The sequence below is a fragment of the Actinomycetospora succinea genome, from assembly GCF_004363095.1.
Lineage (GTDB): Bacteria > Actinomycetota > Actinomycetes > Mycobacteriales > Pseudonocardiaceae > Actinomycetospora > Actinomycetospora succinea.
Map to the genome: position 1 here is coordinate 1 of NZ_SNYO01000006.1, position 111,028 is coordinate 111,028.

Annotated in this window: 112 protein-coding genes, 2 tRNA genes and 1 pseudogene (1 of these 115 cut by a window edge); 52 read left to right on the top strand and 63 right to left on the bottom strand. The window is 73.5% G+C overall.

The window, feature by feature from the left end; translation table 11 throughout:
* Positions 1 to 309 precede the first annotated feature (309 nt).
* The 4 genes from EV188_RS20135 to EV188_RS20150 all read right to left on the bottom strand — a co-directional run bounded on the left by EV188_RS20135 (position 310) and on the right by EV188_RS20150 (position 5,633).
* Positions 310 to 1,284: a hypothetical protein gene (locus EV188_RS20135; RefSeq protein ID WP_133828110.1), complete on the bottom strand. Its 975-nt coding sequence runs from the start codon at positions 1,282 to 1,284 to the stop codon at positions 310 to 312.
* Between the two features lie 1,785 nt (positions 1,285 to 3,069).
* Positions 3,070 to 3,705, bottom strand: coding sequence for a thermonuclease family protein (locus tag EV188_RS20140; protein WP_166659988.1), 636 nt, complete (start codon positions 3,703 to 3,705; stop codon positions 3,070 to 3,072).
* 66 nt (positions 3,706 to 3,771) lie between these two features.
* Positions 3,772 to 4,953, bottom strand: coding sequence for a cytochrome P450 (locus tag EV188_RS20145; protein WP_133828112.1), 1,182 nt, complete (start codon positions 4,951 to 4,953; stop codon positions 3,772 to 3,774).
* Positions 4,950 to 5,633 (bottom strand): TetR/AcrR family transcriptional regulator, encoded by a 684-nt coding sequence (locus tag EV188_RS20150; RefSeq protein ID WP_133828113.1) that lies wholly within the window; start codon positions 5,631 to 5,633, stop codon positions 4,950 to 4,952. Before EV188_RS20150 ends, EV188_RS20145 begins: the two co-directional genes overlap by 4 nt.
* 119 nt (positions 5,634 to 5,752) lie before the next feature.
* Here EV188_RS20150 and EV188_RS20155 point away from each other — a divergent pair, with 119 nt between their 5' ends.
* The 3 genes from EV188_RS20155 (at position 5,753) to EV188_RS20165 (ending at position 8,159) form a co-directional block, all read left to right on the top strand.
* Entirely contained in the window at positions 5,753 to 6,751 is a 999-nt protein-coding gene (locus tag EV188_RS20155; RefSeq protein ID WP_133828114.1) for a zinc-dependent alcohol dehydrogenase family protein, read from the top strand.
* Positions 6,748 to 7,764 (top strand): phosphotransferase family protein, encoded by a 1,017-nt coding sequence (locus tag EV188_RS20160; protein ID WP_133828115.1) that lies wholly within the window; start codon positions 6,748 to 6,750, stop codon positions 7,762 to 7,764. The genes EV188_RS20155 and EV188_RS20160 overlap by 4 nt, the downstream gene beginning before the upstream one ends.
* A gap of 191 nt (positions 7,765 to 7,955) precedes the next feature.
* Complete coding sequence (locus tag EV188_RS20165) at positions 7,956 to 8,159, top strand: hypothetical protein (RefSeq protein ID WP_133828116.1); 204 nt, start codon at positions 7,956 to 7,958, stop codon at positions 8,157 to 8,159.
* Here the strand turns inward: EV188_RS20165 and EV188_RS20170 are convergent.
* Positions 8,122 to 10,905, bottom strand: a complete 2,784-nt coding sequence (locus tag EV188_RS20170) for a helix-turn-helix transcriptional regulator (RefSeq protein WP_133828117.1) — start codon at positions 10,903 to 10,905, stop codon at positions 8,122 to 8,124. The genes EV188_RS20165 and EV188_RS20170 overlap by 38 nt on opposite strands.
* A gap of 113 nt (positions 10,906 to 11,018) precedes the next feature.
* Here EV188_RS20170 and EV188_RS20175 point away from each other — a divergent pair, with 113 nt between their 5' ends.
* Positions 11,019 to 11,465 carry a hypothetical protein gene (locus EV188_RS20175; RefSeq protein WP_133828118.1) on the top strand — a complete coding sequence of 149 codons (447 nt, stop codon included), beginning with the start codon at positions 11,019 to 11,021 and terminating at the stop codon, positions 11,463 to 11,465.
* A gap of 10 nt (positions 11,466 to 11,475) precedes the next feature.
* Positions 11,476 to 12,393 (top strand): SCO6745 family protein, encoded by a 918-nt coding sequence (locus EV188_RS20180; protein ID WP_133828119.1) that lies wholly within the window; start codon positions 11,476 to 11,478, stop codon positions 12,391 to 12,393.
* A gap of 52 nt (positions 12,394 to 12,445) precedes the next feature.
* Here the strand turns inward: EV188_RS20180 and EV188_RS31810 are convergent, their stop codons facing one another.
* From EV188_RS31810 to boxC, 4 genes are all read right to left on the bottom strand, one after another.
* A complete protein-coding gene (locus EV188_RS31810) occupies positions 12,446 to 12,622 on the bottom strand; it encodes a hypothetical protein (RefSeq protein ID WP_166659989.1) in 177 nt (58 codons plus the stop codon).
* Entirely contained in the window at positions 12,622 to 14,238 is a 1,617-nt protein-coding gene (locus EV188_RS20185; RefSeq protein WP_133828120.1) for a benzoate-CoA ligase family protein, read from the bottom strand. The genes EV188_RS31810 and EV188_RS20185 overlap by 1 nt, the downstream gene beginning before the upstream one ends.
* Positions 14,239 to 14,316: 78 nt before the next feature.
* Complete coding sequence (gene boxB / locus EV188_RS20190; protein ID WP_133828121.1) at positions 14,317 to 15,744, bottom strand: benzoyl-CoA 2,3-epoxidase subunit BoxB; 1,428 nt, start codon at positions 15,742 to 15,744, stop codon at positions 14,317 to 14,319.
* 23 nt (positions 15,745 to 15,767) lie between these two features.
* Entirely contained in the window at positions 15,768 to 17,483 is a 1,716-nt protein-coding gene (gene boxC, locus EV188_RS20195; RefSeq protein WP_133828122.1) for a 2,3-epoxybenzoyl-CoA dihydrolase, read from the bottom strand.
* Positions 17,484 to 17,570: 87 nt separating this feature from the next.
* Here boxC and EV188_RS20200 point away from each other — a divergent pair, with 87 nt between their 5' ends.
* Positions 17,571 to 18,011, top strand: a complete 441-nt coding sequence (locus tag EV188_RS20200; protein WP_133828123.1) for a GNAT family N-acetyltransferase — start codon at positions 17,571 to 17,573, stop codon at positions 18,009 to 18,011.
* 14 nt (positions 18,012 to 18,025) lie between these two features.
* Here EV188_RS20200 and EV188_RS20205 read toward each other — a convergent pair whose 3' ends face one another.
* Together EV188_RS20205 and EV188_RS20210 are read right to left on the bottom strand one after the other, a co-directional pair.
* Entirely contained in the window at positions 18,026 to 18,424 is a 399-nt protein-coding gene (locus EV188_RS20205) for a VOC family protein (RefSeq protein WP_133828124.1), read from the bottom strand.
* A 24-nt stretch (positions 18,425 to 18,448) separates the two neighbouring features.
* Positions 18,449 to 19,417 carry an aldo/keto reductase gene (locus tag EV188_RS20210; protein ID WP_133828125.1) on the bottom strand — a complete coding sequence of 323 codons (969 nt, stop codon included), beginning with the start codon at positions 19,415 to 19,417 and terminating at the stop codon, positions 18,449 to 18,451.
* Positions 19,418 to 19,570: 153 nt separating this feature from the next.
* Here EV188_RS20210 and EV188_RS20215 point away from each other — a divergent pair, with 153 nt between their 5' ends.
* A complete protein-coding gene (locus EV188_RS20215; RefSeq protein ID WP_341770783.1) occupies positions 19,571 to 21,319 on the top strand; it encodes an MFS transporter in 1,749 nt (582 codons plus the stop codon).
* A gap of 106 nt (positions 21,320 to 21,425) precedes the next feature.
* On the opposite strand, the gene EV188_RS20220 is transcribed toward EV188_RS20215, so the two are convergent.
* The 4 genes from EV188_RS20220 to EV188_RS20235 all read right to left on the bottom strand — a co-directional run bounded on the left by EV188_RS20220 (position 21,426) and on the right by EV188_RS20235 (position 25,158).
* Positions 21,426 to 23,249 carry a flavin-containing monooxygenase gene (locus tag EV188_RS20220; protein ID WP_133828126.1) on the bottom strand — a complete coding sequence of 608 codons (1,824 nt, stop codon included), beginning with the start codon at positions 23,247 to 23,249 and terminating at the stop codon, positions 21,426 to 21,428.
* A gap of 136 nt (positions 23,250 to 23,385) precedes the next feature.
* Positions 23,386 to 23,583, bottom strand: coding sequence for a hypothetical protein (locus tag EV188_RS20225; RefSeq protein WP_133828127.1), 198 nt, complete (start codon positions 23,581 to 23,583; stop codon positions 23,386 to 23,388).
* Between the two features lie 19 nt (positions 23,584 to 23,602).
* The gene (locus EV188_RS20230) at positions 23,603 to 24,367 is read right to left on the bottom strand and encodes an SDR family NAD(P)-dependent oxidoreductase (protein ID WP_243741862.1); all 765 of its coding nucleotides are present in this window, start codon (positions 24,365 to 24,367) and stop codon (positions 23,603 to 23,605) included.
* A complete protein-coding gene (locus tag EV188_RS20235) occupies positions 24,364 to 25,158 on the bottom strand; it encodes an enoyl-CoA hydratase/isomerase family protein (protein WP_133828129.1) in 795 nt (264 codons plus the stop codon). Before EV188_RS20235 ends, EV188_RS20230 begins: the two co-directional genes overlap by 4 nt.
* Positions 25,159 to 25,237: 79 nt before the next feature.
* On the opposite strand from EV188_RS20235, the gene EV188_RS20240 reads away from it, so the two are divergent.
* On the top strand, positions 25,238 to 25,831 hold the full coding sequence (locus tag EV188_RS20240; protein ID WP_243741863.1) for a TetR/AcrR family transcriptional regulator: 594 nt from the start codon (positions 25,238 to 25,240) through the stop codon (positions 25,829 to 25,831).
* Here the strand turns inward: EV188_RS20240 and EV188_RS20245 are convergent.
* Genes EV188_RS20245 through EV188_RS20265 form a run of 5 tightly spaced genes read right to left on the bottom strand, consistent with a single transcriptional unit; the run spans position 25,828 to position 31,207 of the window.
* A complete protein-coding gene (locus tag EV188_RS20245; protein WP_133828131.1) occupies positions 25,828 to 26,310 on the bottom strand; it encodes a peroxiredoxin in 483 nt (160 codons plus the stop codon). The two genes, EV188_RS20240 and EV188_RS20245, sit on opposite strands and share 4 nt — an antisense overlap.
* A 49-nt stretch (positions 26,311 to 26,359) precedes the next feature.
* Complete coding sequence (locus EV188_RS20250; RefSeq protein WP_133828132.1) at positions 26,360 to 27,649, bottom strand: acyl-CoA dehydrogenase family protein; 1,290 nt, start codon at positions 27,647 to 27,649, stop codon at positions 26,360 to 26,362.
* 11 nt (positions 27,650 to 27,660) lie between these two features.
* Positions 27,661 to 28,599, bottom strand: coding sequence for an SMP-30/gluconolactonase/LRE family protein (locus EV188_RS20255; protein ID WP_243741864.1), 939 nt, complete (start codon positions 28,597 to 28,599; stop codon positions 27,661 to 27,663).
* Positions 28,596 to 29,939: a phosphotransferase family protein gene (locus tag EV188_RS20260; RefSeq protein ID WP_243741865.1), complete on the bottom strand. Its 1,344-nt coding sequence runs from the start codon at positions 29,937 to 29,939 to the stop codon at positions 28,596 to 28,598. The genes EV188_RS20255 and EV188_RS20260 overlap by 4 nt, the downstream gene beginning before the upstream one ends.
* Before the next feature lie 14 nt (positions 29,940 to 29,953).
* Positions 29,954 to 31,207 (bottom strand): acyl-CoA dehydrogenase family protein, encoded by a 1,254-nt coding sequence (locus EV188_RS20265; protein ID WP_133828133.1) that lies wholly within the window; start codon positions 31,205 to 31,207, stop codon positions 29,954 to 29,956.
* Positions 31,208 to 31,586: 379 nt separating this feature from the next.
* On the opposite strand from EV188_RS20265, the gene EV188_RS20270 reads away from it, so the two are divergent.
* Both EV188_RS20270 and EV188_RS20275 read left to right on the top strand, forming a co-directional pair.
* Complete coding sequence (locus EV188_RS20270; RefSeq protein WP_133828134.1) at positions 31,587 to 32,399, top strand: crotonase/enoyl-CoA hydratase family protein; 813 nt, start codon at positions 31,587 to 31,589, stop codon at positions 32,397 to 32,399.
* 89 nt (positions 32,400 to 32,488) lie between these two features.
* Positions 32,489 to 33,358 carry an EthD domain-containing protein gene (locus EV188_RS20275; protein WP_133828135.1) on the top strand — a complete coding sequence of 290 codons (870 nt, stop codon included), beginning with the start codon at positions 32,489 to 32,491 and terminating at the stop codon, positions 33,356 to 33,358.
* A gap of 7 nt (positions 33,359 to 33,365) precedes the next feature.
* Here the strand turns inward: EV188_RS20275 and EV188_RS20280 are convergent, their stop codons facing one another.
* On the bottom strand, positions 33,366 to 33,986 hold the full coding sequence (locus EV188_RS20280; RefSeq protein ID WP_133828136.1) for a TetR/AcrR family transcriptional regulator: 621 nt from the start codon (positions 33,984 to 33,986) through the stop codon (positions 33,366 to 33,368).
* Positions 33,987 to 34,075: 89 nt separating this feature from the next.
* On the opposite strand from EV188_RS20280, the gene EV188_RS20285 reads away from it, so the two are divergent.
* The 9 genes and pseudogenes from EV188_RS20285 to EV188_RS32280 all read left to right on the top strand — a co-directional run bounded on the left by EV188_RS20285 (position 34,076) and on the right by EV188_RS32280 (position 42,323).
* A complete protein-coding gene (locus EV188_RS20285) occupies positions 34,076 to 35,227 on the top strand; it encodes an acyl-CoA dehydrogenase family protein (protein WP_133828137.1) in 1,152 nt (383 codons plus the stop codon).
* Between the two features lie 86 nt (positions 35,228 to 35,313).
* Entirely contained in the window at positions 35,314 to 36,807 is a 1,494-nt protein-coding gene (locus EV188_RS20290; protein ID WP_166659990.1) for an acyl-CoA carboxylase subunit beta, read from the top strand.
* A gap of 20 nt (positions 36,808 to 36,827) precedes the next feature.
* Positions 36,828 to 38,750: an AMP-binding protein gene (locus EV188_RS20295; RefSeq protein WP_133828138.1), complete on the top strand. Its 1,923-nt coding sequence runs from the start codon at positions 36,828 to 36,830 to the stop codon at positions 38,748 to 38,750.
* 7 nt (positions 38,751 to 38,757) lie between these two features.
* Positions 38,758 to 39,213 (top strand): MaoC family dehydratase, encoded by a 456-nt coding sequence (locus EV188_RS20300; RefSeq protein ID WP_133828139.1) that lies wholly within the window; start codon positions 38,758 to 38,760, stop codon positions 39,211 to 39,213.
* Positions 39,210 to 40,016 carry an HpcH/HpaI aldolase/citrate lyase family protein gene (locus tag EV188_RS20305; protein WP_133828140.1) on the top strand — a complete coding sequence of 269 codons (807 nt, stop codon included), beginning with the start codon at positions 39,210 to 39,212 and terminating at the stop codon, positions 40,014 to 40,016. The genes EV188_RS20300 and EV188_RS20305 overlap by 4 nt, the downstream gene beginning before the upstream one ends.
* An 11-nt stretch (positions 40,017 to 40,027) precedes the next feature.
* A complete protein-coding gene (locus EV188_RS20310; RefSeq protein ID WP_133828141.1) occupies positions 40,028 to 40,900 on the top strand; it encodes an LLM class flavin-dependent oxidoreductase in 873 nt (290 codons plus the stop codon).
* A gap of 74 nt (positions 40,901 to 40,974) precedes the next feature.
* Positions 40,975 to 41,520, top strand: coding sequence for a quercetin 2,3-dioxygenase (locus EV188_RS20315; RefSeq protein ID WP_133828142.1), 546 nt, complete (start codon positions 40,975 to 40,977; stop codon positions 41,518 to 41,520).
* Positions 41,501 to 41,797 (top strand): annotated as a pseudogene (locus EV188_RS33240) (alpha/beta hydrolase fold domain-containing protein); the annotation flags it as partial. The gene EV188_RS20315 and the pseudogene EV188_RS33240, both read left to right, overlap by 20 nt.
* Positions 41,798 to 41,810: 13 nt before the next feature.
* On the top strand, positions 41,811 to 42,323 hold the full coding sequence (locus EV188_RS32280; protein WP_208114303.1) for a prolyl oligopeptidase family serine peptidase: 513 nt from the start codon (positions 41,811 to 41,813) through the stop codon (positions 42,321 to 42,323).
* A gap of 212 nt (positions 42,324 to 42,535) precedes the next feature.
* Here EV188_RS32280 and EV188_RS20325 read toward each other — a convergent pair whose 3' ends face one another.
* On the bottom strand, positions 42,536 to 43,891 hold the full coding sequence (locus EV188_RS20325) for an MFS transporter (RefSeq protein WP_243741884.1): 1,356 nt from the start codon (positions 43,889 to 43,891) through the stop codon (positions 42,536 to 42,538).
* Between the two features lie 40 nt (positions 43,892 to 43,931).
* Between EV188_RS20325 and EV188_RS20330 the strand changes: the two genes are divergently transcribed.
* On the top strand, positions 43,932 to 44,279 hold the full coding sequence (locus EV188_RS20330) for a PNPOx family protein (RefSeq protein WP_243741866.1): 348 nt from the start codon (positions 43,932 to 43,934) through the stop codon (positions 44,277 to 44,279).
* Here EV188_RS20330 and EV188_RS20335 read toward each other — a convergent pair whose 3' ends face one another.
* Positions 44,280 to 45,233 (bottom strand): SDR family NAD(P)-dependent oxidoreductase, encoded by a 954-nt coding sequence (locus tag EV188_RS20335; RefSeq protein WP_133828144.1) that lies wholly within the window; start codon positions 45,231 to 45,233, stop codon positions 44,280 to 44,282.
* An 88-nt stretch (positions 45,234 to 45,321) separates the two neighbouring features.
* On the opposite strand from EV188_RS20335, the gene EV188_RS20340 reads away from it, so the two are divergent.
* Both EV188_RS20340 and EV188_RS20345 read left to right on the top strand, forming a co-directional pair.
* A complete protein-coding gene (locus EV188_RS20340) occupies positions 45,322 to 45,879 on the top strand; it encodes a TetR/AcrR family transcriptional regulator (protein ID WP_133828145.1) in 558 nt (185 codons plus the stop codon).
* Between the two features lie 114 nt (positions 45,880 to 45,993).
* Positions 45,994 to 47,307 (top strand): MFS transporter, encoded by a 1,314-nt coding sequence (locus EV188_RS20345; protein ID WP_133828146.1) that lies wholly within the window; start codon positions 45,994 to 45,996, stop codon positions 47,305 to 47,307.
* Here EV188_RS20345 and EV188_RS20350 read toward each other — a convergent pair.
* The 4 genes from EV188_RS20350 to EV188_RS20365 form a co-directional block, all read right to left on the bottom strand.
* Positions 47,291 to 48,190 carry a LysR family transcriptional regulator gene (locus EV188_RS20350; protein ID WP_133828147.1) on the bottom strand — a complete coding sequence of 300 codons (900 nt, stop codon included), beginning with the start codon at positions 48,188 to 48,190 and terminating at the stop codon, positions 47,291 to 47,293. The genes EV188_RS20345 and EV188_RS20350 overlap by 17 nt on opposite strands.
* Positions 48,187 to 49,347 carry an acyl-CoA dehydrogenase family protein gene (locus EV188_RS20355; RefSeq protein ID WP_133828148.1) on the bottom strand — a complete coding sequence of 387 codons (1,161 nt, stop codon included), beginning with the start codon at positions 49,345 to 49,347 and terminating at the stop codon, positions 48,187 to 48,189. The genes EV188_RS20350 and EV188_RS20355 overlap by 4 nt, the downstream gene beginning before the upstream one ends.
* Before the next feature lie 28 nt (positions 49,348 to 49,375).
* On the bottom strand, positions 49,376 to 50,248 hold the full coding sequence (locus EV188_RS20360) for an HTD2 family dehydratase (protein WP_133828149.1): 873 nt from the start codon (positions 50,246 to 50,248) through the stop codon (positions 49,376 to 49,378).
* 97 nt (positions 50,249 to 50,345) lie between these two features.
* The gene (locus tag EV188_RS20365) at positions 50,346 to 50,786 is read right to left on the bottom strand and encodes an Lrp/AsnC family transcriptional regulator (protein WP_133828150.1); all 441 of its coding nucleotides are present in this window, start codon (positions 50,784 to 50,786) and stop codon (positions 50,346 to 50,348) included.
* 79 nt (positions 50,787 to 50,865) lie between these two features.
* Here EV188_RS20365 and EV188_RS20370 point away from each other — a divergent pair, with 79 nt between their 5' ends.
* Positions 50,866 to 51,567, top strand: a complete 702-nt coding sequence (locus EV188_RS20370) for an AzlC family ABC transporter permease (protein WP_243741867.1) — start codon at positions 50,866 to 50,868, stop codon at positions 51,565 to 51,567.
* Positions 51,554 to 51,880 (top strand): branched-chain amino acid transporter permease, encoded by a 327-nt coding sequence (locus EV188_RS20375; protein WP_133828151.1) that lies wholly within the window; start codon positions 51,554 to 51,556, stop codon positions 51,878 to 51,880. The genes EV188_RS20370 and EV188_RS20375 overlap by 14 nt, the downstream gene beginning before the upstream one ends.
* 1 nt (position 51,881) lies before the next feature.
* Here the strand turns inward: EV188_RS20375 and EV188_RS31815 are convergent, their stop codons facing one another.
* The 4 genes from EV188_RS31815 to EV188_RS20395 form a co-directional block, all read right to left on the bottom strand.
* Positions 51,882 to 52,382, bottom strand: a complete 501-nt coding sequence (locus EV188_RS31815; protein ID WP_166659991.1) for a nuclear transport factor 2 family protein — start codon at positions 52,380 to 52,382, stop codon at positions 51,882 to 51,884.
* Between the two features lie 112 nt (positions 52,383 to 52,494).
* Complete coding sequence (locus EV188_RS20385; RefSeq protein ID WP_166659992.1) at positions 52,495 to 52,917, bottom strand: NUDIX domain-containing protein; 423 nt, start codon at positions 52,915 to 52,917, stop codon at positions 52,495 to 52,497.
* Positions 52,918 to 53,148: 231 nt separating this feature from the next.
* Positions 53,149 to 53,481: a DUF6247 family protein gene (locus EV188_RS20390; protein WP_133828153.1), complete on the bottom strand. Its 333-nt coding sequence runs from the start codon at positions 53,479 to 53,481 to the stop codon at positions 53,149 to 53,151.
* Positions 53,482 to 53,566: 85 nt separating this feature from the next.
* Entirely contained in the window at positions 53,567 to 54,583 is a 1,017-nt protein-coding gene (locus EV188_RS20395; protein ID WP_133828154.1) for a beta-ketoacyl-ACP synthase 3, read from the bottom strand.
* A gap of 281 nt (positions 54,584 to 54,864) precedes the next feature.
* Between EV188_RS20395 and EV188_RS20400 the strand changes: the two genes are divergently transcribed.
* On the top strand, positions 54,865 to 55,734 hold the full coding sequence (locus tag EV188_RS20400; protein WP_133828155.1) for a DedA family protein: 870 nt from the start codon (positions 54,865 to 54,867) through the stop codon (positions 55,732 to 55,734).
* Positions 55,735 to 55,837: 103 nt separating this feature from the next.
* On the top strand, positions 55,838 to 56,122 hold the full coding sequence (locus EV188_RS20405) for a DUF3040 domain-containing protein (RefSeq protein WP_133828156.1): 285 nt from the start codon (positions 55,838 to 55,840) through the stop codon (positions 56,120 to 56,122).
* Here the strand turns inward: EV188_RS20405 and EV188_RS20410 are convergent.
* Positions 56,112 to 56,750: a haloacid dehalogenase type II gene (locus EV188_RS20410; RefSeq protein ID WP_133828157.1), complete on the bottom strand. Its 639-nt coding sequence runs from the start codon at positions 56,748 to 56,750 to the stop codon at positions 56,112 to 56,114. The two genes, EV188_RS20405 and EV188_RS20410, sit on opposite strands and share 11 nt — an antisense overlap.
* A gap of 79 nt (positions 56,751 to 56,829) precedes the next feature.
* Between EV188_RS20410 and EV188_RS20415 the strand changes: the two genes are divergently transcribed.
* A complete protein-coding gene (locus EV188_RS20415) occupies positions 56,830 to 57,384 on the top strand; it encodes a CGNR zinc finger domain-containing protein (protein ID WP_243741868.1) in 555 nt (184 codons plus the stop codon).
* Here EV188_RS20415 and EV188_RS31820 read toward each other — a convergent pair.
* Entirely contained in the window at positions 57,329 to 58,033 is a 705-nt protein-coding gene (locus tag EV188_RS31820) for a TetR/AcrR family transcriptional regulator (protein ID WP_166659993.1), read from the bottom strand. The genes EV188_RS20415 and EV188_RS31820 overlap by 56 nt on opposite strands.
* A 59-nt stretch (positions 58,034 to 58,092) precedes the next feature.
* Positions 58,093 to 59,001: an SMP-30/gluconolactonase/LRE family protein gene (locus tag EV188_RS20425; RefSeq protein ID WP_133828159.1), complete on the bottom strand. Its 909-nt coding sequence runs from the start codon at positions 58,999 to 59,001 to the stop codon at positions 58,093 to 58,095.
* Between the two features lie 43 nt (positions 59,002 to 59,044).
* On the opposite strand from EV188_RS20425, the gene EV188_RS20430 reads away from it, so the two are divergent.
* Genes EV188_RS20430 through EV188_RS20440 form a run of 3 tightly spaced genes read left to right on the top strand, consistent with a single transcriptional unit; the run spans position 59,045 to position 61,403 of the window.
* Complete coding sequence (locus EV188_RS20430) at positions 59,045 to 60,127, top strand: thiamine pyrophosphate-dependent dehydrogenase E1 component subunit alpha (protein ID WP_208114304.1); 1,083 nt, start codon at positions 59,045 to 59,047, stop codon at positions 60,125 to 60,127.
* Entirely contained in the window at positions 60,124 to 61,140 is a 1,017-nt protein-coding gene (locus EV188_RS20435; protein ID WP_208114305.1) for an alpha-ketoacid dehydrogenase subunit beta, read from the top strand. Before EV188_RS20430 ends, EV188_RS20435 begins: the two co-directional genes overlap by 4 nt.
* Positions 61,141 to 61,163: 23 nt before the next feature.
* A complete protein-coding gene (locus tag EV188_RS20440) occupies positions 61,164 to 61,403 on the top strand; it encodes a biotin/lipoyl-containing protein (RefSeq protein WP_133828160.1) in 240 nt (79 codons plus the stop codon).
* On the opposite strand, the gene EV188_RS20445 is transcribed toward EV188_RS20440, so the two are convergent.
* Complete coding sequence (locus EV188_RS20445) at positions 61,400 to 62,914, bottom strand: class I adenylate-forming enzyme family protein (protein WP_133828161.1); 1,515 nt, start codon at positions 62,912 to 62,914, stop codon at positions 61,400 to 61,402. The two genes, EV188_RS20440 and EV188_RS20445, sit on opposite strands and share 4 nt — an antisense overlap.
* Before the next feature lie 5 nt (positions 62,915 to 62,919).
* Entirely contained in the window at positions 62,920 to 64,266 is a 1,347-nt protein-coding gene (locus EV188_RS20450) for an MFS transporter (RefSeq protein ID WP_133828162.1), read from the bottom strand.
* 155 nt (positions 64,267 to 64,421) lie between these two features.
* Between EV188_RS20450 and EV188_RS20455 the strand changes: the two genes are divergently transcribed.
* Positions 64,422 to 66,224: a flavin-containing monooxygenase gene (locus EV188_RS20455; RefSeq protein ID WP_208114306.1), complete on the top strand. Its 1,803-nt coding sequence runs from the start codon at positions 64,422 to 64,424 to the stop codon at positions 66,222 to 66,224.
* Between the two features lie 6 nt (positions 66,225 to 66,230).
* Here EV188_RS20455 and EV188_RS20460 read toward each other — a convergent pair whose 3' ends face one another.
* The 6 genes from EV188_RS20460 to EV188_RS20485 all read right to left on the bottom strand — a co-directional run bounded on the left by EV188_RS20460 (position 66,231) and on the right by EV188_RS20485 (position 73,723).
* The gene (locus EV188_RS20460) at positions 66,231 to 68,162 is read right to left on the bottom strand and encodes a flavin-containing monooxygenase (RefSeq protein WP_133828163.1); all 1,932 of its coding nucleotides are present in this window, start codon (positions 68,160 to 68,162) and stop codon (positions 66,231 to 66,233) included.
* Between the two features lie 76 nt (positions 68,163 to 68,238).
* Positions 68,239 to 69,006 (bottom strand): enoyl-CoA hydratase/isomerase family protein, encoded by a 768-nt coding sequence (locus EV188_RS20465; protein WP_166659994.1) that lies wholly within the window; start codon positions 69,004 to 69,006, stop codon positions 68,239 to 68,241.
* A gap of 25 nt (positions 69,007 to 69,031) precedes the next feature.
* Complete coding sequence (locus tag EV188_RS20470; RefSeq protein WP_133828165.1) at positions 69,032 to 69,790, bottom strand: SDR family NAD(P)-dependent oxidoreductase; 759 nt, start codon at positions 69,788 to 69,790, stop codon at positions 69,032 to 69,034.
* Positions 69,771 to 71,294, bottom strand: coding sequence for a class I adenylate-forming enzyme family protein (locus EV188_RS20475; protein WP_133828166.1), 1,524 nt, complete (start codon positions 71,292 to 71,294; stop codon positions 69,771 to 69,773). The genes EV188_RS20470 and EV188_RS20475 overlap by 20 nt, the downstream gene beginning before the upstream one ends.
* A gap of 710 nt (positions 71,295 to 72,004) precedes the next feature.
* Positions 72,005 to 72,583 (bottom strand): helix-turn-helix domain-containing protein, encoded by a 579-nt coding sequence (locus EV188_RS20480; RefSeq protein WP_133828167.1) that lies wholly within the window; start codon positions 72,581 to 72,583, stop codon positions 72,005 to 72,007.
* A gap of 765 nt (positions 72,584 to 73,348) precedes the next feature.
* On the bottom strand, positions 73,349 to 73,723 hold the full coding sequence (locus tag EV188_RS20485) for a hypothetical protein (RefSeq protein ID WP_208114307.1): 375 nt from the start codon (positions 73,721 to 73,723) through the stop codon (positions 73,349 to 73,351).
* Positions 73,724 to 74,295: 572 nt separating this feature from the next.
* On the opposite strand from EV188_RS20485, the gene EV188_RS20490 reads away from it, so the two are divergent.
* Positions 74,296 to 74,760, top strand: coding sequence for a tyrosine-type recombinase/integrase (locus EV188_RS20490; protein WP_166659995.1), 465 nt, complete (start codon positions 74,296 to 74,298; stop codon positions 74,758 to 74,760).
* 63 nt (positions 74,761 to 74,823) lie between these two features.
* On the opposite strand, the gene EV188_RS20495 is transcribed toward EV188_RS20490, so the two are convergent.
* Positions 74,824 to 74,901, bottom strand: a tRNA-Ile gene (locus EV188_RS20495).
* Positions 74,902 to 75,249: 348 nt separating this feature from the next.
* Between EV188_RS20495 and EV188_RS20500 the strand changes: the two genes are divergently transcribed.
* The 5 genes from EV188_RS20500 to EV188_RS31825 all read left to right on the top strand — a co-directional run bounded on the left by EV188_RS20500 (position 75,250) and on the right by EV188_RS31825 (position 82,157).
* The gene (locus EV188_RS20500) at positions 75,250 to 75,441 is read left to right on the top strand and encodes a hypothetical protein (protein WP_133828170.1); all 192 of its coding nucleotides are present in this window, start codon (positions 75,250 to 75,252) and stop codon (positions 75,439 to 75,441) included.
* A 249-nt stretch (positions 75,442 to 75,690) separates the two neighbouring features.
* Positions 75,691 to 76,395, top strand: a complete 705-nt coding sequence (locus tag EV188_RS20505) for a hypothetical protein (protein WP_133828171.1) — start codon at positions 75,691 to 75,693, stop codon at positions 76,393 to 76,395.
* A gap of 50 nt (positions 76,396 to 76,445) precedes the next feature.
* Entirely contained in the window at positions 76,446 to 78,077 is a 1,632-nt protein-coding gene (locus EV188_RS20510) for an alkaline phosphatase D family protein (RefSeq protein ID WP_133828172.1), read from the top strand.
* Between the two features lie 118 nt (positions 78,078 to 78,195).
* The gene (locus EV188_RS20515; protein WP_133828173.1) at positions 78,196 to 79,365 is read left to right on the top strand and encodes a metallophosphoesterase family protein; all 1,170 of its coding nucleotides are present in this window, start codon (positions 78,196 to 78,198) and stop codon (positions 79,363 to 79,365) included.
* A complete protein-coding gene (locus EV188_RS31825) occupies positions 79,362 to 82,157 on the top strand; it encodes an AAA family ATPase (protein WP_166659996.1) in 2,796 nt (931 codons plus the stop codon). The genes EV188_RS20515 and EV188_RS31825 overlap by 4 nt, the downstream gene beginning before the upstream one ends.
* Here the strand turns inward: EV188_RS31825 and EV188_RS20525 are convergent, their stop codons facing one another.
* From EV188_RS20525 to EV188_RS20535, 3 genes are read right to left on the bottom strand one after another with little or no spacing between them, the layout of a single operon-like run.
* The gene (locus EV188_RS20525; RefSeq protein ID WP_133828174.1) at positions 82,158 to 82,646 is read right to left on the bottom strand and encodes a DnaJ family domain-containing protein; all 489 of its coding nucleotides are present in this window, start codon (positions 82,644 to 82,646) and stop codon (positions 82,158 to 82,160) included.
* A complete protein-coding gene (locus tag EV188_RS20530) occupies positions 82,646 to 83,335 on the bottom strand; it encodes a 4'-phosphopantetheinyl transferase family protein (protein ID WP_133828175.1) in 690 nt (229 codons plus the stop codon). Before EV188_RS20530 ends, EV188_RS20525 begins: the two co-directional genes overlap by 1 nt.
* Positions 83,332 to 84,243, bottom strand: a complete 912-nt coding sequence (locus EV188_RS20535) for a metallophosphoesterase family protein (protein WP_133828176.1) — start codon at positions 84,241 to 84,243, stop codon at positions 83,332 to 83,334. Before EV188_RS20535 ends, EV188_RS20530 begins: the two co-directional genes overlap by 4 nt.
* Before the next feature lie 84 nt (positions 84,244 to 84,327).
* Here EV188_RS20535 and EV188_RS20540 point away from each other — a divergent pair, with 84 nt between their 5' ends.
* From EV188_RS20540 to EV188_RS20555, 4 genes are all read left to right on the top strand, one after another.
* Positions 84,328 to 85,578 (top strand): adenylate/guanylate cyclase domain-containing protein, encoded by a 1,251-nt coding sequence (locus EV188_RS20540; protein ID WP_133828177.1) that lies wholly within the window; start codon positions 84,328 to 84,330, stop codon positions 85,576 to 85,578.
* Positions 85,579 to 85,642: 64 nt separating this feature from the next.
* Positions 85,643 to 86,101, top strand: coding sequence for a hypothetical protein (locus EV188_RS20545; RefSeq protein ID WP_243741869.1), 459 nt, complete (start codon positions 85,643 to 85,645; stop codon positions 86,099 to 86,101).
* 3 nt (positions 86,102 to 86,104) lie between these two features.
* Positions 86,105 to 86,632 (top strand): hypothetical protein, encoded by a 528-nt coding sequence (locus EV188_RS20550; RefSeq protein WP_243741870.1) that lies wholly within the window; start codon positions 86,105 to 86,107, stop codon positions 86,630 to 86,632.
* A gap of 29 nt (positions 86,633 to 86,661) precedes the next feature.
* Positions 86,662 to 87,174, top strand: coding sequence for a hypothetical protein (locus EV188_RS20555; RefSeq protein ID WP_133828178.1), 513 nt, complete (start codon positions 86,662 to 86,664; stop codon positions 87,172 to 87,174).
* A gap of 235 nt (positions 87,175 to 87,409) precedes the next feature.
* Here EV188_RS20555 and EV188_RS20560 read toward each other — a convergent pair whose 3' ends face one another.
* The gene (locus EV188_RS20560) at positions 87,410 to 88,195 is read right to left on the bottom strand and encodes a methyltransferase domain-containing protein (protein WP_243741871.1); all 786 of its coding nucleotides are present in this window, start codon (positions 88,193 to 88,195) and stop codon (positions 87,410 to 87,412) included.
* Between the two features lie 64 nt (positions 88,196 to 88,259).
* Positions 88,260 to 88,332, bottom strand: a tRNA-Asn gene (locus EV188_RS20565).
* A gap of 117 nt (positions 88,333 to 88,449) precedes the next feature.
* On the opposite strand from EV188_RS20565, the gene EV188_RS20570 reads away from it, so the two are divergent.
* A complete protein-coding gene (locus EV188_RS20570) occupies positions 88,450 to 88,725 on the top strand; it encodes a hypothetical protein (RefSeq protein ID WP_133828180.1) in 276 nt (91 codons plus the stop codon).
* Positions 88,726 to 88,743: 18 nt separating this feature from the next.
* Here EV188_RS20570 and EV188_RS20575 read toward each other — a convergent pair whose 3' ends face one another.
* Genes EV188_RS20575 through dnaG form a run of 3 tightly spaced genes read right to left on the bottom strand, consistent with a single transcriptional unit; the run spans position 88,744 to position 91,993 of the window.
* Positions 88,744 to 89,514 carry a trans-aconitate 2-methyltransferase gene (locus EV188_RS20575; protein ID WP_243741872.1) on the bottom strand — a complete coding sequence of 257 codons (771 nt, stop codon included), beginning with the start codon at positions 89,512 to 89,514 and terminating at the stop codon, positions 88,744 to 88,746.
* A complete protein-coding gene (locus tag EV188_RS20580) occupies positions 89,511 to 90,083 on the bottom strand; it encodes a hypothetical protein (RefSeq protein ID WP_133828181.1) in 573 nt (190 codons plus the stop codon). The genes EV188_RS20575 and EV188_RS20580 overlap by 4 nt, the downstream gene beginning before the upstream one ends.
* On the bottom strand, positions 90,080 to 91,993 hold the full coding sequence (gene dnaG / locus EV188_RS20585; RefSeq protein ID WP_133828182.1) for a DNA primase: 1,914 nt from the start codon (positions 91,991 to 91,993) through the stop codon (positions 90,080 to 90,082). The genes EV188_RS20580 and dnaG overlap by 4 nt, the downstream gene beginning before the upstream one ends.
* Positions 91,994 to 92,083: 90 nt before the next feature.
* Here dnaG and EV188_RS20590 point away from each other — a divergent pair, with 90 nt between their 5' ends.
* From EV188_RS20590 to EV188_RS20600, 3 genes are read left to right on the top strand one after another with little or no spacing between them, the layout of a single operon-like run.
* The gene (locus EV188_RS20590) at positions 92,084 to 92,875 is read left to right on the top strand and encodes an SDR family NAD(P)-dependent oxidoreductase (RefSeq protein ID WP_133828183.1); all 792 of its coding nucleotides are present in this window, start codon (positions 92,084 to 92,086) and stop codon (positions 92,873 to 92,875) included.
* 40 nt (positions 92,876 to 92,915) lie between these two features.
* Positions 92,916 to 93,236, top strand: a complete 321-nt coding sequence (locus tag EV188_RS20595) for a DUF6247 family protein (protein ID WP_133828184.1) — start codon at positions 92,916 to 92,918, stop codon at positions 93,234 to 93,236.
* A 5-nt stretch (positions 93,237 to 93,241) separates the two neighbouring features.
* Positions 93,242 to 93,481, top strand: coding sequence for a hypothetical protein (locus tag EV188_RS20600; RefSeq protein ID WP_133828185.1), 240 nt, complete (start codon positions 93,242 to 93,244; stop codon positions 93,479 to 93,481).
* A gap of 156 nt (positions 93,482 to 93,637) precedes the next feature.
* Here the strand turns inward: EV188_RS20600 and EV188_RS20605 are convergent, their stop codons facing one another.
* The 5 genes from EV188_RS20605 to EV188_RS20625 all read right to left on the bottom strand — a co-directional run bounded on the left by EV188_RS20605 (position 93,638) and on the right by EV188_RS20625 (position 99,616).
* Positions 93,638 to 93,973, bottom strand: a complete 336-nt coding sequence (locus EV188_RS20605; protein ID WP_133828186.1) for a thioesterase family protein — start codon at positions 93,971 to 93,973, stop codon at positions 93,638 to 93,640.
* 85 nt (positions 93,974 to 94,058) lie between these two features.
* Complete coding sequence (locus EV188_RS20610) at positions 94,059 to 95,711, bottom strand: GMC family oxidoreductase (protein ID WP_133828187.1); 1,653 nt, start codon at positions 95,709 to 95,711, stop codon at positions 94,059 to 94,061.
* A gap of 7 nt (positions 95,712 to 95,718) precedes the next feature.
* Positions 95,719 to 96,360, bottom strand: a complete 642-nt coding sequence (locus EV188_RS20615; protein ID WP_133828188.1) for a gluconate 2-dehydrogenase subunit 3 family protein — start codon at positions 96,358 to 96,360, stop codon at positions 95,719 to 95,721.
* A gap of 90 nt (positions 96,361 to 96,450) precedes the next feature.
* Positions 96,451 to 97,851, bottom strand: coding sequence for a phenylacetate--CoA ligase family protein (locus tag EV188_RS20620; RefSeq protein ID WP_133828189.1), 1,401 nt, complete (start codon positions 97,849 to 97,851; stop codon positions 96,451 to 96,453).
* Position 97,852: 1 nt separating this feature from the next.
* Positions 97,853 to 99,616, bottom strand: coding sequence for a thiamine pyrophosphate-binding protein (locus EV188_RS20625; protein WP_133828190.1), 1,764 nt, complete (start codon positions 99,614 to 99,616; stop codon positions 97,853 to 97,855).
* 254 nt (positions 99,617 to 99,870) lie between these two features.
* Between EV188_RS20625 and EV188_RS20630 the strand changes: the two genes are divergently transcribed.
* The 4 genes from EV188_RS20630 to EV188_RS20645 all read left to right on the top strand — a co-directional run bounded on the left by EV188_RS20630 (position 99,871) and on the right by EV188_RS20645 (position 103,364).
* The gene (locus tag EV188_RS20630) at positions 99,871 to 100,554 is read left to right on the top strand and encodes a GntR family transcriptional regulator (protein WP_133828191.1); all 684 of its coding nucleotides are present in this window, start codon (positions 99,871 to 99,873) and stop codon (positions 100,552 to 100,554) included.
* An 89-nt stretch (positions 100,555 to 100,643) separates the two neighbouring features.
* Positions 100,644 to 101,408 (top strand): CPBP family intramembrane glutamic endopeptidase, encoded by a 765-nt coding sequence (locus EV188_RS20635; RefSeq protein WP_133828192.1) that lies wholly within the window; start codon positions 100,644 to 100,646, stop codon positions 101,406 to 101,408.
* Position 101,409: 1 nt separating this feature from the next.
* Positions 101,410 to 101,892, top strand: a complete 483-nt coding sequence (locus EV188_RS20640; protein ID WP_133828193.1) for a hypothetical protein — start codon at positions 101,410 to 101,412, stop codon at positions 101,890 to 101,892.
* A 14-nt stretch (positions 101,893 to 101,906) separates the two neighbouring features.
* Positions 101,907 to 103,364, top strand: a complete 1,458-nt coding sequence (locus tag EV188_RS20645; protein WP_133828194.1) for an FAD-dependent monooxygenase — start codon at positions 101,907 to 101,909, stop codon at positions 103,362 to 103,364.
* A gap of 1 nt (position 103,365) precedes the next feature.
* Here the strand turns inward: EV188_RS20645 and EV188_RS20650 are convergent, their stop codons facing one another.
* The 6 genes from EV188_RS20650 to EV188_RS20675 all read right to left on the bottom strand — a co-directional run bounded on the left by EV188_RS20650 (position 103,366) and on the right by EV188_RS20675 (position 108,853).
* On the bottom strand, positions 103,366 to 103,881 hold the full coding sequence (locus tag EV188_RS20650; RefSeq protein WP_243741873.1) for a gamma carbonic anhydrase family protein: 516 nt from the start codon (positions 103,879 to 103,881) through the stop codon (positions 103,366 to 103,368).
* 14 nt (positions 103,882 to 103,895) lie between these two features.
* Complete coding sequence (locus tag EV188_RS20655) at positions 103,896 to 105,152, bottom strand: deoxyguanosinetriphosphate triphosphohydrolase (protein WP_133828195.1); 1,257 nt, start codon at positions 105,150 to 105,152, stop codon at positions 103,896 to 103,898.
* A 1-nt stretch (position 105,153) separates the two neighbouring features.
* On the bottom strand, positions 105,154 to 105,819 hold the full coding sequence (locus EV188_RS20660) for a YdcF family protein (protein WP_133828196.1): 666 nt from the start codon (positions 105,817 to 105,819) through the stop codon (positions 105,154 to 105,156).
* Entirely contained in the window at positions 105,816 to 106,811 is a 996-nt protein-coding gene (locus tag EV188_RS20665; protein ID WP_243741874.1) for an XdhC family protein, read from the bottom strand. The genes EV188_RS20660 and EV188_RS20665 overlap by 4 nt, the downstream gene beginning before the upstream one ends.
* A gap of 176 nt (positions 106,812 to 106,987) precedes the next feature.
* Positions 106,988 to 108,415, bottom strand: a complete 1,428-nt coding sequence (locus tag EV188_RS20670; protein ID WP_133828197.1) for a glycine--tRNA ligase — start codon at positions 108,413 to 108,415, stop codon at positions 106,988 to 106,990.
* Positions 108,416 to 108,520: 105 nt separating this feature from the next.
* Complete coding sequence (locus EV188_RS20675; protein WP_133828198.1) at positions 108,521 to 108,853, bottom strand: antibiotic biosynthesis monooxygenase family protein; 333 nt, start codon at positions 108,851 to 108,853, stop codon at positions 108,521 to 108,523.
* Between the two features lie 118 nt (positions 108,854 to 108,971).
* Between EV188_RS20675 and EV188_RS20680 the strand changes: the two genes are divergently transcribed.
* The 3 genes from EV188_RS20680 to EV188_RS20690 are packed head-to-tail and all read left to right on the top strand — an operon-like array spanning position 108,972 to position 110,052.
* A complete protein-coding gene (locus EV188_RS20680) occupies positions 108,972 to 109,277 on the top strand; it encodes a DUF6703 family protein (RefSeq protein WP_243741875.1) in 306 nt (101 codons plus the stop codon).
* Positions 109,274 to 109,630, top strand: a complete 357-nt coding sequence (locus tag EV188_RS20685) for an ArsR/SmtB family transcription factor (protein ID WP_133828199.1) — start codon at positions 109,274 to 109,276, stop codon at positions 109,628 to 109,630. Before EV188_RS20680 ends, EV188_RS20685 begins: the two co-directional genes overlap by 4 nt.
* Positions 109,627 to 110,052, top strand: a complete 426-nt coding sequence (locus EV188_RS20690; RefSeq protein WP_133828200.1) for a Fur family transcriptional regulator — start codon at positions 109,627 to 109,629, stop codon at positions 110,050 to 110,052. The genes EV188_RS20685 and EV188_RS20690 overlap by 4 nt, the downstream gene beginning before the upstream one ends.
* A gap of 137 nt (positions 110,053 to 110,189) precedes the next feature.
* On the opposite strand, the gene EV188_RS20695 is transcribed toward EV188_RS20690, so the two are convergent.
* Positions 110,190 to 111,028 carry the end of a BCCT family transporter gene (locus tag EV188_RS20695; protein WP_133828201.1) on the bottom strand. The gene runs 1,096 nt beyond the window's last position, so the window shows 839 of its 1,935 coding nt (coding positions 1,097–1,935); its start codon lies beyond the right edge, outside the window; the stop codon is at positions 110,190 to 110,192.

Sequence of the window (111,028 nt, forward strand, 5' to 3'; positions counted from 1 at the left end):
GTGCGGGCGGATGCTTCAGACACACCCACCCCGCCCCGGAGGCCCTCCTCGATCAACCCGACACGCCGCCGCACACAACGTCTCGGGTCACGACACCTAGAGCCCTAAACCCAAGGAGATCACAGCCACCGGTAAAGCTGGCCGGGTTGGGTCAGTCTAGCTCCCGGGAGGCACCACCGGCGTCGCCTCTAATCAAGTGGCGAGCCGTAAGTCTCGCGCGAATAATGCGTACGCACGAAAAGACACCTCCAAGGTCCGAGCGCATTCCACCAAGGGCTAATTCTCCTCCATGACCGGACCGGTCAACCCCTACTCGTTCTCCTTGCGCCCCTCCGCACCTTCCTCTGCATCCGCTCCATCCGGACCCTCGCCCGATTCCTCATTCTCGACAGCCCCAGCAGACTCTTCTTCTTTCTTTCCGGCCGCGTCCCCGGCGCTCGCCAACGCCTGAGCTAGAACCTCGGCGATCTTGCTGGCCAAGGCGAGAGAATCGACCTTCTCGGACAGCTTGCTACTCACTGCGGTCGGCTGTCCGCCCGTCTCGTGCGAGGCACCGTTCAGGCTCCCGATACTCGACGCAAGAGCCGCAGGTGCGGCTGGGAGGTAGGGCTCAGGCCACCCAAGTGAACCATCTTTCGCAGGCAGCGAAGAAGCCGCTTGATTGTCGACCGGAAGGCCCACTTGACCTTGCATGAGCTCAACGAATGTGGAACCAGATGGAGTCGAGATGAAGGCACGGTCGTAATCGGCGGCCGGCGTTATCCCGTCGTCGGCAGTAAAGAAGGCAAGATGGGCGCCCGCGACGCCTACAGGATTCATGTCGCTGGGGCGCTCGACCCATCCGGGCACTCTTGCGTGCACGTCAATATACCGACTTACAGCGTCCTGCTGTAAATCTAGGGCAAGACGATAGAAGTGTCGGTTGTGGTTTAGATGCGTCAAAATTCGAACTACTGCCGAGTCAAACGAGCGCCGAATCGATGTAGTTAGCGGAACCCTGAAGTTGTTGCCAATAAAGCGTTCTTCATTTCTAGGAAGTTCGAGATCTACGATGTCCATTAGAAGGAACCGTTCGTCAGAAGCAGCGACGACTTCGACGCGAAGGCGCGATACCTTTGCCGGCCCCGCAACAGCGATTCCGGGATTGTCGTAAACTAGCTCAACTCCGCGGAACTGGCGAAGTGGCCGATCTACTTCAATTTGGAACCAGCGACTTGTGCCACTGTCTGTTTGTTCGAAGACTCGCAGTAGTGCGGGATCGCCGCTAGGCCCGTCCTCGAACACTGGTCGGAGTCTAACGGTTGACCCCAATCCGCTTGCTTCTGCCCCGAAGTAGATTGTCCCTGACAGATACTTTGCCACCACGTCCAACGGCGGCTCCGAAGGTGGTGTGTGCCCAAAAGAGCTCGCCACCGACTCGAGATCATCTGACAGTAACGGATCAAGAAGGATGCCCGAAAGCGTGTCGCGGTGAACGAAAACGTCCAGCTCAGAGAAGGGTCGATCGCGATCGCGGATTGGAGCCAGAACGACCGTTCGCTCGCGCGCCACGGCTGTTGTAACCAACCACTGCCTTGAGACAGAGAATACGGCGAGGTTGAGTGCTCTTCCCGTCGACGGGTTCCGGAATATTCGAAGTCGACGAGTATCTGAAAGGCCTGTAACAGTTTTAGCGGAGCGACTTGCCTGAGATGACCTCAGCTGGCCGGTGGCTTGCCGCAGACTTGACTGTAGGGCGGTGCGTAGACTGCCCGAAGTTTGAGAATCAGCCGTTGCTTCGGCGCTAGAGAAGCCAAGTTGAACAGCCCCAGTGACAGCCTGAACCAGGCTCGACACCGGATCAAGCGCGATTGTCGGGCCGCTACGGGCTGCAGGCTTCAAGCCGATTTGCACTCCCCGACTCGTGCCGATCGTGTTCGACATGAGGCTCATCACTTCGTCAGTCGTCGCGCCATCGCTCCTGACTTGCGAACGCTCGTCCAACAATGTGTTGCGGTCTTCAGCCGTCTGATCAGCCGAAGAGGAGAAGAGGGACTCGCTTGTTGCAGTTTCCTCTCCGGGAGAGAGGGCAAGGGTATCGATCCAATCGTCCAACGCCCAACCGATCGGCTCGAATGTAATTTCGAACTCGATAAGGCGGCCCTTGCCCCAATCGATTGGAGATAGGCCCGTCGCGCCAGCCGCGTCTAGTGTCAGATAGCGCGCAGTGTGACGATACCCAACTTCGTTGACTGGGATTTTGTCGCCGGGACGTCCCGCGACGTGTCCCTCTGCAGTAGGAACGTCCTCTGTTGATTGCCGACCCGGATAAGTGTGCGCACGCGGGCGTTCGCGAAGAACGTCAACAGCCCGGTTAAGAATCCTTATGTCGCTATAGTTGGTATAGTTCGCCAAAGGCTCGAGTCGGATACTCGCGCTGGTTGGGCTCTGTCCAAGCTCGAACGCACATCCGATTCGATGCGAGTTCCCCGCAATCAACTTAGAGTCGGCACTCCAACTGTCGGGGACGGGAACCCGAACGATCTCCCCCTCCAATTGCGGCGAGACCGCCTGGATAATGCGATCGCCCTCGACGGCGACTACGAATACTCGTTCATCGCTATCTCCACCGTCTTCTAACCGGAGCTCAATTTCTGAAGCCACTTGTCCCCCCGGACCGTGCGGTCGCGCAGACATGCCCTGCCTGCTGGGCTGAAGGTATCAACCTCCGCCTACCCGCGACAGAGCCAAGAGTGCATGCAAGTCGGACATAACGCGTCAAGCCAGGAGCAGGCGTACTGTCTAAGTACCCTTGTGTGACCGGTCAGCCACTCCGAGTCGCCCCCACCACCTCGTTGGCACGAGTAGGACGGACGAGCTTCTCGGCCGCGCCCTACAGTGCATTGCGACGGCCTTGGTCGCCTCAACCGTTGTCGACTTCGTATATCCGTTCGCGCGAATCTTAGGTCAAACTCTAGAATCTGCGTTTAGCTTCGCCGAACCTATCCGGCGCGGGTCTCAGATGGAATGATCTTGTCCTGTCGGATGTGGGTCTAGCTTCACCAAGCTATGCGACATCACCGGGCCACCTCACGACCCTCCGGCGGCAGTTCGGCCTGGCAAACGAGCAGTTTCGCGAGGGCGGGTTTCGGGCGTGTTCTGGGTGGCGGCGCCGCGGCACGGCGCGCCCCAGACGCCGCGTTCCGCGAGGCGGGCGCGGACCTGGGCGGCGCGGATCGGGGGCATGGCAGCCGGGGCCGCGTCGGCGGGGTAGGCGCGGGCGATGCCGGCCTCGGCCGCGAGGACGCCGTAGTCGCCGCCGCCGTCGAGGGTGACCGCGGCGAGGCGGCGGTCGAAGCGGTCGGTCGCCGGGCCGGTCCCGCCGACGAGCCGGACGGCGCGGCGGTCGAGCACCCGCGAGGCGAACGACGTCGCCTGCTCGCCGTAGCAGGCGCCGGGCGGCTGCACGCCCAGCGCGCGCACCCGCACGATCGGGCCGCCGTCGGGCAGGCGGGCGTCGAAGGTGACCGCGTCGACCACGCGCTCCACGACGACCCGCTCCCCCTCGGGGGGCGCGTCCAGCCCGGCGAGGGCGGCGGCCGGGTCGGGCGCGGGCGCCGGGGCCTCGGTGGGGACGTGCCCGGTCGCGATCGTCAGCACGGCGCCGGCCGCGCAGACGGCGACGGCGGCACCGAGGACGAAGCGGGCGAGCACGACGCGGGACACGCCCCACATAGTGACTGATCGTGATGGGTAATCGACGCTCGGTCACTGGGGTCGGCGGTCACCCGTTCAGGTCGCGACCACCGGCAGGCGGCGCGTGCCGAGCACACGACCCGTGTACGGCCGCTGCTCCCCCTCGCCCACGGTCAGCCCAGCGTAGCGAGCGGTCATCTCCTCGAGCGCCACGCGCGCCTCGAGGCGGGCCAGCGGCGCGCCGAGGCAGAAGTGGATCCCGTGGCCGAACGCCGTCTGGGCACCGCCGCCGATGCCGGTGCGCGTGGGGTCGAAGCGCTCGGGCTCCGGGTGTGCGTCGGGGTCGTGGGTGGCCGAGAGCAGCCAGGTCATGACCACCGAGCGCGCCGGCACCGTGGTGCCCGCGATGTCGACGTCGCGCGTCGTGGCCCGGGCGGTCAGCGGGAACGGCGGGCGCAGCCGCAGGACCTCCTCGATCGTCCCCGGGATCGCCGACGGGTCGGCCCGCAGCGTCTCCCACGCCCCCGGGTGCGCGTCGAGCACGCGCACGGCGTTGCCCAGCAGCAGCGTCGTCGTGATGTGCCCGGCGAACAGCAGCAGCATCGAGAAGTTGGCGGCCTCCTCGTCGTCGAGGACCCGACCGTCGACCTCGGTGGTGACCAGCGCGGAGATGAGGTCGTCGGTCGGCGCGGCCCGCCGCGTGCGGCACCAGTCGCCGAGATAGCCGGTGATCTCCCCCATCGCGTCGCGGATCGTGGGGTCGTTCATCGCCTCCTTCGGGTCGTCGACCTGCATCGAGAAGAGCCCGTCGGCCCACTGTCGGAAGCGCCCGCGGTCGGCGGCGGGCAGCCCGAGCATCTCGGCGATGACGGTGACCGGCAGCGGGAACGCCAGGGCGTCGACGAGGTCGAAGGACGCGGGGGCCGGGGGCAGCATCGACCGGGTCAGCTCCCGGATCCGCGGCTCGAGCCCGGCGACCCGCTTCGGGGTGAAGGACCTGCTCACGAGGTGACGCAGCGCGCCGTGCTCCGGCGGGTCGAGGCGCGTGAGCATGCCCTTGCTCATCTGCCGGGCCTCCGGCATCACCGCCGAGAAGTCCGAGCTGAACGTCGCGGTGTCGCGCAGGACGAGCTCGACGTCGGCGGCGCGGGTGACGTGGTGCATGCCGTAGCGGTCGCGCCAGACGGGCGCGTCGGCGCGCAGGAGGGCGAGCCAGTCGAGGAGGGCGGGCAGGTCGGCGACGTCGGGAGGGAGATCGCGATCGAGGGCGGTGGTCATGGCTCCTCCGGGAGGGCCGCGGTGAGGTGGTCGACGGTGCGCTCGTAGAGCGCGGCGAGCCCGGTGGCGACGGCCGCGAGGGCGGCCGGGTCGGGCTCGCCGGGCGGGGTGAAGCCCGCCCGGACGACGGCGGCGAGGGCGTCCGCCCGGGCCGTCGCGTCCATCCCGGCGGCGGCCGGGACGAGGTGGTCGAGGAAGAAGCCGATGCACGCGGCACCGAGGCGGTAGCGCAGGTCGGGCGTCGTCGCGGGGTCGTCGGCGAGCAGGCCGTGCCGGTGGAGCAGCGCGAAGTGCTCGCGGGCGAACTCGGTCTTGTCGGTGACGATCTCGAGCCCGGTCTTGGTGTCGGTGGCGATCGCCCCGAGCTGCTCGACGTCGCCGGCGAACAGCGCCCGGGTCAGCGGCCGGCGCTGCACCGCGAGGTACGACGTGCGCATCGTCGCGTCGAGCGCGGCCTGCGCCGGGTCGGCCCGCAGCGCGGCGAGCAGCTCCTCGGTGATGCCGACGGACTCGCGGACCAGCACCCCGGCGAAGAGCTCGAGCTTGCTCGCGAAGTGCAGGTACACGGTGCCCTTGCCGACGCCGGCACGGCGCGCGACGTCGTCGACGGTGACGCGGCGGTACCCGTGGGCGAGCAGGAGGTCCCCCGCCGCGTCCAGCATCTGCGCCACCCGACCCACGACGTCCTCCTCCTGACCCGTGACCGGAATCGAAATCCGGTCACGGGCCACGGTAGACCCGCCGTCCCCGCGGCGACACCCCTCGCGCGGTGATCGTCGAGAGGGCAGGCTCTGCGCCCATGACGAGGACGGTGCGGTTCTCCGAGCTCGGCGAGCCCGACGTGCTGCGGATCGAGGAGGACCCCGACCCGCAGCCCGGGCCCGGCGAGGTCGTGGTGGACGTCGCCGCGATCGGGCTCAACCGCGCGGAGTCGATGTTCCGGCGCGGCACCTACATCGAGACGACGCACCTGCCCGCGCGGCTGGGCTACGAGTGCTCCGGCACGGTGGCCCTGCTCGGCGAGGGCGTGACGCGCTGGTCGGTGGGCGAGCGCGTCAGCGTCGTCCCCGCGTTCTCGATGAACGACTACGGCGTCTACGCCGACCGCGCCGTCGTCCCGGCGCGGGCGCTCGTCCCGCTGCCGGACGCGACGAGCTGGGTCGACGGCGCCGCGGTGTGGATGCCGTTCCTCGTGGGCTACGGCGGGCTCGTCGAGACCGGCGGCCTGAAGGCCGGCGACCACGTCCTCGTCACCGCGGCCACCTCGAGCGTCGGGCTGGCCTCGCTCGCCGTCGCCCGGCGCGTCGGGGCGATCCCGATCGCCACCAGCCGGTCGAGCAGCAAGGCCGCCGCGCTGGAGGAGGCGGGCGCCGCGCACGTCGTCGCGACCGGCGAGGAGGACCTCGTCGAGCGCGTGCTGGAGATCACCGACGGACGCGGCTGCGAGCACGTCTTCGACGCCGTCGCCGGTCCCGGCGTCGCCGACCTCGCGCGCGCCACCGCGAAGGGCGGCGTGCTGACGATCCACGGGCTGCTCTCGGGGCAGCCGACGCCGTTCCCGGCCGAGACGCTGCCCGATCTGTGGATGCGGGCCTATACGTTGTTCGCGATGACACACGACGAGCAGCGGCTGCGCCGCGCGGGCGCCTTCGTGGGCGCGGGTCTGCGGGACGGCGCCTTCACCCCGCAGGTGGACCGGGTGTTCGACGGCCTCGACCAGGTGGTCGACGCCCACCGGCACCTCGAGTCCAACACCCAGGTCGGCAAGATCGTCCTGCTCCCGGGCGGTGCGCGATGAGCGACGAGCAGATCCCCGAGGCCGTCGTCACCTGGTTCCGGGCGCACGTGGAGGAGGTCGAGGGCGCGCTGGACTTCGACCGCATCGCGGGCGGGCGCTCCAACCTCACCTTCCGCGTCACCGACGAGGGCGGGCACGCGTGGGCCCTGCGCCGCCCGCCGCTGGGCGGCGTCCTCGAGACCGCCCACGACATGGGCCGCGAGTGGCGGTTCCTCTCGGCGCTGAACGCCACCGAGGTGCCGGTCCCGACGCCGCGCGCCTTCTGCGACGACCACGACATCTGGGGCGCCGACCTCTACGTCATGGACTTCGCGCCCGGCAAGGTGCTCAACGACCGGGAGTCCGGCGAGAAGGTGCCCGACGCCGCCCGCCGGAACGTCGGCACCTCGACGATCGACGTGCTCGCCGCGCTGCACCACGTCGAGCCGGCGGCGGTCGGGCTCGACGACCTGGCCCGGCCCGGCAACTTCGTCGCCCGCCAGCTCAAGCGCTGGCACCGGCAGGCGCACTCGTCGGCGATGGAGGACCTGTCTGCCATCGACGCCACCCACGACGCGCTCGCCGCGCGGATCCCCGAGGGCGAGGTCGGGATCGTGCACGGCGACTTCCGCCCCGGGAACATCTCCTACGACGCCGACGGGCAGGCGGTGGCCGTCTTCGACTGGGAGCTCGCCACCATCGGCGACCCGCTCTGCGACCTCGGACACCTGCTCGTGTCGTGGAGCCAGCCCGGCGACACGGTGCCCGAGGCGCTGTCCAGCCCCACGCCGGCGGGCGGCTACCCGACCCGCGACGAGCTCGTCGCGCGCTACACGAAGGCGCGCGACCTCGGCGACGTCGACATCGCCTACTACCTGGCGTTCGCCCGGTGGCGCGCGGCGTGCATCCACGCCGGCGTGTGGACCCGCTACCGCGCGGGCGACATGGGCGCCGACGCCGACCCGGACGAGGTCACCGGCCCCGAGATGATCAACCTCCAGGCCGAGACCGCGCTGGCGGACCTGGAGCGCTGACCTCCATGTGAGCGGTTTCTGCCCCTATAGGGACGGAAACCGCTCACATGGTCGGGGCACGTCACACGGTGGGGGCGGTCACGGAACGGGATCGCGCGGGCACGTCCGGGCACCACACTGGGAGCGGCCTCGCGCTCGACGCCGGCGGGCGGGGACCGCTCCCCTGTGTGCCGACGTGCCCCGGAGTCCCGATGATCACTGGCGAGTGCTGGTACTGCGAGTCCGTGCGCGTGTGGAAGCTCTACCCCATGCGCCACGAGGACGGCTGCCCCACCGGTGGGCGCCGCCCGCAGCGACTGAGCCCGAACGAGGCCGCGCTCTTCGCCCACCCCGACCTGGCGGACCTCGACCTCGAGATCAGCGCCTGGTACCCGCAGCTGGCGACGGCGGCCTGAGCGCGTCGGCCAGCTGCGAGCGCGCCGTGATGCCGAGCTTGCGGTAGACGCTCCCGAGGTGCGTCTCCACCGTCTTCTCGGAGACGAACAGCGCCTGGGCGACCGCGCGGCTCGTCGACCCCTGCGCGGCGAGGTCGGCCACGCGACGCTCCGTCGGGGTCAGCGCCTCGGTCCCCGACCGGCGCAGCCGCCGCGGCCGGGCCCCGGTGGCCACGAGCTCGTCCCGCGCCCGCCGGGCCAGTCCTTCGGCGCCCCGGTCGAGGGCCAGGTCGAGGCCCTCGCGCAGGGGCTCACGGGCCGCGACGCGGTCGCCGTGCCGGCGGTGCGCCGCCCCCAGGTCGACGAGTGCCCGGGCCCGGGCGAGCGGGGCGCCGTCGGCCGCCGCCACCGCCTCCTCGAGCAGCGTGAGCGACGGCGTCGCCAGTCCCGCGACACGCAACGCCTCGGCCAGCGCCGCCGGCTCGCCCCACCGCCGGGCCGCCTCGACCGCGGCCGCGCCCTCCTCCCGCGCGGCCTCCTCGTCGCCGCGGGCCAGGAGCGCGAGGGTCAGCGAGGCGCGCCACGCGCACGGGGCGGGATCGCGCGCGCCCCAGGCGTCGAGCCGCGCGCCGACCGCGCGGAGGTCGGCGACGGCCTCGTCGGCGTGTCCCCGGGCGAGGTTCATGCGGCCGCGGGCGGCGAGCAGGTAGTTCGCCGCGTAGAGCGGCTGGTCGACGAGGCCGTCCGCGCGGGCGGACGTCGCGGCCGCCCCGTCCAGGTCCCCGGCGTCGACCAGCGCCTCCACGAGCCAGGCGCTGGCGTACGCCCGCATCATGAGGTTGTCGAGCTCGGCGGCGAGGTCCAGACCGAGTGAGAGGTCGGCGACGGCGCGGGCGACGTCCCCGGCGAGATGGGCCGCGTGGCCACGGAAGGACGCGGCGCCGGCGACACCGAAGCGGTTGCCGCGAGCGCGGCGTCGGTCGACGACAGTGTCCCAGATCCGCCGCGCCCGCTCCGGCTGACCGCAGATGGCCAGGGTGAGCAGCGCGCTCGGCAACGTGACCAGCGTGCGGTCGTCGACCAGGTACCCACCGGCGAGCGAGTCCTCGGCGAGGGCCAGGGCACGCTCCCGGGAGCGCGTCAGCAGCATCTCCTCGGTCGCGATGCTCGCCGTCAGCATGCACTCGGTCGGGCCGATCGGAGCGGGGTCCTCCGCGCGTGCCGCCTGCCGCCGTCGGGCGATCGCGCGCGTCCGGTGGTCCTGGATCGCCGCCGTGAGGAGCTGGGCCTCCAGCTCGCGGGCCAGGTCGGGCGTCGTGTCCCCGAGCTCCGCGATCCCCTGCTCACACGCGGCGACCGCGTCGAGGATGCGGCCGTACTCGAAGAGGAGCCGGGCTCGGAACAGCCGCGCCCGTGCCCGGTCGGTGACGTCGTCGGCCTCCTCGGCCGCTCTCGTGAGCACGTCGAGCGCCTCCGGGTCGCCCGCCCACATGGCCGCCACGCCGAGGTCGAACAGGACGGCCGAACGCTCCGACGGTGCCGGCGGCTCCGCGAGCGCGCGCCGCAGGTAGCGCACGGCCACGTCCGGGGCGCCGCGGCCCGTCGCGCGGGCGGCGGCGTCGCGCAGGGCCCGGACGACGTCGGCGTCGCCGCGCGGCCGGTCGGCGAGCAGGTGCGGGACGAGCACGTCGCCGCGCTCCCCGTCGTCGGCGAGGACCACCGCGGCCCGCCGGTGCAGGGCCGCGAGCTCGGCCGGTCCCAGGGTCGCGGTGACCGCGGAGCGGACCAGCGGGTGGCGGAACGTCACGCGCGACGCGTGCTCCACGAGCCGGCCGCGCACGAGCGCGTCGGCGGCCGCGACGACCTCGTCCGCCCCGAGGCCCGCCACCGCCGCCGCCCGGCGCAGCTCCACCCCGTCGCCGAGCACCGCCGCGGCCCGCGCCAGCCCGGTCGCGTCGTCGCCGAGGCGGGCGAGACGCAGGCCGACCGCGCGCTCGACCTCCCGGGGGACGGTGGCGGCGATCCGCGGCACGGCGTCGGCCCGCGGCGCGACCCCGCGCAGGCCCAGCTCGGCGAGCAGCTCGCACACCAGGAACGGGTTGCCGCCGGACACCGCGCACAGCTGCGTCACGAAGCCCCGGTCGGGCTCCCCCAGCGCGTCGACCACGAGCGCCCGCACGGCGTCCGCGCCCAGGGGCTCGGGCCGCAGGGCACCGGTCGTCGACTCCGCGGCCAGCGCCGCCAGGAGCGCGGACCGGGCCGGGTCGGTGTCCGGACGCGTCGCCACCAGCAGCGACACCGGCATGTCCCCGAGCCGGTGCGCCAGGTAGGCGAGGAAGCGCAGCGACGGCGGGTCGCACCAGTGCGCGTCGTCGACGACGAGGAGCAGCGGGGCGAGGTCGCTGACCTCGGCGACCAGCCAGTAGAGCCCGTGCAGGGTCGCGAAGAGGTCCTGGTCCGCCTCGGCCCCGCTGAGCACGGGCCCGGCGAGGGCGGCCGCGCCCGGCCAGGAGCGGTCGGCCGCGACCCGCTCGAGCAGGCTGCGCACCACCCCGAACGCGAGCTCGCCCTCCAGCTCCGCGCCGCGCGCGGCGAGCACCCGGACGCCGTGCGCGCCGGCCAGGGCCTCGGCCTCGCGCACGAGCCCGGTCTTGCCGATCCCGGCGTCGCCCTCGACGACCAACAGCGCACCCCGCCCGCCCAGCGTCCCGTCGACCAGACGGCACAGCAGGGCCCGCTCGCGGTCGCGTTCCAGGAGCCGGCCCATGGTGTCCGTTTCTCGGGGTGTTCCTCGGGGTCGCGTCCGGAGGCCCCCGGCACCCGGCCGTCCCTAGCGTCGTGCGCACGGGACGTACCGGACAAGAGCTGGGGGGTCGGCAGATGGAGGACACCGAGGTACCGGATGCCGAACGCTTCCGGCTCGGCACGGACCGTGAGTGGACGACCGTGCGGGGCCAGGTGTCGGGCCTGCTGCTCGCCCTGCGGGCGGAGGAGGTCGACACCGAGGTCCTGCTGCCGGTCCCGCTGACCCGCGGCATGGCGCTGGACGCCTGGGCCGCCGCACGGCGGGACCCGGACTGGCAGGCCCTCGACCTCCTCGGCTGGGCGGCCCGCACGCTCGGGCGCTCGCTGTGCCGCTGGCGGGCGACCGGCGTCCGCGACCCGATCGTCGACGTCCTCGAGCGCGAGGCCGCGGTGCACGGGTGCGAGCCGGAACGGCTGGTCGCCCAGGTGGCCCGCGCCCACGGCGCCCTGAGCGCGCCCGACCCCGCCTCCGCCGCCCTCGTCTGGCACGCGCTCGACGACCCGGCACCCGCCGACCTCTGAGGGGATCCCCGTGGACTACTGGACCATGCGCGGCCTGTTCTTCGCGCCGCCCGACCGGCCCCGTCCCGCCGACCCGCCCGCGCGGCGCGACCCGTCGCCGGCCCGCGCCCTGCGGGACGCGATCGAGGCGGTCGCGTGCCTGTCGATCTGGTCGCCCGAGGCGGCCGAGGGCTACGCCGCCGTCGGCCTCGACGACTACTTCGCCGCCTACGTCCGGGAACGCACCGCGCCGCTCGGGACCCCGCCGACCGCGGTCGCCGTCGAGGCGCTCGGGGTGTTCGCGCCCGGCCTCATCGGCCCGCAGTACGAGGCCGGCGTGGCGGCGGCGTCGCTCGCGGACGTCGTGCGGGTCCGCATCGACGCGCCCGGCGCGACGCTGCGCCGGCTGCTCGGGGACGTCGACGCGGAGGCGGCGGGCGTGGTCCGCGCCCTGCGCCGGGGCATCGACGCGGCCGACCGCACCGCCCGCCTCCTGTTCACGGGCCTGACCGCCGAGCCGTGGCCGTCCGACCCGCTTGCCGGCCTCGTCCACGCCTGTCACGTGCTGCGCGAGCACCGCGGTGACTCGCACCTCGCGGTGTGCGCGGTGGACGGGCTCGACCCGGTGCAGATGAACGTGCTCACCGAGCTGTGGTGCGGCTACCCCCTCGGCGCCTACACGCCGTCGCGCGGCTGGAGTCCGGAGCAGATCGACGCGGCGGTCGGGGGCCTGCGCGTACGGGGCCTGCTCGACGGCGACGCGCTCAGCGACGCCGGTCTGCGGCACCGCGCCGACCTCGAGGGGCGGACGGACGCGATGCAGCAGTCGGTCGTCGACGCGATCGGCGACGACCTGCCCGCCGTCACGAAACAGCTCGGCGAGTGGTCCGACGCCCTCGTCGACCTCGACGCCGCCCCGCCCGACCCGGCGAAGCGGCTGGCCGGCTGACCTCCGTGAGCACTTTCCGGCGCTATAGGGCCGGAAAGTGCTCACATGGCGGTCACTCCGACGGCTCGGGCTCCGTGCCGTCGATCGGTTCCTCGTGGTCGGAGCCCAGCACGGCGCCGGGGACGTCGCCGCCCGGCTCGACCTCGGGCGTGTAGGGCGGCTCGCCGTGCCTGGGCGGCTGGTCGGCGGTGGCCAGCGGGTCGGTCTGCTCGCTGCGCTCGCCGGCCATCAGAGTGCCGCCTCGAGCGTCGGGGACCCCGCCGCGACCACCTGCGCGGCGACCTCGCGCAGCCGGAAGCGCTGCACCTTGCCCGTCGCCGTGCGCGGGACCTCCTCGATCGCGATCACGTGCCGCGGCCGCTTGAACGACGCCAGGCCCTCGCGGCACCAGGCCACGAGCGACTCCGGGTCGACCGTGTGGCCCTCGCGCGGCACGACGCAGGCGACGGGCACGTCGAGCCCGTCGGCGTCGGGCACCGCGACCACCACGACCTCGGCCACCGACGGGTGCGCGACGAGGCGCTCCTCGACCTCGGCCGGCGTCACCCAGATGCCGCCGACCTTGAGGACGTCGTCGGTGCGACCCAGGCAGGTGTAGGTGCCGTCGGCGTTGCGGACGTACGTGTCGCCGGTGCGCAGCCACTCCCCCTCGAACACGAGGCGGTTGGTCGCCGTGCGGCACCAGTACCCGGTGCAGATCGAGTCGCCGCGCACGTAGAGCGTGCCGGTCTCGCCGTCGGGCACCGGGCGCCCGTCCGTGCCCCGGATCTCCACGTCGTAGCCCGGCACCGGGACGCCCGACGTGCCGGGTACGACCTCGCCGGGCTTGTTGGAGAGGTAGATGTGCAGTGCCTCGGTGGACCCGATGCCGTCGAGCACCTCGATGCCGTAGACGTCGCGCATCCCGTGGACCATCCGCGCCGGCAGCGCCTCACCGGCCGACGCGCCGCGGCGCACGGTCGCGAACGCCGCCGGGTCGACCTGCCCGGACTCCGCGGCGGCGAGCAGCGGGCCGTACGAGCTCGGCGTCCCGAAGAACATGGTCACGCGGTGCCGGGACGCGAGCTCGGCGAGCAGCGCCGGCGTCGGGCGCGACGGCTCGAGCACCGCCGCGGCACCCACCGAGAGCGGGAAGAACATCGAGTTGCCGATGCCGTAGGCGAAGAACAGCTTCGCGACCGACAGGCACAGGTCGTCGGGCCGGATGCCGAGCACCTGCTGGCCGTACGTCTCGCAGACCGTGCGGATATCGACGTGACGGTGCATCGCCGCCTTGGGCTTGCCCGTCGTCCCCGACGTGTAGAGCCACAGGGCCTGCGACTCGTCCCAGGTGTCGTACACCGGCGCCGCCCCGAGCGCCTCGCCGCCCGCGAGCATCTCCGCCCACGTCCGCGCGGTGACGTCGGTGCCGAAGCCCGACGCGTCGTCGCCGGTGACGACGACCTCGGAGACGTCGCCCCCACGCTCGCGCGCGCCGAGCACCGCGGCGCGCGAGGTGTCGGCGAACGTCTCCGAGCACAGCAGCAGGCGGCTGCGCGAGTCCGCGACCAGCACCGCGAGCTCCGGCCCGCGCAGCATCGTCGACACCGGCACGGCGATCGCGCCGAGCCGCATCGTCGCGAGGATGCCGGTGAACAGCTCGACCTCGTCGACCATGCACAGCACGACCCGCTGCTCGGGCTGCACGCCCAGCGCCGCGAGGCCCGCCGCCACCCGGCCGATCTCCGCGTCGAGCTCCGCGTAGGTCAGCGACCGGGACGGGGCCCGCACCGCCTCCCGGTCGCCGTCGCCCGCCGCCAGCCGGCGGCCGACGAGGTAGTCCGCGGCATTGAACGACTCCGCCATGCGCTGCCCGTCCTCGTGGTGGTGGTCAGTGGCCCGATCGTGGCGCGCACCGCGGCCGGGCGGAAGACGTGCGTGCTGTCAGTTGAAGTGCACGTACTCGAAGTCGACGGGCTTGTCGTTGATCCCGTTGGACGGCGGGGCGATCCAGCTCGCGATCTTCCCGGGCTCGAGGACCGGGTGCATGAGCCCGCGGACGTGGGTCTTGTCGACGTCCGTGGGCAGCCAGTCGCCCTCGTTCGCCGTCCACTCCGCCTCGGGGATCATCTTGCCCTCGGGCGAGATGCGTTGGCCCGCGAACGCCCCGACCTGGCGGTTGAAGCCGACGTGCGGCAGGTAGAGGCGCGCGTCGATGCCGTGCTTCTCGAGGATGCGGTTCCAGCGCTTGAGGCCGTTGGAGCAGTCGCCCATGTACTCGCTGCGCAGGTCCTGGTTGAGCGCGAGCAGCGCCGGCACCTCGGTGCTCGTGATCTTCCCGTCGCGCACGGCGTCGACGGCGCCCGCGTCGTCGGTGAGCACGTGGTCGTCCTTGCGCCGCTCCTCCTGCCAGCGGCCCTTGAGGCCCGCGGTGAAGTAGTTGGCGGCGTTGGTGGACGACTCGTTGCCGAAGAGGTCCAGCGAGACCGTGTAGTGGAAGTTGATGTACTTCTGGATCATGTCGAGCGGGATGCCGCCGGCGCCGGCGACCTCCTCCGAGTCGTGCTCGTTCATCAGCTCGGCGGTGCGGGCGACGACGCGGTCGATGCCGGTGGTGCCCACGAACATGTGGTGGGCCTCCTCCTTGAGCATGAACTCGCAGGTCCGGCTCAGCGGGTCGAAGCCCGACTCCTTCAGCGTCCCGAGCTGGTACTTGCCGTCCCGGTCGGTGAAGTACGTGAACATGTAGAACGACAGCCAGTCCGGGGTCTCCTCGTTGAAGGCCCCGAGGATGCGCGGCGAGTCGTCCGAGCCGGAGTTGCGGGCCAGCAGCTGGTCGGCCTCCTCGCGGCCCGCGCGCCCGAAGTAGGCGTGCAGCAGGTAGACCATCGCCCAGAGGTGACGGCCCTCCTCGACGTTGACCTGGAACAGGTTGCGCATGTCGTAGAGCGACGGCGCCGTCGCGCCGAGGAAGCGCTGCTGCTCGACCGACGCGGGCTCGGTGTCGCCCTGGATGACGATGAGGCGCTGCAGGTCGGCGCGGTACTCGCCGGGCACCTCCTGCCAGACCGGCTCGCCCTTGTGCTCGCCGAACGCGATCTTGCGGTCCGGGTCGTGCTCGGAGAGGAAGACGCCCCAGCGGTACTCGTTCATCGGGACGTGGTCGAAGTGCGCCCAGCCGTCACGGCCGACGTCGACGGCCGTGCGCAGGTAGACGTCCTTGGTGTCGACGGCGGGGCCCATGTCGCCCCACCAGTCGAGGAAGTTCGGCTGCCAGCGCTCGAGGGCACGCTGGAGCTTGCGGTCCGACGCGAGGTCGACGTTGTTCGGGATCTTGGCGTCGAAGTCGATCTTCGGGCGGGCGGAGGTCATGGCGTCGTCACATCTCCCAAGAATCAGACACGCTGTTTGTCGAAATCGGCCTTGCGTCCGGTGCCGTAGCGGCGCAGCGCGCCCTCGGACCCCGAGGCGTTCGGTCTGATGAAGATCCAGTTCTGCCAGGCGGTCAGGCGACCGAAGATCCGCGTCTCCATGGTCTCCGGGCCGACGAACCGGTGGTTCGCCTCCATGCCGGTCAGCGCGTCCGGCGACAGGGAGGCCCGCTCCTCGAGCAGGATGCGGATCTCGTCCTCCCAGTCGATGTCGTCCGGGGCGTCGGTGACCAGCCCGGCCTCCTCGGCCTGCGCGCCGGTCATCCGCTCGTCGGTCCGGCCGTGCAGCTCGGTGACCGTGTCGTCGTCGCCGTAGAACCGGGACTGCAGCCGGGTCAGCCCGTTGCCCATGGGGAACGCGCCGAAGTTCGACGCGGTGAGCACGATCTGTGCCGGCTCCTGCTCCTCGTCGGCGTCCTCGAAGATGCCCTCGAGCATGTACTGGCGGTCGCACGCCAGGGCCAACTCGAGCAGCGCGCCGGCGAAGCAGCTGCCGGGCTCGATCAGCGCGATCAGCGTGCGGCTGGTGACGTCGAGGCGCTTGAGCGTGCGCTTGAAGTAGTGGCGGATCTCGTTGACGAGCCAGTCCGAGCCGGAGTGCTCGGCGATGACCCGCTCGAACGCGAGCGCGCCCTCGATCGAGCCCTGGGTGCGGACGAGCCAGGTGCCGATCTCGAGCTCGTTGGTGCGCAGCCGCAGGATGAGGTCGTCGAGCTCGCGGGTCATCGCGAGCGGCCAGAAGTCGGCGCCGAGCGCGCAAATGCGGTCGAGCGACTCGGGCACCGTGCCGGGCTCGGGGCCGAGGACCGTGATCGTCGCGGTGCGGGCGTCGCGGTCGAGCTCGCAGCGGACGTGGGGATAGGTGATGGCGTCGTCGGTGATCTCGCGGCGGAGGGGAGGCAGCGAGACCCCGGTGGCGTCGGTCGGCCGGCTCGAGCCCTCGGCGGCCTCGGCGGCGCGCGCCCGCACCGTGGAGTCCCACTGCTTGCGCGAGACCGTCTCATCGACGAGCTTCCACTCGACGGCCTTCGGGCCCTGGAAGCCCTCGGACTTGGTGGCGAAGATGTCGGCGCGGTCCTTGCGCACGTGGCGCTTGTCGGTGACGCGGGTCAGTCCGCCGGTGCCGGGGAGGACGCCGAGCAGCGGGACTTCGGGGAGCGCCACCGCGCTCGACCGGTCGTTGACCAGCAGGATCGTCTCGCAGGCCAGGGCCATCTCGTAGCCGCCGCCGGCCGCGGTGCCGTTGAGCGCCGCCACCCAGGTCTGGCCCGAGTTGGCGGTCATGTCCTCGATGCCGTTGCGCGTCTCGTTGGTGAACTTGCAGAAGTTCACCTTCCACGGGTGGCTCGACTGGGCGAGCATCCGGATGTTCGCGCCCGCGCAGAAGTTGGAGTCCTTGCCGCTGGTCAGCACCACACTGCGCACCTCGGGGTGCTCGAAGCGCAGGCGCTGGGTGAGGTCGTAGAGCTCGATGTCCACGCCCAGGTCGTACGAGTTCAGCTTGAGCTCGTAGCCGGGCACGAGCCCGCCGTCCTCGGCGACGTCGAGGTAGACCCAGGCCGTCTCCCCGTCGATCTCGAACCGCCAGTGGCGGTACTGCGCGGGGTCGGTGTCGAAGTCGACCTGGGGAACGGCTTCAGGGGCTTGCGCGGCCGCAGGCGCATCGTCGAGAACGGTCACGGTGGTGGTCCCTCCTTGTCGTGCGGGCCACACTCTACGAGAATCCGACGCTGGTGCATAGAGCTGTAGAACGTTGGAGGACACACGATGACGTGGCAGTGGATCGCCGAGCAGGACCCGCGCTGGGACCAGGACAAGGCCGCGGCGCTGGGTGACCTGCCGCCGACGCTCTTCGGCCTCGGCCACCCCGAGGTGGGCCGCCCGCTCGGCGACGCGTGGTGGCGCGTGGAGGACGGCGACGGCGCGCCCGTCGGCTACGGCCGCCTCGACGACACGTGGGGCGACGCCGAGATCCTGATCATCGCGGCGCCGGGTGTGCGGGGGACGGGCGTCGGCGTGTTCGTGCTGGAGAACCTCGAGCGGGAGGCCGCGGCGCGCCAGCTCAACTACGTCTACAACGTCGTCCCCACCCGCCACCCGTACGGCGAGTCCGTCCGCTCCTGGCTGACGTCGCGCGGCTTCTCGGCGACCGAGGTCGGCGAGCTGCGCAAGAAGGTCGCGTCGGGGGCGGCGCCGGGCGGGGCCTGAACGACGCGCGGGCGTCAGGCCGTCGGATCGATCTGGATCATCCAGAGGTGCCCGTCCGGGTCGGCGAGGGTGCTCTGGTGGCCCCAGCCGGGGTCGCCGGGCTCGACCTTCACCGACGCGCCGGTGCGGCGCGCCTGCTCGGTGACGCGGTCGACGTCCTCGGCGGTCGGGACGAGGAGGGAGAGGATGCACTCGCTCCGTCCCGCCTCGACGACGTCGTTCCCGGCCGCCACCCAGCCGAAGCCGCCGCGGGGCACGAGGACCAGGACGACGCCCGGGGCGAGGACGAACTGCAGGGGCTCGGGCAGGCCGTCGTCACCGAGCTCGCCGACCGTCTCCAGCCCGAACGCCGCGCGGTAGAAGTCGTGGGCGATCCGCCGATCGGCGACGGGCAGGGCGACGGCGAAGGACACGCCGGCGACCGTAGCGCCGGACCGCTATCGGTGGCCGGCCACGTCGCGCGGCTCGTAGCGCTCCTCGAGACCCGCGATCTCGTCGTCGTCGAGGTGCAGGTCGACGGCCGCGATCGCGTCGGCGAGGTGGTGCTCCTTCGTCGCACCGACGATCGGCGAGTCGACGACCGGGTTGGCCAGCACCCAGGCCAGCGCGACCTGGGCCCGCGAGACGCCGCGCTTCTCGGCGACCTCCGCGACCTTCTCGACGATGTGCCGGTCGGTGTCGCGGTAGAGCGTCTTGCCGAACTCGTCGGTGTCGCCGCGCGTGGTCGAGGAGTCCCAGTCACGGGTCAGCTTGCCGCGGGCCAGCGGGCTCCACGGGATCGACCCGACGCCCTCGTCGGCGCACAGCGGGAGCATCTCCCGCTCCTCCTCGCGGTAGAGCAGGTTGTAGTGGTCCTGCATCGTGATGAACCGGATCCACCCGTTCACGTCCTGCAGGTGCAGCGCCTTCGCGAACTGCCACGCCCACATCGAGGACGCCCCGATGTAGCGCGCCTTGCCCGCCTTGACGACGTCGTGGAGCGCCTCGAGCGTCTCCTCGATGGGCGTCTCGTAGTCCCAGCGGTGGATCTGGTAGAGGTCCACGTAGTCCATGCCGAGCCGGCGAAGCGAGGCGTCGATGCCGGTCATGATCGCCTTGCGCGAGAGGCCCGCACCGTTGGGGCCCTTCCGCATCCGGTTGAAGATCTTGGTGGCGACGACGATCTCGTCGCGGTCGGCCATCTGGTTCAGCCAGTGCCCGGTGATCTCCTCGGACGTGCCGGCGGAGTAGACGTCGGCCGTGTCGAAGAAGTTGATGCCCGCGTCGAGCGCCTGGCGGAAGAAGGGCTCCGCCTGGTCGTCCGTCAGCGCCCACGGCCAGCGGTCGTTCGGCTCGCCGTAGCTCATGGCACCCAGACAGATCCGTGAGACGTCGAGCCCCGTCATGCCGAGCTTCGTGTACTCCATGACGGCAGCGTGCCCCGCCGACCGCCCGTCGATTCCGCATACGTCGCGGGAATCGACTGGACCTCGACCGCGCTCGAGGTCATAGCGTCGAGAGAAAGCCCCGCCGGACGGCCGGGCATTTCTCCTCAATCCCGACAGAATGGTCGTGACTTTGTGACCAGCACCGCTCCCGTCGCGCCCGGCGGACGCCGCTGGGCCATCCTCGCGGTGATCGCTGTGGCGCAGCTCATGGTCGTGCTCGACAACACGATCGTGAACATCGCGCTCCCCTCGGCGCAGGTCGACCTTGGCTTCGACGACGCCCAGCGCCAGTGGGTCATCACGGCCTACGCGCTGGCGTTCGGCAGCCTCCTGCTGCTCGGCGGCCGCATGTCCGACCTCTTCGGCCGCAAGCGCGCCTTCGTGACCGGGCTCATCGGCTTCGCCGTGGCCTCGATGGTCGGCGGCGCCGCGACCGACCTCGTCATGCTCGTGACCGCCCGCGCGGCCCAGGGCGTCTTCGGCGCCCTCCTCGCGCCGGCCGCGCTCTCGCTGCTGACGACGACGTTCCCGGGCGGGCGCGAGCGCGCGCGGGCGTTCGGCATCTTCAGCGCCATCGTCGGCGCCGGCGCGGCCATCGGGCTGCTGCTCGGCGGCGTGCTCACCGAGTACGTCGACTGGCGCTGGTGCATGTACGTCAACGCGGTGTTCGCCGTCGTGGCGCTCGTCGGCGGGCTGATCCTGCTGCCGAGCATGCAGCGCCGGGGCCGTCCGCAGCTCGACGTCGGCGGCACGCTCGCGGCGTCGGCCGGTCTGTTCGGGCTGGTCTTCGGCCTCGCGAGCGCGGAGACCGACGGGTGGAGCTCGCCGGTCGTGTGGGCCTTCCTGGCCGCCGGCGTGGTGCTCCTCGGCGTCTTCGTGCTGATCCAGCGCCGGGTGTCCGCGCCGCTGCTGCCGCTGCGCGTCATCCTCGACCGCACCCGCGGCGGTGCCTACCTGACGGTGCTGGTGCTCGCGTCCGGGATGTTCGGGGTCTCGCTGTTCCTGACCTTCTACCTGCAGCGCAACCTCGGCTTCTCCCCCGTCCTCACCGGCGTGGCCTTCCTGCCCATGGTGGCCTCGATCGTCACCGCCTCGACGACGGTGCCGAACGCGCTGCTCCCCCGGCTCGGCCCGAAGCCGCTGGTGATCACCGGCCTCGTGCTGGGCACCTCGGCGATGCTGTGGTTCTCGCAGCTCACGGTCGACAGCACCTACGTCGTCGGCGTCCTGCCCGGCCTGGTCCTCATGGGCCTCGGCATGGGCACCGCGATGTCGACGGGGATCAACACCGCGACGCTCGGCGTGCAGCCCGCCGACGCCGGGGTGGCGTCGGCGACGGTCAACACGATGCAGCAGGTCGGCGGGTCCGTCGGGACGGCGCTGCTCTCGAGCATCGCGGGTACGGCCACGGCGGCCGCGCTCACCACCGCCCCCGGCGACCCGGGCGCCGCGACGGTCAGCGGCTACTCGGCGGCCTTCACCGCGGCGGCGATCCTCTTCGCGGTCGGCGCGGTGGTCTGCGGCCTGCTGGTCCGCGGCGGGCGTCCGCAGAGCGCGACGACGACGGAGACCACGGCGACGACGGAGGCCACGGCGAGCACCGACAGCACCGGCCTCGTCGGCGCCGTCCGCGACGCCGGGGGCGGCGCCGTGGCCGGCGCGACCCTGACGCTCGTCGACCCCGCGGGTCGCGAGTCGGGACGGGCGGTCAGCGACGCCGAGGGCGACTTCGACCTGCGCGCCGCGGGTCCCGGCGACCACCTCCTGGTCACCGGCGCGCCCGGGCTCGCCCCGAGCGCGCAGCGGATCGTCCTCGCCGACGGCCGGACCACCCGCGGCGACGTGGTCCTCGACCTCGTCGAGGAGCCCGCCCGCACCTGATCGGACCAGGCGCGCCCGCCGACCGCGCGCCTCCCGGAAAAACGAACGGCGCTTTCGCTGCATCGGAAGCAGCGAAAGCGCCGTTCGTTCGTCAGGCGGGCGACCCTCAGGAGGTGTGGTGCGACTCCTGGCGCCCGTGGATCGGCGTCGGGATGCCGACCGAGCGCGCCTTGAGCTGCAGGGCGAGGTAGAGCGAGTAGAAGCGCGACTGGTGCAGGTTGCCGCCGTGGAACCACAGGTTGTCCTGCTGGGTCGGCTTCCACATGTTGCGCTGCTCGCCCTCCCAGGGACCGGGGTCCTTGGTGGTGTCCGAGCCCAGGCCCCAGACCTTGCCGACCCTGTCGGCCATCTCCTGGCCGATGATGTCGGCGGCGAGCCCGTTCATGGACCGGTAGCCGGTGGCCCAGACGACGAGGTCGGCCTCGAGGCGCGTGCCGTTGTCGAGCACGACCTCCTTCTCGGTCAGCTCGACGATCTGGCCCTTGGCGAGCTTGACCTTGCCGTCGGCGACGAGCTCGGCGGCGCCCACGTCGATGTAGTAGCCCGAGCCGCGGCGCAGGTACTTCATGAACAGGCCCGAGTCGTCGTCGCCGAAGTCCAGGTCGAACCCGGCCTCCTCCAGGCGCCGGTAGAAGTCCGCGTCGACCTCGCGGGCCTTGTCGTAGGCCGGCTTCTGGAAGTTGTGCATGATCCGGTACGGCAGCGACGCGAAGATCATGTCCGCCGTGTACGTGTCGACCCCGTTGCGCACGGCCTCCTCGGAGTACAGGTCCCCGAGGGCGTAGGTCATCAGCGTCTCGGAGCGGATGATGTGGGTCGAGGAGCGCTGCACCATCGTGACGTCGGCGCCCACCTCCCAGAGCGAGCCGCAGATGTCGAACGCCGAGTTGTTCGACCCGATGACCACGACCTTCTTGCCCTTGTAGGCGTCCGGGCCGGGGTGCTGCGAGGAGTGCTGGATCTCGCCCTGGAAGACGTCCTCGCCGGGCACGCTGGGGATGTTCGGCTTGCCCGAGACCCCGAGCGCGAAGACGAGCTGCTTCGGGTGCAGCGTGAGCTCCTCGCCGGCGCGGTCGACGACCACCGACCACTCCCCGGAGGCCTCGTCGAACGAGGCGCTCTTCGCCGTCGTGGAGCCCCAGTAGTTCAGCTCCATGACCTTGGCGTACATCTCGAGCCAGTCGCCGATCTTGTCCTTCGGCGAGAAGACCGGCCAGTTGTCCGGGAACTTCAGGTAGGGCAGGTGGTCGTACCAGACCGGGTCGTGCAGGGCGAGGCTCTTGTAGCGCTTGCGCCACGAGTCGCCGGGCTTCTCGTTGCGCTCGACGATGATCGCCTCGATGCCCAGCTGACGCAGCCGCGCGCCCAGCGCGATACCGCCCTGCCCGCCGCCGATCACGACGACCTCGGGCTGGCGGGTGTAGCCCAGCTCCGCGGCCTCGGCCTCGCGCTGCTCGGCCCAGGTGACGCGGTCGGGGTTGGCGCCGTGCTCGGTGCCGAACGGACGGTCCGCGTTCGGGCTCGCCGGCTCCTCGTGGCCCTTGAGCTCGTCGAGCGTGGTCAGCAGCGTCCACGCCTTGCCCTCGGCGTCCAGGCGCAGGTGCCCGGTGCCCCGCCCGATCGCGGTCTCGAACTTCAGCCAGGCCTCGGTCACCCCGTCGGCCTCGGTCGGCTCGCCGCTGACCTCGAAGGTCACCGGCGTCACCTGCCGGGCGGCGTCGGAGCGCACGACCTCGGCGACCCCCGCCGGGCCCTCGACGGTGATCAGGTTCCAGGTGAACGACACCAGGTCGCGCCAGTAGGACTCCGCGGCGAACAGGCCCGCCGCACGGTCGCCGTCCCCGGCTCCGAGCGCGTCCGCGAACGCGCCGAGCCAGGAGTCCACCCGCGCCCCGGCCTCGCTGCGGGTGCTCTCCACCGTCTGGGTCACTGCTACCTCCACGCGGGCGAGTCCGGCCGACCGTGGGCTCTCGCCCGCCCCTGCCCACGGTCGTGTGGCACGGGAGACAGTGAAGCCGATCACGCGCGCCAGGGGCAGAGGTTGCACCCAGGTTGCGTGCGGCGGTTCAGCCCAGCACGAGCGGCCGGTAGCCCAGGACGCTCGCGGCGCCGTCGAGGTAGGCGCGGCGGTGGGCCCGCGGCACCCAGGCCTCGACGGGGTGCACGGTGAGCATGCCGGCGCCGGCGATGCGCCAGCGCTCCTCCTCGGCCACCGCCGCCGACGCGTCCTGCTCGCCCTGGGCCCGTGCGTCGTCCGCCGTCACGGGTCCAGGGTGCCGCACGTCAGAAGATCGAGTAAGCCCCGTCGACGACGATCTCGTCGCCGGTCTGGAACCCGCCGGCGCCGCCCGCGAGGTACACGGCCAGGCGCGCGAAGTCGTCCGGCCCGCCCCAGCGCCGCTGCGGCATCCGCGGCATCACCGCGCGCTCGAAGCGCTCGTCGTGCAGCACACCCGAGGCCATCGGCGTCTCGGTCCAGCCGGCGACGATCGAGTGCGCGTTGATCCCGTGGCGCGCGAGCTCGACGGCCAGGCCCTTGATGATCGCGGTCAGCCCGGCCTTGCTCGCCGCGTAGGCCTCGTTGCGCGGGGCGCCGTGGATGGTCGAGACGCTGGAGGTGCCGACGAGCACCCCGCCGCCCCCGCGCTCGACCATGTGCCGGGCCGCCGCGCGCAGCGTCAGGAACGCGCCGTCGAGGTTGATCCGGGTGACCGCCCGGAAGTCCTCCAGCGTCGTGTCGACGAACCGCGCCCCGGTCCCGCCGCGGCCGGCGTTGGCGAAGCACGAGTCGACGCGGCCGAAGTGCTCGAGCACGCCCGCGAACGCCGCCTCGACCGCCGCCTCGTCGCCGACGTCGCAGCGCCAGGCCCGCGCCGACGCCCCGAGACCCTCGAGCTCGGCGACCGCCGCCGCGTTGCGCTCCTCGTTCGTGCCCCAGAGCGCGACGTCGGCGCCGCACCGCGCGAGCCCGCGGGCCATGCCGAGGCCGATCCCCGAGTTGCCACCGGTGACCAGGGCGACGTGCCCGGAGAGGTCGAAGAGGCTCACTTGACCGCCCACTGGCCGGTGAACGTCGGCTCCCGCTTGTCGCGGAAGGCGGCGAACGCCTCGGGGGCGTCCTCGGTCGCGAAGTTGACGGCCTGGGTCCGGGCCTCGGTGGCGAGCGCGTCGCGCAGGGTCCGGTCGGCGTTCTCGTGCAGCAGCGCCTTCGACTGCGCGACGGCCACCGGGGCTCCTGCGACGAGCCGGGCGGTCAGGTCGGCGACGAAGTCCTCGATCTCCTCGGGGGCGACCAGCCACGTCACGAGGCCCAGACGGTGGGCCTCCTCGGCGTCGATCATCTCGGCGAGCAGCGCCAGGCGCTTGGCCTGCTGCATCCCGACCAGGCGCGGCAGCAGCCACGACCCGCCGAAGTCCAGCGACAGCCCGCGCTTGGCGAAGATCTGCGAGAAGCGCGAGGTGGGCGTCGCGACGACGAGGTCGCAGCCCAGCGCGAGGTTCCAGCCGGCCCCGACCGCGACGCCGTCCACCTGCGCCACCGACGGCTTCGGCAGCTCGTGCAGCAGCAGCGCGACCTCGTTGATGAACCGCATCCGGTCCAGCGGGTGGCCTTCGCGGGGCCCGGAGAGGTCGGCGCCCGCGCAGAACGCCCCGCCCGCCCCGGTGATCACCACGGCGCGCACCGCGTCGTCGTCGCGCGCCGCCGAGAGCTGCGCGTGCAGCGCCTGCCACGAGGCCATGTCCAGCGCGTTCCGTCGCTGCGGCCGGTTGAGCGTCAGGGTCAGCACGCCCGCGTCGCGGCGGGTGAGCAGGACGTCGGCGGGATCAGTGGGGTCCATGGATGCGGCTCCGTCCCCGGACAGCAGATACGCCCGGAACCTATCGATCGATCGTTCACCCGGCCACTACGCTGTCGCGATGACCACCGCCGCCGTCCCGCGCGGTGGCGGGCGGGAGGCGATCACCCGCGCCGCGCGCGAGAGCTTCGCCGAGCGCGGCTACCACGGCAGCTCGATCCGCGACATCGCCGCGCGCGCGGGCCTGTCGCTCTCGGCGCTCTACCACTGGCACTCCGGCAAGCAGGACCTGCTCGCGGCGCTGATCGAGGAGAGCACCGAGGAGTACTTCCGGCGCTGCGACGAGGCGCTGCGCGACGCCGGCGACGACCCCGCGGCGCGGCTCGGGGCGCTCGTGCGCGCGACCGTCGAGTACCGGATCAGCCGGCAGGTCGAGAGCACGATCGCGGCGTCGGAGTGGCGCAACCTCGACCCCGCCCACCGCGAGCGCCTCGACGGCATGCGCGCCGCCGCGACCCGCCTGTGGGCGGACCTCGTCGAGGACGGCGTCGCGCGCGGGGCGTTCCGCTGCGAGCACCCGGGCGACGCGCGCCGCGCCGTCGTGGCCGCCTGCAACGCCATCGCGCACTGGTACGAGCCCGACCGCGGGCTCGCCGTGCCCGATCTCGTGGACCGGTACACGGCGATCGCCCTGCGGGTCGTCGACTGTCGTTAGAGCTTGGTGAGCACGACCTCGGCGGTGGACTTCTCGTGGTCCGGCGGCGCGTCCTCGACGTCGATCCAGGTCAGCGTGCCGTCCTCGATCACCGCCGCGTAGCGCTGCGAGCGGATCCCGAGCCCGAAGTCGGTGCCGTCCATGTCGGTGCCCATCGCCTTCGCGAACAGCGCCGACCCGTCGGCGAGCATGACCACGCCGTGGACCTGCTGGTCCTTCGCCCAGGCGCCCATGACGAACGGGTCGTTGACCGAGACGCACACGATCCGGTCGACGCCCTTGGCCGAGATCTCGGAGGCCCGGGCGACGAAGCCCGGGAGGTGCGCGTCGCTGCAGGTCGGGCTGAAGGCGGCGGGCACGCCGAACAGGACGCTCCGCCCGCTGCCGAAGAGCTCGCCGGAGCGCACGGACTCGGTGTTCCCCTCGGCGTCGACGGTCGTCAACGGCACATCGGGGATCTTCTCTCCCACAGCGATCATCGCCGGGTTTCTCCTTCGGGGTGTGGAGCGGTCATCCGGTTGCCGCCAACTAGTAGCCCCCCACGGCGGCTGCGTCCAGCAGGTGGGCGAACTTCCGGCGCGCCTCCTCCCGGCGCGTCGGCACGTGCTCGGTCGGGACGTCGCGGGGCTCGTAGCCACGCAGCACCCGGCGGGCGACGGTGACCTTGTGGACCTCGTCGGGTCCGTCGTAGATGCGCGCGGCCCGGGCGTGGCGGTACATGCCCTCCAGCGGCAGGTCGGTGGTGAACCCGAGCGAGCCGTGCACCTGGATCGCGCGGTCGATCACGTTGTAGAGCACCGTGGCGCCGTAGAACTTGATCATCGCGATGTCGGTGAGCGCCGCCTCGGTGCCGCCCTGGTCCATCTTCCAGGCGGCCTGCAGCGTCATCAGCCGCGCGGCGGTCATCTCGGCGGTCGAGGTCGCGATCCAGTCCTGCACCATCTGCTTCTCCGACAGCACCGAGCCGTGCGTGTACCGCGAGACGGCGCGCTCGCAGAGCATGTCGAAGGCGCGCTGCGACTGCCCCAGCCAGCGCATGCAGTGGTGGATGCGCCCGGGGCCGAGCCGCTTCTGGGCCAGCAGGAAGCCGTCCCCCTCGGCGCCGATGAGGTTCTCGACGGGCACGCGCACGTCGCGGTAGAGCACCTCGGCGTGCCCGCCCGGCCGCGGCTCCTGCTCCTCGGGGTGCTCCATCGTCGGGATGTCGCGCAGGACCTCGACGCCGGGGGTGTCGGTCGGGACGACGAACATCGACGCCCGCCGCCGCGGCGCCGCGTCCGGATCGGTGACGGCCATGAGGATGAGGAAGTCGGCGACCGACCCGTTCGACGTGAACCACTTGTGCCCGTTGACGACGTACTCGTCGCCGACGCGCTCGGCGCGGGTCGTCAGCAGCGTCGGGTCGGCGCCGGCGTTCGGCTCGGTCATCGAGAACGCGCTGCGCAGCTCGCCGTCGAGCAGCGGCTCCATCCAGCGCTTCTTCTGGTCGTCGTTCGCCCCGAGGGCGAGCAGCTCGGCGTTGCCCGAGTCGGGGGCGTTGTTGCCGAACACCGACGGGGCGTACGCGCAGCGCCCGAGGATCTCGTGCATCAGACCCAGCTTGACCTGCCCGAACCCGCCCCCGCCCAGCTCCGGGGGCAGGTGCGCGGCCCACAGCCCGCGCGCCTTGACCTCCTCCTGCAGGGGGGCCGTCGCCCGCTTCAGCGTCGGCCCGTCCAGGTCGAGCGTCTCGAGCGGCTCGATCTCGTCGCGGACGAACGTCCGCATCCACGCGAGCTGCTCCTCGAACTCGGGCTCGGTGGAGAAGTCCCAGGCCATGCGCTCTCTCCTTATGCCGTGAACGCCAGGTCGAGACCCTCGGTGTCCCACTCCAGCGCGTAGAGGATGCCGCGTCCGGACGACGTGACCCAGGCGGTCCGCGACCCGCCGCCCGCGAAGCAGATGTTGGTGACGTACGGGTCGTGCTCGGGGACCGGGACCTGGCGCAGCAGCGTGCCGTCGGGGGCGATCACGCTGATCGCGCCGGTCATCAGCGTCGCGACGCAGACGTTGCCCGCGCCGTCGACCGCGAGCGAGTCGAACATCTGGTAGCCGCCGAGGCCGTGCAGGAGCGCGGCGCCGCGGGGGCCCACCGGCTCCGCGGCGCGGGCGAGGCGGCCGGGCCCGGCGACGTCCCAGGACCACACCCGGCCCGTGACGGTCTCGGCGACGTGCAGCCGGGAGCCGTCGGGCGAGAGGCCGACCCCGTTGGGCTGGGTCAGCGGGTGCACGACCTCGGTGATCGACGACCCGTCGGGGCGCGCGTAGTACAGCGCGCCGGTGTCGCGCTCGCGCTCGCGGCTCTTGCCGATGTCGGTGAACCAGAACCCGCCGTCGGCGTCGAAGACGATGTCGTTGGGTCCGCGCAGCGGGCGGCCGTCGCAGGCCGTGTAGAGGTCGGTGACCTCGCCCGTGTCGAGCGCGACGCGCTGGATGCTGCCGCCGGCGTAGTCGTCGGGCTGGTGGCCGGGCGCGGTGATGCCGTCGCGGTCGTGCCAGGTGAAGCCGCCGTTGTTGCAGACGTAGACCGCGCCGTCCGGGCCGATCGCCGCCCCGTTGGGACCGCCGCCGAGCTCGGCGACGACGGTGGTGGTGCCGTCGGGCGCGACGCGCGTCAGCGTGCCCCGGCGGATCTCCACGACGAGGACGTCGCCTCCTCCCAGCGCGATCGGGCCCTCCGGGAAACCCAGTCCGGTCGCCACGGTGCGCATCGGTCCTCCGTCGGTCATCCGGGCAGGGTCAGGTAGCGGGGGTTGGCGACGGCGAGCCGGTCGGTCACCGCCGCGCGCACGACGGCGAGCAGCGCGGGGTCGGTGTCGTCGATCTCCCCGGCGCGGATGGCGGCGGCGAGGCCAGCCTGGTCGCCGTAGCCCAGCGACGCCAGTCGTGCCCGGTGGCGGCGCTCGTGCTCGGGACCCAGCCGCAGCTCGCGGCCGACGCCGCCGAGGACGTTCGCGGCGACGCGGGCGAGGTAGGCGAGGCGCTCGTCGTCGGAGGCCATGACGTCCTCGCGCAGGAACGCGGTCACGGCGTCGACGAGGTCGGGCGCGCTCGGGCGGCCGTAGAGGTCGGAGGGCGGCGACTCGGCCGCGGCGTCCTCGTGTGCCGGGTGGCCGAGCAGGAGCAGCAGGTCGTGCTCGTTCTCGGCGACCCGGCGCCCGATCGCGGCGAGCTCCACCGACGGCGTCACCCCGGACAGGTGCCGTTGCGCCATCTCCCGGCACGCCAGCGCCCACCACGTCGTGCGGTGGACCTGCCACCACCGGACGGCCTCCTCGTCCGGTCGCTCCCCGGCCACCTCGGCGTAGCCGTCGAGCAGCTCGTCGACCGTCCCGAGACCGGCGACGGGCAGCGGCGAACCGAACCGCCAGCACTTCACGCACAGCCAGCCGAGGTCCTCGCGGGGATCGCCCCGGTGCACCAGCTCCCAATCGAGCACGGCGGCCAGCCCGGACTCGTCGACGATGAGGTTGCCGAGCCGGAAGTCGCCGTGGACGAGCGCGTCGGCGACCGGGGCGGGACGGTGCCGGTCGAGCCAGCGCAGGGCGATCTCGACGGTCGGCAGGGGCTCGTCGAGGGAGTCGTAGGTCGTGCGGAGCTCCTCGACGGGGTCGGCGTGCGGGAGGCCCGGCACGGCGTCGAGCGGGATCGCGTGGATCCTCGCCAGCGTGCGGCCCAGCTCCGCGGCGAGCCCGTCACGGGCGGTGGCGTACCGCTCCTCGCGCAGGATGCGCGGGCCGAGCGTCTCGCCGGCGACGTGCGCGGTGACCAGGTAGGGCGAGCCGACCGTCGCGGGGTCGGTGCCGCTGTCGACCAGCGGCGGGACACGGACGCCGGCCCCTGCGGCGGCCGCGATCGACGCCGCCTCGAGCGCCATGCCGTCGGGCCGGTCGGCGCCGGGCGGGTCGCGGCGCAGCACGAGGTCGCGACGCCCGGCGGCTCCCGCTGCCGTGAACGACCACGTCTCGCGGCTCGCGCCGGCGGTGAGGCGGCGCAGGTGCTCGACGGTGACGTCGGTGCCGGCGATCTCCGTGAGGCGCTTTTCCAGTCGGGCGCCTAGCTCTGCCACATCTCCTGGGGCGCTCACCGCGTGGTCGGTCCCGCGAAGCCGGAGAGGTAGCCCGCGACCTTGCGCATCTGGATCTCCTCGGAGCCCTCGGTGATCCGGTAGCGGCGGTGGTGGCGGTAGATGTGCTCGAACGGGGTGTGCCGTGAGTAGCCGAGCCCGCCGTGGACCTGCATCGCCCGGTCGGCGGCGTCGCAGACGAAGCGGTTGGCGCGGTAGTTGCACATCGAGACGCGGTCGCTGATCTCCATGTGGGGGCGGCGGTCGAGCTCCCACGCGGTCTTGCGCACCAGGCCACGCAGCATCTCGGCCTCGGTCTGCAGCTCGACCAGGGGCCACTGGATCGCCTGACGGGTCGCGAGCGGGGCGCCGAACGTGTGCCGTTCGCGGGCGTAGTCGACGCTGCGGTCGATGCAGAACTGGCCGGCGCCGACGCCCGAGGCGGCCTGGCGGATGCGGTTCTCGTGGACGAAGGTCTGGGCGACGCCCAGGCCCTCACCTTCGGAGCCGAAGATCGCGTCGTCGGGCACGCGGACGTCGCGCAGGCTCACCTCGGCGTGGTCGGTGGGCATGTTCAGCGTCCACCAGTGGAAGTCGACCGAGAAGCCGGGCGTGTCCGTCGGCACGAAGAACGCGGTGATGCCGCGGGCGGCGCCGTCCGCGCCGGACGTCCGGGCGAAGACCACGTCGTGGGTCGCCGAGTGCATCCCGGAGTTCCAGCGCTTCGCCCCGTTGATCACCCAGTCGCCGCCGTCGCGGACCGCGCGGGTCTCCATCCACGTGGCGTCGCTGCCGTGGTCGGGCTCGGAGAGGCCGAAACCGAGGCGCGCGGTGCGCGTCAGCATCGGCTCGAGGAACTCCTCGCGCTGCGCCGGGCTGCCGAACTCCAGGAGCATGTGCGCGAACGGGAAGTTGCCGACCACCGACGACTCGTTCTGCAGGTCGTTGTGCAGGCCGAGCCCGCGGTGCGCGAGGTGCTCGCGGATCACCGCCATGTCGAGGTTGGTGCCGTCGGACCCGCCGACGTCCGCCGGCAGCCCGTAGCGCAGCCACCCCGCGGCGTCGGCCCGGCGGAACATCTCGCCGAGCAGCTCCTCCCACTCCGCGCGCGGGACGCCGCCGTTCTCGAAGTCGGTGCGCGCGTACTCGCGCCGGTGGTCGAAGAACCGCTGGTTGTCGTCCTGCTCCTCGAGGGGCCGGATCTCCCGCTCGATGAACTCGTCGAGCGCGGCGAGGCGCTGGGTCAGCTCCGCCGGGAGCGCGAAGTCCACACCGACCTCCTCCTGAACGACCGTTCAGCGAGCATGCCAGCGGCGGCGCGGCGGACGGAAGGGCGCCGGGGGCCGCGCTCCGGTGATCAAGGGCGACGTCACGCACCTCGCGGCGCCTTCGAGGTGCACCAGGTCGCCCCTGATCACCACCCGGGCACCCCGCGCCGGCATGTGAGGCGCGGATTCGGTGATCAAGGGCGACGTCACGCACCTCGCGGCGCATCTCAGGTGCGCCAGAACGCCCCTGATCTCCGACCCGGGCTGCCGGGCGCGGGGAGGTACCGCCACCGAGGATCGGCCCGGCGTGTCGCGCCGGCGAGCATGTGGCGATCCTGGCGTCACATGCCAGCGATGCCGCATCGCTGGTAGACCCCGTGCCATGAGCAGCGACGAGCAGCGCGTGCGGGTCGAGGTCGTCGACGGGGTCGCCGACGTGCGGTTGTCGCGGCCGGAGAAGCGCAACGCGCTGGACCCGGCGATGTTCGAGGGCCTGGTGAGCACCGGGGAGGCGCTGCGGAAGGACCCGTCGGTGCGGGTCGTCGTCCTCTCCGGCGAGGGTCCCGACTTCTGCGCCGGCCTCGACTTCGGGTCCTTCCGGGCGATGGCGAACGGCGAGCGCCTCTCGGCGTCGGCGCAGCTCCCGCCGTCGGACGGCCCGGCGCGGGCCACGGGGCAACGGGCGGCGTGGGTGTGGGCGGAGCTCGAGGTCCCGGTGATCGCCGCGATCCGGGGCAACGCGCTGGGCGGCGGCCTGCAGATCGCGCTCGGTGCCGACATCCGGATCGTCGCCCCGGACGCGAAGCTCTCGGTCATGGAGGTCAAGTGGGGCCTGATCCCCGACATGACCGGGACCCAGGTGCTCCCCGAGCTCGTCGGCCGGGACGTCGCCAAGGAGCTGACACTGACCGCGCGCGTCGTCAGCGGCACCGAGGCCGCGCAGCTCGGGCTCTGCACGCGCACCGCCGACGATCCGCTGACCGACGCCCTGGCCCTCGCCCGCGAGATCGCCGGCCGCAGCCCGCACGCCGTCCGCGCGGCCAAGCGCCTGCTGGACACCGCGGGTCGGGTCGACCTCGCCACCGGCTTCGCCGCCGAGCAGACCGAGATCGGCGCGCTGATCGGGAGCCCCAACCAGGTCGAGGCGGTGACGGCGGGCTTCGAGAAGCGCGCCCCGGAGTTCCGGGACGCCTGACGCGGGTCGTCCCGGTGAGCGGGACCGGACCGGGACGGGCGGCCCGGGCACTCGCGACGCTGTGATCCCCCTCACCGTGGAGCGACCCGATGACGACCCCGCCGGATGCCCTGACCCTCGTGATGCCCCTGCGCAAGAAGGAGGGGATGACCGTCGCCGACTTCCGCCAGTACTGGCTCGACGTGCACGTCACCCTCCCCGCCCGCTACCCCGGCCTGCGCAGCGTGTTCCTGCACCTCGTGTCGTTCCCGGGCTCGCGCTGGCCCGCCGTGGACGGGGTGTCGGCCGCGCCGGCGGAGGCGGACGAGTTCCACGGCGTGCCCGAGGCGACCTTCGCGTCCATGGAGGACCTGGAGACGTTCCAGGCGGCGTCGCACTTCCAGATGCTCGACGGGATCAACTTCCTCAGCGAGATGCTCGCCTATCCCAGCCTCGGGGACGCCTCGGCGACGCTCGTCGACACCACCGACCCCGCCCCGGACGGGAACGACGGGCTGCTGCGCCACCTGCTGTTCCTGCGCCGCCGCCCCGACGTCGACGTCGCGACCTTCCGGGCCTGGGTCGCCGACGAGCTCGCCCCGGCGCTGGCCGCGGACGCGCGCAAGGTGCGCCGGCACCTGCTGGAGGAGATCGAGGTGGCCCTCGACCACCCCGGCACCGTGATGTCCAAGCCGCTCGACCGCCAGTACCAGGCGTGCGTGGAGGTGGTCCGCGACGGCGAGGCCGGGCTCGCCGAGCTCGTCGCGGGCGTCGCCGACGGGGTGCGCGCCCACTGCGCCGCGGTGCACGCGCCGCTCGTGGAGCGCTGCATCGCGAGCCGCCACGACGGGCGGATCACCCTCGCCGGGCTGCGCGGCGTCACCGTCGCCGACCTGATCACGCGGCTGCACGCGGAGAACCAGGTCGACCCGGCCGTCTCGCGGATCTTCGTGCAGGACGAGGCGCTGCTGACGGCGTAGGACCCGCTCAGCCCCCGTCGAGGAGCCCGAGCAGCACGGTCGCGACGTCGTCCCCGAGCTCGGTCGCCGTCCGCGGGCCGGAGGGGTCGAACCACTTGTAGGTCCAGTTCGCGGCGCCCAGACAGGTGCTGACGTAGGTCCCGACCGACATCGGCAGGGTCCGCCCGGTCGCGGCGAGGTGGGCCTCGACGGCGTCGCGCACCACGCGCTCGAACTCGCGCCGGCGCTCGAGGATCGGCTCGGCGAGCTCGGCGGGCAGCGCCGACTCCTCGTGGAAGCAGATGGTCAGCAGGTCGCGGTGCTCGCAGGTGTAGCGGACGCGCTCGACGATCAGGCGGCGCACCGCCTCCCGCGTCGACGGTGCCTCGGCGACGATCCGCCGCGCGCTGCGCAGGCTCTCGTCGAGGACCTCCTCGTAGACCGCGACGAGCAGGTCCTCCTTGGTGCGCACGTAGTGGTAGAGCGTCGGCTTGGAGAGCCCGACCGACGCGGCGACGTCGTTCATCGACACCGCGCGGTACCCGCTGCGGCTGAACAGGCTGACGGCGCCGGCGAGGATCCGTTGCCGCTGCTCGTCGGCGCGGCTGCCCCCGCCGCTCCTCCCCCCGTCGGTCCCCCGCAGTGCCATCGCGTCCCCGGTTCCTCTCGCACGCCTTGACCGAACGTGTGTGATGTGGGGTACTTTCGCCCGACCGGTCGGTCGAAGCAAGGAGCAACGTGGGTCACGAGCTCGGCGAGGTGCACGAGGACTTCCGGGCGACGTGCCGGGCCTTCACCGACCAGCGCGTCCGCCCCGTCGTCGCGGAGGCCGAGCGCGAGGGTCGTCCGCCGGAGCGCCTGTGGAAGGAGCTCGGCGACGCGGGCCTGCTCGGCCTGCTCACCCCCGAGGAGTTCGGCGGGTCCGCGGGCGGGGGCGGCGAGGCGACGGCGGTCGCCGTGCTCTCCGAGGAGCTCTCCCGGGCCTGCGGCGGCATCGCGGTCAGCGCGCTGGTCAGCGCGTACATGGCCGCCCCGCACATCGTCCGTCACGGCACCCCCGACCAGCGCGAACGCTGGGTCGCCGCGCTCGCCGCGGGCGAGGCGATCGCCGCCATCGCCGTCACCGAGCCCGGCGCCGGGTCCGACGTCGCCGGCATCACCACGCGCGCCCGGCGCACCGACGAGGGCTGGGTGCTCGACGGCCAGAAGATGTACATCACCAACGCGGGCCTCGCCGACGTCCTCGTCGTCGGCGCCAAGACCGACCCCGACGGCGGCCACCGCGGCATCACGACGTTCGTCGTGCCCGCCGGGACGCCCGGGCTGTCGATGGGCACGCCGCTGGCGAAGATGGGCTGGCACTCCTCGGACACCCGCGAGGTCGTGCTCGACGGCGTCGAGCTGGGCGAGGACGCCGTGCTCGGCGTCGAGGGCCGCGGGTTCCACCAGATCATGAGCGCGTTCCAGCTCGAGCGGGTCGCGCTCGCCGCGATGGGCCTCGGCCACGCCGCCGAGGCGCTCGACACGGTCACCCAGTACGTCCGCGGGCGCGAGGTCGCGGGCGAGCCGCTGACCGCCCGCCAGGCGATCCGCCACCGCCTCGCCGCGATGGAGATCGAGCTCGAGGCCGCGCGCGTCATGACCTACAAGGCCGCCGACCGGCTCGACAGCGGCCACCCGGAGGCCGACCGCTCGGTGGCGGCGGCCAAGTACTTCGCGGCCAAGGCCGCGGCGTGGATCGTCGACGAGGCCGTCCAGCTCTACGGCGGCGCCGGCTACCTCGAGGAGACGCCGGTCGCGCGCCACCACCGCGACGTGCGCATCCTGCGCATCGGCGGCGGCACCGACGAGATCCAGCTCGAGATCCTCGCGAAGCGGCTCGTGCCGTGACAGGGACTGCCAACGGCGTGCCTCCCGCGTGGGAGGTGTCGGCGCTCCATCCCCCCGGAGCGCCGGCACCTCCCTCGGGGGAGGACGTGCTCGTCGCCGCGGAGCGGGCCCGCCGCGGCGGGGACACGAGCCGGTGGCCGGACAAGCTCCCGGTGCGCGAGCGGCTCGACGTGCTGCTCGACCCGGGCAGCTTCGTCGAGGACGGCGTGCTGGCCTCGACGAACTCCCCCGGGATGCCGGCCGACGGCGTCGTCACCGGGGTGGGCACCGTCGAGGGCCGCCCGGTCGCGGTGATCGCCCACGACTTCGGCGTCAAGGCCGGCTCGTGGGGCGAGCGCACCTGCGAGAAGCAGATCCGCATCCTCGAGCGCGCCGACCGCGACCTGCTCCCCGTCTTCTACCTCGTCGACTCGGCGGGCGGGCGGCTCACCGAGCAGATGGGCTTCTTCCCGGGCCGCCGCGGCGCCTCGAAGATCTTCCACATGCAGGTGGCGCTGTCCGGGCGCGTCCCCCAGATCTGCTGCCTGCACGGGCCCTCGGCCGCCGGCGGGGCCTACATGCCGGCGTTCACCGACTGGGTCGGCATGGTCGACGGGGCCGCGTCGATGTACCTCGCGTCGCCGCGCGTGGCCGAGAAGGTCACCGGCGAGCGCACCACCGCCGAGGAGATGGGCGGCGCGCGGATGCACGCCGAGGTCTCCGGATGCGGCGACGCCGTGTTCGACGAGGACTGGCAGGCGATCGCCGCCGCGCGGCTGCTGTTCACCTACCTCCCCGGCCACTTCGAGGACGCCCCGCCGACCGCGGAGCCGCGCGAGCCCGAGGCCAGCGGCTGGGACGGCCTCGTCCCCGAGGACCCGACCGTCGGCTACGACGTCACCGCCGTGATCGACCGGCTCGTCGACGGCGGCTCGTTCTTCGAGGTCAAGCCCGACTGGGCGCCCGAGATCGTCGTGGGGTTCGCCCGGCTGGAGGGGCGGGTCGTCGGGCTCGTCGCCAACCAGCCGCGCGTGCGCAGCGGCGCGATCCACGTCGACTCCGCCGACAAGGCCGCCCGGTTCATCAGCCTCTGCGACGCGTTCAACGTGCCGCTGCTGTTCCTGCAGGACGTGCCCGGCTTCATGGTCGGCGTCGCCGTCGAGCGCCAGGGGATCATCCGCCACGGCGCCAAGATGATCACCGCGATGTCGTCGGCCGAGGTCCCGAAGTTCACGATCGTCCTGCGCAAGGCCTACGCGGCCGGCTTCTACGCCATGTGCGCGCCCGGGTTCGAGCCGCGGGCGACCCTCGCGCTGCCCAGCGCGTTCATCGGCGCGATGGGCCCCGAGGCGTCGGTCAACGCGGTCTACGCGGGCAAGATCGCGGAGATCGCCGACGAGGACGAGCGCGAGGCCTTCGTCGCCGCCCGCGTCGAGGAGCACCGCGCCGAGGTCAACCTCCTGCGCATGGGCGACGAGCTCGTCGTCGACGCCGTCGTGCCCGGCGAGGAACTGCGCGGCGAGCTGGTCGCGCGCCTGCGGCACGCCGACGGCTGGACCCGCACCCGCGGGCGCCGTCACCACCCCGTCAGCCCCGTGTGATCCCTGGAGGAGAACCGGCCATGGACGACCGCGACACCCTCGCTGCCCTGATCTCCGCGCCGCTGCAGTCCCTCGACGAGCGGTGGCGCTCCCCCGAGCGCGCCGCCGAGCTCGCCGAGGCCCGCGCGCTGCACGACCGCGACCCCGACGACTACTGGGCCTGGGTCGCCGGGAAGCACCGCTGGCTCACGCCGTGGCGGAGCGTGCGCTCCGGCGAGCTGGGCGACTTCCACTACTTCGAGGGCGGGCGCATCAACGTCGCCGACAACTGCGTCGACCGCTGGGCGGAGTCGACCCCGGACCGCCTCGCGGTGGTGTGGGAGGGCGAGCCGGGCGACTCGCGCACGCTGACCTACGCCGAGCTCGCCGACGAGGTGAACCGGCTCGCCGGCGGCCTGCGCTCGCTGGGGATCGGGCACGGCGACGTCGTCGCGGTCTACATGCCCAACCTCGTCGAGGCGTTCACCGCGATCCACGCCTGCAACAAGATCGGCGCGATCTACACGGTGCTGTTCTCCGGGTTCGGGCGCGACGCCGTCGCCTCGCGGCTCGCGGCGGCACGCGCGAAGGCCGTGGTCGTCGCCGACGCGATCTACCGGCGCGGCAAACCCGTCGAGCTGCTCGAGACCCTGCGCGCCGCGCTCCCGGACGCGCCGAGCGTCGAGAGCGTCGTGGTCGTCGACCGCACCCAGCGCGGCGTCGAGCTGGCGCCGGGCGAGGTCTCCTACGCCGCGCTGCTCGCCGAGCACCCCGAGGGCGCGCCCACCGTGGCCCTCGACCCCGACGAGCCCGCCTTCCTGATCTTCACGAGCGGCACCGAGTCCCGCCCGAAGGGCGTCGTGCACTCGGTCGGCGGGTTCCTGCTCGGGACCTGGGCGAACGTGCACTGGCAGGCCGGGCCCGTCGAGGGCGACGTGTACTGGGTGGCCGCGGACGTCGGCTGGCTGACGTTCCCGATCCAGGCCGTGATCGGCGGGCTGGCGCACGGCTCGACGATCGCCTGCTACGAGGGCGCGCTGGACACCCCCGGGCCGTCGCGCTTCTACGACGTCTGCGCCAAGCACGGCGTCACCCAGGTGCTGTGCGCGCCGACCGTGCTGCGGATGCTGCGCAAGTTCGGCGACGACCTCGCCGCCTCCCATCCGCTCCCGCGCCTCGCGCTGATCACCGTGCAGGGCGAGCCGCTCGACGGCGAGACCTTCACCTGGGCCACCGAGACCTACGGCGTCCCGATCGTCAACGCCTACGGGCAGACCGAGACCGGGTCCACCTGGACCTATCCGGTGACCGGCGTCGACGACCTCAAGGCGGGCTCGGCGGGCACCCCGGTGCCCGGCCACGCCTTCGCCGTCGTCGACGAGGAGGGCCGCGAGGTGCCGGCGGGGGTCAAGGGCAACCTCGTCATGACCCGCCCGTTCCCGACGCTCGCGCGCACCGTGTGGGACGACCACGAGCGCTACCTGAGCACCTACTTCGGGCGCTTCCCCGGCCGCTACGCCACCAACGACGAGGCGGTCGTCGACGCCGACGGCCACCTCTGGGTGCTCGGGCGCGCCGACGACGTCATCAACGTCGCCGCGCACCGGCTCTCGACCATGGAGATCGAGGCCGTCGTGACCACCCACCCGCGCGTGGTGGAGGCCGCCGTCGTCGGGATCCCCGACGCGACCAAGGGCACGGTGCCGATCGCGTTCGTGACCGTCACCGGCGGCAGCGCCGACGAGGTCCCCGACGAGGTGCGCGCGCTCGTCGCCGACACCATCGGCGGCATCGCCCGGCCCGACCGCGTGATCGTCACCGCGGCGATGCCGAAGACCCGCACCGGCAAGATCATGCGGCGGCTGATGCGCGAGGTCCTCCTGCACGGCGAGGCGCGCAGCGACACCAGCGCGCTGGAGGACCCGGGCAGCCTGGACACGCTGTCGGCGGCGGTCCGGGCATGATCAGCGCATGAGCGGACTGTGGTTCGAGGACCTCACCGAGGGCCTCGTCGTCGAGCACGCGACACGGCGCACGGTCACCGAGACCGACAACGTGCTGTTCACCACGATGACCATGAACCCGGCGCCGCTGCACCTCGACCACGCGTACGCCGAGACCACCGAGTTCGGGCGTCCGCTGGTCAACAGCATGTTCACGCTCGCCCTGGTGGTCGGGCTCTCGGTGCCGGAGCTGACGCTCGGCACGATCGTCGCCCAGCTCGGGCTCGACGAGGTGGCGTTCCCGGCGCCGGTGTTCCACGGTGACACCGTGCGGGTGGAGACGGAGATCGTGTCGGCGCGCGAGTCGAGGAAGCGCCCGGAGGCCGGGATCGTGGTGTTCGCCCACCGGGCCCGCAACCAGCGCGACGAGGTGGTGTGCACCTGCCGGCGCACCGGCCTGATGCACCGGAGGCCGGCGGCATGAGGGTTCCCCGCAGCCTGCTGTTCGTGCCCGGCGCGCGGCCCGACATGGTCGCCAAGGTGCCGCGCTGGGCGCCCGACGCGGTGGCCGTCGACCTCGAGGACGCCGTCGCCGCGGCCGACAAGGAGACGGCGCGCGAGGCCACCGTCAAGGCGGTCGCGGAGCTGCCCGCCGGCTCCGGTGCGCTGGTCTTCGTCCGCGTCAACGGACCCACCACGCCCTGGTACGCCGACGACGTCGCGGCGGTCGCGGGGTCCGCGGCGCACGGGGTCGTGCTGCCCAAGCTCGAGTCGCCCGAGCAGCTCGCCGACCTGCGCTCGCGCCTCGACCTCCCGGTGATCGGCGGGCTGGAGAGCGCCAAGGGCATCGCCCGGTGCCGCGAGCTGACGAGCGGGCTGCTCGCCGCGTACTTCGGCGCCGAGGACTACATCGCCTCGGTGGGCGGGCGGCGCACGCCGGGGAGCCTCGAGGTGCTGCACGCGCGCAGCGAGGTGGTGCTCGCGGGCGCGCTGCACGGGGTCGGCCTGCTCGACCAGGCCGTCGTCGCCGCGCACGACGCGGACGCGTTCCGCGCCGACGCCGCCGCCGGCCGGGACCTCGGCTACGACGGCAAGATCTGCATCCACCCCTCGCAGGTCGCGCTCGCCCACGAGGCGTTCACGCCGACCGACGACGAGATCGCCCACGCCCGGCTCGTGATCGAGGCCGGGCAGTCGGGGGTCGGGGTGGTCGACGGCGAGATGGTCGACGACGTGCACCTGCGGATGGCGGCGGCGGTGCTCTCGCGGGCGGGGCTCGACGCGTGAGGGTCGGCCTGATGATGCCGCCCACCATGGAGCCGGGCGAGGCACAGCGGGCCGAGGAGCAGGGCTTCGACATCGTCGCCGCCGGCGAGCACGTGCTCTTCGGCAGCCCGACGGCGAACGCCTTCGTCACCCTGGCCGCGGCGGCGTCGGTGACGAGCCGGGTGCGCCTGCTCAGCGCGGTCACCCTGCTGCCGCTCTACCCGGCGCCGCTGGCCGCGAAGATGGCGACGACGCTGGACCGCGTCTCGGGCGGGCGCTTCGAGCTCGGGATCGGCGTGGGCGGCGAGAACCCGGTGGAGTTCGCGGCGTGCGGCGTCCCGGTGCGCGAGCGCGGGCGTCGCACCGACGAGGGTCTCGACGTGCTCGGGCGCCTGTTCGCGGGCGAGGCGATCGACGTCGACGGCACCCCGGCGACCCTCGACCCGCTGCCCGTGCAGCGTCCCCGCCCGCCGGTGTGGGTCGGCGGGCGCTCGGAGGCGTCGATGCGCCGCGCCGGGCGGGCCGGCGACATCTGGATGCCCTACCTCGGCAGCCCCGACCGCGTCGCCCGCGGCCTGCGCACGGCCCGCGAGGAGGCCGAGCGCCACGGTCGCGACCCCGCCGAGGTCACCGGCGCCTACTTCGCCTGGAGCTGCGTCGACACCGACCCCGCGCTCGCCCGGCGCCGCGCGCTCGACGCCCTCGCCGCGACCTACGGGCAGGACATGGAGCGGATCGTCGACGCCTGCGTCCCCCACGGCACGCCCGAGCAGGTCGCCGCCCGCCTCGCCGAGTACCGCGACGCGGGCGCCGAGTCGGTCGTCGTGGCCCTGGCCACCGATCCTGGCGGCCGCGAGCGGATGCTCGACCTCCTCGCCGGCGACGTGCTCCCCCGCCTGCGGTGATCCGCTGGACGGAAGGGCCGGTGACGGCGGGGCCGCGGTGACGCATGCTCCCGCTCGACCGAGAAGGAGCCTCCATGACCGCGGAGTTCGTCAGGCCGGGCGAGTCGCCCCGCAGCACGTTGCCGGGGCGCCCGTCGCCGTTCGTGCTCGCCGCCGGCGAGGGCGAGCGCGCCCACCTGTTCGACCAGCTCTTCACCGTGCTGCTCTCCGGCGACGAGACCGACTGCCAGTTCGGCGTGTTCACCATGGAGGCGCCGCGCGGGCGGGCGATCCCCGTGCACGCCCACGACGACGTCCACGAGATCTTCTACGTGCTCGACGGGCAGGTGCGCGTGGCGATCGAGGACGCCGACGGCGAGGTCCTCGACCGCGTGCTGACCACCGGCGACTTCGGCTACGTGCCGGCCGGGCGCAAGCACACGTTCCGCGTGGAGTCGCTGCGCGCCCGGACCCTCGGCGTGAGCACCGGCGGCTTCGAGCGCTTCTTCGCCGCCGCCGGCGAGCGCACCGAGGCCACGGCGCCGCCCGCGGTCCCAGTGATCCCGTCGGCGGAGCAGCTCGGCGACGCCGCCCGCCGCTTCCGCAACGAGTTCCACCACGATGTCCGGCTCATCGACTGAGCCCCCCTCGACGGCACACGAGTACGCCGTCGTCCCCGGCTACCGGCCGCTGCTGCTCGACCTGCACCGGCCCTCCGGCTCCCCGGCGCCGCTGATCGTCTTCCTGCACGGCGGCGGCTGGCGGGCGGGCACCCGGGCGTCGTTCGGGCCGATGTACGCGGACTGGTCGCCGTCGCCGTTCGCCCGGCTCACCGCGGCGGGGTTCGCCGTGGCGTCGCTGGACTACCGCCTGTCGGGCGAGGCCCTCTTCCCCGCCCAGCTCGAGGACGTCACGGCGGGGCTGGCCTGGTTTGCGATCCAATGGCGAGGCCCTCGGTGTCGACGCGTCGCGGGTGGCGCTGTGGGGCGAGTCGGCGGGCGGGCACCTCGCCGCCCTGCTCGGGCTCGCCGACCCCGATGTGCGCGCCGTCGTCGACTGGTACGGCCCCGCCGACCTGACGACGTTCGTCGACGACGCCGCGGCCGGCGGGATCAGCGCCGTCGAGCCCGCGGCCCCGGACTCGCGCGAGGCGCTGCTGCTGGGCGCCACGGCGGCGGCGGACCCGGAGCGCGCCCGGAGCGCGAGCCCTGTCGCCCACGTCCACGGAGGCGCGCCGCCGTTCCTCCTGCGGCACGGGACGGCCGACCGCCTGGTGCCCACCCGCCAGTCCGAGCGCCTCGCCGCGGCGCTCGAGTCCGCCGGCGCCGACGTCCGCCTCGACCTCGTGCCCGGCGCCGACCACCTCTGGCGCGGCGACCCCGAGGCCGCGCGCACCGCGTTCGACGACGCCGTCGCGTTCCTGCGCCCTCACCTCGGGCTCTGAACGAGCGCCGGCCACCCTCCCGCGGTTCTGAGAGAAGGGCACCCTCGCTCGGATAGATCGGCGAGGGGCGCCCCTCGCCGAAACGCCGACCTTCGACCAGCGCCTCGAACGTTCTGAGCGAAGGGCACCTTCGCTCAGGTAGAGCGGCGAGGGGCGCCCCTCGCCGGAACGCCGGCCGTCGCGCCGGCAGCCCTGACGACACTCTCGGGAGATCAGGATGGCGAGCGCCGGAGATACACGACCAGCGCCAGGGTGAACGACGCCGTCACCCCGGCCTGGGTGAGGAACGCCCGGACGAAGTCGGCGGACGTCGCCGCCGCGCCGAGCACCACCGCGAGGGCGGCGACGGCAAGCGCGCTCGACACGTGCGTCGTCGTCTCGAAGACCCCGTACGCCGCGCCGCGCTCGCCGTCGGTGCTGTCGAGACCCGCGGCGACGTTGAGCGTCACCACCGCGAGGGCGAGTGCGGCACCGAGGACGGTCAGCACGGGCAGCACGACCGCGAGGTACGGCGCGTCCGGCACCAGCCCGAGGACCGCGAGCGCGCCGGCCGAGACGAGCAGGCCGGCGACCGCCCCGCCCCTCCAGCCGATCCGCGCCAGGACCACCATCGCGAGCCTGCTGCCCGCGATCGCACCCACCCCGACCGGCGCGAACGCCAGCCCCGCCGCCCATGGCGACAGGCCCCGGGCGGCCTGGAACCACAGCAGGCCGACGTAGACGATCCCGTTGTAGGCGACGACCTGGCCCGGCATCCCCAGCAGCGCGCCGCGCAGGCTGCGCTGCGCGAGGACCCCGCGCGGGAGCAACGGATCACGGCGCCGCCGCTCGGTGACGACGAACCCGGCCAGCGCCACGACGGCCACGCCGGCCGCGGGCCACGAGCCGGCGCTGATCGTCAGCACCGTGGCGGCGGCCGCCGCAACGAACCAGGCGCTCGAGGTCCACGGCAGGGACACCCCGCGATCCCGGCCCTCGCCGGGCAGCATCGTCCACAGCACCGCCGCGGTGACCACCGCGACCGGCACCGGGACGAGGAAGACCGACCGCCAGCCGAGACCGTCGACGAGCAGGCCGCCGATCACCGCCGCGACGGCGCTGCCGCTGCTCCCCGCCACGGCGCTCGCGGCGAACACGGCGCGCCGGCGGCCGGGCGCCGGGATCGCGCTGGCCAGCGCGAACGTGTTCGGCAGCGCGAGCCCCGCGCCCAGGCCCTGCAGCACCCGGCCCGCCAGCAGCACGGGGACCGTGCCGGCGAGCCCCGAGGCGAGCAGCCCGAGCGCGAACAGCACCAGACCGCCGGCGAAGCACGGCCGGGGCCCGATGCGGTCACCGAGTCGGCCGGCGAGCAGGAGGGTCCCGCCCAGCGGCACTGCGAAGGCCGTGATCACCCACGACGTCGCCGAGCTCGTCGTCCCCAGCGCGTCCTGGATCGCGGGCAGGGCGACGGTGACGACGAGCCCGTCGAAGACCACGAGGAGGTTCAGCGTCGACAGGGCCGCCGCGACCACCACGAACGCGCGCGCCGACATCGTCGCCACGGCCCGCCCGGAGACGCTGCGAGGCATCACGGGGGCTACCCGTGATCGTCCGGCGTAGCCTTCGGAGGTGAGCCTGTTCCAGAACGTGGCGGCCGCCGTGAACACCGTCGTCCGGCCGCTGGTCACCTCGCCACGCTGGGGCTCGCTGGTCTCCGGCTGGATGACCGTCGTGACCTACACCGGCCGTCGCTCGGGCCGTCGCTTCACCCTCCCGGTCGGCTACCGGCGCCACGGCGACGAGGTCACCATCGGCGTCGAGTTCCCCGACCGGAAGTCCTGGTGGCGCAACTTCACCGGCACCGGCGCCCCGCTCGCGGTCCGTCTGGACGGCGTCGACCGCCCGGGCCACGGGGTGGCCCGCCGGACCGGGGACGGCCGCGTGACGATCGACGTGCACCTCGATCCGGTGGCTTGATCAGCCGCGGCCGAGCAGGCTCTCCGAGAACGTCCACAACCGGGCCGCGTTGTCCGGGTCGAGGGCGAACGGGGCGACGCCGTGGCGGCCGTCGGACTCCGACCGGTTGGTGATCACCGTGGCCTCGTGGCAGTCCTCGAAGTACCGGCCGGAGATGCCCTCGACCAGCGGCGAGGCCGCCAGCAGCACCGACGTCGACGCGCCCTGCTCGGTGGTCTTGAGGACGTCGGACGCCCCCGCGGAGCGTCGGGCGGCGAGCAGCGCCTCCATGTCGACGTGGCGCTGCAGGCCCGTGGAGATCCCGCCGGGCATGAGGGCGTTGACGGCGATGCCGTCGTCGGCCCAGCGCCGGGTGCCCTCGACCGCGAAGAGCACGTTGGCCGTCTTCGACTGGCCGTAGGCGAGGAACGGGTCGTAGGGGACGAACGCGAACGACGGGTCGTCGAAGAGCACGGGGCAGCGCAGGTGCGCCGAGGACGACACCGACACGACGCGGGCGCCGTCGGCCGCGGCGAGGGCGCGGCGCAGGCCGGTGGCCAGCGCGAAGTGGCCGAGGTGATTGGTCGCGAACTGGGCCTCCAGACCGTCGACCAGGGTCAGCTCGGGCAGCGCCATGACGCCGGCGTTGTTGACGAGCAGGTCCAGCGGGCCCTCCCACGCGTCGACGAACGCGGCGATCGAGGACCGGTCGCCCAGCTCGAGCGGGCGGACGTCGACGCGGGCGTCGGGCGCGCCGACGCGGATGTCGGCGGCAACGTCCTCGCCCGTGGCGGTGTTGCGCACGGCCAGCGTGACCTGCGCGCCGTGCGACGCGAGCGTGCGGGCCGTCTCGACCCCGATGCCCGAGGAGGCGCCGGTGACGACGGCGCGGCGGCCGGTCAGGTCGACGCCCTCGGCGACCTCGTCGGCGGTGGAGAACTCGCCGAAGGGGGTGGTGATCAGCGTGGCGGTCATGCGGTCTCCCGTGAGACGAAGAAACGTAGGGTTCCTACGCTTACGTCTCCACCGTACACCTCAAGCGTAGGACGCCTACGCTTGTTCCGTGCCCCAGCGAGCCGACGCACGCGCGAACAGGTCCGCCCTGCTCGCCAGCGCGGCGCGCCTGTTCACCGAGCAGGGCCCTGACGTCGCGCTCGAGGCCGTCGCCCGCGACGCCGGGGTCAGCATCGCGACGCTGTACCGGCACTTCCCGGGCCGCGAGGACCTCGTCGCCGCGGCCTACGCCGCCGAGCTGACCGCCCTCGGGGAGATCGATCTCGAGGACGGCACCGCCGCCGACGCCCTGGCACGCTGGCTCGCGCGGTTCGTCGAGTACGCCCGCACCAAGCGCGCGCTCGGCGACCTGCTCCACTCGCTGCCCGAGGGCTCGCACCCGCCGGCACGCGAGGCCATCGTCGGCGCCCTCGAGCAGCTCCTCGCCGCCGGCGCCCGCGACGGCAGCCTGCGCGCCGACCGCGACGCCGAGGACGTCCTCGCCCTGCTCGCCGGCCTGTGGACACTGCCGGACGGCCCGGAGTGGCCCGCACGCGCCGAGCGCCTCGCGGGCTTCGTGCTCGACGGCCTCGCTCCGCAGCCCGGCGGTGTGCGCTCCGCCCGGTGACGCTCGGTCGGGGTCGTGCGGGGCGCCCACACCTTTGACGCTTCCTTGGTGAGTCCTTGACCTGAACCGGTCACGGACCGTTCCATGTCGGTCACCCGACGACAGGATCCCGCCATGGCCAGCGCCTCCCTGCGCGTCCCCCGCCGCGTCGCCGCCGCGAGCCTGGTGGGGACGACGATCGAGTGGTTCGACTTCTTCATCTACGGGACCGCCGCGGCGCTGGTCTTCAACAAGGTGTTCTTCCCGTCGGTCGACCCGGCGGTCGGCACGATCGCCGCGCTCGGCACGTTCGCGACGGGCTTCATCGCCCGGCCGATCGGCGGGGCGGTGTTCGCGCACTTCGGCGACCGGGTCGGCCGCAAGCCGATGCTGGTGTACTCGCTGCTGCTGATGGGGGCCGCGACCGTCGGGATCGGCCTGCTGCCCGGGTACGCGGCGATCGGCGTCCTCGCCCCGCTCCTGCTGATCGTCCTGCGGTTCGCGCAGGGCTTCGGCGTCGGGGGCGAGTGGGGCGGCGCCGCGCTGATGGCCGTCGAGAACGCCCCGGACGGCCGGCGCGGCTTCTACGGCAGCTGGCCCCAGGTCGGCGTCCCGCTCGGCCTGGTCCTGGGCACCGGCTCGTTCCTGGTGCTCGACCTGACCGTGTCCGAGGCGGCCTTCATGTCCTGGGGCTGGCGCATCCCATTCCTCGCGAGCGCGGTCCTCATCGCCGTCGGGATGTGGATCCGGCTCACCGTCGCCGAGAGCCCGGTGTTCCAGCGCGACCAGGAGAAGCGCGAGGCGAGCCGGATGCCCGTGCTGCAGGTGCTCCGCGAGCACCCGAAGCTGATCTTCCTGGCGGCCGGCTCGTTCGTCGCCACCAACGCGACCTTCTACATCAGCTCGGTCTGGCTCGTGTCCTACGCGACGACCCAGCTCGACTACGAGCGCAGCACGATCCTCGGGGCGAACACGCTGCTCTCGGCGTCGGACATCCCGATGATCCTGCTGCTCGGCCTGCTCTCCGACAAGGTCGGCCGGCGCCCGCTGTTCCTCGCCGGGATGGCCCTGCTGGCGCTGTTCTCGATCCCGTACTTCCTGCTCGTGCAGACCGGCGTGATCGGGTTGTTCATCCTCGGCGGGCTCGTCGTGCAGGTGTGCCGCAGCTCGGTGTACGGGCCGCAGTCGGCGTACTTCGCGGAGCTCTTCCCGACCCACCTGCGCTACAGCGGCGCCTCGCTCTCCTACCAGATCGCCTCGATCGTCGGCGGCGTCGCGCCCGCGATCTGCGGGCTGCTGGTGCTCTGGACGGGCAGCCTCATGGCGGTCGCCGGCTTCACCGTCCTGCTCGCGCTGATCTCGCTGGCCAGCAGCTGGGGCATGACCGAGACCCTGACCCGGGGCCTCGACGGGCCCACCGAGACCTCGAGGGTCACCGCGCAGGCCTGACCTCGGCGAACCGCTCGACGACGAAGGCGGCGAAGCGCTCGGCGACGGGCGGCAGCTCGCGGTCGCGCACCCACGCCAGCCCGATGCGCCGGTGCGCGGCCTCGTCGGTGAGCGGGAGGTAGCGCACGCCGGGCTCGGCGCGGTGGGGCCGGGGCGCCGGCACGATCGCCACCCCCAGCCCGGCGGCCACGAAGCCCTCCATGGTGCCGATCTCGCTGCTCTCGAACGCCACGCGCGGCGTGATCCCCGCCCGGGCGCACAGCTCGTCGGTGAGCCGGCGCAGCCCGATCGGCTCGCGCAGGGTCACGAACGGCTCGTCGCCGGCGTCGGCGAGCGCGAGGCGATCGCCCGCCGCGAGGGGGTGCCCGGACGGCAGGGCGAGGCAGAGCTGCTCGAGGGAGAGGTCGGTCCAGGCGAGGTCGTCCTCGCCGGCCCAGTACGACGTGAGCCCGAGGTCGGCGCGCCCCGCCCGGAGGTGCGCGACGATCTCGTGGCCGAGCAGCTGGCTCAGCTCGAAGGTCACCTCGGGGGCGTGCGCCCGGTGGGCGCGCAGGACCTCCGGGGTCAGGCCGGCCGCCGTGGAGTGCAGGAACGCCAGCCGGACCGTCCCGCGGGCGGGGTCGCGCAGCGCGCCGATCCGCTCCTGCGCGGCCGCCAGCTCGGCGAGGCCGCGCCGGGCGTGCTCGAGCAGGATCGCGCCGAAGGGGTTGAGCCGCAGGCGCCGGTGCGTCCGGTCGAACAGCGGCGCCCCGACGCGGCGCTCGAGGCGCTGCAGCGCCCGCGACAGGGTCGGCTGGGTGACCGAGAGCCGCTCGGCGGCCCGGCTCATGTGCTCGGTCTCGGCGAGGACGACGAACCACTCCAGCTCGTCGAGCGTCGTCACCCGCGGTCGAGCCCGCCGCGCTTGACCAGCTGGGAGGCGATGACGTTGCGCTGGATCTCGTTGGTGCCCTCGCCGACGATCATGAGCGGGGCGTCGCGGAAGTAGCGCTCGACGTCGTACTCGGTGGAGTAGCCGTAGCCGCCGTGGACGCGCACGGCGTTGAGCGCGACCTCCATGGCGGTCTCGGAGGCGAACAGCTTCGCCATGCCGGCCTCCATGTCGGCACGCTGCCCGGCGTCGTACTTCTCGGCGGCGTGCAGGATCAGCTGGCGGGTGGCGGTGACCTTGGTGCCCATGTCGGCGAGGTAGTTGCCGATCGACTGGTGCTGCCAGATCGGCTTGCCGAACGCCTCGCGCTCCTGGGCGTAGCGCAGCGCGTCCTCGAACGCGGCCGTGGCGACGCCGAGCGCGCGGGCGGCGACCTGGATCCGGCCGGTCTCGAGGCCCTTCATCATCTGCGCGAAGCCCCGGCCCTCCTCGCCTCCCAGCAGCGCGTCGGCGGGCACCCGCATGTCGGTGAACGTCAGCTCGCAGGCCTCGACGCCCTTGTAGCCGAGCTTCGAGAGGTCCTTCGAGACCTCGAGCCCCGGCCCGTGCTCGACGAGCAGGATCGACACGCCCTTGTGCTTGGGCTCGGCGGCCGGGTCGGTCTTGCACATCAGCGCGATCAGCCCGGAGCGGCGCGCGTTGGAGATCCAGGTCTTGGAGCCGTTGACGACGTATCCGTCCCCGTCGCCGCGGGCCACCGTCGTCATCGCCTGCAGGTCGGAGCCGCCGCCGGGCTCGGTGAGCGCCATTGTGGCCCGCAGCTCCCCGGTCGCCATGCGCGGCAGGTAGCGGTCCTGCTGCTCGCGGGTGCCGAACTCGACCAGCAGCTTCGCGACCACCGTGTGCCCGCCCATCGCCCCGGCGAGGCTCATCCAGCCGCGGGCGAGCTCGGCGGTGACCAGCGCGTAGCAGGGCATCGACACCGGCGCCTCGCCCCACGGTTCGGGGATCGCCAGCCCGTAGATCCCCATCTCCTTCATCTGCTCGATGAACTTCTCGGGGTAGGCGTTGGCGTGCTCGAGCTCGTTGACCTGGGGCTTGACCTCCTTGTCGACGAACTCGCGGACCGTGTCGACGACGGCCTGCTCCTCGGTGTCCAGCGTGGCCACGACGGGCCTCCTTCATCGGGTCGGTGGGTCAGCGGAACCGGGTGGTGGCGGTCAGGGACGGCGCCGCGCCCTGCGCGGCCACCGCGATCGTGACCGTGTCCCGGTCGCGTCGCCCGGCGGCGACGAGCGGCGAGGGCACGAAGGCCGGCCGGGCGAGCCGGTACTCGACCTCGGCGAGGGCCTCGCCCGGCGCGTACCGCCGGGGCAGTTCGAGCGCGAGCAGGGCCATCAGGGGGCCGTGGACCACGAGGTCCGGGTAGCCCTCGACCTCGGTCACGTACGGGCGGTCGTAGTGGATGCGGTGCCCGTTGTAGGTCAGCGCGGAGAAGCGCGAGAGCAGCACCGGGTCGGTGGGCAGGTCGAGCCGCCACTCCCCCGCCGGCTCTGGCTCGCCGCCGTCGGGGCGGGGCGTCACCCGCCGCTCGGCGCCCTCGGGCTCCGAGCGGTAGACGACGTCCTGCTCCTCGACCGCGACGACGGCCGGGTCGTCGTCGACGGTGAGCTCGTGGCGGACGGTCACGAACAGCATCGCGCCGCTGCGCCCGGACTTCGGGGTCACGTCGGCGACCCGCGAGCGGCTGTGCAGCGTCGCGCCGACCGGGACGTCGCGAGTCATCCGGAGGCGGCCGCCGGCGATCATGCGCCGGCGCCCGGGCACCGGCGGCAGGAACGGCCCGTCGGCGGGGTGCCCGTCTTCGCCCACCGCCGCGGTGCGGGGGTGGTCGAGCAGCGTGAACCAGTGCCACAGCGGGGGCAGGGCGTCATCGGTGGGACCCGGGGCGTCGATCAGGTCGGCGAACGCCGCCACCGTCCACGGGTCGACCCGGCGGCTCGTCGCCACGACCGGGGGCTCCCAGTCGCGGGCGACCGCGGCGAGCACCGCCGCGGGGTCGTCGGGCATGCCGCCTCCTCGTTCGTCGTCCGGCCCGACGAGTGTCGACCCTCGACGGTCGATGTGTGAAATAGCGATGCTGCGCCTGGTTGATGCGCGCAGTGCATCACAGCTCTCGCTTGATCGTCTTCATCGTCAGGTGCGAGTCGATCTTCGCGAGCCCGGTGGCCCGCCCGAGCCGGTCGGTCATGAACGCCTCGTAGGCCTCGAGGTCCCGGCAGGCGACGCGCATGAAGTAGTCGGGCAGGCCGAACATGCGGCGCAGCTCGATCACCTCGTCGAACGCCGCGACCTGCTCCTCGAAGGCCAGGAAGACGTCGCGGTGCTTGCTGACGAGGTCGACGTTGACGAGGACCTCGAACGCGCGGCCGTCGAGCGCCGGGTCGATCGCGGCGCGGTAGCCGGTGATCACGCCCTCGTCCTCGAGCCGGCGCACCCGGCGCAGGCACGGCGCGGGCGTGAGCCCGACGCGGTCGGCGAGGTCGACGTTCGCGATGCGGGCGTCGACACGCAGCACGGCGAGGATTGCGCGGTCGATCTCATCCACGCACACATGATGCGCCGCGGACCGCTCGGCGTGCCGGATTCGCCATCGGGTGGCGCGCTCACCGACCTACGGTTGCGGGGTGGCGACGACGACCTCCGACCTCCGGGACGCCGCACGCGACGTCGGCCCCGTCGCGGCCGGCATGTTCCTGCTCGGCACCAGCTTCGGGCTGCTGGTCGTCGGGTCGGGGCTGGCGTGGTGGTGGGCGCCGGTCTTCAGCGGCATCGTCTTCGCGGGCTCGGCGGAGTTCCTGCTCGTGGCGCTCGCGGTCGCCGGCACCCCGCTCGCGGCCGTCGCCGTGACCACCCTCCTCGTCAACGGCCGGCACGCGTTCTACGGCCTGTCCTTCCCGCTGCACCGGGTCCAGGGCCGGCTCGCCCGCGGGTACGCCGTGTTCGCGCTCATCGACGAGGCCTACGCGCTGGCGACCTCGCGGCCGTCGGAGGGGCTGACCGGGCGCCGGATCGTCGCGGGCCAGGCGTTCATGCAGGTGGCGTGGGTCGGCGGCGGGCTCGTCGGCGCCCTGGCCGGCGCCCGGTTCGCGCTGCACGTCCCGGCCCTGGACTTCGTGTTCACCGCGCTGTTCGTCGTGCTCGCCACCGAGGCTGTCCGCGCCGGGCGCGAGGCCACCGGGCCGCTGCTGGCCGTCGCGTGCGCCCTCGTCGCCCGCCTCGTCGCGCCCGGCGAGATGCTGCTGGTGGCCATGGGGCTCTTCGTCGGCGTGCTGCTCGTCCGCCACGCCCTCACCGGACGGGAGGAGCCCGACCATGCCCAGCACTAGCTACCTCGCCGCCGTCGTCGCCGTCGGCGCGGCCGTCACGTTCGCCCTGCGCGCCGCGCCGTTCGCGGTGATGCGCACCCTGCGGTCGTCGCCGCTCGTGGCCTACCTCGGCCGCCACCTCCCAGCCGGCGTGATGCTCGTGCTCGTCGTCTACCTGCTGCGCGACCTGCCCGTCGACCGCCCGCTGCTCACGCTGCGCGAGCTCGTACCCGTGGCGGTGACCGCGGGCGTGCACCTCTGGCGGCGCAACGCGCTGCTCAGCATGGCCGCCGGGACGGCCGTGTACGCGCTCGCGCTCGCCGTCGTCCCCTGACCTACGCGGGCACCGGCCCGGGCAGCACCGGCGCGTCGAAGGCGTCGCGGGCGAACGACGGGTCGCCCCAGCCGCTCTCGTCGCTCTTCGCGGTCCACGACGCGTACTCGTACATCGAGGCGATCAGGCCGTCGCGCACCTCGAAGACGAACACGAAGTGGTTGGCGACGTCCTCGCCGCCGAGGTTGCCCTCCACCCGGGCCTCGACCACCACGAGCGGGCCGTTCGCGGCGACCCGGTGACCTTCGAGGCGCGCGCCCCGCACCTGCTCCTCGTGGTGGCTGCCGAACATCGCCTCGGCCGTGGCCTTCCCGCGCAGCACGCCCTCCGGCGCGCCCGGCTCGGTCGACGGCACGGGGATCATGATGCGGACGTCGTCGGCGAGGAGCGCCACGAAGTCGCCCCACTCGCCGGTCGCGGCGCCGCGCTGCAGTCCGGCGAACGCGGCCTGCGCGACCTCCAGCGCCCGCGCGTCCGGCGGCAGGACCTCGAGTCGCGTCACGGCGCCCTCCTCGGGCCGGGGGACGTCCGGCGGTGACGTCCCGGAGACCGGCACCGTGGCACGGCTCCCGCACCGGTCCGCCGCGTCGGTCCCGCTCAGTGGGATGGCGTCGTCAGGCCGGAGCCGCGCCGTCGGCGAGTCGCGGCAGCACGTGCTGCCGGAAGAACCGGCCGTCGGCCGGGTTCGACAGCGTGTCCGCGACCGACTCCGGGGCGACCCAGCGAGCTTCGGGGTTGGCCGGGTCGCGGGGTCGCAGCTCGGCCTCGGGGCTCCGGAACAGGAACACCGTGATCGTCTTGCGCTCGGGCAGGCCGTGGCGGAAGCCCAGCCGCGTGAACGACCCGAGCTCGGCCACCAGCTCCAGCTCGGTGAGCCCGCACTCCTCGTCGATCTCCCGCCGCGCCGCCGTGAGCACGTCCTCGCCCGCCTCCACGTGCCCCTTCGGCAACGACCAGGTCCGGGCCCGCTGACGGACGACGGCCACCCGCCCGCGGGGATCGACGACCACCCCACCGGCGGCAGCACTGCGCAGCACGCGGGCAGTGTGCCCGTTCGGGGCGGACGACGACGTAGTAGACGAATCCCGAGCCCTCCCCGGTCGCGAGGAGGGAGAGGCGGGTCTGACCCGACGGGTTCGCCCAGTGGGCCGGCTGCCCGCTCCAGGGAGCACGCGCCTGGGTCGTCCGCAGTTCCTCGAAGGCAGCCCGCGCCCGCGGCGGGAGATCAGCCACCTGGTCGTCGACGTCGGAGCTGACCTCGTACACGGCTACAACTGGGCCTTGGCCCTCGTGACCTCGAGCGGCTCGTCGTCGGGGCTCGGCTCGCCGGTCAGGAGCTGCGCCGCCCGCCGAGCCACTCGCCTGAACCGCTCCCGGTCGGCGTGCAGTGCCGCGATCCCCCGCCAGTGCTCCAGGGTCCGGAAGAGCCCGGTGAGGTCCAGCGACGCGCGCGTCTCCGCGAGCGCGGACGCGAACGCCTCATCGAATTGCTCTCGGTCCGCGGGCAGCAGCGCGGTACGGATCGCCCGCGGCGAGGCGCCGGGGCGCAGCGGGGAGTCGTCGCCGCCCTGGTCCTCGTCCACCGAGTACGTCGCCGCCACGAGGACACGGTAGCGAGGATCGACCGCCGGGAGGGCGGCTTCGCCGACAGGCACCCGTCTCCCGCCGCACGGCGAGCGGATTCCTCTACGCGACGGCGTCCCGCGCCGCGAGCACGGCGGGCAGCCGGACCACCTGCGCCGCGAACGTCAGCCCGGCGCCGAACCCCATGAGCAGCGCGCCGTCGCCGGGCTCGGCGCGACCGGCGGCGAGCAGGCCCTCCATCGCCAGCGGCACCGAGGCCGCCGAGGTGTTGCCGGTGTCGACGACGTTGTCGGCCACCACCACGTGCTCCGGGAGCGCCAGGGCGCGGGCGAGCGCGTCGGTGATGCGGGCGTTGGCCTGGTGCGGGACGAACGCCGCGAGCTGCTCGACCTTGACCCCGGCCAGGTCCATGGCCTCCTGGGCGAGGGGCACCATCCGGCTCGTCGCCCACCGGAACACGGCCGGCCCCTGCATGCGCAAGCCCGGGAACTCGTCGGACGACGCCGCGTCGCGCCACGTCGGCTGCTGGACGATGAGGTCAGCCTGGGACCCGTCGGCGCCCCACGCCACCGGGCCGATGCCCGGCTCGTCGGAGCGTCCCACGACGACCGCGCCCGCGCCGTCGCCGAAGATGAAGGCGGTCGAGCGGTCGGCCGGATCGACGATGTCGCTCATGCGCTCGACCCCGACCACCAGCACGTGGTCGGCGGTGCCCGACGCGATGAGCGAGGCGGCGAGCTCGAGGCAGTAGCAGAAGCCCGCGCACGCCGCGCCGACGTCCATCGCGGGGCCGTTGACGGCGCCGAGCGCGTGCGCGACCTGCGTCGCCACCTGCGGCGAGGTCTGCGTGTGGGACATGGTCGCCACGAGCGTCACGTCGACCGACGCCGCGTCGACCTCCGCGGCGGCGAGGGCGTCGCGGCCGGCCGCGGCCGACATCTCCACCAACGACTCGTCCTCGCCCGCGAACCGGCGCGAGCGGATGCCCGAGCGCGCGACCACCCAGTCCGGGTCGACGTCGAGCAGACGGCAGACCTCGGCGTTGCCGACCTCCCGCCGTGGCCGGTACGCGCCGAGCCCGAGCATGCGAGCGCCGCGGACCGTGTTCCGGGAGATCATCGGCAGGTGTTCCTCCGAGACATCGAGGTCATCACGACCACGGTGACCCGGATGTTCGGTTACTCGGAAGTCCTACTATTCGGTACGGACGTGTGACCCCTCACAGTGCCGCTGCCTCCTCCCTGAGACGGAGGCCGCCGGGCGGGATCCTCCCCGGGGCCGACGCGCCGGGACGGGCGGGAGCGCGACCGTGTTCTCCGGGAGGACGGCTTGACCGTGCCGCAGCGGCATGGTGTCGACTGCTCCTCGGACATCGCCGGACGACGGGTGGAGCAGGAGAGATGACTGGCGCAGGCACCGGGACCGACCGGGACGACCTCACCGGACCGGCGGACGAACCGACCCCCGCAGAGGGCACACCGACCGTGGCGGCGCCCGCGCCGGAGGAGAACGAGGCCCCGGCCGCACCGAAGAAGCGCTTCCGCTGGCGGACCAAGGACTACTCGCCGGAGGAGATCGAGGAGGCGCGCGAGGCGCTGCGCAAGGCCAAGCCGTGGGACGGCCCGATGACGCGGGGCGACAAGTTCATCGTCTTCGCGACGCTCGGGATCATCGCGTTCAACCTCGCGTCGATGCCGTTCCGGCCGTTCCTGCTGGCCTCGCACCCGATCGGCCTCGCCGCCGTCACCGGCAGCCTCTCGGCCGTCGGGGCGGGCGCCGCGTTCGCCGCGATCGGCCAGGGCCAGCTGTGGCTGGTGATCCTTGCCGGGGTCGTCGGCATGATCAAGTTCGACTGGCTGTTCTGGCTCGCCGGGCGCCGGTGGGGCGCGAAGATCGTCGAGATGTTCGCTCCGGGCGACGTCGCCCAACGGTTCGTGGGCTGGGTCCGCTCCGCCCCGCCGTGGGTGATGGGGCTGGCCGTCGTCCTCTCCGCGCTGCCGGGCGTCCCCGCGCCGGCCGTGTTCGCGCTGGCCGGCATGGGCCGGATGCGGCTGATCCCGTTCCTGGTGCTCGACGCGATCGGCGCCGCGCTCATCGCGGGGCTGGTCGCCGGGCTGGGGTACGGGATCGGGCAGCACGCGGTCGACGTCGTCCTGATGATCGACCAGTACGCGCTCTGGATCACGCTGAGCCTCGTGGTCGTGGTGTCGGTCCGCGCGAGCATCAAGGCGCAGAAGGAGCAGAAGGCGAAGAAGGCCGCCGCCTCCTGACGACTCATGCCGCGCGGGTGAGGCGGCCCGGGACCCACCGGTCGACGCTCGGGCACGGCGGACTGGACACCACCGGGCCGCACCCCGGGGAGGTGAGCCGGCCGTGCTCGACGATCGCGAACGAGGACAGCTCGAGGAGATCGAACGGGCGCTGCTCGAGGACCCGGGACTGCAGCGGCGGCTGCGGGCACCCGGGGCGCGGCTGCGGAGCAGGCTCGCGACGCCGTCGCTGGTGGCGTTCTGCGTGTTCCTCGCGGTGGTGGCGGTCGCGGTGCTGAGCCTCGGCCTGCCGCTGCAGGCGATGGCCGTCGTGGCCGTGGGGCTGTGGCCGTGGTCGGCGCTGCGCCGGCGTCTGCGGGCGCGGCGCCGCGGCCCGCTCACGCCGTAGCCGCGAGCAGCTCCCCCGCGCTCGTGACGTGGTGGTCGAAGCGGTCCTGCGCCGTCGGCGCGTCGGCACCGGGGCGGTCGAGGAACGCCGTGCGCATCCCCGCCGCCTGCGCGCCCCGCAGGTCCCAGGCGTGGGCGGCCACCATGAGGATCCGTGCGGGCGGGCGGGCCACGCGCTCGATCGCCAGCCGGTAGACCGCCGGGTCGGGCTTGTAGCTGCGCACCGCCTCGGTGGAGAGCGCGGCGTGCCAGCGCAGTCCGGCGTGGGCGTCGAGGCGCAGCAGCGTCGCGTGGTCGGCGTTGGAGAGCGCGACGACCTCGTGGGTCGCGGCGAGGCGCTCGAGGATCTCGGCGGTGTCCGGCCAGGCGTCCAGGCGCGCGGTGACGTCGGCCAGGTCGTCGGCGCGCTCACCGACGACGTGCTCCGCCGCCTCACGGTCGAGCACGTCGGCCGGGACGTACGGGCGCTCGCCCGCGACGACGCGCCGGTGCTCGCCGGCGATGTAGCGCTGCCAGCGCGCGACGGCGTCGGCGACGTCCGGCACCCGGCCGGCGAGCGCCTCCCGCAGCCCGCCCTCCTGGTCCACGAGCGTGCCGAGGACGTCGAAGACGACGGTGTCGACGGGCATCGCCGGGCCTCCTGGTGATTCGTCACCGGTTCAGGAGGTGATGGTGGACGACGCTCGCGTCACCGGTCAAGATGGTGACGTGGAGTTCGCGATGGTGAGCGGCAACCTCGCGCTCGACCTCGCGGGGACGCTGCGATGGCGGCGCACCGCGCGCGAGGAGCAGCTGGTCGACCCGGACGCGCTCGCGTCGTGGCTGGTGGCGTCGGGCGCGGCGCCCGCGCCGGTGCCCGTCGACGCGGCGACGCTCGCGCGGGGGCTCGCGCTCCGTGAGGCGATCTACCGCCTGGCCTGCGACCACCTCGAGGGTCGGGCGTTCGACCCGGACGGCCTGGCGACCGTCAACGCGGCGGCGGCCGGCCCGGCGACGACGATCGCGCTGACCGCCGACGGGCTCGTGCGGCGCGGGGACGTCGACGCGGCCCTCGGCGACGTGGCGCGCTCACTGATCACGGTGCTGACCGACCCGTCCGCGCCGCCGCTCAAGGAGTGCGGACGGGAGGCGTGCACCCGGCTCTACCTCGACCGCTCCCGCGGCGCGCGCCGGACCTGGTGCGGCATGGAGGAGTGCGGCAACCGCGTCAAGGCCGCGGCGTACCGGGCCCGTCGCCGGTCGGCGGGGGGCGCACCGAACTGAGCGCCATGGCGATGAAGTCCTCGCCCAGGTCCTGCAGCGTCCGCGCGCCGTCGGGCCGGTACCACCGGTGCATCCAGTTGAACATCCCGATGATGCCCAGCACCGCCACGGCGGGGTCGATGTCGGCGCGGAAGACGCCCTCCTGCACCCCCGAGCGGATGATCTCGGCGAAGGCGCGGCCCGAGCGATCGGCGTTGTCGCGGATGCGGTCGGCCTCCGGGCCGGACATCACCTCGTGCACGTTCTCGGCGAGGAACACGAACAGCTCGGGCAGCTCGGCCATCGTGCGCACGTACTCGCGCAGCGACGACTCGAGGCGCTGCGGGGCGGGCTCGGGCAGCGCGGCCACCTCGTCGACGCGCTCGCGCAGCGTCTCGAGCGGGCGGTACAGGAGGCCGACGAGCAGCTCCTCCTTGGTGCCGACGTAGTAGTAGAGCGTCGCGCGGTTGACGCCGACCTCGACGGCCACGTCCTCGAGGGTCGCCGGGCTGTAGCCCAGCCGCTGGAAGACCCGGGCCGCGCCCGCGAGGATCTCGGCCCAGCGCTCGTCGGAGCGGCGACCGCTCGCCTGCCGGCGCTCCAGCCGGCGTCGCGCGATGTCACTGTCCGGGGCGTCCGGCGCGGTGCGGCGCCGGCGTGACGCGGACACGGGTGATCGCACTCCCTCGGCATCGGGCGGCCCCGGGAGCGGCCGGGGCCTCGCGCGCGTCACCCTAGCTCTCGGCCCCGCCCGGACGAGCCGACCGGCGCGCCGACCGATCCGGCGTGCAGCGGGAGCGGGTCGACGCCGAGGTCGAAGGCCACCAGCCGGCCGGTCAGCGCCTCGGTGACGAAGAGCCGGCCGTCGCCGCCGACACAGCAGTTGGTCGGCTGGGTCCCCTCTCCCGTCGCGAGCGTGTCGACGAGCTCGCCGCCGGCGAACACGAAGACCGCGTGCCCGACGCTGCCGCAGACGTAGAGGCGCCCGGCGGCGTCGAAGCAGAGGCCGTCGGGCATCCCGTCCGGGAGTTTCACCAGCCGCTCCGGCGTCCCGAACACGCCGCCCTCGACGTCCACGACGAGGACCCGGCGCGTCAGCGACTGCGCCAGGTACAGGCGCCCGTCCGGGCCGAACGCGAGCCCGTTGGGCATCGCGGGGACCTCGAGCGCGCCGAGCACCTCCCCGTCCGCCCCGAGCGCGACGACCCGGCCGGGACCGACGTCGGGGAGGTCCTCCCAGTTGGCGCTGTCGGTGACGTAGAGCGTGCCGTCCGGCCCGAAGCACAGGTCGTTGGGCCGGTGCGGCGCCGGCCCCGGCAGGTCGGCGCTCACCGTCGTCACGGTCCCGTCGACGTCGACGCGCTGCACGCACCCGGGCAGCTGGCGCGGCGCGCGCCAGAACCCGCGGCCCGCCGCGGACAGCCCACCGTTGTTCGCGACGTAGAGCTCCCCGCCGGCGCCGAGCACGCTGCCGTTGGGTGCCCCGCCGCAGTCGCCGAGCACGCGGACGTCCCCGCCCGGCGAGACCGCGGCGACCGCCTCGCCCTGCATCTCGGCGACGGCAACCGAGCCGTCGGCCCGCCAGGTCGGCCCTTCCGGGAAGCGCAGACCCTCGGCGACGATCGATGCTCCGCTCATGTCGCCCGACGCTAGGACTTCCGAGCAGCGAGCGTCAACGTTTATGCTGACGACAGCCACCCACCTCGACGACAGGGGTCAGGCCATGACCGACGGCACCGCCGCCGATCCGCCGCCGGAGCTGGACGGTCCGGACGGCGCCGCGCTCGCGCGCGAGCTGATGCGGCGCATGCAGCGCGTCCGCCTCTTCGAGGAGGCGACGATCGCGCTGTTCCACGCGGGCGAGCTGCCGGCCATGGTGCACCTCTCGATCGGCCAGGAGGCCGCCGTCGTCGGCGCCTGCCTGGCCACCCGGACCTCGGACTACATGACCGGCAACCACCGCTCCCACGGCCACCCCATCGCCAAGGGCGCGCGGCTCGACGCCCTCATGGCCGAGCTGCTGGGCAAGGCGACCGGGGTCTGCGGCGGCAAGGGCGGCAGCATGCACCTCGCCGACTTCTCGGTCGGCAGCCTCGGCGAGTCGGGCATCGTCGGCTCCGCCATCCCGGTCGCCACCGGCGCCGGGTTGGCCGCGCAGGTCCGCGGGACCGGGCAGGTCGCGCTGTGCTTCTTCGGCGACGGCGCCGCCAGCGAGGGCGTGCTGCACGAGTCGATGAACATGGCCGGTCTCTGGGACCTGCCCGTCGTCTACTTCTGCGAGAACAACGGCTTCGCCGTCAGCGTCACCACCGAGGAGTCGCTGTCGGTGCCCGACGTGGCGATGCGCGCCGCGGGCTACGGGATGCCGGGCGTCACCGTCGACGGGCAGGACGTGCTCGCGGTGTACTGCGCGACCCGCGAGGCGGTCGAGCGCGCACGGCGCGGTGAGGGCCCGAGCCTGGTCGAGGCGAAGACCTACCGGTTCCACGAGCACGCCTACGGGCTGGTCCTGCCCCGGCCCTACCGCGACCAGGCCGTGGTCGACAGCTGGTTCGACACCGTCGACCCGATCACCCTGTTCCACGACCGGCTGCTCGCGGAGCGCGTGCTCACCGCCGGGGAATTGCAGGCGCTGCGCGACGAGGTCGGCGCCGAGGTCGAGGCCGCCGTCGAGTTCGCGCGCCGCTCGCCCTACCCGCCGCCGGAGGCCGCGTGGACCGACGTCTACGCGCCCGGCCACGACCCGCAGGAGGTGTCCGCGTGAGCGCGCCCGCCGCCCGCCGCAAGCCCGCCCGCGCGCAGCAGCTCGGCTTCCTGCAGGCGATCAACCGGGCCCAGCACGAGGAGATGACGCGCGACGGGAGCGTCGTGCTGATGGGCCAGGACCTGCGGGCCAACGTCTTCGGCGCCGCCGCCGGCGCGCTCGAGGCCTTCGGGCCGAGCCGCGTGCGGGACCTGCCGCTCGCCGAGGCCGGGTCGATCGGCGTTGCCGCGGGTGCGGCAATGGCGGGCCTGCGCCCGATCGTCGACCTGACCGTCGCGAGCTTCGTGTTCGGCGCGATGGACCAGTTCGTCTCGCAGCTGGCGAAGGCGCGGTACATGTTCGGCGGTCAGGCCACGCTGCCGGTGGTGGTGCGCGCGGCGCTCTACTACCAGGGCGGCACGGCGGGTCACCACGCCGACCGCCCGTACCCGATGTTCATGAACGTGCCCGGGTTGAAGATCATCGTCCCGTCCACCGCCCCGGACCTGCTCGGCCTGCTCAAGTCCGCGATCCGCGACGACAACCCGGTGCTCTGCTTCGAGGACGCGAACCTGTGGGGCCGCAAGGGGCGCGGGCCCGCGATGCCCGAGGACGTCGAGCACCTGGTGCCGCTGGGCTCCGCCGCCGTCCGGCGGCCGGGCTCGGACGTGACGATCGTCGGGATCGGACTCGGCAGCTGGCTGGCGCAGCAGGCCGCCGAGGAGCTCGCGGCCGACGGCGTCGACGCCGAGGTGATCGACCCGCGCACGCTGGTGCCGATGGACTGGCCGACGATCCTCGCCTCGGTGCGCCGCACCGGGCGCTGCGTCGTCGTCGACCCCGCGAACCGGACCTGCAGCGCGGCGAGCGAGATCGCCGCGCGCGTGGTGGAGGACTGCTTCGACGCCCTGCGCGGGCCGGTCGTGCGCGTCACCACCGACGACACCCACGTGCCCTTCAGCCCGGCGCTGGAGAAGCAGATCTACCCGACGCAGGCCAAGGTCGTCGCCGCCGTGCGGCGCGCGCTGGCCTGACACTCCGAGGAGACGCAGGACCCATGACGCGGCACGAGGTACGGCTCCCCCAGCTCTCCATGGGGATGAGCGACGCCGAGATCATCGACTGGTACGTCGAGGACGGCGAGGAGGTGGCCGCGGACGCCGACCTGGTCGAGATCGAGGCCGAGAAGGCCCGCCAGATGATCGTCGCCCCGCACGCGGGCGTCGTCCGCGACCTGCAGGGCGACAGCGGCGACGTGGTGGACGTCCGCGGGCTGCTCTGCGTGATCGAGAGCTAGGAGGACTCCCGCAGCACCCGCTTGAGCACCTTGCCGCTCGCGTTGCGGGGCAGGTCGTCGTGCACCACGAACAGCGCGGGGACCTTGTAGCCGGCCAGGTGCGCCCGGCAGTGCTCGCGCACGGCGGCCTCGTCGAGGTCCGCGCCGGGCTCGAGCACCACGTGGGCCCGGACCGTCTCGCCCCAGTGCGCGTCCGGGGCCCCCACCACGGCGGCGTCCCGGACCGCGCGGTGGGCGACGAGGACGTCCTCGATCTCCACGGGGTAGATGTTCTCGCCGCCCCGGATGATCATGTCCTTCTTGCGGCCCTCCAGGTAGAGGTAGCCCTCCCCGTCGCGGCGGGCCATGTCCCCGGAACGGAACCACCCGTCGCGCAGGACCTCCGCGGTCGCCTCCGGCGCGTCGAGGTAGCCGTCCATCACGGCGTCGGCGCGGGTGGTGATCTCGCCGACCTCGCCGTCCGGCACGGCCCGCCACTCGTCGCAGAGCCGCAGGTCGACGCCGAACGCGGGCTTCCCGATCGAGCCGAGCAGGTGCTCGTGCCCGGCGGCCGCCCGCCGGTGGTCCTCGGGGCCGAGGATCGTCTGGATGCCCGCCTCGGTGCCGGCGCCGAAGGCGTTGACGAAGTCGCACCCGAAGCGGTCCATGGCCCGCCGCAGCAGCGCCGGCGACATCGGGGAGCCGCCGTAGACGATGGTCCGCAGGTCCGGGAACTCCGACGCCGCCACGAGCGGGTCGGCGAGCAAGGTGTCGATCATGGTCGGCACCAGGAACACCTGCGTGAGCCCGCCGGAGGCCATCCACCGCGCGACCGTCGGCGGGTCGAACTGCGGGAGCACCAGCGAGGTGTAGCCGCGGGCGATGCCGCTGAGCAGCCAGTACATGCCCGCGATGTGGAAGTACGGCGCGGCGGAGTAGTGGAACGTCTCGCGCGTCAGGCCGGCCGCGACCACCGTGGTCGCGGCGAGGTGCTTGCCGAACCGCTGCGAGTGCACCGCCGCCTTGGGCGTCCCGGTCGTCCCGCTGGTGAAGGCGAGGCAGACGGGGTCGGCGTCGTCGACGGCGACGTCGGGGTCGACGTCGTCGCCCTGCTCGACGAGCTCCTCGTAGGACACGTCCCCGGCACCCGCGTCGTAGCCGACGGTGGGGAGGCCGGGGAGGTCGACCAGGTCCGCGTACCGACCGCCGAGGAAGAGGACCTTCGGCGCGGCCCGACGCAGCACGGCCGCCAGCTCCGGCGCCGCGAGGCGGAAGTTCAGCGGCACGAACACCGCGCCGAGCTTCAGGCAGGCGAGCAGCGTCTCGACGTACTCGGGCGAGTCGGTGGCGAACAGCGCCACGCGGTCGCCCTTCGCCACGCCCCGGCGCGCCAGCTGCGTCGCCACCCGGTTCACCCGCGCGTCGACCTCGGCGAAGGTCCGGTGCCCGGTCCCGGTGACGAAGCACCGCGCGTGCGGGACGTCCCGGGCCTGGACGCGGATCCAGTCCGCCATCCGCAGGTTCGCCGGCATGCGGGTCAGGCCGGGGTGACGTCGGGGTCGGCGACCGCCGGCGCCGGGATCGGCTCGGCGGCGGTCGTCGTGTCCCGCATCGTCGCGGCGATCGCCACCCCGACCGCAGCGACGACGAGCAGCAGCACCGCCGGGGCGAAGCGGCTCCCCGTCACCTCCGCGCTCAGCGCGGACAGGTAGGGCCCGAACCCGGCGCCGAGGGCCCCGCCGAGGCCGTAGCCGAGCGCCGCGCCGGTGTAGCGCACGCGGGTCGGGAACGAGGCGGTGAAGGACGCGAAGGCCGGGACCGCGACCGCCCCGCCGATGCAGACGAAGGCGATGAAGCCGATCACGCCGAGCGCGCCCGCGCCGCCCTCCGCGCCGACCGCGGACATCATCGGGAACACCACGGCGGCGGCCAGCACGAGCAGCACGATCTGCACCCGCTGTCGGCCCCAGCGGTCGACGAGCTTGCCGGTGAGCAGCATGCAGGGCATGGCGCTGAGCATGCCCACCGAGGCGAAGCGCGCGGCCTCCCCCGGGGCCAGCCCGCCCGCGGTCTGCAGGTAGATCGGCAGGTAGGCGGACGCGAAGTAGCCGATGAAGAGCACCGACGCGGCGAGCACCACGACCCGGCCGAGGGCGAGCGGGTGCTGCCGGGCGATGTCGCGGACCGGGGTCTTCGACGACGTCTCCTCCCGCGCGGCGTTGCGCTTGAACTCCGGCGAGTCGTCGAGCCGGGTGCGCAGCACGAGCACCAGCACCGTGAGCGGCAGCGAGAGCAGCAGCGGGATGCGCCAGCCCCAGGCGCCCATGACGTCGTCGGCGATGACGAGCGTGACGACCCCGACGACGGCCGGGGCCAGCGCCGCGCCGAGGGCGTTGCCCAGCGGCGTGATGGAGGCGAGGAAGCCGTAGTTGCGCCGGGTGCCGTGCTCCGTCACGAACGTCGCCGAGCCCATCAGCTCGCCGCCCGCCGAGAACCCCTGCAGGAGGCGCAGGAGGACCAGCAGGACGGGTGCGAGCACGCCGATGGTCGCGTAGGTCGGCAGCAGGCCGATGACGAACGTCGCCGTCCCCATCGTCACGACCGTGGCGATGAGGGTGAAGCGACGCCCGCGCCGGTCGCCGAGGCGCCCGAAGAACAGCCCGCCCACCGGCCGCGCGAGGAAGCCCGCGCCGAGGGCCAGCAGCGCGGCCAGCACGCCGGTCGCCGGGTTGTCGGCCGGGAAGAACAACGGCGCCGTGAACACCACCAGGTAGGTGTAGATGGCGAAGTCGTACGCCTCGATCATCGTCCCGAGCATCCCGGCGGTCCCCGCCCGGCGCGCTGACTGGTGGCTCTGCGGAGCCGGTGCCTCGGCAGTCGACATGGCGCTCTTCTCTCGTCAACAACAACGTAGACGTTGAAACTGTGGCGGGAAGTCAAGGTCAAGTCAAGAACACATCCGGCGTCTACGTTGACGTTGACTATCGCGTCGCCGGTCTGCGACCTTGCGGTCGGAGCGCCGAGGTGAGGAGTGCCGTCATGCCGGACGACCAGGGGTTCGAGGCGATGGACTTCGTCGCCTCCGCGGGCGTCGATCTCGACGGCGTCGACCTCGAGGCGCTCGGGCGCCGGTACCGCGAGGAGCGGGCCAAGCGCGTCGACGACGACCGCGCCGCCTTCGTCGACCTCAGCGGCGACCGGGCGCGGTACGTCGCGGACCCCTTCTCCGCGCCCGAGCCCCGCGCCGCCGTCACGGACACGGTCGAGCTGGTCGTCGTCGGGGCGGGGTTCGGGGGCCTGCTCACCGCGATCCGGTTCCGCGAGGTCGGCTTCACCCGTATCCGGCTGATCGACACCGCCGGCGACGTGGGCGGGGTCTGGTACTGGAACCGCTATCCGGGCGCGATGTGCGACGTCGACTCCCTGACCTACCTCCCGCTGCTCGAGGAGACGGGCTACGTGCCCCGCGACCGGTACGCCGGATCGTCCGAGATCCGCGCCTACGCCCGGCGCCTGGCCGCGTCTCACGGTCTCGACGAGCTCGCGCTGTTCCACACGACCGTGACCGGGCTGCGGTGGGACGAGGACACCGCGCACTGGACGACCACCACCGACCGGGGCGACGAGATCGCCTCGCCGTTCGTGATGATCGCCGACGGCAACTTCAACCGGGTGCGCATCCCGGCGATCCCGGGTCTCGGGGACTTCCGGGGGCACTCGTTCCACACCAGCCGGTGGGACTTCGCCTACACCGGCCGCGACCTCGGCGGTCTCGCCGGCAAGCGCGTCGGCGTCATCGGCACCGGGGCCACCGCGGCGCAGGTCGTGCCGCCGCTGGCGCGCGCCGCCGAGCACCTGGTCGTCTTCCAGCGCACGCCGTCGACGGTCGGCGTCCGCGCCAACGCCCCCCTCGACCCGGACGTCGTCGCGGGCCTGGACCCGGGGTGGCAGCGGGAGCGGATCCGCAACTTCGCCGCCATCGTGTCCGGCCGACGCCAGCCCGTGGACCTCGTCCGCGACGGCTGGACCGACTACCACCAGGCGGCCCCGGTCCCCCGCGACGGCGAGGACGCCGCAGCCGCCGCGCGGCGGGGCAACCTGCTGCACATGGAGGCGCTGCGCGCCCGCGTCGACGCGACGGTCCACGATCCCGCCACCGCCGAGGCGCTCAAGCCCTGGTACGCGTACTTCTGCACGCGGCCGGTGTTCCACGACGAGTACCTCGCCACCTTCAACCGGCCCGACACGACGCTCGTCGACACCGGCGGGCGGGGCATCGAGCGCTTCTCCGAGGACGGGGTCGTGGTGGACGGCGTCGAGCACCCGCTCGACTGCCTCGTCCTCGCGACCGGCTTCGCCTACGGCACGCCCTACACCGACAAGATCGGGTTCGACGTGGTGGGTCGTGACGGGCTGCGGATCTCGGAGAAGTACGCGACGCGGTTCTCGACCCTGCACGGGCTGATGAGCCGCGGCTTCCCGAACCTGTTCATGATCCCGGGCGGGAACATGCAGTCCTCCGTGACGCTCAACGTGCTCCACACGCTCGACGAGAACGCGCTCCACGCGGCGGGCGTGGCGGCCCGGACACGCGAGCTCGGGGCGCGCTGCTTCGACGTCGAGGCCGACGCGGAGGAGAAGTGGGTCGCGGAGTGCGTCACGCACGCCCGGGACAACGCCGAGTTCCTCGAGTCGTGCACGCCGAACCGCTTCAACGCCGAGGGCGACCTCTCCCGGCGGTCCCTGGCGACCTCGAACCATCCCCTGCCGGTGCTCGAGTTCTTCGACCTTCTGCGCGCGTGGCGTGACGAGGGCTCCCTGCCGGGCCTGGAACTCGGCTGACCTACCTCAGGCCACCTCGGCCGCGCGTCCCCGCCGCGGCTCGACGATGTAGTCGTCGAGCCCGGAGGCGCGCATGAAGTGGTGGAAGTCGACGTTGCGGAAGGGGCTGTTGACGGTGACCCGACCCCGCGCGTTGCGGTAGTAGGTCGACATCCCGGGGTGGGTCCACACCATCGACGCGTGCGCGGCGTCCACCTCGGCGTTGTAGGCGTCGTGGACGTCGCGGCGGCACTCGATGCTCCCGGCGCCCGCGCGGAACATCTCCTCGAGCATCCGGCGCACGTAGCCGGTCTGCTGCTCGAGGACCACGATGAAGCTCCCGCCGTGGCCGGGCTGGAGGTTCGGGCCGTAGAGGCAGAAGAAGTTCGGCAGGTCGGGCACGACGGTGCCGAGGTAGGCCTGGGCGTCGTCGTCGTCCCAGATCTCGCGGATCGTGCGGCCCGAGCGGCCGCGGACGTCCATCGAGCCCAGGAAGCGCACCACGTCGAAGCCGGTCGCGGCGACCAGCACGTCGACCTCGCGCTCCACGCCGTCGCCCGCGACGACCGCGTGCGGGCGCACCTCTGCGGCGCCGTCCGCCGCGAGCGTGACGTCGTCGCGGCGCAGCGCGCGATACCAGCCGTTGTCGAACAGCATCCGCTTGCCGTAGGGCGGGTAGGTCGGCAGGACCTTGGGCAGCAGGTCCTGCCGGTCGCCGAGCTCGTCGGTGATGTACCGGGTGAAGAACTCGCGGTGGCGGTCGTTGACCTCGTTGAGCGAACGCTCCGGGTGGGGCCACGCGGGGTCGCGCTGCAGCGTCGGGTGGAGCTTGTCGTTGAAGTTCCAGAACAGCCGCAGCCGGTACCACAGGCGGTAGAGCGGGACGGTCGTCAGCAGCCAGCGCAGCGGGTCCGGCACCGGCGTCTGGAACTTCTCGAACGGCACGATCCACTGCGGCGACCGCTGGTAGACGTGGACCTCCGCGGCGTCGCGCACGATCGCCGGAACCACCTGCATCGCGCTCGCCCCGTTGCCGATCACGGCGACGCGCTTGCCGGTGACGTCGAGGTCCTCGGGCCAGTCCCCGGTGTGCGCGCGCTCGCCGGTGAAGGTGTCGAGTCCGGGGACGTCCGGCCACACCGGCCGGGCGAACGCGCCCACCGCGCTGATCAGGACGTCGGCGCTCAGGGTGCGCGCCGCGCCGTCCGCGCCCCGCACGTCGACCTCCCAGGACTGCGCGGCCTCGTCCCAGCGGGCCGCGAGCACCTCGGTGCGCAGCTGGATGCGGGGGCGGACGCCGAGATCGGTAGCAGCCGATTCGAAGTAGTCGTGGAGGGTGTCGCGCAGCGAGAAGTACGCCGGCCAGTCATAGGTGTCGTAGAACGAGTAGCTGTAGAGGTGGCTCGGGGTGTCGACCCCGCAGCCCGGGTACCGGTTGCGCCACCACGTCCCGCCGACCGCGTCGGCCTTCTCGAGGATCGTGTACTCGACCCCCAGCCGGGCCAGCTCGACGCCGATCGCGATGCCCGAGGCCCCCGCCCCGACGACGATGGCGCGGAACCCGGGCGGCGGGACCGCGTCGGCGGGCGGCGGCCGGTCGGCCTCCTGCTCGGCCGAGAGCCCGAAGACCTGGCGCAGCATCGGCCCGTACTCGTCGGGGACCTCCTGGGCCATCGACACCGACAGCATGCGCACGAGCAGGGCCTCGGAGGGCTCGGGGATCGCGGGCGGGCACCCGCCGAGCCAGGCGGTGATCGCGGCCGCGGCGGCGTCGCGGATCTCCTGCTGCACCTCGGGCGGCAGCCCGGCGTCGTCGTGGTCGCTCATCCCGCGGGCGCGGGTGGGGCGGTAGGGCGCCTCGAGCCACCGCTCGTCCCCGCCGAGCTGCACGAGCATCGGGAGGAGCGAGGGGATGTTGGCGATCGCGACCGCCTCGTCGACCGGGGCGCCGGCATCCATGGGTCGTCCTTTCGTCGCCGACGGGCAGCGCCCCGAGAGTATGCGTCAACGTTGACGCTGACAAGTTGGGGACCGCTCAGGACGACCGACGCCGCGCCAGCACCGCCGCGAACTCGGCGCCCTGCATGGCCTGCTCCTCGAGGGCGAGGCCGTGGTCGAGGGCCCGCGATGCCGCGTCCTTGAGGTGGAGGTTCAGCACCCGCTTGGTGCTCTGGAGGGCGAACGGCGGCAGGGCCGCCCACCGGCGCGCCAGAGCGGTCGCCGTGGCGAGCACCGACGGACCGTCGACGACCTCGGTCGCCAGGCCGATCGCGACGGCTTCCTCGGCGGTGAGCACCTCGGCGCCGAGGAGCAGGCGTTTCGCGCGGTTCACCCCGATGATCGCCGGCCAGAGCGCGGCGCTGCCGTTGCCCGCGGTCACCCCGCCGGCGACGTGCCGGTCGCCGAGGTGCGCGCGGCGTGCGACGACCGAGGCGTCGGCGAGCGTCGCGAGCACGGCGCCGAGCCCGAGGGCGTCGCCGTTGACGGCCGCGACCACGGGTTTCTCGAGGTCGAGCAGGGTCTCCACGATCATCCGCGCCTCCTGCACGGGGGTGAGCCCGGTCAGGGTGGTGAAGGTCCGCGACGCGCTGCTGTCGCCGCCGCGGCAGAAGGTGTCGCCCGCGCCGGTCAGCACGACCGCGCGGACCCGCTCGTCGGCGCGGGCGCGCACGAACAACCGCGTCAGCTCCGAGTGCATCGTGTCGTCGACGGCGTTCCCGTGCTCCGGGCGGTCGAGCGTCAGCCTCGCGACGCCGTCCTCCACGGCGATCCGGATGCGGGTGAACTCCTTCTGGTCGAGCACGGCTCCTCCTCCTGTTCTCCCCGGCTCACGCGAGCCCGGGCACGGCCGCCGTGAGCCCGCCGTCCACCGGCAGCACGACACCCGTGACGTGGGCAGCCCGGTCGCTCACCAACCAGCACACGGCATCGGCGATCTCGCCCGCCCGCGCCGCACGGCCCACGGGGTGGGCGGCCGCGAACTCGTCCGCCTCCAGGCCCGCGGTCAGCTCCGTCGCGACCAGGCCGGGCGCCACCGCATTGACCCGGACACCGTGGCGGGCGTACTCCACGGCCGCGGTCCGGGTGAGCCCGATGACCGCGTGCTTGCTCGCCGCGTACGCGCACGCTCCGGGGACGCCGCGCAGACCGGCGCCGGAGGTCATGTTGACGACGGCGCCGCGGCCCTGGCCCACCATGACCGGGAGCTGGGCACGCAGGCCGTGCAGGACGCCGCCCACGTTGACCTGCTGCACGCGCCAGAACGCGTCCACGGGGTAGTCCGCGGTCGGCACCTGCGGTCCGGGCACGCCCGCGTTGTTGACCGCCGCGTCGAGCCGGCCGAACCGGGCCACGGCGGCGTCCACGGCGTCCGCGACGGCATCGGCGCGCGAGACGTCGGCGGGGACGGCGAGGACCTCGACGCCGGTGAGCTCGTCGGCCAGCGCGGCGAGGGCGGGTTCGTCCCGGTCGACGAGGACGAGCGCGCTCCCTTCGGCGGCCAGTCCGCGGGCCACCGCCGCACCGATCCCCCGGGCGGCGCCGGTCACGAGCGCGACGCGCGCCGGGCTACAGCCGGCGGAGCTCACGCTTGAGCACCTTGCCCGCCGCGTTGCGCGGCAGGTCGTCGTGGACGACGAAGCGCGCCGGCACCTTGAAGCCCGCCAGCCGGGCCCGGCAGTGCGCCCGCACCTCGTCCTCGTCGAAGCGAGCCCCGGGACCGACGACCACGTGGGCGCGCACGACCTCGCCCCAGTGCTCGTCGGGGACGCCGACCACGGCGACCTCCCGGAGCGCCGGATGCTCGCCGAGCACGTCCTCGATCTCGACGGGGTAGACGTTCTCCCCGCCCCGGATGATCATGTCCTTCTTGCGCCCGGCCAGGTACAGGTAGCCGTCCCCGTCGCGGTAGGCCAGGTCACCGGTGCGGAACCACCCGTCGGCGAGCACCTCGGCCGTCGCGTCGGGTTGCCCCAGGTAGCCGTCCATGGTCGCGTCGGCGCGGAAGACGAGCTCGCCGACCTCGGCGTCGGCGACCTCGCGCAGGTCGTCGTCGCACACCCGCAGATCCACCCCCGTCACGGCGCGCCCGATCGAGCCGAGCAGGTGCTCGTGGCCGTCGAGGGCGAGCCGGTGGTCCTCCGGGGTGAGGCTCGCGGAGCACCCGCCTTCGGTGCTGCCGAACATGTTGAGGAAGTCGCAGTCGAAGACCGCCATGGCCCGGCGCAGCAGGGCCGGCGACATCGGCGACCCACCGTAGCCGATCGACCGGACCGCGGACAGGTCGCCGGTGCGCACGGCGTCCTGCTCGAGCAGCATCGCGATCATCGTGGGGACGAGGAAGACGTCCGAGAGCTCGCCCGACGCCATCCAGCGCGCCACGTTCGGCGGGTCGAAGGCGGGCAGGATCAGCGAGGCGTGGCCGCGCGCGATGCCGGCGAGCACGTAGTTCATCCCGCCGACGTGGAACAGCGGCGAGGCCGTGTAGTGCACGGTCGTGCTCGTCATCCGCCGGTCGATCAGGCACTGCACGACGAGGTGCTTGACCATGCGCTGCGAGTGCACGACCGCCTTCGGCAGGGCCGTCGTCCCGCTGGTGAAGGCCAGGCACACCGTGTCCGCGTCGTCGACCTCGACGTCGATCTCGACATCCGCGCCGCGCGCGAGCAGGTCGGCGTAGCTCCGGTCCCCTGCCGGCCCGTCGTAGCAGATCGTCGCCTCCAGCCCGGGCACGTCGAGCGCCCGCACCGCCTCGGCGTACCGGGCGCTGAAGAACAGGACCTTGGCCTCCGCCGTCCGCAGCAGCGCCTGGAGCTCGGGCGGCGCCAGCCGGAAGTTCAGCGGCACGTAGACGGCACCGAGCTCGAGGCACGCGAGCAGGGTCTCGACGTACTCGGCGGAGTCGGTCGCGAACAGGGCCACGCGGTCACCACGGGTGACCCCGAGGCGGACCAGCTCCCCGGCCACCCGGTTCACGCGGCTGTTGACCTCGGCGAACGTGCGCGCCCCGGTCTCGGTGACCAGGCAGCGCCGGTGCGGGACGTTCCGGGCGTGGATGCGGATCCAGTCGGCCATCCGCGAGTTGCGTTGCATCGCACCGACTCCGTCATCGCTGGCGTTGACGGAACGGAGCCTAGTGAGGTCGCCGAGAACGCGTCAACGCACTCGCTGACGCACACCGCCGGAGGCGGCGACCGAGGGTCGAGTGGGGCAGGTCGGGCTCGAACCGACGACCTGACGGATGCTGCGTCAGCTCATCCGAGCCTTCACCGTCGGTACCGGACACCGCCGCTGAGCTGGGCACGAGGTCCACTCCGGACTCAGCCGCCATCCGACCACTCCTCCCCCGTTCCGGCTCTTCCGTGGGGGAATCGTGGGGGGATGATCATGCGCCCCGGCGAGCCCTACGCAGGCTGATCCCGGCGCACCCCGAGAGTGCGTCGAACCGCCACGGTGGAGTGATCGCGGCAGGCACGAAGGGTGTGCGAGACGCGGCCGGCCCTCCGCAACGCCCCCCTGAAAGCACCGGTGGTGCGCGCACGATGAGGAGAGCCGGACGCCCGGCAAGCATGGACCCCGCCGACGGGCCTGTCGATGGTCAACCCGCTCAGTGGCGACGGACCGGTCGGACGGAGAGGCGACACCCCCGCTGGTCAGGGGGGCCAAGCAGCGGAGGCGCCGCCTCAGGCGATCCGGCTCGACGCCGGACAACAACTGATTGTGCGCAAAGCCAAGTACTCGTCAAGCGGCCGGAACGACGAGTCAGGGAGCGGACAGCCCACGGTTCAGGAAGGGCGCGACCGCTACGACTCAGATCGCCTTGCGGCATCGACTGCACGGTCGAGCAGGACACGTGGATCGGGAGCGTCTGGAACATCCGAGGCGCGCAGGGTCTGGCTCGGAGAGCACCCGAAGACACGCTTGTACTCTCCGGCGAACCGCCCGGCGTTCGCGAAGTGCCATCGGCTGGCGATGTCGCCGACCGTGCACTGGCTGCTTCGGTGACCGGCGGAGAGGTCGCGACGGGCGCACTCCATGCGGACCTGGCGCAGGTAGCCCAGCGGTGTCTGCTGTCGTTGATCGCGGAACGCCTGCTGCAGCCCGCGAACGCCGATGTGGGCAGCTGCGGCGATCTCCTCGACGCCGATCTCGTGATGGGCGTTGGCGTGGATGAACGAGACCGCGCGAGTCACCGTGTGCGAGGCGGCGTTGGCGTGCTCCTCGCGTGGCCCTGTCACCAGCGCTTCGGCGAACTCCTTCACACCCCGGTCGTGGTCACGCGCCATCGCCACCAACATCGTCGACGCCTGCTCGACGTCCCGGCGGTAACGCTCCATGAGCACGCCGAGGGCCACGTCGATCGGATCATAGGAACCCGGCATCTCGCCCTCCTGACGTCATCCGGCCTGCACGCGCATGAGCCGGTGACGCGAGAGCGCACAGCCGCGACACCGAAGACGAGCACCACCATCGCACGGACTACCCTCGGAACGCACGAGTTGTCGCGGCTGCGCACCGCGCTGCTGCTCCGAGCCTCCGCTCCAGGCGAGCCTCGGGTCACTCTCGTGACGTCCACTTTCAACACGCCTAGCCAGCGGCCCACCCGGTCTTTGAGGTGTCGAAGGTCCTCCGCGGGGGCGGCCTTACACGCCGTCGTCGACAGCAGCGCGGCCGTAACGATTCGGTGGTGGCTCCATGATCCGCGCACCAACGTCGGGGCACAGCGACGAAAGTTGCCGGTCGGTGCCGCACCGGCCACCCAGGCAGGAGCAACCTCAGGCAATCTCGTGGTAGCCGTGTGCACGTTCCTCGCGACGGATTGCGAGCCACGGGCGAACGGTCGTCACGCTGGCTCTCGCTGCCTGAGGTGTGTTGACCTCGGCGGCGACGACGGCCTCGGTGCGACGCCGGAAGCCAGTGTTGGCACCGAGGCCGTTTCGCGAGGCTGCGGTGGTGAACCTCGGGCCAGCTCGGGTTGCGCACCGGCCGTCGGCTCCATGGGTGGACCGACCATCGAGGGGCCCGATTCGGGATGGTGCCCCCTTGATCAGCCTCTGCAAACGTGTTCCCCAAAGGTCGGCGAGCCGCGTCGTTCTGCGGCTCGACGCCCCAGTCGTCGTTTCGCTGAGCGACCGAACAACACCGGATCAGGAGAGGTCGGGTGCGGGCCGGGGCAGAAGCGTGCGGACGGAATCGCACAGCCCCTGCATCTCGACGATCGGCGCAGCGCCGAGCAGCTGCATGAAGTGCCGCCACTTCGCTCCGTCGACGGTGACCGTCATGCCTCCAGGTCCGGCAACCAGCGCGAGCAGGCCATCCAACCCCTCTCGGCCGCAGTGGGTGACAGCCGCCATGTTCAGATGCAGGTCCGTCTGGCCGCCCCGCTCGAGGTGCTCGCAGTAGTTGGCGAGACTGAGCATCTCGGGTGCACCGATCGGACCAGCCAGGACGATCGTCCGCGGCGTGGTGGCGTCCACCGGCGGCCCCCGCTCGGGTTGGCGAAGGCTGAGCGTCCCGCTCACCCGAGGTATCCGCAAGTACACGGACTGTTTCTACTCACGCTTCTGCTGGCGATGGCGTTCGGACACCCGGGTCCGTGCGGCCGAGATGCCCGCTGGCCAACCGTCACCCGAGCAGTGAGAAGCGGGGTCTCTCCCTCGGCGGCGCGAGCTCTGCCCTGCCAGGCCGCTCGTGCGGGTGCAAGCGCCCCGTCCATCGATGACCGGCGCTCACGCTGTCTGGTGGCGCTTGCGGCTGTGCGGGCGGTCTGGCAGCCCTCGGGCGCGTCGTCGTGGGTGAGGCCCCGCCCCGACCACCACTCCCACGTCCTGGAGCTCGTCGTACGGGTGGGCTCTCCTGAGGTCGGTGCCCTGGTCCAGGGCGGAGCGCCTGGCCGCCGGAGGCCGAGTCCCGTGCTGCTCACGGTGCCCGCTGTGGTCGAGGTCGTCGCTGTCGCTGTCCGGCTGGTGGTCTGGCCCGGCCGGGTCCGCCGCCCCGCCCCCGACGCAGTCATTGGGGGTGCGGGGAGGCGTGGCCCGGCAGGGCCGGGCCACGCCGGCGCGCCAGCGCCGGCCCTGATCGCTGGTGGTGTCCGGTGAGCGAGCGGGTTCTCGGTGTTCGACGTGTCGGCCTGGTCCGCCACGAGGGCAAGACCTTCGCAGCGCAACGGGTCCTGCCGCTGCCGGGCTTCCTGCTCGAGTGCCTCGCCGAGCGCCGCCCTGACGATGTGATGCCCAGCTCGATGGTCTTCCCGAACTCACGCGGCCACGCCCTCGGCCGGAAGTCCTGGCGCGACCCACAGAACACCGGAGCACGGCTCCGGGATGCTCTCGACGCGGCCGGCTACGAGTGGGTCACCAGCCACGTCTTCCGCAAGACGGCGGCGACCGTCCTCGACCAAGCCGGGCTCTCCGCTCGCGCCATCGCCGGGCACATCGGCCACGCCCGGCCCTCGATCACACAGGACGTCTACATGGACAAGCGCGCCGAGGGGCGCGACGCCGCCGAGGCCTTCGACGCGGCCTACGGATCAGGCAACGACAGCGAAAGCGTGGAATAAGTGGGGAAAGAGTGGGGATCGATCTTGCTTGAAATGATCGCGCACGTCGCTGACCTGCGGGGATGGTGGGGCAGGTCGGGCTCGAACCGACGACCTGACGGATTATGAGTCCGCTGCTCTGACCAGCTGAGCTACTGCCCCCCGGGCGTCGTGCACTCCCGCCGGGCGTCCACGACCGGGCGAAGCGTACGACACCCCCGCGCGCCGGATCCCGGGTTCGTCCGCGCCGCGCCGATGACGTCCACGTGTCCGCCCGTGACGTCGCCGTGACATCGCGGAGATCCTCCCGCGCGCCGCCGGAGGGGGCCTGGAGGTGCGGGATCGGTGTCCCATCGCTCCAGGGCTCGACGACGCCTCGTGATGATCTCGTTACCGAGTGCCGGATTCGGCCGTTCTGAGTTGAATCGGCAGGCGAAGGGCGGCGATGGTTCCGCCGTCCGGGTCAATTCGGCCCGGGCAGCTCCCCAGTCCTGATCGGGAAGGACCCTCATGAAGAAGAGCACGATGCGCCTCGCGTTCGCCGCCGTCGCCGTCCCCGCGGCGGTCACCGGCTTCGCCGCCCCGGCCGCCAACGCGGTCGAGCTCGCGCCGTACGCCCACCAGCTCGACAAGGACGTCGCGGCCACCGAGGCCGAGGTCGGTGCGGTGCTGGACGACCTGGGCCTCGAGGCCGCCGAGTAGGCAGTACGACAGCAGCTCACGCGAGGGTCCGGGTCGACGACGACCCGGGCCCTCCGCGCGTCACGGGCCTGGACATCGAGGGGTTCGCCGACGACCCTGGAGGCACGTCACACCGATCTCACCCGGACCGCTCGGAGGCCGCTATGCGCCTGGGACGTCGACTCTCCGCCGGCATCGCCGAGGACCCGCCCGCGCCACCCGAGACGACGGAGGTCGAGGAGACGCGCGAGATCACCACCACGGAGCACCGTGAGCCGGCCGAGCAGCTGGTCGATCGGTAGACACCGCCCGCGGCCGGAAGGGCCGCTGACCGGGTACAAGATCGCCTACCCGATGATCTCCGCGGACTCGCGCCGCGGAGGGTTCAACGGCGTCGCGCTCGGCCGCTCGCAGGTCTACGGGGCGGTCGCCGACGCCGTGTGCATCCAGAGCCCGCGCCACCGGTGCCCGTCGTCGTGGTGCGACTGCGGGTTCTACTGCTTCCACGCCCTGTCCGACGCCCGCGACCTAGCGTGCGACCCGCAGTACCAGCACTGCGTGCTGCTCGAGATCGCGGCGTCGGGCCGGTTCGTCCGCTACGAGCTCGGCCTGCGCTACGCGCGCCAGACCGTGCGCTCGGTGCGCCTCGGCCGGTGCGGCTGCGGGCGCCCGGCGACCGCGCTCGCCGACGGCGGGCCCGGCGTCGTGGGGTGGCGGCGGCTGCACCCGGTGTGCGGGCTGTGCGCCGGCCCGCGGCCGGTCGTCACGCCGGAGGCGTTCGGGGTGCTCTGCGGGAACGTGCCGGTGCGGGCCGAGGAGGCCCTGGACGACACCCTCGCCCCGCTCGCGGGCGTCGGCGCCGAGGTCGACGACGCCACGATCGTGCCGCTGCTCTCCGCCGAGGTGGCCCTGCTGCAGGCGCGCCTCGACCAGGTCCAGAGCCGCCTGGAGCAGTTGACCCACCGCTCGGACTGATCACGCCGGTCGGGCGTGGGCGGATCGGCCGGGTGGGGTAGGGAGGAGGGGTGACGTCCCTGGAGCTCGGTCCCCTGCTGCGCCACGTCGGCACCACCACGGCGACCGTCTGGGTGGAGACGACGGCGTCGTGCACCGTCGAGGTGCTCGGCGCGAGCGCGCCCACGTTCGAGGTGTGCGGGCAGCACTACGCGCTCGTCGTCGTCGAGGGCCTCGAACCCGGGACCTGCCGGCCCTACGAGGTCCGCCTCGACGGCGAGCTCGTCTGGCCGCTCGAGGGCACCGGGACGCCGCCGAGCTACCTGCGCACCCGCGCCGAGGCGGACGACACCGGGCGCCTGCGGTTCGTGTTCGGCTCGTGCCGCTACCCCCCGACCGACGACCCCGAGCTCGAGGCGTCGCTCGGCATCGACGCGCTCGACGCCTTCGCGACGCGGCTGATGGACGAGGTCGCCGACGCCGACGACCCGGCGACCGTCCTGCCCGACACCCTGTGCCTGCTCGGCGACCAGGTCTACGCCGACGAGATCACGCCGCGCACCGAGCGGTGGATCCGCGCGAACCGCGACCCCGAGGACCCGAACGGGCCCGGGCTCGAGATCGCGGACTTCGGCGAGTACTCCCACCTCTACAGCGAGTCGTGGAGCGACCGGGAGCTGCGGTGGCTGCTCTCGACGGTGCCGACCGCCATGATCTTCGACGACCACGACATCCGCGACGACTGGAACACCTCGCAGGTCTGGCGCGACGAGATGGCCTCGAAGCCGTGGTGGCCCCAGCGCATCCGGGCGGGGCTCGCGTCGTACTGGGTCTACCAGCACCTCGGCAACCTCGACCCGGCCACGCGCGACGCCGACCCGCTCTACCGCAAGGTGCGCGAGGCCGACGGCGACGTCTACGAGCTGCTCGCGGACTTCGCCGCCCGCGCCGACGCCGAGGTCGGCGAGCCGACCGGCGTGCGGTGGAGCTACCGCTGGGACCTGGGCCGGACGCGCCTGCTCATGGTCGACACGCGCTGCGCCCGGGTGCTCAACGCCCAGGACCGCCTGATGATCAACGACCACTCGTTCGCCTGGATCGAGGAGAGCGCCACCGACGGCGAGGTCGACCACCTGCTCATCGGGTCGTCGATCCCCTGGCTGATGCCGCCCGCGGTCAGCCACGTGCAGTCGCTCGACGAGTGGGCCGCCGCGCGGGGCAGCAAGCTCGCCGAGACCGTGCGCCAGGCCGTCGACCTCGAGCACTGGCCGGCCTTCCGCGCGTCGTTCGACCGCCTCGCCGACCTCGTCCGCGGCGTCGCCTCCGGACCCTCGTCGCCCGCGACGGTCTGCGTGCTCTCCGGCGACGTCCACCACAGCTACGCCGCCGAGGCGCGCTGGCCCTCCCCCACCCGCTCGCGGGTCTACCAGCTGACCTGCTCGCCGGTGCGCAACGGCGTCCCGTGGTTCATGGAGTACGTGTTCGCGCTCGGCTGGTGGCGGCGTCTCACGGGCGCGCTGAACCGGGTGTCGCGCGCGGCCGGTCTCGGTGACCTGCCGCTGGACTGGTCGACGGTGGGCGGCCCGTGGTTCGGCAACGCCGTCTCGACGCTCGAGGTCACCGGCCGCGACGCCCGCCTGCGCGTGGAACGCTCCGGCGCCCGTGGCGGCCTCGAGGCGGTCGCGACACTTCCTCTGACCTGAGGTCATCGGATCGGCACGGAACCGATCGGGGTCTCGCTGCGTCGAACCCCGTGTCGCTGCCCGTCCGGGCGGCGGGACCGTTCTACGGTCCAGGGTCGAGCAGTGGAGGGAGGCGCGCGTGCGGTTCGTGCACACCGCCGACTGGCAGCTCGGCATGACGCGCCGGGTCCTGGGGGCCCGCCCGCCCAAGGAGGCCGCCGGCGGGCTCACCGGCGAGGCCCAGGCGCGCTTCGCGCAGGCCCGGCTCGACGCCGTGTCCGCGCTCGGGCGTCTCGCCGACGAGCGCGGGGCGGACTTCGTGCTGGTCTGCGGCGACGTGTTCGAGTCCAACCTCGTCGGGCCCGACGTCGTCGCCCGCGCCTGCGAGGCGCTCGGGTCCTTCCGCACGCCGGTCCTGCTGCTGCCCGGCAACCACGACCCGGCCGACGCCGCGTGCGTGTTCCGCCGGCCCGACTTCGTCCGCCGCTGCCCGCCGTACGTCACGGTGCTGGACACGCCGGGGGTGCACGAGGTCGCGCCGGGCGTCGAGGTCGTCGCGGCCCCGTGGCGCTCCAAGCACCCGCTCACCGACCTGGTCGGCGAGCAGCTCGCCGCCCTCGGGCCCGCGTCGCCGGGCACGCTGCGGGTGCTGGCCGGGCACGGCGAGCTCGACGTCCTCGACCCCGACGACGACGAGCCGGCCCGCATCCGCCGCGACGGGGTGCTCGCCGCGCTGGCCGACGGCCGCGTGCACTACGTGGCGCTGGGCGACCGGCACTCCGCGTGGACCGACGACGCCGACGACCGCATCCGCCACGCGGGCACGCCGGAGGTCACCGACTTCGACGAGGTCGACCCCGGCCACGTCCTCGTCGTCGACCTCGACGACCGGGCCGCGCAGGTCGTCATCGAGACGGTCGGGCGCTGGCGGTTCCTGCGCCACGATGCGCGCCTCGACACCGACGAGGACCTCGAGGCGCTCGACGCGTGGCTCGCCGCCCACCCCGAGAAGGAGCGCACCGCGGTGCGGCTCGCGCTGGTCGGGACGGTGTCGCTGCGCCAGCGCAGCCGGCTCGACGACCTGCTCGCCGCGCACGACCACGCGTTCGCCGCGGTCGAGGTGCTCGCTCAGCACTCCGAGCTGGCGACGGTCCCCGACGACGCCGACCTCGACGATCTCGACCTGCACGGGTTCGCCGCCGACGCCGCGTCGGAGCTGTTCGCGGCCGCCTCTCCCGGCGGAGCGGCCGACGACGAGGCCCGCGACGCCCTGCGCCTGCTGCACCGGTTGGTGGGGACGCCCCGATGAGGCTGCACCGCATTCGCCTGCGCGACTTCCGCGGCGTGCACGACCGCGAGGTCACGCTCGCCGAGCGCGGGGTCACCGTGCTGCAGGGCGACAACGAGGTGGGCAAGACCTCCACGGTCGCCGCGCTCGACCTGCTCTTCGACGCCGCCGACTCGTCGCGGCGGCTGGAGATCCGTCAGGCGCAGCCCGCCGGGGTCGACGCCGGGCCCGAGGTCGAGGCCGAGGTCTCCACCGGGCCCTACCGCTTCGTCTACCGCAAGCGCTGGCTGCGCCGCCCGCGTACCGAGCTGACGGTCATCGCCCCCGCGGCCGAGCAGCTCACGGGCGCCGACGCGCACGCCCGGGTGTCGGCGATCCTCGACGAGACGATGGACCGCGTGCTGTGGCGCGGCCTGCGCGTCGAGCAGCACACCGCCGTCGGGCAGGCCGACCTCGGCGGCCAGGACGCCCTCACCCGCGCGCTCGACCGGGCTGCCTCCGGGGGCACCGGTGGCACGGCGCCGCGTCCGGACCCGAGCGTGGACGACGGACTGGTCGAGCGGGCGGTCGAGGAGCTGCGCCGCTACCGCACCCCCAGCGGGCGGGCCACCGGCGAGCTGCGCACCGCCGAGGTGCGCCTCGCCGCCGCCGAGACCGAGTACGAGCGCTGCCGCGCCGCCCTCGAGGCCGTCGAGCGCGACGTCGCCGCCCGCGACCGGCTCGACGCCGACGCCGCCGCGGTGCGCACCCGCCGGCGCGCCCACGCGGCGGAGGTGGCCGAGCTCGAGGACCGGTGGGCGGGGCTGCAGTCACGCCTGCGCGAGGTCGAGACCGCCCGCGGGCGCGCCGTGCTCGCCCGCGAGCGCGCCGACGCCGCCCGGGAGCGCCGGGAGGCCCGGGACGCGCTGGTCGGGGCGGTCGACGCCGACGCCGCGGTGGTCACGCAGGCCACCGAGGCGCTCGCCGCCCACGCCGACGAGCACGCCGCGGCCCGCGACGAGCGCGAGGCCCGCCGCACCGCCGACGCCGCCGCGCGCGAGGCGTCCACCGCGGCGCGCCAGCAGGCCGACGAGGCGGCGCGTGCCGTGTCCGCCGCCCGGGACCGTGCCGAGCTCGCCGACCTCGCCGAACGCCTGCGCCGGGTCGAGGACGCCACGGCCGGGCTCCAGCGCGCCGAGCGGGTGCTGGCCGCCACCACCGTCGACGCCGACGACCTGGCCGACCTGGAGGACCTCGCCCGCGACCTCATGCGCGCCGAGGCCGCGCGCGACGCCGCGGCCGCGCGCGTCGAGCTGACGGCGCCGGAGGCCCTGACGGTCGAGGTCGACGGCGAGACGGTGATGCTCGCGCCCGGCGAGACCCGCACGCTGCCGGTGGCCGGCTCGCGGGCGGTGTCGCTGCCCGGCGTGCTCGAGGTGCGCGTCCGGCCGGGGCTCGACGAGGCCGGCCGCGACGACGCGGTGCGCGAGCGGGCCCGCGAGCTCGCGGAGCGGTGCGAGGACCTCGGCGTCGCCGATCTCGAGGCCGCCCGCGCCGCCCGCCGCGGCGCCGACGACGCCGCGCGCCGGGCCGAGGAGCACCGGGCGGCCCTCGCCCGCGAGCTCGCCGGCCACGGCGACGCCGCCGCCCTGCGCGCCGCGCACGACGCGGTGCGGGAGCGGCTCGGCGAGACCGGACCCGCCGACCTGTTCAGCCTCGCCGAGCCCGCCCCGCAGGCCGACGTCTCCGCGCTGCGCCGCGCGTCCGACGCCGCGCGCGAGGCCGGCGACGCGGCCGCGCGCCGGGCGGACGAGACCGCCGCCGCGTGCCGGGCCGCCGAGGACGCGGTGCGCGACGCCGACACCCGCGCCGCGGTGCTCACCGAGCGCGCCGCCGACGCCCGCCACGCCCACGCCCGCCGCGCCGAGGAGCTGCGCGCGGCCCGCGAGGCGGAGGCCGACGCCGACCTCGCCGCCGCCGAGGACGAGCGCCTGGTCCAGGCGCGCGAGGCGGAGCGCGAGCACGAGTCGCTGGCCGCCGCGCTCGCCGACGACGACCCCGACACCGTGGAGGTGCGCGTCGTCAACGCCCGCGCGGTCGACGAGCGCCTCGCCGGCGAGGCCACCCGCCTGGAGCGCGAGCACGCCGAGACCACCGGGCGCCTGCAGGCCGCGGGCCTCGAGGGCTGGCACGACCAGCACGCCGCCGCGGCCACCGAGCTCGAGTCCGCCGTGCGCGACCACGACGCCGTCGCCCGCCGCGCCGCCGCCGCGCAGCGCCTGCACGACACGCTCGCCCGGCACCGCGAGCGCGTGCGGCGCTCCTACGTCGCGCCGTTCCGGGCGCAGGTCGAGCGGCTGGCGCGCATCGTCTTCGGGTCCTCGCTGTCCCTGGAGATCGACGAGGACCTGCGGATCACCCACCGCACGCTCGACGGCACCACGGTCGCCTTCGCGGCGCTGTCCAGCGGCGCCCAGGAGCAGCTCGGCCTGTGCGCGCGGCTGGCGTGCGCCGCGCTCGTCGACCCGTCCGACGGGGTGCCGGTCGTCATCGACGACGCGCTCGGCCACACCGACCCGGAGCGCCTGTCCCGCCTCGGCGCGGTGTTCACCGCGGCGACCGCGGCCGACGGCGCGGCCCAGGTGATCGTGCTGACCTGCACCCCCGAGCGCTACCACGGCATCGGCGCGGCGACGGTCGTCCCGCTCGCCCCGTCACGCCGCCCCGGGGAGCGGGAGCGCGACCGCGAGGCGCCGCCGGCCGGCGTCGACGACACCCCGGCCCGCGCGCCGGGCACGGTCGTCGACCTGCCCCGCGCCCCGCGCGCCGGCTGATCAGCCGCGGCGGCGCCGCAGCCACGCGCGCAGCCGGGACCGTCGCCCACCGGGTTCGGGCAGGGCCTCCGGAGCCGGCACCGACGCCGACGCCCGGTCCGCACGCCACCGCGCCACGACGTCGTCGGCACGCGGCATCGACACCGACACCTGGGGCCCGTCGGGGAACCGCAGCCACTGGGCGACGCGTCCGGCCAGGGCGGCGACGGTGTCGCGGACCTCGCGCTCGGTCTCCATGTCGCGGACGGTCTCGGGCAGCCGGTCGATCTCGCGGCGCAGGCGCAGCGGGGTCGGCAGCAGGACGTCGTTCGGGATGCCCTCGCGCTCGAGGTAGGAGCGCAGCCACCAGTTCTCGTCGTCCGGCCGGTTGCGCCCGCGCAGCGGCTTGCCCGCGCCGCGCAGCCCGTCGAACTTGCCCTCGTCCTGGGCGTCGCGGATGCGCTGCTCGACCACCGACTCGTAGCTCTCCCAGAACCCCTCGTTGCGCATCAGACCCCCCGCGCCGGGACGGCGATGGCCGTGATCACCAGGCCGTCCCGCACCACCCAGCGACCCTCGAACCCGGACACCTCGACGCCGTCGACCACGGGCCCCGGCACGCGCAGCGACGCGCGGAACGTCCCGTCGAGCGCGGGCACGAGCTCGGCGTCCTCGAAGCCCAGCCACGTCCCGGTCAGCGGGAACCACGCCTTGTAGACGCTCTCCTTGGCGCTGAACAGGAGCTTGTCCCACCGCACGTCCGGCGACGAGGCACCGAGCGACGCGAGCACCGCCTGCTCGCCGGTGTCCGACACCGCCTCGAGGACGCCGTCGGGCAGGGCGACGTGCGGCTCGGCGTCGAGCCCGACCGTGCGGACGGCGTCGCGCCACGCCACCGCGGCGCCCCGGAAGCCGGCGCAGTGCGTGATCGCGCCGACGACGCCGTCCGGCCACACCGGGGACCGCTTCTCCCCCACCGGGATCGCCACCGCCGGCGCCCCGAGCCGGGCCAGCGCGTCGCGCGCGCACCCGCGCGCCGTCGTGAACTCCGCCCGGCGGGACGCGACCGCCTTCGCGACCGCGGGCTCCTCCTCGGGCGGGAGGACGGCGTGCGGGTCGTCGTCGGTGCGCGCCGCGGTGACGACGGCGTCAGGCAGGACGGCGTCGAGGGCCGCGACACCGGTGGTCACGTCGCTCATGTCCGTGCCCACGTTGCGCTCTGCTCCGCCGCCCAGGCGGTGAACGGGTCGGGCCCGTCACCGGCCGGGCCCGGGAGGATCTCGCGCAGCGCGCCGCGGACGAGGCCGTGGCGCTGCCACTCGCGCGGGTAGCCCACCGAGACCTCCTCGCAGCGCACGCCGTCCTCGACGGTCGTGCGCGGGATGTGGAGGTGGCCGTAGACGAGGACCGCGGCGTCGTGGAGCTTGTGCCAGTCGGCGGTCGCGGTCGTGCCGCACCACAGCGCGAACTCCGGGTACCGCAGGATGCGCGTCGGGTGCGGGGTCAGCGGCCAGTGGTTGACGAGCACCGTCGGCATGCCCGCCGGGCGCTGCGCGAGGCGGGCCTCGGTGCGGGCGAGGCGGTCGGCGCACCACGCGGCGGCGTCCGGGAACGGGTCCGACGACATGAGGTACTCGTCGGTGCAGACCACCCCGGCCTCGCGGGCGACCTCGAGCGCCGCCTCGTTCGACCAGTCGTCCGGGATCGAGGGCGGCCGGACGCTGTAGTCGTAGAGCACGAACATGGGGCACACGAGCGCCGGGCCGCCGTCGCCTTCCCACACCGGCCACGGGTCCTCGGGCGTGAGGACGCCGAGGCCGCGCGCGACCTCGACGAGGTGGTCGTAGCGGGCGGGTCCGACCAGCTCGACCTCGTCGCCGGGCGGGGTCCACAGCTCGTGGTTGCCCGGCACCCAGATGACCTGCGCGAAGCGCTCGGCCAGGATCTCCAGGGCCCACGCGACCGTGCCCACGCGGTCGCCGACGTCGCCCGCGACGATCAGCCAGTCGCCGGGGTGGGTCGGGTGCAGCTCGCGGACGAGGTCCTCGTTGTCCGAGCGGTTGGCGTGCAGGTCGCTCGTGGCCAGCAGGCGTGGGCCGCCAGTCATGGGTCCTCCCTGTCTCCCGACCCGCCACGGTACGGAGTCCCGCCACGAGATGTCCGGGTCCTGGCCCCCTGGCACCATGAGCAAGTGCCGCCGCGTCACCGGTCATCGCTGCCGATCCCGGCGCGGATCCGGTCGGTGATGGCCGAGGGCGACTACGACCGCGCCGGCCTCCTCGAGGGGCTGACCGGCGACGCGCGGCGCACCCGCGTCTCGGTCCTCGAGTCGCTGGCGGCGGACGGCGTCGACATCGACGCGATGCGCGACGCGATCGACCGCGACCGTCTCGGCCTGCTGCTGCTCGAGCGCACCCTGCGTCCCGAGGACGGGCACTCCCTCAACGACGTCTGCCGGGTCGCCGACATCGACATCGAGGTCGTGCGCCGCTGGTTCCAGGCGCTCGGGCGCCCGCTCGCCCCGGACCCCGACGAGCCGATCTACACCGACGAGGACGTCGAGATCGCCGAGCGGATCCACCGCTACCGCAGCCTGGGGTTCTCCGACGAGGAGATGATGCCGGTCGTCCGGGCCATCGGGCGCGGCGTGCTCAACATCGCCGACGCCCTCGGCGGGCTGCTCGGCGAGGCACTGCTGCAGCCCGGCGAGCCGGAGCCGGAGATGGCCCTGCGCTACGCCACCGAGGCCCGCCGGATCGTCGAGGACGACTCCCTGCACCTGGTCCACCTCGTGGCCGCGGCGCTCGCCGACCGCATCCGCTCGCACGCCCTCGCCGTCGAGGAGTCGAGCGCGGGCCGGCTGCGCGGCGCGCAGGAGGTGACGGTCTGCTTCGCCGACCTCGTGGGCTTCACCGACCTCGGCGAGTCGGTCTCGGCGGTCGAGCTCAGCGAGGTCGCCGAGATGCTCTCCGCGTGCGCCACCGAGGTGTCGGCGTGGCCGGTGCGCCTGGCCAAGACGATCGGCGACGCGGTCATGCTCGTCTCACCCGACCCGACCCTGCTGGTCACGGCCGCGCTCGACCTCGTCGATGCCTGGTCGAGCGAGGGGGACGGACGCCCCGCGCTGCGGGTCGGCGTCGCGAAGGGCGTCGGGGTGCCGCACGCGGGCGACTGGTTCGGCCCGCCGGTCAACCTGGCCAGCCGCGTCACCGAGACCGCGCGCCCGGACCACGTGACGATCACGGCGGCGGTCCGCGACGCGGTGGTCGCCGCGGCGCCGCAGGACCCGCCGTTCGTCTTCCGCGCGGCGGCCCCGCGCAAGTTCAAGGGTGTCCGCGGGGCGCAACGCCTGTACCGCGTCCAGCGTCGCCCGTCCGGGGAGATCGGCAACGGCACGCCCATCGATCCGGTGAACGGCGGCGGCGAGCCGATTAGTCACTAGGCCGAATGGAGCATTCCTCGCTCGAACGTCGGAGAAGGACCGACGTCCGAGAGGAGTGTCCGCCGTGGAAACCAAGAACAAGAGGCGCCTCGGCGCCGTCGCGGGCGGTATCGCCCTGGCCTGCGTCGCGGGCGTCGCGCTCGCCGCATGGCTCTCCAGCGGCGCCGGGACGGCCGAGGGCAGCTCGACCCAGGCCGTCAACTCGACCATCACGCCGGCGACCGGAGCGGCCGGGCTGTACCCGGGTGCGACCACGACCGCGACGGTCACCGTCAACAACCCGAACGCCTACCCCGTGATCGTGGCGTCGATCTCGCCGGGGAGCTCCAACGCCACCACCGGCAACTGCCCAGCGGGCACCGTCACGACCGCCGGCCTGACCAACCCGTCGGGCACGATCGCCCCGGGCGCCACCGGCACCTACACGCTGACGGCGAAGATGATCGGCAACCCCGACAACGCCTGCCAGAACCAGAGCTTCGTCCTGCCGCTCACCGCGAGCCTGGCCTCCGCGGCCGGCTGAGCGGTGGCCGGACGACGCGCCCGCTGGTCGTCGCAGCGCCGCGGGCCCTGGCGCTGGTGGGTCCGTCGCCTGCCGGCCGTCGGGGTCACCGGTGTCGCCGTCGCCGTGCTGCTGGGCGCCGGGCTCGCCTCGGCCGCCTGGCTGTCCAGCGGCGGCGGCACCGCGACGTCCCGGGGAGGGCAGGCCGTGGCACCGACGACGACCGCCGTCCCCGGGACGGCGGTCACCGCGAACCTGCTCTACCCCGGGACCAGCGGCGACGTGAAGATCACCGTCAACAACCCGAACGTCTACCCCGTCACCGTGACGTCCGTGGCCGCCAATGGGGCGCCGACGGCCGCCGGCGGGACCGGGACGTGCGCGACCACCGGGGTCAGCCTGACCACCGCCACGCCGGGCACGGCGATCGCCGCGAACGGCTCGGCGACCCTGACCCTTCCCAATGCGGCCTCCATGACGAGCGCCTCGGAGAACGGATGCCAGAACGCGACCTTCACCATCCCCGTGACCGTCGCGATCACCAGCGCCTGAGGCGGCCGGGCCTCGCCCTGGTCGTCGCCGTGGTCGTCACGCTGCTGCTCGCGGGCAGCGGCGTGGCCACCGCGGCGTGGCTCTCCCGGAACAGCGGGACCGCGACGGCGAAGGCGGGGAGCATCGGCGTGCCCGGAGGCGTCGCGATCGGCGCCATCACCTGCACCACCGCCGGCCTCGTCACGACCGCGACGATCCCCGTGAGCTGGAACGCGGTGAGCGGCGCCGGGACGTACACGGTCACCTCGGCGCGCCCCCTCAACCTGGGTGTGCCGGCACCCAAGACCGTGTCCGGCACCTCGACGACGGTCACGACGACCACGACGCTGAACATCGAGATCACCGTGACGGTCACGGCGACCGCCGGGACGTGGACGAGCGCCCCGAGCGCCGGGGTGAGCAAGTCCGTCACCTGCCCGGCCGCGCTGACCAACCCGCGCTCCGGGCCGACGACGACCACACCGGCGCCCACGACCACGCCGGCGCCGACCACGAGCACGGCGCCGACCGCGACGTCGACACCGACGTCGACACCGGGTTAGGACGAGCCGCGCGGAGCGAGGAGTCGCGAAGATGGTGGGCCGGGGGCCCGCTCCCCAGCTGCCTGGTCCGGCCCACCACCTCGCCGTCGGCGCCCCCCGGGGCACCGGTTCGCCGGGGCACTCACCGGCTCAGGACGGAGCGTGCCCGGACAGCCCGCCGGGCACCAGGGGTCCACGCCGAGGTTCACTCGACACGGGTACGGGTTCACTCGACCTGCCCAATCCTCCGGCAAGATCAGCGAGCTCGCCGTCCCCATGCGGTGACCATCGGTGACGTCGCGAGGTCGGGCAGGCGGCCGGCGCGGAGGTTGTCGAGGTGCCGGTCGACGTCGTCGTCCGTCGCCACGCCACCGTCGACGAGGCGCCCGCGGATCTGCTCGACGGTCGCGATCTCCAGCGCGGTGCACGCCGGCCCGGCGATCGGGAAGAAGGCGTCGGCGGCGACGTCGACGAGGCCGTGCTCGCGCAGCCGCCGCGGCAGGGTCCGCCCGAGCGCGAGATCGGCGTCGCGACCCGCCATCAGCGTCCGGAAGCCCCGGCGCAGGCGGTTGGCGAGCTGCTCGGCCGGGCCGCGGTCCTCCGGGCAGAGCAGGGGCTGCAGGGCCGGGTCGGCGTCCTCCACCACGAGCCACCCGCCGGGACGCAGGGCCGCGACCATCGTCGCGAGGGCCCGGTCCCGCGCCGGGACGTGGGTGAGCACCAGCCGGGCGTGCACGAGGTCGAGCCCCTCGGCGGGCGGTGGCTCGGTCCCGACGTCGTGGCGCCGGACCTCGAGCACCGCGCCGGAGGCCCCGAGCCACGATGTGTCGACGTCGGTGGCGATCACCCGGCCGCCGGGCCCGACGCGCTCGACGAGCCCGTCCGGGACGCTCCGCCCGCCCGCGCCGACCTCCCAGCACGAGGCACCGGGCCCCACGCCGAGCGCGTCCAGGTGCCGGAACGTCGAGGCGTCGAACAGCTCGCCGAGGGCCTCGAACCGGCTCCCGGCCTGGACCTGGCCGTTGTCGAGGAGATAGCCCACACCCCGGATTCTCCACGACAAACGAGAAAACCCCAGGTCAGCGTGCTGACCTGGGGCTTCGGGGCTCCTCCGACTGGACTCGAACCAGTAACCCTTCGATTAACAGTCGAATGCTCTGCCGATTGAGCTACGGAGGACCGCTGCGTCCGGGACGGCTCGCGTTCGGACGGTGACACGCTACCTCACGGGCCCCACCGCCTTTCCGCACGGGGTGGGGCAGGATGGGCAGAACGAGACGTCGGGGAGGAGAAGGCATGAAGATCATCCCGTTCCTGCTGGGTGCCGGCGTGGGGTACGTCCTCGGGACGCGGGCCGGCCGCGAGCGCTACGAGCAGATCGCGCGGGCCTACCGCCAGGTGGCCGATCACCCGAGCGTGCAGGGCGCGGCCGGTGTCGCCCGCGCGAAGGCCGGCGAGGCCGTGCAGACGGGCGTCGCGATCGCCAAGGAGAAGGTGGCGCCGTCGGGCGGGCCCGAGAGCGGGCAGCCCTCCGCGCCGGGTCGGGCCACCGCCAACGGCTCGGGGGCCTGACTCAGGCGCCCAGAGGCCTCACGAGCCCAGCACGGCAAACACCCGGCGGAACCCGAACCAGGTCACGCCGGCGTCGTCGGGTGGGTAGGCGTCGCGCAGCCGGGGCGCCAGCTCCGCGCGCAGGCGCTCCCACCCGGCGTCGTCGAGCACGTCGCGCACCGGGCGCAGGGTGGTGCCCGCGATCCAGTCGCCCACCGGGTCGTCCCCGGTCAGTGGGTGCAGGTACGTCGTCTCCCAGCAGTCGACGACGCCGCCGGGGCGCGCCGCCGCCAGCAGGCGGGCGTACTCCTCGGGGGTGCCGACGCCGTAGGCGGGCAGGCCCTCCGGCACGACGCCGGCCCACGCCGGGCTCGCCAGGAGGTCCCGCGCGATCACGTGGGAGGGCGACCGCTCGTTGCCCGGCACCTGCACCGCGAGCCAGCCGCCGGCGGGCAGCTCCGTCGCCCAGCGGTCCAGGAGCTCGCGGTGCTCGGGCACCCAGTGCAGCACCGCGTTGCACACGACGACGTCGGTCGCGGCGCCCGGGGCGAAGTCGCGGACGTCGGCCTGCTCGGCGTCGACCCCGATCTCGCGCGCCGCCGCGACCATGTGCGGGGACGCGTCCGAGGCCCGCACCCGCGCACCCGGCCACCGCTGCGCCAGCACGCCGGTGAGGTGCCCGGGCCCGCAGCCGAGGTCGACGACCTCGCGCGGGTCGCGCGCGCCGACGCGGGCGACGAGGTCGAGGAACGGGCGCGCGCGGTGGTCGTCGTGGCGCCGGTAGAGAGCCGGATCCCAGGTCAGGGTCACGACCGTGTGTGTCTCTGGGCGTCCCGGATCTTCTCCCCCACACCCGCCGCCACGGAGCGCACGACCTCCGGGTCGGTGCCGGGGTCGGGGCGGACGTGCAGGACGATCCCGTCGCCGGGCACGCGGCGCTGGACGAACCAGGCGCCGCCCTCGCTCTCACCATCGCCCAGGTCGTGGTGCTGGCTGTCCTTGACCGCCGCGGTGACCCGGTGGTGCACGGTCTCGGGCACGCGGCCCGGCTCCGTGAGCGGCACGCGGCGCGGCGCCCGGTCGGCCAGGACGACGACCCCGCCGGCCAGCTCCTCGACCTCGTCGGCCTCGACGACGACGAGCGCCCCGGAGGCCCACGTGGCCTTGGTGACGAGGTGCCAGGGCACGCGGTGCGCGCCCTCCCCCGAGGCGGCGGGCGGCAGCCAGAGCCCCAGGTCGGTGGCGAGCACGATCGACCCGCGCGGCCCGCGGCCGTCGGCGATCACCCGCTCGCCCTCGTCGAGCGTGCCGGTGAAGCCCTCGGGGACCGGCTCGCGCCCGGTGAGCAGGGCGGACAGCCGGTCGAACACGCCGCTCACAGCGGCACCGCGCCCGACGCCTGGCTGCGCAGCGCCTTCTTGTACTGCTCGAGGGCGACCAGGTCGCCGTAGAGCTCGTGGTACTCGTTCGCGTCGCTGATCGGCGACAGGCGCTGCAGCCGCGACTTGATCTCCGAGACCTGGCGCTCGACCAGCGTGCCCTGCAGCGCGCTCATCATCGACGTGATGTAGCGGTGCTCGTCGTTCTCGCGGGTCTGCAGCGGCTCGACGGCGAGCTCGTGGACGAGGGAGCGGTAGCCGCCGGGGACCTCGCGCCCGACCGCGTCGATCCACGCCGAGCCCGACCAGCCCGCCGACGTGCCCCCGGCGGCCAGCACCGCCCGGTGCACCGCGAGGTAGGCCTCGTTGTTGAACGCGTCCTCGGGCAGCGAGTCGTACATCGGCCCGGCCAGTGCCGGCGACTGCAGCGCCGCCTTGAGCACCTCGCGCTGCACGCGCAGGCGCGGGTCGTCGCGGGCCGGCAGCGCGGGGCCCTCGCCGGAGCCGTTGCCGTTCCCGTGGCCGCGCCCGTGCGGGGCCCGGCGCGGCGTGCGGCGGGCGGGGGCGTCGGCCGGGGCGCCGGCGGTCTCGCGCACCCGGCGCACCACCTGCGCCTCGTCGGACCAGCCGACCCACCCGGCGAGCCGGCGGGCGTAGCCGTCGCGCAGGTCCTCGCGCCGGATGCGGGCCACCTCGGGCACGGCGCGCTGCAGCGCCGCCACCTGGCCCTCGACGGTGCCGAGGTCGTGCTCGTCGAGGATCGCGCGGATGATGAAGCTGAACAGCGGCGCGCGCTGGGCCACGAGGTCGCGCAGCGCCACCTCGCCGCGGGCCTGGCGCAGGTCGCAGGGGTCCATGTCGTCGGGCGCGACGGCGATGTAGGTCTGGGTGGCGAACTGCTGGTCGCCCTCGAACGCCTTGCGCGCCGCGGCCTGCCCGGCGGCGTCGCCGTCGAAGACGTAGATGACCTCGCCGCGGTCGAACGAGTCGTCCATGAGCAAGCGGCGCAGCACCGCGACGTGCTCGTCGCCGAACGCCGTCCCGCAGCTCGCGACGGCCGTCGTGACGCCCGCGAGGTGCATCGCCATGACGTCGGTGTAGCCCTCGACGATCACGGCCTGGCGGGTCTTCGCGATCTCCCGCTTGGCCTTGTCGAGCCCGAAGAGCACCTTCGACTTGTGGTAGACGGGCGTCTCGGGGGTGTTGAGGTACTTCGCCTCGATGCGGTCGTCGTCGAAGAGCCGCCGCGCGCCGAAGCCGACGACGTCGCCGCCGAGGTCGCGGATCGGCCAGAGCAGCCGGCGGTGGAAGCGGTCCATGTACCCGCGCTGGCCGGGCCGCGACAGGCCCGCCTTCTCGAGCTCCTCGAGCGTGTAGCCCTGGGCGAGCAGGTGCTTGGTGAGCTTGTCCCAGCCGGACGGCGCGAACCCGCAGCCGAAGTCCTGCGCGGCGGCCTGGTCGAACCCGCGCTCGGCGAGGAACTCCCGCGCCTTCTGGGCCTCCCCCGGCGCCCGCAGCTGCTCGGCGTAGAACTCCGCGGCCAGCTTGTTGGCGGCCAGCAGGCGCGCGCGGGTGCCGCGGTCCTTCTGGACGCTCGACCCGCCGCCCTCGTAGGTCAGCTGGTAGCCGATGCGGTCGGCGAGCTTCTCCACGGCCTCGACGAAGCCCAGCTGCTCGATCTTCATGAGGAAGTCGATGACGCTGCCGCCCTCGCCGCAGCCGAAGCAGTGGAAGGTGCCGTGCGTGGGGCGGACGTTGAACGAGGGCGTCTTCTCGTCGTGGAACGGGCAGAGGCCCTTCACCGAGCCCGCGCTGGCGCGGCGCAGCGCGACGTACTCGCCGATGACCTCGTCGACCCGGTTGCGGTCACGCACCTCCGCGATGTCCGCGTCCCGGATGCGCCCCGCCATGGCCCCGAGTGTAGGACCCGGTCCGGGAAGCTTCGTGGCCCTCGGGCGGTTCCCCACCCGACGACGCCGACGACCGCGGAGGATGACGCCATGCAGCTCGACCTGTCCGGACGGACCGCCCTGGTCACGGGGTCGACCGGGGGCATCGGGCGGGCCATCGCCGCCGACCTGGCCCGCGCCGGCGCCCGGGTGGTGGTCAACGGGCGCACCGCGCCGCGGGTCGACGCCGCCGTGACGGAGCTGCGCGACGAGACCGGCGGCGAGGTCGTCGGGGTGGCCGCGGACGTGGCCACGGCCGAGGGCGCCCACGAGGTCGCCGCGCGGGAGCCCCACGTCGACGTGCTGGTCAACAACCTCGGCATCTTCGGCCCGCAGCCCGCCCTGGAGATCTCCGACGACGACTGGCGGCGGTACTTCGAGGTCAACGTGCTCGCCGCGACCCGGCTCATCCGGACCTACCTGCCGGGCATGACCGCCCGCGGCTGGGGCCGGGTGCTCGACATCGCCAGCGACTCCGCCGTCGTCATCCCCGCCGAGATGATCCACTACGGGATGTCGAAGACGGCCCTGCTCGCCGTGTCCCGCGGGTTCGCCAAGGAGGCGGCCGGCACGGGCGTCACCGTGAACTCCGTGATCGCGGGCCCGACGAACACCGGCGGTGTCGAGGGGTTCGTGCGCGAGCTCGTCGGCGACGAGCTGCCGTGGGACGAGGCGCAGCGCAAGTTCATGATCGAGTATCGGCCGCAGTCGCTGCTGCAGCGCCTCATCGAGCCCGAGGAGATCGCCCACCTCGTGACGTACCTGGCCTCGCCGCTGGCCTCGGCCACAACGGGCGCGGCCGTGCGCGTCGACGGCGGTTACGTGGACTCGATCGTCCCGTGAACCGGCACCCGTCGTCCGAGGCGTCCGCTACCGTCGGGCCATGACGAGCTCGGCGCCGGTGGGCCCCACGGAGCACCCCCTGCTCCCCGGCGCCTCGCCGGCGACGATCCGGTCGTTCCTGGTGCCCGAGGACCGCCCGACGTTCGTCGCGGCCTACGAGGCGGCGCTGGACGAGGCCCGGGGAGCGCTTGACCTCTCGCCGGTCCTCGAGCTCGTCGAGGACTGGCGCCGTGTCGCGCTCGTCCAGGCGGATCCGGTCCGCTTCCGTCGCGCGGTCCACCGTGCCGCCGAGATCGCCACCGGCGAGCCCGCGACCGCCGACGAACCGTTCGAGGTGACCCGCTCCAGGGCCGGGCTCTAGACCCGATGTATGAGGTCGACCCGCTCGACGAGGCGGTCGGCACCCTGCCCGAGGAGCTCTCGGCGGACTTCCTCGAGGTGCGGACGGCCCTCGAGCGCTCTCCGTGGACGGTCGGCCGGCCCTGGGTGGCGACCAACCCGACCGGCCTACGCACCGTGACGTTCGGAGCCGGACGTGCCGTGCTCGTCTTCGGGATCATCGACCGCGAATGTCGTGTCTTCCTCGTCAGCCTGGTGATCACGTGACACGCCGGTCACGCCAGCGCCACGCCCACAGTGTGCCTGACCGGCTCGAGGTAGCCGGTGCGGCGAACCACATGCTTCGGTTTCCGAAGCGCTTCCACTAGTGCGAGGACGTCCTCGACGAGCGCCACGACCTCGCGTCCCGGCCGCAGGAACGCCCTAGTGGAACGTCGCCCGGTCCACGACGACGCGGTCGATCTCGCCGTCGGCGACGTAGTGGCCGTCGCCGTCGATGGCGCTGACGTCGAAGGTCAGCCGGTCGCCCTCGGTGGTCAGGGTGGCGTAGACGTCGACCGTGCCGCCGACGGGCGTGGGCCGGCGGTGCCGCACGCGGATCGCGGCGCCGACCGTCGTCTGGCCGTCGGCGAGGCTCGAGGCGGCCTCGGCCACCGTCGCCGCCTCGAGCCAGGCGATCAGGCGCGGCGTGCCCAGCACGGGGACGTCGCCGCTGCCGAGCGCGACCGCGGTGTCGTCGTCGGTGACCTCGTACCTCATCGCGGCGATGGTAGAGGGACCTGCGGCCCATGTGAGTGCTTCGGGTCGCCGGGGCGACCCGAAGCACTCACATGGCCGGAGGCCATCACATCGTCGGCGCGTCGGCGTTGCTCGGCGTCGTCCTCTGCGCGGTGATGTGGTCGATGTTGCGCAGGATGTACTCGCCGGTGCGCTGAGAGAGCGCGCCGATGGTGCTGGTCGGGTTGACCGCGGCACCCGTGGTCAGCGTGCTGCCGTCGACGACGAACAGGTTCGGCACGTCCCAGGTCTGGCACCACTTGTTGAGCACCGAGTCGTCGGGCGTGTTGCCCATCCGGCAGGTGCCCATGAGGTGCCAGCCCGGCGGCGGGTAGAGCACGCCGGTGTCGTTGGTCTCGGTCGCCCCGACCGCGCGCGTGGCCTCGAAGATCTTGTCGATGCCGTACTCGGCCAGCGCGATGTCGTTGGGGTGCAGGGCGTAGTCGACGTGCGCGGCCGGCAGCCCCGACGAGTCCGTCACGTCCGGGTCGAGCGTGACCCGGTTCGATTCCACCGGCAGGTCCTCGCCGAACATGAAGACCATGAGGTGGTTGGCGAAGTGGCCGTCGAAGAACTCGCGGTGCTTCTCGCCCCACGGCGCCGTGTAGCCGGTGTGCGTCCCCATCGCGGCGTAGGCGGGGCCGAAACTGCGCGCGACCTGCATGCCGAATCCGTTGACGAATCCCCGGCTGACGTCGGTGTGGTAGAACTCGTGCGAGTACAGGGGCGCGCCGAACGACCCCTTGAATCCCTCGATCGGCTCGTCGAACCACGAATCGCAGAACGCGAACACGTGGTGCATCAGGTACTTGCCGACGATGCCGTTCGAGTTCGCGAGGCCGTCGGGGTGGCCCTTCTGCGCGCTCTGCAGCAGCAGGCGCGGGGACCCGATCCCGTTCGCCGCCAGCACCACGATCTTCGCGCGGATCTCGTGGCGCTCCCCGGTGACGCGGTCGAGATACGTGGCGCCGGTGGCCCGGCCGCCGTCGGCGTTGATCGTCTCGACGCGGGCGTTGGTGCGCAGGTCGGCGCCGTGGCGGATCGCGTAGGGCCAGTGGGCGTTCGCCGGGGTGGACAGCGAGCCCGTCGGGCTGCCCGAGAGCTCGTTGCCCATCGCCTGGTCGGCCTCGCGGTTCTCCCGCGGCTGCGTGATGACCGCGTTGTCCGACGGCCACCAGTGCCAGCCGAGGTCCCTCGACGCCTTGGCGTACTTGAGGCCGAGCTTGCCGGGCAGCACCTCGGGGTCGCGGACGGCCTGCTTGCGGTCCGGGTAGGACGGGTCACCGATGCGCCCGGAGATGCCGTAGATCTCGTCGTTCTCGTCGTAGAACGGCGCGAGGTCCTCGTAGGAGATCGGCCAGTCGATCGTGCCCTCGAGACCGTGCTCGGTGCCCTTGCGGAAGTCGACCGGCTTGTAGCGCGGCCAGTGGCCGGCGTAGTGCACGGTCGAGCCGCCGACGTTGTTCATCATGTACGGCGTCGTCGTGCCGGTGACCGGATAGTCCTCCGGCAGCTGGCGCACGTTGGGGTCGTAGGCCCACCCGCGCTGCTTCTCGAGCTCCCACTCGTCGTGGTAGTGCGGGTGGTCGGTCGGCTTGACCCACGGACCCTGCTCCAGGCAGGTGACCTTCACGCCGGCCTTGGCCAGCTTGAGCGCGATGCCGGCTCCGCCGGGCCCCGCACCGATGATCAGGACGTCGGTCTCCTCGTATGCGGCCATGATCGCCTCACTTCGTCCAGGACAGCTGGGAGAGGTCGACGCGGACGACCTCGTCGGTCTCGAGGTAGGAGCCGTTCTCCTGCGCCTGGGTCAGCAGCTCCTCGTCCCAGGGCTCCGTGGTCTGCAGGTAGCCGTAGGGCAGGGGCGGGCCGTGGTAGTCGCGGCCGGCCGGGAGGTTCCGGTTGATCGCAAGGGTCACGACGGGGCGCGAGTAGTAGCCGTAGTAGACGAGCGCCCGCAGCTGCTCGAAGAGCGGATCCTCGGCCTTCTCGAGAGCCGCGATCGCGGCCGTCCGGTCGGCGACGGAACCATCGACGAACCCCTGCCCCAGGCGGTCGAGCCCGGCCTTGAACTCGTCCTCGGTCGCGAACGGGAAGTGCTTGTTCTTGTAGCCGCTCGGCGTGACGTAGCGGCCCATGAACGTCACGAGGTCCTGCTCGCTCGCCGTCGGCCAGTCCGGGTGCGGCGGGATGATCGTGTCCGCGGCCGCGTCGATCACCGCCGCCTGGGTGGCGTCGAAGCCGACCGGGTTCTGCAGGCCGCCGAGGCGCGGGCGGCCGGTCTCGAAGAACCCGCCCGCCTCCCCCGGCGTGGCCGTCGTCTCCGGAGCGCCGAACGGTGCCGGCTTCTCCCCGAGGGCGTTGTTCACGACGTTCTCCCCTCTCCGCTGAAGGTGGGTCCGTGTGGGTGACGTGAGCGATTTCCTGCGCTATAGCGCAGGAAATCGCTCACATGGGAATCAGCGCTTCGTGTGCTCGCGCTCGTCGACGACGCGGCGGGACTTGTGCTCCGCGCGCTCGAGGGTGTGGGCGTCGACGGACTCGAAGGTCACGCGGACACCGAGCAGGGACTGCAGGCCGGAGCCGGTGCGGCGCTCGAAGTCGTCACGCTGCCCGGAGGGCAGGGTGCACTCGGCGCGGACGATCATCTCGTCCATCGAGCCGGTGCGGCGCACGACGATCTGGTGCTCGCCACCGTAGTCCGCCACGCCGCGCAGGAAGTTGTCGACCTCCGTCGGGTACACGTTCTCCCCGCGGATGTGGATCATGTCGTCGATCCGGCCGTACACGCCGTCGGGCAGCTTCGGGTAGGTGCGCCCGCAGGGGTTGTCCTCCATCACCCAGCGGGTGAGGTCGTTGGACGCGAGCCGGATCATCGGCTGCGACGTGCGCTCGAGGTGGGTGTAGACCGGCGTCCCCTCGGAGCCGAACGGCACCGTGCGGAACGTGGTCGGGTCGCAGACCTCGTGCCAGACGATGTCCTGCCAGAGCAGCATCCCGTCCGGGGTCCGGTCGGTGGCCGACGCCGACATGAACGGCGTCATCTCCGCCATCGTCCCGCAGTCGACGACGCGGGCACCGAACGCGTCGGCGATCGCGTCGCGCACCGCGGGCACCGACGCGCCGGGCTCGCCGGAGAAGAACATGACCTCGAGCCCGAAGTCCTTCGGGTCGATCTTCTCCTGCGCGGCGACCTCGGCGAGGCGCAGCGCGTACGACGGCGTCGCGTAGAACGCCTTCGGCTTCGTGCGGGCGAGCCAGGTGACGGCGCGGGCGGTCATGCCCTGCGCGCCCGCCCCGAACGGCAGGACCCGGCAGCGCAGCCGCTCGGCGCCGGCCATCGCGCCCCACGAGCCCAGGTAGAGGCTGAACAGCGCGGCCACGAAGACCGTGTCGCCGGGCCGCACGCCCATCCCCCAGAGGATGCGGGCGTGGTTGTCGGCGATGACCTCCCAGTCGCGGCGGCCCAGCGCGAACGCGGTCGGCATGCCGGTGGTGCCCGACGTGCCGTGGATGTGGTGGATTTCGGACTCGTCGACGCAGAGGTAGTCGCCGAACGGCGGGTGCTCGTGCTGCGCGGCCCGCATCTCCTCCTTCTGGATCACCGGGACCTGCTCGAACGCCTCGAACGACGTGATGTCGGCGGGCTTGAGGTCCTCGGCGTCCCACTTGCGCCGGTAGAACGGCGAGGTCGCGTACGCGTACTCCATGACCTCGCGCAGCCGCACGAGCACCGCGGCGTTGCGCTCCTCGGGGTCCATCGTCTCGCGGTGCGGGAACCAGTACGGCGAGGACGGGTCGGGCAGGTAGCTCTGGTCGTAGCCCGCCGGGAAGTGCCACTCCTCCATCTGCGCGCTCATCTCAGGCCTTCCTCCGCTCGATCTCGGCGTCGTTCCACGGCGTGAGGGCCTGGTAGTCGGGCACGAAGCCCAGGCCCTTGTCGGCGTCGGGCGAGGGCGCGTCGCGGCTGGTGACGACGTCGACGACGGCAGGCGCGTTCTCCAGCGCGCGCCGCAGCGCGTCCTGCAGGTCGGCCGGGTCGGTGACGCGCTCGCCGTGCGCGCCGAGGCTGCGGCCCAGCGCCGCGTAGTCGGAGAACGCGAGCTCGGTGCCGACGACCAGCCCGTAGTTCTCCTGCTGGTCATAGCGCTCGATGTTCCACGCGGCGTTGTTCGAGACGATCACGACGATCTTCGCGCCGTGCCGCACCGCGGTGTCGATGTCGGTCGCCGAGATGCCGAAGGCGCCGTCGCCGGTGACGGTGACGACCGGGCGTCCCGGGTCGGCCAGCGCGGCGGCGATCGCGAACGGCGTCCCGACGCCGAGGCAGCCGAAGGCGCCCGGGTCGAGGTAGCGCGCGCAGCGGGTGATGCCCAGGCGCGCGAACGAGAGCAGGTCGCCGCCGTCGGCGATCATGGTCGTCTCGCCGAGGTCGATCGCGGTGCCGTCGAGGGCGTCGAGTGCGGCGAAGATGCGGTTGGGGTGCATGAGGCCGTCGGAGCCCGCGGGCGCCTCGGCCATCGCCGTCTTGTACTCCGAGCTGCGCTTCTCGTGCTTGGCGCGCAGCTCGTCGCGCCAGCCGGTGTCGGGGGTGTGGTCCTCGAGGGCGGTGGTGATCGCCGCCAGCGCGGCCGCGGGGTCGGCGAGGATCTCGACCTCGCCGCGCCGGTTGTCGATCAGCTCGCTCGCGGTGTCGGCGATGCGCACGACCGTCGCGTTCCGGAAGACCGCCGGCGAGCCGAAGCCGAGCTGGTAGTCGAGCTGGCGCCCGACGGTGATCAGCAGGTCGCAGTCGCGCATGACCGCGGAGCGCGCCGAGCCGACCCCCGCGGGATGGTCGGCGGGCACGAGCCCGCGCGACTCCTGGGTGTCGAGGTACGCCGCGCCGCTGGCGTCGAGGAAGCGCACGAGGGCTGCGCTGTCGTGGTCCAGCTCCGCTTCGCTGCGTGTCCCGCCCGCGGTGACGCGGGCGCCGCGCCCCGAGATGACGGCCGGCTTCGCGGCGCGACGGACCAGGTCGGCGACGGCCGTGACGTCGTCGGGGTGCGGCTGCGGGCGCCGGCGGGGCTTGGCGCGCAGGTGCTCGTCGGTGATGAGCGCCGGCGGGACCTCCTGGCGCAGCACATCGGTGGGGATCTCGACGTAGACCGGGCCGGGCTCGCCGCGGTCGCCGGACGCGCGGGCCCAGGCCTCGTCGAGCTCGCGCAGCACCTGGTCGTGCTGGCGCAGGGTGCGCGACAGGCGCGTGACCGGCGCGAGGATCTCGGTGTGCGGGATGTCCTGCAGCGGGCCCATGTTGGCCTGCGGGCGGGGCGGGCAGCCGCCGAAGAGCAGCAGCGGGACGCGGCTGATCGAGGCGTTGGCGATGGCCGTGACGGTGTTGGTGACGCCGGGACCGGCGGTCACGAGCGCCACCGAGGTCTCGCCCGTCAGCTCCGCGTGGGCGTGCGCCATGTGCACGGCCGAGCCCTCGTCGCGGACGTCGACGATGTGCACACCGAGCCGCGCGAGCTGGTCCCACACCGGCTGGATGTGGCCGCCCTGCAGCCCGAACACGCGCCGGACCCCGTGGTCGCGGAAGAACCGCGCCACCAGATCCGCGACGGGCGCTGACCCCTGGGCCATCCGTCCTCCTCCTCGCCGTCTGCTGTTCCGGGCACGGATCGACGGCGTGGAACCGGGGCGACGGGGCACTCCGGTGATGCACGCCACGTGATGCGGCCCACGTCCACCGTGACGTATTCTGAATTCAGAAGTCAATAGCCGGCCGGGGTCGGCGCCCCGCCCGGCCGCTACGCTGGGCGGTCGAGAAGCCCGCCCGCAGGATCTCCGAGGAGGCCGTCCGTGCCGCTCGCGGGGCCGAGCCAGGAGTGCCGCCGATGACCGCGCTCCCGACCCCTCCGTCCCGGACGGAGCAGGTGTTCGACGCGATCGTCGACGACATCTGCACCGGCAAGCTGACCCCCGGCTCGCCGCTGCGCCAGGAGCAGCTCGCCGAGCGCTTCAACGTGTCCCGCCAGCCCGTGCAGCAGGCCCTGCTGCTCCTGCGCAACCAGGGGCTGGTGCGCGAGTTCGGGCGCCGCGGCCTCGAGGTCGCGCCGCTCGACCGCGACTTCGTCAGCCACCTCTACGACCTGCGCGAGCTCCTCGACGGCTACGCCGCCCGGCTGGCCGCGGAGCGCCGCACCGAGGCGTGGCTCGAGGAGATCTCCGAGGTCGTTCGTCTCGGCGAGCAGGCGTTCGCCGAGCGCGCGTTCGCCCGGATGATCTCCGCGGACGTCGAGTTCCACCGCGGCGTCGTCGAGGCCTCGGGCAACCCGCTGCTCGTCGAGAGCACCGCGGTGATGTGGCGCAACGTGCAGCGCGTCATGGGTGAGGTCCTGCTGCAGGGCGGTTCGCCGGCCTGGGTGTGGGAGGACCACGCCGCGATCCTCGACGCCATCGTCCGCGGCGACGCCGCCCACGCCGAGGATCTCGCGCGCCGCCACGCGGCCCACGGCGAGCAGCTGATCCTCGACGCGATGGGGCCGTCCGAGGACGACGACCGGGCGGCGGACGGGTAGGAGCGGTCATCCCCCGCGGGTGATGCGGCCGTCCCGTTCGGCCCTCACCGTCGCCGGGGTCCGAATCGTCGGTCCTCGAGGTCTGCGCCATGGTCACCACGGGCGCCCCGCCGGTCCCCGACGTCCCGGTGCGCGGCGCCCGCGCCTGGCTCCGGTTCCTCGTCGGGTTCGCCGTGCTCTGGGCGGTGCTGCAGGGTGCCGCGAGCCTCGACCCGAGCGCCCGGTGGGGCCTCGCGGTGCTCGCGGTGGTGCTGGTCGTCGGGCTCGTCGTCGAGCGGGTGCTGTCCGCGGCGCCGCCCCGCGTGGCCCTCCGGTCGCTCGGGTTCGGCCGGCCGGCGCCGCGGGCGCTGCTCCTCGGGGCGGTCGTGTCGGGCGTGGTGCTGCTCGTCTTCCCGCTCGCCGCGGCGCTGGACATCGGCCCGATCACCCTGCGTCCGGGCTGGCCGTGGCTGGTCGTCGGGGCGTTCGCCCTGCACGGGCTCGCCGAGGAGCTGGTCTGGCGGGGGTTCGCCTTCCGGCGCCTGCGGGCGGGGCGGTCGTTCCCGCGCGCGGCGGTGTGGACGATGCCGCTGGTCGCGGCCACCCACGTGCCGATCCTGGTGACGTCCGGGGTGGCGGTGGGGCTCGGCGCGATGGCCGTCGCGGCGGTGACCTCGGTGCCGTTCGCGTACCTCTTCGAGACCGGCCGCGGCACACTCTGGGCGCCCGCCCTCGTCCACACCGCGATCGACTCCTTCAAGCTCGTGGAGATCGCCCCCGCGGCCGTGACGGCGTTCTCGCTGCTGCTGGTCGGGGTCTCGCTGCTCGTGCCGCTGCTCGCCCTCGCCGTGCCGCGGCGCGTCCTGGAGCGCTGACGTGCTCGCCGCGATCGGCCTGCTGGCCGCCGTCGTCGCCACGGCCCTGTGGTCGGGGCTGCTGCTGATGCTCACCACGGTCCTGCACCCGGTGTACGCCGGGCGGGACGCGGCCGGGTTCGCCCGCGAGATGCAGCGCTTCCTGCCGATCGCGCAGCGCTCCCCCACGAACTACGGGCTGGTCATCGCCATGGTCGTCGCCCCGGTGGTCGCCCTCGTCGGCCTGTGGGGCGAGCCGAGCGGGGTGCCGTTCCTGCTGACCTCGCTGGGTCTCGCCCTCGTCGTCGCCGGTCCCCTGCTCACCTCGCGCTTCGGTGCGGAGCCGAACTACGCCGTGATGCTCGCCTGGGCGCCGGACGCGCCGCCGCGCGACTGGCGCCACGTCCGGGCGCGCTGGCTGCGCCTCAACTGGATCCGCGCGGCGGCGACGTGGGCCGCGCTGGCCCTCCTCGTCGCCGCGACCTCGCTCTACCTCATCCCCTGACCTGCGGAGATCCCATGGAGACGGATGTTCTCGTGATCGGGGCCGGCCCGACCGGCCTGATGCTTGCCGCCGAGCTCGGCCTCGCCGGGGTGCGCGCCCGCGTGCTGGAACGGCGGGCGGAGACCTCGAACCTCACCCGCGCCTTCGCCGTGCACGCCCGGACCCTCGAGCTGCTCGACGCGCGCGGCCTCGCCGACCAGCTCCTGCCCCGCGGCATCCCGGTCCGCGAGATCGCCCCGGCGCCCGGTGCCACCGTGGACCTCGGCGAGCTCGACACCCGCTTCCCGATGATCCTCATCGCGCCCCAGAGCGGTACCGAGCGCATCCTCGAGCGCCGCGTCGACGAGCTCGGCGTGCCGATCGTCCGCGGGGCCGAGGTGACGGGGCTGCGCCAGGACGCCGACCGCGTCGTCGTGGACCTCGCCGACGGCAGCGAGGAGTCCGCGTCGTGGGTGGTCGGTTGCGACGGCGCGCACAGCGCGATCCGCGGCCTCGTGGACGTCCCGTTCACCGGCGCCGAGTACGAGACCCACATCCTGCTCGCCGACGTCCGGCTGACCGACCCGCCGGCCGAGGCGATGTTCGCCGAGACCGGCCCGTCGGGCGCGGTGATCGTGGTCCCGTTCGGCGACGGCTGGTTCCGCGCGATCGCGTGGGACCGGGAGCGCGAGCAGGTGCCCCTCGACGTGCCGCTGCCGATGGACGAGATGCGCGACGCGTTCCGCCGGATCGCCGGCACCGACTTCGGGATGTCCGAGCAGCGCTGGAGCACGCGGTTCCTGTCCGAGCGCCGGCAGGCGGCGCGCTACCGCGTCGGGCGGGTCCTGCTCGCCGGCGACGCCGCGCACGTCCACTCCCCGCTCGGCGGGCAGGGCATGAACACCGGCATCGGCGACGCGATGAACCTGGGCTGGAAGCTCGCCTCCGCCGTGCGCGGGACGGCGCCGCCGTGGCTCGTCGACACCTACGCCACCGAGCGCCACCGCGTCGGGGCGCAGGTCCTCGCCCTGACGGACACCTTCAACAACCTCGTGCTCGGGTACTCGCCGGTCCGGCAGTTCCTCCAGCGCCAGGCCGTGCGCCTCATCGTGCGCGCCGGGCCGGCGCGCCGGCTCATCGTCGGGCGCCTGTCGGGGATCGGGATCTCCTACCCGGGCGGCCACGGCACGCACCCCTGGACCGGGCGGCGCGCGCCGGACGTCGCGTGCGGCCCGCAGCGGCTCTACGAGGTGCTGCGCGACGGGCGGTTCGTCCTCGTCGACGCCACGGTCGCCGGGGCGCTCGCCGGTGAGATCGACGCGTCGCTGCCGGTCACGACCGTGCGCGCGCGACCGACGCCGCAGCGCCCCGACGCGATGCTCGTGCGTCCCGACGGCTACGTGGCCTGGGCCGGCGACGACGAGTCGGACATCGCGGCGCGCCTGCGCCACGGCGTCGCGCGGTGGTGCCTCGGGCCGGCCCGCGTGGGGTGACTCAGGCCGTGGCGTCCCGGTGGACCCCGAGCAGGTAGCGGTAGGTGGCGGCGCTGGCCGCGATCATGGCGCGCTCGTCGTCGGTGACCTCCCGGCGGACCTTGCCCGGGACGCCGGCGACGAGCGAGCCCGGCGGGACCGTCACGCCCTGGGAGATCACGGCGCCGGCGGCGACGACCGAGCCGCGCCCGACCGTCGCGCCGTTCATGACCACCGCGCCCATGCCGATCAGGCACTCGTCCTCGACGGTGCAGCCGTGGACCACGGCGCGGTGGCCGACGGTCACGTCGTCGCCGATCGAGCAGGGGAAGCCCGGGTCGGCGTGGACGACGGTGCCGTCCTGCACGCTGGTGCCCCGCCCCACCGTCACCGACTCCATGTCGGCGCGGACGACCGCCGTGTACCAGACGCCGGTCTCGGTCCCGATCCGCACGCGACCCGCGACGACCGCGCCCGGCGCGACCCACGCGCCCTCCGCGATCTCCGGCGCGTGACCGAGGACGGTGATCAGCTGCACGGTCTCGTTCCTCCTCAGCCCGCCACGGGACGGGTCGCGCGCAGGCGTGCGCACCACCGTTCGGCGCCCGCGTCGGTGAGCACCGCGACCTGGTCGACGACCACCCGCAGTCGGGCGGCGTCGTCGGCGGCAGCCTCCCACGCGGGGACGAAGGCCGGGTCGAGGGCCCGCGGGGCGGCCGCGACCAGGCGCTCGACCAGCTCGGCGATCAGCTCGCGCTGCTGCTCCTGCACCGCGAGGCGCGCGGGGTCGCTCATGACCCAGCGCAGCGCCGCCGCCTTGAGCACCGCCACCTCCGCGCCGACACCGGCGGGCACGACGAGGTCGGCGTCGTGGCCGGCGGGGACGACGCCGTCGCCGAGCGCGTCCCGGGTCGCCTCGACGGTGCTCGTGACGAAGCGGCCGACGAGCTCGCTGGTCAGCCGCTTGAGCGCGGCGGTGGCGGCCAGCGAGCCGTCGTGGGCACCGTGGGCCGCGGCCGCGCGCACCGCGGGCAGCTCGGCCAGCACCCCGGCCGCGTCCTCGAGGTCGGCGCGCGGGGCGGTGGAGAAGGCGTGCGCGGCGAGGTCCGCGAGGGCTTTCCGTTCGGCGGGGCGGGCCAGCCAGGCCAGCACGATGCGCCCGGCGAGGATGCCGTCCTCGAGGTCGTGCACGGAGTAGGCGACGTCGTCGGCCCAGTCCATGATCTGCGCCTCGACGCAGCGCCGGTCCGGGGGCGCGCCCTCGCGCACCCAGCGGAACACCGGCACGTCGTCGGGGTAGACGCCGAACTTCCGCACGTCCGGGCGCTTCTCCCACGGGTACTTGATGCAGGCGTCGAGCACCCCGCGGGTGAGGTTGAGCCCGCGGCAGTCGTCGTCGTCGAGCACCTTGGGCTCGAGGCGCGTGAGGATCCGCAGCGTCTGGGCGTTGCCCTCGAAGCCGCCGCAGTCCGCGGCGAGCGCGTGCAGTGCCCGCTCCCCGTTGTGGCCGAACGGCGGGTGGCCGATGTCGTGGGCGAGGCCGGCGGTGTCGACGACGTCGGGGTCCGCGCCCAGGTCCTCGGCCATCCCGCGGCCGATCTGGGCGACCTCCAGCGAGTGGGTCAGCCGGGTGCGGGGCACGCCGGTGACCTCCGCGTCCTCGTCGGGCCCGACGACCTGGGTCTTGCCGGCGAGGCGGCGCAGGGCCGCGGAGTGCAGGACACGGCCGCGGTCGCGGGCGAACGGCGAGCGCAGGTCGCGGCCCGGCTTCGGGGCCTCGGCGAACAGGCGCGCGGCCCGCGCGTCCACGTCAGCCGAGCCCCGGGTCGGAGAAGTCCGACGACCCGTGGGTGAGGTGGTAGTAGATCAGCGCACCGGTCTCGCGGACGATGTAGCGCAACTGGGTCTCGCGGGTCTGCACCACGGGGCCGCGCTTCGTCGGCGACGTCGTCGCGTCGAGGCCCACGTCGTCGGCCATCGTGCGGGAGCGCAGCGAGTGCCACGGGTCGCTGACCAGCACCGCCGAGGACCATCCCCGCTGGTCGGCGACGGCGGCGACGGCCTCGAAGCTCTCGTAGGTGTCGCGGCCCTCGTCGACCGGCAACAGGGCCTGACCCGGGACCCCGTTCTCGACGAGCCACTGCTCGCCGGCCTGCGCCTCGGTGAACGCGTCGCCCGCGGCGGCCCCGCCGACCGTGATGATCCGCGGCGCGACGCCCTCCTCGTAGAGCTCGAGGGCGTGCTGCAGGCGCGCGCGGAAGACCGGCGACGGGCGGCCGTCGTACTGGGCGGCGCCGAGCACGACGATCATGTCGACCGGCTGGCGCTCGTCGACCCGGCCCAGCTGCCACACCCGGATCGCGGTGCCCCCGACCAGCAGGAGCGCCACGACGACCGCGCCCACCACCACGCGCGGGGCCCACGCCGCGGCGGCGCGGGCCGTGCTCGGGGACGTGGGACTTGTGCTGCTGCTCATGCGCCGATCGGTCCCGCAGCGCGACCGAGCGCCGACGGATCGCGCCCGCTGCGCACGGCCAGGACCTCGCCGACGATCGACACGGCGGTCTCCGCGGGGGTGCGGGCGCCGAGGTCGAGGCCGACGGGGCCGTGGATGCGCCCGAGCTGGTCCTCCGTGACGCCGGCCGCGAGCAGGCGCTCGCGGCGCGCCGCCTGGGTGCGACGCGAGCCGAGGGCGCCGAGGAAGCCGCGGCCCTGGATGCCGGTGCGGAGGACCGCGTCGAACGCGGGGTCGTGGTCGAGCAGCACGAGGACGTCGGCGTCGGTGAACCCGGCGACCGCGGCGTCGGCCTCGGCCACGGTGTCGGCGCGCTGCGACGCCCAGCCCAGCACGCCGGCCTGCGCGGCCAGCGCGTCGGCGATCGCCCCGCCGCCGACCACGGTGATCGTCGGCACGGGGACCCAGAGGTCGACGAGCAGGTCGGCGCCCTCGAGCGTCGGGCGGTCGGTGGCCGTGGCGCCCCGGCGCAGCAGGCCGCGGACGTGGGCGAGCGCGGCCTGGTCGAGCTGCTCACCGCCCAGGGTGCCCTCGGCCGTCTCGAGCTCGCCGCCCGTGGCCGCGAGCGACGCCGACCCGTCGGCGCGGGAGACCAGGGCGGCGGGGATGCCGCCCCGGAACGCGTCGGCCAGCGCGCGGGCTGGCCCGGCGTCGAGGGGGTGGCCGAGCAGCGTCGCCCCGCCCGCGCAGGCGAGACCCGCGGCGACGGCGGCGTCCTCGGCGACGTGGGCCTCGACGGTCGCCGGGCTCGTGCGCGCGTCCTGCGCCAGCGCCGCCGCGCTGTCGTCCAGCGCGCCGCGCAGCAGGTCGCCGCCGAGCGTCCCGTCGGCGCCGGCGACCAGCAACTGGCCGGGCTCGACCGTGCCGAACCCGTGTCGATCGAGCACGCGGACCACCGCCCGCGCCTCGTCGCCGCGCGCCAGGACCGCCGCCACCGCCGCCAGGTCGCTCACGCCGTCCAGGGTAGGCGAGGCCCCCGACCGCGCCGGTCCGCCGCCCCGGGTTCCGGCCCGTGAACGAACGAACGGCGCGGTCGCTGCTTCGGTAGCAGCGACAGCGCCGTTCGTTCTTCAGGGGCGTCGGCGGACGGGCGAGCGAGCCCGGCGTCCGGCGCAGCGGTGGAGCGCGCTCAGCAGCCGATCAGGCGGCCGGCGAGGTAGGACTCGAGCTGGTCGAGGGCCACGCGCTCCTGGGTCATGGCGTCGCGGTGCCGGACGGTGGCCGCCTGGTCGTTCAGCGAGTCGAAGTCGACGGTGACGCAGAACGGGGTGCCGATCTCGTCCTGGCGCCGGTAGCGGCGGCCGATGGCGCCGGCGTCGTCGAACTCGACGTTCCAGTGCTTGCGCAGGGTGGCCGCGACGTCGCGGGCGACCGGCGACAGGTCCGAGTTGCGCGACAGCGGCAGCACCGCCGCCTTGACCGGCGCGAGGCGCGGGTCGAGGCGCAGCACCGTGCGCTTGTCGACGCCGCCCTTGGCGTTCGGGGCCTCGTCCTCGGTGTAGGCCTCGAGCAGGAACGCCATCATCGGCCGGCCGACGCCCGCCGCGGGCTCGATGACGTACGGGCGGTAGCGCGAGTCGGTGGCCTGGTCGTAGTAGCTCAGGTCGACGCCCGAGTGGTTCGTGTGCGTCGTGAGGTCGAAGTCGGTGCGGTTGGCGATGCCCTCGAGCTCGCCCCACTCCTGGCCGGCGTTGAACTGGAACTTGTACTCCACGTCCACCGTGCGCTTGGAGTAGTGGGAGAGCTTCTCCTTCGGGTGCTCGTAGTGCCGCAGGTTGTCCGCGTCGATGCCGAGGTCGGTGTACCAGCGGGTGCGCTCGTCGATCCAGTACTGGTGCCACTGCTCGTCGGAGCCCGGCTCGACGAAGAACTCCATCTCCATCTGCTCGAACTCGCGCGTGCGGAAGATGAAGTTGCCCGGCGTGATCTCGTTGCGGAAGCTCTTGCCGATCTGGCCGATGCCGAACGGCGGCTTCTTGCGCGCCGTCGACATGACGTTGGCGAAGTTGACGAAGATGCCCTGCGCGGTCTCGGGGCGCAGGTAGTGCAGGCCCTCCTCGGACTCCACGGGGCCGAGGTAGGTCTTGAGCATCATGTTGAACTCGCGGGGCGCGGTGTACTCGCCCCGCACGCCGCAGTTCGGGCAGGGCACCGTCGTCAGCTCGTAGCCGACCTTGCCCTCGGCGTCGACCGTCTCCAGCGACGGGCCGCCGGTGCGCTCCGCGAAGTCCTCCGCGAGCTGGTCGGCGCGGAACCGGCGGTGGCAGTTGGTGCACTCCACCAGCGGGTCGGTGAACACGTCGACGTGGCCCGAGGCGACCCACACCTGGCGCGGCAGGATCACGCTGGAGTCGAGGCCCACGACGTCGTCGCGGCCGGTGACCATCGACTTCCACCACTGGCGCTTGATGTTGTCCTTGAGCTCCACGCCGAGCGGGCCGTAGTCCCAGGCCGACCGGGTCCCGCCGTAGATCTCACCGGACGGGAAGACGAAACCGCGGCGCTTGCACAGGTTGACCACGGTCTCGATACGGGCGCTGCCGGTGGGGGTGGGCACGGTGGTACTCCGGGAATCGCAGGGGTTCGCAGGGGCGCGCTGGTGCACCCAGCGTAGCGAGCGGGCCGCCGGCGACCGTCCACCGGAGCCGGGGTCCGCGATGGTTCAGCGGTCGGTGAGCAGGCTGGGGTGCTCGGTGACGCCCTCGGGCCCGGCGACGAGGGCGCGCTCGTGCGCGGCGGGCTCGTCGGTGCGCGCCTCGGAGAGCAGCGGGACGACGTGTTCGCGCACGTCGAAGGGCTGCAGCGCCTTCCGGTAGGCGGTCACGGTGACGAAGCGGGCGACGAGCACCCAGCTCCCCGGCTCCTCGATCGCCCGGCCGAGGTCGACGCCCTCGCAGCCGGGCTGTGCGGCGAGCAGGCCGACGGCGCGGCGCGCGCGCTCGAGGAACGCCGCGGTCTCCTCGGCGGCCGGCGCGAAACGGCAGACCAGCAGCATCCCGGGCGTCCTCCCCCGTCGGTCGACAACGGATACCATTATCGGGAGATGTCGTGCCGGGGTGCGGACCCGGGGCGGCGTGGGACGGATGGCGGGACCGACAGCCGGGGAGGCAGCCGTGAGCGGTCGCGGGCCGGGGCAGGGGCGCTCGCTCTTCGCCGGGAAGCGCGGACGGGCGGTGCCCGGCGACGGGCCCCTCGCGCGCGTGCCCGCGGTGGCCGTCTTCGCCGTGGTCGTCGTCGTCTTCGCCGCGGGGGTGATCCTCGGCGGCGTGCTCGGCGCGGCGCTGCTCGGCGTCCTCGCACTCGGGGTGGCCGCGCTGCTGGTCGCGACCTGGCCGCGGCTGGGTCCCGGCGAGCGCGCGGTGCGCCTGCTCGTGCTCGTGGTGCTCGTCGCCATCGCCGTCGGGCTGGTCGTGCGATGAGCGCCACACAGGCTCACATCCACGAGGACGCCGCACCCGACCTGCCGGCCCCCGGCCCCGAGACGCCCGGCTCGGCGTCGCTCGTCGCGGCGGGCGACCTGCTGCGGGCCCTCGCCGCGCCGGTGCGGATCGCGATCGTGCTGCAGCTGCGCACCTCGCCGCGCTGCGTCCACGAGCTCGTCGACGCCCTCGAAGTCACCCAGCCGCTGATCAGCCAGCACCTGCGCGTGCTCAAGGCCGCCGGCGTGGTGCGCGGTGACCGACGTGGTCGCGAGGTCGTCTACCGCCTCGTGGACGATCACCTCGCACACATCGTCGTGGACGCGGTCGCGCACGTGGAGGAGGAGACGTGACGGCATCCGGCTCGCGGACGCCATCCTCGGTGCCCGGGCTGCGCGCGACCAGGCAGCGGGCCGCGATCGCCGGGCTCCTCGACGAGCTGACCGACTTCAGGTCCGCGCAGGAGATCCACGAGGAGCTGCGCCGCCGCGGCGAGGGCATCGGGCTGACCACGGTCTACCGGACCCTGCAGGCCCTCGCCGACGCCGACGAGATCGACGTGCTGCGCACGGGCACCGGCGAGGCGTCCTACCGCCGGTGCTCGGAGCACCACCATCACCACCTGGTGTGCCGTGTCTGCGGCAAGACCGTCGAGGTCGAGGGCCCGGCCGTCGAGCACTGGGCCGACCGCGTCGCCGCCCAGCACGGCTTCGCCGAGATCTCCCACACCGTGGAGATCCTCGGCGTCTGCGCGGCGTGCCGCGCCGCCGGCTGAGGCAGACCTCCGGGAGCGAGGGCGTCCCTCGCTGCCTGCCAGGCAGCCGGGGAGTCCCTCGCTGCGCACCCCGACACACAGAGAGCCGGGTCCCGCGCGGGGACCCGGCTCTCGGTGGTGCTCTGACCTTCTCGGACCTACTCGCGGTCGGCCGACGGACGGCCGGCGGTCTCGGCCGCGGCGCCGGGACCGGTGTCGACGATCTCGGTGCCGCCCGGGTCGTCGTCCTTGGGCACGGAGCGGGCCCGCGCCCCGGCCTCCTCCGGGTCCGCGGGGACGGCGGGCGTCTCCCCCGTCGAGAACGGGTCCTGCACGCCGTAGACCTCGGCGTAGGTCGGGCCGCCGCCCGACTCACCGTTGGCCCGCGGCCGGGGTCGCGTGCCCGGGAAGGCCTGCACGTGGAGGTAGAAGTCCTCGCCGTGCTTGTCGGTGCCGTGGTCGATCGCCTGCTCCATGACCTCGAGGCCCTTGCGCTCGCGCAGGATCACGGGGTCGTGGTTGAGGTCGCGCATGAACGCGACGCAGAGGAACACCATGATCACGACGAACGGCGCCGCGACCAGGATGGTGAGGCTCTGCAGGCCGGACAGGGCGTCCTCGCCGCCGACCAGCAGCATGATGATCGCGACGGCGCCCATCACCGAGCCCCAGAAGATCACGACCCACTTGGACGGCTCGTCGGTGCCGCGCTGCGAGAGCGTGCCGGTGACGATCGACGCGGCGTCGGCGCCGGAGACGAAGAAGATCGCCACGAGCACCATCACCAGCAGGCCGGTGAACGTGGCCCACGGGTAGGCCTGGAGCACGGCGAACAGCTGGGTCTCCGTGTCGGCCGCGGCGGGGTTCAGGCCCGCCTGCTGCTGGGTGATCGCGGTGCCGCCGAAGATCGAGAACCAGACCAGGCTCACGAGGCTCGGCACCAGGATCACGCCGCCGACGAACTGGCGGATCGTGCGGCCCCGGCTGATCTTCGCCA

Coding starts and splice junctions, on each gene's coding strand:
- EV188_RS20200 (WP_133828123.1), top strand. CDS start 17,571: ATGACGTGGCAGTGGATCGCCGAGCAGGACCCGCGCTGGGACCAGGAC.
- EV188_RS20255 (WP_243741864.1), bottom strand. CDS start 28,599: ATGACCGACGGAGGACCGATGCGCACCGTGGCGACCGGACTGGGTTTC.
- EV188_RS20185 (WP_133828120.1), bottom strand. CDS start 14,238: ATGGCGGAGTCGTTCAATGCCGCGGACTACCTCGTCGGCCGCCGGCTG.
- EV188_RS20280 (WP_133828136.1), bottom strand. CDS start 33,986: ATGGCACTGCGGGGGACCGACGGGGGGAGGAGCGGCGGGGGCAGCCGC.
- EV188_RS20535 (WP_133828176.1), bottom strand. CDS start 84,243: ATGACTGGCGGCCCACGCCTGCTGGCCACGAGCGACCTGCACGCCAAC.
- EV188_RS20210 (WP_133828125.1), bottom strand. CDS start 19,417: ATGGAGTACACGAAGCTCGGCATGACGGGGCTCGACGTCTCACGGATC.
- EV188_RS20345 (WP_133828146.1), top strand. CDS start 45,994: ATGGCCAGCGCCTCCCTGCGCGTCCCCCGCCGCGTCGCCGCCGCGAGC.
- EV188_RS20660 (WP_133828196.1), bottom strand. CDS start 105,819: ATGAGCAGCAGCACAAGTCCCACGTCCCCGAGCACGGCCCGCGCCGCC.
- EV188_RS20300 (WP_133828139.1), top strand. CDS start 38,758: ATGAGCGGACTGTGGTTCGAGGACCTCACCGAGGGCCTCGTCGTCGAG.
- EV188_RS20315 (WP_133828142.1), top strand. CDS start 40,975: ATGACCGCGGAGTTCGTCAGGCCGGGCGAGTCGCCCCGCAGCACGTTG.
- EV188_RS20245 (WP_133828131.1), bottom strand. CDS start 26,310: ATGATCGCTGTGGGAGAGAAGATCCCCGATGTGCCGTTGACGACCGTC.
- EV188_RS31825 (WP_166659996.1), top strand. CDS start 79,362: ATGAGGCTGCACCGCATTCGCCTGCGCGACTTCCGCGGCGTGCACGAC.
- EV188_RS20400 (WP_133828155.1), top strand. CDS start 54,865: ATGACTGGCGCAGGCACCGGGACCGACCGGGACGACCTCACCGGACCG.
- EV188_RS20525 (WP_133828174.1), bottom strand. CDS start 82,646: ATGCGCAACGAGGGGTTCTGGGAGAGCTACGAGTCGGTGGTCGAGCAG.
- EV188_RS20500 (WP_133828170.1), top strand. CDS start 75,250: ATGAAGAAGAGCACGATGCGCCTCGCGTTCGCCGCCGTCGCCGTCCCC.
- EV188_RS20305 (WP_133828140.1), top strand. CDS start 39,210: ATGAGGGTTCCCCGCAGCCTGCTGTTCGTGCCCGGCGCGCGGCCCGAC.
- EV188_RS20445 (WP_133828161.1), bottom strand. CDS start 62,914: ATGCCGGCGAACCTGCGGATGGCGGACTGGATCCGCGTCCAGGCCCGG.
- EV188_RS20440 (WP_133828160.1), top strand. CDS start 61,164: ATGACGCGGCACGAGGTACGGCTCCCCCAGCTCTCCATGGGGATGAGC.
- EV188_RS20605 (WP_133828186.1), bottom strand. CDS start 93,973: ATGAGGTACGAGGTCACCGACGACGACACCGCGGTCGCGCTCGGCAGC.
- EV188_RS20335 (WP_133828144.1), bottom strand. CDS start 45,233: ATGACCGCCACGCTGATCACCACCCCCTTCGGCGAGTTCTCCACCGCC.
- EV188_RS20475 (WP_133828166.1), bottom strand. CDS start 71,294: ATGCAACGCAACTCGCGGATGGCCGACTGGATCCGCATCCACGCCCGG.
- EV188_RS20325 (WP_243741884.1), bottom strand. CDS start 43,891: ATGCCTCGCAGCGTCTCCGGGCGGGCCGTGGCGACGATGTCGGCGCGC.
- EV188_RS20635 (WP_133828192.1), top strand. CDS start 100,644: ATGGTCACCACGGGCGCCCCGCCGGTCCCCGACGTCCCGGTGCGCGGC.
- EV188_RS20235 (WP_133828129.1), bottom strand. CDS start 25,158: ATGGACCCCACTGATCCCGCCGACGTCCTGCTCACCCGCCGCGACGCG.
- EV188_RS31810 (WP_166659989.1), bottom strand. CDS start 12,622: ATGGCCGGCGAGCGCAGCGAGCAGACCGACCCGCTGGCCACCGCCGAC.
- EV188_RS20270 (WP_133828134.1), top strand. CDS start 31,587: ATGAGCAGCGACGAGCAGCGCGTGCGGGTCGAGGTCGTCGACGGGGTC.
- EV188_RS20455 (WP_208114306.1), top strand. CDS start 64,422: ATGCCGGACGACCAGGGGTTCGAGGCGATGGACTTCGTCGCCTCCGCG.
- EV188_RS20155 (WP_133828114.1), top strand. CDS start 5,753: ATGACGAGGACGGTGCGGTTCTCCGAGCTCGGCGAGCCCGACGTGCTG.
- boxB (WP_133828121.1), bottom strand. CDS start 15,744: ATGACCTCCGCCCGCCCGAAGATCGACTTCGACGCCAAGATCCCGAAC.
- EV188_RS20620 (WP_133828189.1), bottom strand. CDS start 97,851: ATGAGCGCGCAGATGGAGGAGTGGCACTTCCCGGCGGGCTACGACCAG.
- EV188_RS20480 (WP_133828167.1), bottom strand. CDS start 72,583: ATGCCGGGTTCCTATGATCCGATCGACGTGGCCCTCGGCGTGCTCATG.
- EV188_RS20610 (WP_133828187.1), bottom strand. CDS start 95,711: ATGGCCGCATACGAGGAGACCGACGTCCTGATCATCGGTGCGGGGCCC.
- EV188_RS20145 (WP_133828112.1), bottom strand. CDS start 4,953: ATGACCACCGCCCTCGATCGCGATCTCCCTCCCGACGTCGCCGACCTG.
- EV188_RS20360 (WP_133828149.1), bottom strand. CDS start 50,248: ATGCCCGACGACCCCGCGGCGGTGCTCGCCGCGGTCGCCCGCGACTGG.
- EV188_RS20460 (WP_133828163.1), bottom strand. CDS start 68,162: ATGGATGCCGGCGCCCCGGTCGACGAGGCGGTCGCGATCGCCAACATC.
- EV188_RS20630 (WP_133828191.1), top strand. CDS start 99,871: ATGACCGCGCTCCCGACCCCTCCGTCCCGGACGGAGCAGGTGTTCGAC.
- EV188_RS20625 (WP_133828190.1), bottom strand. CDS start 99,616: ATGGCCCAGGGGTCAGCGCCCGTCGCGGATCTGGTGGCGCGGTTCTTC.
- EV188_RS20250 (WP_133828132.1), bottom strand. CDS start 27,649: ATGGCCTGGGACTTCTCCACCGAGCCCGAGTTCGAGGAGCAGCTCGCG.
- EV188_RS20310 (WP_133828141.1), top strand. CDS start 40,028: ATGATGCCGCCCACCATGGAGCCGGGCGAGGCACAGCGGGCCGAGGAG.
- EV188_RS20430 (WP_208114304.1), top strand. CDS start 59,045: ATGCTGACGACAGCCACCCACCTCGACGACAGGGGTCAGGCCATGACC.
- EV188_RS20295 (WP_133828138.1), top strand. CDS start 36,828: ATGGACGACCGCGACACCCTCGCTGCCCTGATCTCCGCGCCGCTGCAG.
- EV188_RS20395 (WP_133828154.1), bottom strand. CDS start 54,583: ATGATCTCCCGGAACACGGTCCGCGGCGCTCGCATGCTCGGGCTCGGC.
- EV188_RS20170 (WP_133828117.1), bottom strand. CDS start 10,905: ATGGGCCGGCTCCTGGAACGCGACCGCGAGCGGGCCCTGCTGTGCCGT.
- EV188_RS20570 (WP_133828180.1), top strand. CDS start 88,450: ATGAAGATCATCCCGTTCCTGCTGGGTGCCGGCGTGGGGTACGTCCTC.
- EV188_RS20375 (WP_133828151.1), top strand. CDS start 51,554: ATGCCCAGCACTAGCTACCTCGCCGCCGTCGTCGCCGTCGGCGCGGCC.
- EV188_RS20645 (WP_133828194.1), top strand. CDS start 101,907: ATGGAGACGGATGTTCTCGTGATCGGGGCCGGCCCGACCGGCCTGATG.
- EV188_RS20530 (WP_133828175.1), bottom strand. CDS start 83,335: ATGAGCGACGTGACCACCGGTGTCGCGGCCCTCGACGCCGTCCTGCCT.
- EV188_RS20165 (WP_133828116.1), top strand. CDS start 7,956: ATGATCACTGGCGAGTGCTGGTACTGCGAGTCCGTGCGCGTGTGGAAG.
- EV188_RS20410 (WP_133828157.1), bottom strand. CDS start 56,750: ATGCCCGTCGACACCGTCGTCTTCGACGTCCTCGGCACGCTCGTGGAC.
- dnaG (WP_133828182.1), bottom strand. CDS start 91,993: ATGGCGGGGCGCATCCGGGACGCGGACATCGCGGAGGTGCGTGACCGC.
- EV188_RS20240 (WP_243741863.1), top strand. CDS start 25,238: ATGACCACCGCCGCCGTCCCGCGCGGTGGCGGGCGGGAGGCGATCACC.
- EV188_RS20450 (WP_133828162.1), bottom strand. CDS start 64,266: ATGTCGACTGCCGAGGCACCGGCTCCGCAGAGCCACCAGTCAGCGCGC.
- EV188_RS20175 (WP_133828118.1), top strand. CDS start 11,019: ATGGAGGACACCGAGGTACCGGATGCCGAACGCTTCCGGCTCGGCACG.
- EV188_RS20590 (WP_133828183.1), top strand. CDS start 92,084: ATGCAGCTCGACCTGTCCGGACGGACCGCCCTGGTCACGGGGTCGACC.
- EV188_RS20160 (WP_133828115.1), top strand. CDS start 6,748: ATGAGCGACGAGCAGATCCCCGAGGCCGTCGTCACCTGGTTCCGGGCG.
- EV188_RS20275 (WP_133828135.1), top strand. CDS start 32,489: ATGACGACCCCGCCGGATGCCCTGACCCTCGTGATGCCCCTGCGCAAG.
- EV188_RS20675 (WP_133828198.1), bottom strand. CDS start 108,853: ATGCTGCTGGTCTGCCGTTTCGCGCCGGCCGCCGAGGAGACCGCGGCG.
- EV188_RS20425 (WP_133828159.1), bottom strand. CDS start 59,001: ATGAGCGGAGCATCGATCGTCGCCGAGGGTCTGCGCTTCCCGGAAGGG.
- EV188_RS20685 (WP_133828199.1), top strand. CDS start 109,274: ATGAGCGCCACACAGGCTCACATCCACGAGGACGCCGCACCCGACCTG.
- EV188_RS20600 (WP_133828185.1), top strand. CDS start 93,242: ATGTATGAGGTCGACCCGCTCGACGAGGCGGTCGGCACCCTGCCCGAG.
- EV188_RS20595 (WP_133828184.1), top strand. CDS start 92,916: ATGACGAGCTCGGCGCCGGTGGGCCCCACGGAGCACCCCCTGCTCCCC.